85 protein-coding genes, 2 pseudogenes and 1 riboswitch (1 of these 88 only partly in view) are annotated in these 98,032 nt (G+C 73.3%); of the genes and pseudogenes, 54 read left to right on the forward strand and 33 right to left on the reverse strand.

Going from position 1 to position 98,032, the window contains the following annotated elements:
- The 11 genes from ACIBEA_RS19200 to ACIBEA_RS19250 all read left to right on the forward strand — a co-directional run.
- Positions 1-1,304: the 3' portion of an aldehyde dehydrogenase family protein gene (locus ACIBEA_RS19200; RefSeq protein ID WP_399262345.1), read on the forward strand. It extends 181 nt beyond the left edge of the window; the window shows 1,304 of its 1,485 coding nt (coding positions 182-1,485); its start codon lies off the left edge, out of view; it ends in the stop codon at positions 1,302-1,304.
- 10 nt (positions 1,305-1,314) lie between these two features.
- Entirely contained in the window at positions 1,315-1,941 is a 627-nt protein-coding gene (locus ACIBEA_RS19205; RefSeq protein WP_399262347.1) for an NADPH-dependent F420 reductase, read from the forward strand.
- Positions 1,938-2,408, forward strand: coding sequence for a (2Fe-2S)-binding protein (locus ACIBEA_RS19210; protein WP_399262493.1), 471 nt, complete (start codon positions 1,938-1,940; stop codon positions 2,406-2,408). Before ACIBEA_RS19205 ends, ACIBEA_RS19210 begins: the two co-directional genes overlap by 4 nt.
- A gap of 5 nt (positions 2,409-2,413) precedes the next feature.
- A complete protein-coding gene (locus tag ACIBEA_RS19215; RefSeq protein WP_399262349.1) occupies positions 2,414-4,825 on the forward strand; it encodes a xanthine dehydrogenase family protein molybdopterin-binding subunit in 2,412 nt (803 codons plus the stop codon).
- The gene (locus ACIBEA_RS19220; RefSeq protein ID WP_399262351.1) at positions 4,822-5,673 is read left to right on the forward strand and encodes an FAD binding domain-containing protein; all 852 of its coding nucleotides are present in this window, start codon (positions 4,822-4,824) and stop codon (positions 5,671-5,673) included. The genes ACIBEA_RS19215 and ACIBEA_RS19220 overlap by 4 nt, the downstream gene beginning before the upstream one ends.
- Positions 5,674-5,704: 31 nt before the next feature.
- Positions 5,705-6,979: an MFS transporter gene (locus ACIBEA_RS19225; protein WP_399262353.1), complete on the forward strand. Its 1,275-nt coding sequence runs from the start codon at positions 5,705-5,707 to the stop codon at positions 6,977-6,979.
- A complete protein-coding gene (locus ACIBEA_RS19230) occupies positions 6,976-8,451 on the forward strand; it encodes an ATP-binding protein (protein ID WP_399262355.1) in 1,476 nt (491 codons plus the stop codon). Before ACIBEA_RS19225 ends, ACIBEA_RS19230 begins: the two co-directional genes overlap by 4 nt.
- Before the next feature lie 70 nt (positions 8,452-8,521).
- Entirely contained in the window at positions 8,522-8,863 is a 342-nt protein-coding gene (locus tag ACIBEA_RS19235; protein WP_399262357.1) for a nuclear transport factor 2 family protein, read from the forward strand.
- A gap of 84 nt (positions 8,864-8,947) precedes the next feature.
- The gene (locus ACIBEA_RS19240; protein ID WP_399262359.1) at positions 8,948-9,592 is read left to right on the forward strand and encodes a TMEM175 family protein; all 645 of its coding nucleotides are present in this window, start codon (positions 8,948-8,950) and stop codon (positions 9,590-9,592) included.
- Positions 9,593-9,664: 72 nt separating this feature from the next.
- Positions 9,665-10,945 carry an IS701 family transposase gene (locus ACIBEA_RS19245; RefSeq protein WP_399262361.1) on the forward strand — a complete coding sequence of 427 codons (1,281 nt, stop codon included), beginning with the start codon at positions 9,665-9,667 and terminating at the stop codon, positions 10,943-10,945.
- Positions 10,946-11,170: 225 nt separating this feature from the next.
- Positions 11,171-12,634, forward strand: coding sequence for a GuaB1 family IMP dehydrogenase-related protein (locus tag ACIBEA_RS19250; protein ID WP_399262495.1), 1,464 nt, complete (start codon positions 11,171-11,173; stop codon positions 12,632-12,634).
- An 88-nt stretch (positions 12,635-12,722) separates the two neighbouring features.
- On the opposite strand, the gene ACIBEA_RS19255 is transcribed toward ACIBEA_RS19250, so the two are convergent.
- From ACIBEA_RS19255 to ACIBEA_RS19275, 5 genes are all read right to left on the reverse strand, one after another.
- Complete coding sequence (locus tag ACIBEA_RS19255) at positions 12,723-13,940, reverse strand: sensor histidine kinase (RefSeq protein ID WP_399262363.1); 1,218 nt, start codon at positions 13,938-13,940, stop codon at positions 12,723-12,725.
- Positions 13,937-15,724, reverse strand: coding sequence for a cation acetate symporter (locus tag ACIBEA_RS19260; RefSeq protein WP_399262365.1), 1,788 nt, complete (start codon positions 15,722-15,724; stop codon positions 13,937-13,939). Before ACIBEA_RS19260 ends, ACIBEA_RS19255 begins: the two co-directional genes overlap by 4 nt.
- Before the next feature lie 113 nt (positions 15,725-15,837).
- Entirely contained in the window at positions 15,838-16,137 is a 300-nt protein-coding gene (locus ACIBEA_RS19265) for a hypothetical protein (protein WP_354381543.1), read from the reverse strand.
- 203 nt (positions 16,138-16,340) lie between these two features.
- A complete protein-coding gene (locus tag ACIBEA_RS19270; protein ID WP_399262367.1) occupies positions 16,341-17,183 on the reverse strand; it encodes a LytR/AlgR family response regulator transcription factor in 843 nt (280 codons plus the stop codon).
- A 9-nt stretch (positions 17,184-17,192) separates the two neighbouring features.
- The gene (locus ACIBEA_RS19275) at positions 17,193-18,296 is read right to left on the reverse strand and encodes a GDSL-type esterase/lipase family protein (protein WP_399262369.1); all 1,104 of its coding nucleotides are present in this window, start codon (positions 18,294-18,296) and stop codon (positions 17,193-17,195) included.
- A 309-nt stretch (positions 18,297-18,605) separates the two neighbouring features.
- Here ACIBEA_RS19275 and ACIBEA_RS19280 point away from each other — a divergent pair, with 309 nt between their 5' ends.
- The 4 genes from ACIBEA_RS19280 to ACIBEA_RS19295 all read left to right on the forward strand — a co-directional run bounded on the left by ACIBEA_RS19280 (position 18,606) and on the right by ACIBEA_RS19295 (position 23,303).
- Positions 18,606-20,072, forward strand: coding sequence for an amino acid permease (locus tag ACIBEA_RS19280; protein ID WP_399262371.1), 1,467 nt, complete (start codon positions 18,606-18,608; stop codon positions 20,070-20,072).
- A gap of 10 nt (positions 20,073-20,082) precedes the next feature.
- A complete protein-coding gene (locus tag ACIBEA_RS19285; RefSeq protein ID WP_007262967.1) occupies positions 20,083-20,538 on the forward strand; it encodes an Lrp/AsnC family transcriptional regulator in 456 nt (151 codons plus the stop codon).
- A 229-nt stretch (positions 20,539-20,767) separates the two neighbouring features.
- Positions 20,768-21,568 (forward strand): carbon-nitrogen hydrolase family protein, encoded by an 801-nt coding sequence (locus tag ACIBEA_RS19290; protein ID WP_399262374.1) that lies wholly within the window; start codon positions 20,768-20,770, stop codon positions 21,566-21,568.
- 37 nt (positions 21,569-21,605) lie between these two features.
- Positions 21,606-23,303 (forward strand): flavin monoamine oxidase family protein, encoded by a 1,698-nt coding sequence (locus ACIBEA_RS19295; protein ID WP_399262376.1) that lies wholly within the window; start codon positions 21,606-21,608, stop codon positions 23,301-23,303.
- 89 nt (positions 23,304-23,392) lie between these two features.
- On the opposite strand, the gene ACIBEA_RS19300 is transcribed toward ACIBEA_RS19295, so the two are convergent.
- The 3 genes from ACIBEA_RS19300 to ACIBEA_RS19310 all read right to left on the reverse strand — a co-directional run bounded on the left by ACIBEA_RS19300 (position 23,393) and on the right by ACIBEA_RS19310 (position 27,018).
- A complete protein-coding gene (locus ACIBEA_RS19300) occupies positions 23,393-24,076 on the reverse strand; it encodes a DUF5995 family protein (protein WP_399262378.1) in 684 nt (227 codons plus the stop codon).
- An 87-nt stretch (positions 24,077-24,163) separates the two neighbouring features.
- Entirely contained in the window at positions 24,164-25,621 is a 1,458-nt protein-coding gene (locus tag ACIBEA_RS19305; protein WP_399262380.1) for a uracil-xanthine permease family protein, read from the reverse strand.
- Between the two features lie 140 nt (positions 25,622-25,761).
- Entirely contained in the window at positions 25,762-27,018 is a 1,257-nt protein-coding gene (locus ACIBEA_RS19310; protein ID WP_399262382.1) for an MFS transporter, read from the reverse strand.
- 136 nt (positions 27,019-27,154) lie between these two features.
- Between ACIBEA_RS19310 and ACIBEA_RS19315 the strand changes: the two genes are divergently transcribed.
- Positions 27,155-28,243, forward strand: coding sequence for an ROK family transcriptional regulator (locus ACIBEA_RS19315; protein WP_399262497.1), 1,089 nt, complete (start codon positions 27,155-27,157; stop codon positions 28,241-28,243).
- Between the two features lie 131 nt (positions 28,244-28,374).
- Here the strand turns inward: ACIBEA_RS19315 and ACIBEA_RS19320 are convergent, their stop codons facing one another.
- Complete coding sequence (locus ACIBEA_RS19320) at positions 28,375-30,771, reverse strand: chitinase C-terminal domain-containing protein (RefSeq protein WP_399262384.1); 2,397 nt, start codon at positions 30,769-30,771, stop codon at positions 28,375-28,377.
- Positions 30,772-31,027: 256 nt separating this feature from the next.
- Positions 31,028-31,158: riboswitch (FMN riboswitch) on the forward strand.
- Between the two features lie 152 nt (positions 31,159-31,310).
- Between ACIBEA_RS19320 and ribD the strand changes: the two genes are divergently transcribed.
- The 10 genes from ribD (at position 31,311) to ACIBEA_RS19370 (ending at position 40,018) form a co-directional block, all read left to right on the forward strand.
- The gene (gene ribD, locus ACIBEA_RS19325; RefSeq protein ID WP_399262385.1) at positions 31,311-32,453 is read left to right on the forward strand and encodes a bifunctional diaminohydroxyphosphoribosylaminopyrimidine deaminase/5-amino-6-(5-phosphoribosylamino)uracil reductase RibD; all 1,143 of its coding nucleotides are present in this window, start codon (positions 31,311-31,313) and stop codon (positions 32,451-32,453) included.
- Positions 32,454-33,098, forward strand: a complete 645-nt coding sequence (locus ACIBEA_RS19330) for a riboflavin synthase (protein ID WP_399262387.1) — start codon at positions 32,454-32,456, stop codon at positions 33,096-33,098.
- Positions 33,095-33,751, forward strand: a complete 657-nt coding sequence (locus tag ACIBEA_RS19335) for a nicotinamide riboside transporter PnuC (RefSeq protein WP_399262389.1) — start codon at positions 33,095-33,097, stop codon at positions 33,749-33,751. Before ACIBEA_RS19330 ends, ACIBEA_RS19335 begins: the two co-directional genes overlap by 4 nt.
- A complete protein-coding gene (locus ACIBEA_RS19340; protein WP_399262391.1) occupies positions 33,748-35,037 on the forward strand; it encodes a bifunctional 3,4-dihydroxy-2-butanone-4-phosphate synthase/GTP cyclohydrolase II in 1,290 nt (429 codons plus the stop codon). Before ACIBEA_RS19335 ends, ACIBEA_RS19340 begins: the two co-directional genes overlap by 4 nt.
- Positions 35,038-35,102: 65 nt before the next feature.
- The gene (ribH, locus tag ACIBEA_RS19345; protein WP_399262393.1) at positions 35,103-35,588 is read left to right on the forward strand and encodes a 6,7-dimethyl-8-ribityllumazine synthase; all 486 of its coding nucleotides are present in this window, start codon (positions 35,103-35,105) and stop codon (positions 35,586-35,588) included.
- Between the two features lie 35 nt (positions 35,589-35,623).
- Positions 35,624-35,905 (forward strand): phosphoribosyl-ATP diphosphatase, encoded by a 282-nt coding sequence (locus ACIBEA_RS19350; RefSeq protein ID WP_399262395.1) that lies wholly within the window; start codon positions 35,624-35,626, stop codon positions 35,903-35,905.
- A 74-nt stretch (positions 35,906-35,979) separates the two neighbouring features.
- Positions 35,980-36,828, forward strand: a complete 849-nt coding sequence (gene hisG / locus ACIBEA_RS19355) for an ATP phosphoribosyltransferase (protein WP_399262397.1) — start codon at positions 35,980-35,982, stop codon at positions 36,826-36,828.
- Between the two features lie 82 nt (positions 36,829-36,910).
- Positions 36,911-37,375 carry a PH domain-containing protein gene (locus tag ACIBEA_RS19360; protein WP_399262399.1) on the forward strand — a complete coding sequence of 155 codons (465 nt, stop codon included), beginning with the start codon at positions 36,911-36,913 and terminating at the stop codon, positions 37,373-37,375.
- Positions 37,376-37,553: 178 nt separating this feature from the next.
- Positions 37,554-38,951 (forward strand): hemolysin family protein, encoded by a 1,398-nt coding sequence (locus tag ACIBEA_RS19365; RefSeq protein WP_399262401.1) that lies wholly within the window; start codon positions 37,554-37,556, stop codon positions 38,949-38,951.
- Positions 38,948-40,018, forward strand: coding sequence for a hemolysin family protein (locus ACIBEA_RS19370; protein WP_399262403.1), 1,071 nt, complete (start codon positions 38,948-38,950; stop codon positions 40,016-40,018). The genes ACIBEA_RS19365 and ACIBEA_RS19370 overlap by 4 nt, the downstream gene beginning before the upstream one ends.
- Before the next feature lie 23 nt (positions 40,019-40,041).
- On the opposite strand, the gene ACIBEA_RS19375 is transcribed toward ACIBEA_RS19370, so the two are convergent.
- A complete protein-coding gene (locus ACIBEA_RS19375) occupies positions 40,042-41,997 on the reverse strand; it encodes an AAA family ATPase (protein ID WP_399262405.1) in 1,956 nt (651 codons plus the stop codon).
- 388 nt (positions 41,998-42,385) lie between these two features.
- On the reverse strand, positions 42,386-43,048 hold the full coding sequence (locus ACIBEA_RS19380; RefSeq protein ID WP_399262407.1) for a uridine kinase: 663 nt from the start codon (positions 43,046-43,048) through the stop codon (positions 42,386-42,388).
- Between the two features lie 193 nt (positions 43,049-43,241).
- Between ACIBEA_RS19380 and ACIBEA_RS19385 the strand changes: the two genes are divergently transcribed.
- From ACIBEA_RS19385 to ACIBEA_RS19395, 3 genes are all read left to right on the forward strand, one after another.
- On the forward strand, positions 43,242-44,609 hold the full coding sequence (locus ACIBEA_RS19385; protein WP_399262409.1) for a peptidase C39 family protein: 1,368 nt from the start codon (positions 43,242-43,244) through the stop codon (positions 44,607-44,609).
- Between the two features lie 83 nt (positions 44,610-44,692).
- Positions 44,693-45,127 (forward strand): SPW repeat protein, encoded by a 435-nt coding sequence (locus ACIBEA_RS19390; protein ID WP_399262411.1) that lies wholly within the window; start codon positions 44,693-44,695, stop codon positions 45,125-45,127.
- A 128-nt stretch (positions 45,128-45,255) separates the two neighbouring features.
- Positions 45,256-45,408, forward strand: a complete 153-nt coding sequence (locus tag ACIBEA_RS19395; RefSeq protein WP_385777647.1) for an SCO1431 family membrane protein — start codon at positions 45,256-45,258, stop codon at positions 45,406-45,408.
- Here ACIBEA_RS19395 and ACIBEA_RS19400 read toward each other — a convergent pair.
- From ACIBEA_RS19400 to ACIBEA_RS19410, 3 genes are read right to left on the reverse strand one after another with little or no spacing between them, the layout of a single operon-like run.
- Positions 45,386-46,354, reverse strand: coding sequence for a hypothetical protein (locus ACIBEA_RS19400; RefSeq protein WP_399262413.1), 969 nt, complete (start codon positions 46,352-46,354; stop codon positions 45,386-45,388). The two genes, ACIBEA_RS19395 and ACIBEA_RS19400, sit on opposite strands and share 23 nt — an antisense overlap.
- The gene (locus ACIBEA_RS19405; RefSeq protein WP_399262414.1) at positions 46,351-47,340 is read right to left on the reverse strand and encodes a DUF6114 domain-containing protein; all 990 of its coding nucleotides are present in this window, start codon (positions 47,338-47,340) and stop codon (positions 46,351-46,353) included. Before ACIBEA_RS19405 ends, ACIBEA_RS19400 begins: the two co-directional genes overlap by 4 nt.
- Positions 47,331-47,945 carry a DUF6230 family protein gene (locus ACIBEA_RS19410; RefSeq protein ID WP_399262416.1) on the reverse strand — a complete coding sequence of 205 codons (615 nt, stop codon included), beginning with the start codon at positions 47,943-47,945 and terminating at the stop codon, positions 47,331-47,333. Before ACIBEA_RS19410 ends, ACIBEA_RS19405 begins: the two co-directional genes overlap by 10 nt.
- A 114-nt stretch (positions 47,946-48,059) precedes the next feature.
- Between ACIBEA_RS19410 and ACIBEA_RS19415 the strand changes: the two genes are divergently transcribed.
- The 6 genes and pseudogenes from ACIBEA_RS19415 to ACIBEA_RS19440 all read left to right on the forward strand — a co-directional run bounded on the left by ACIBEA_RS19415 (position 48,060) and on the right by ACIBEA_RS19440 (position 53,155).
- Positions 48,060-48,728, forward strand: a complete 669-nt coding sequence (locus ACIBEA_RS19415; RefSeq protein WP_399262417.1) for a TetR/AcrR family transcriptional regulator — start codon at positions 48,060-48,062, stop codon at positions 48,726-48,728.
- Between the two features lie 184 nt (positions 48,729-48,912).
- Positions 48,913-50,085: an acyl-CoA dehydrogenase family protein gene (locus tag ACIBEA_RS19420; RefSeq protein ID WP_399262419.1), complete on the forward strand. Its 1,173-nt coding sequence runs from the start codon at positions 48,913-48,915 to the stop codon at positions 50,083-50,085.
- Between the two features lie 85 nt (positions 50,086-50,170).
- A pseudogene (locus tag ACIBEA_RS19425) lies at positions 50,171-50,587 on the forward strand (GNAT family N-acetyltransferase); the annotation flags it as partial.
- A gap of 6 nt (positions 50,588-50,593) precedes the next feature.
- On the forward strand, positions 50,594-51,085 hold the full coding sequence (locus ACIBEA_RS19430) for a GNAT family N-acetyltransferase (protein WP_399262499.1): 492 nt from the start codon (positions 50,594-50,596) through the stop codon (positions 51,083-51,085).
- A gap of 10 nt (positions 51,086-51,095) precedes the next feature.
- Positions 51,096-51,941, forward strand: a pseudogene (locus tag ACIBEA_RS19435) (serine/threonine-protein kinase); the annotation flags it as partial.
- 278 nt (positions 51,942-52,219) lie between these two features.
- The gene (locus tag ACIBEA_RS19440; RefSeq protein ID WP_399262501.1) at positions 52,220-53,155 is read left to right on the forward strand and encodes a PQQ-binding-like beta-propeller repeat protein; all 936 of its coding nucleotides are present in this window, start codon (positions 52,220-52,222) and stop codon (positions 53,153-53,155) included.
- A gap of 51 nt (positions 53,156-53,206) precedes the next feature.
- On the opposite strand, the gene ACIBEA_RS19445 is transcribed toward ACIBEA_RS19440, so the two are convergent.
- A complete protein-coding gene (locus tag ACIBEA_RS19445) occupies positions 53,207-53,785 on the reverse strand; it encodes a hypothetical protein (protein ID WP_399262421.1) in 579 nt (192 codons plus the stop codon).
- A gap of 588 nt (positions 53,786-54,373) precedes the next feature.
- Here ACIBEA_RS19445 and ACIBEA_RS19450 point away from each other — a divergent pair.
- Positions 54,374-55,507: a hypothetical protein gene (locus ACIBEA_RS19450; RefSeq protein ID WP_399262423.1), complete on the forward strand. Its 1,134-nt coding sequence runs from the start codon at positions 54,374-54,376 to the stop codon at positions 55,505-55,507.
- A 95-nt stretch (positions 55,508-55,602) separates the two neighbouring features.
- The gene (locus ACIBEA_RS19455) at positions 55,603-56,703 is read left to right on the forward strand and encodes a phosphotransferase family protein (RefSeq protein WP_399262425.1); all 1,101 of its coding nucleotides are present in this window, start codon (positions 55,603-55,605) and stop codon (positions 56,701-56,703) included.
- A gap of 4 nt (positions 56,704-56,707) precedes the next feature.
- Here the strand turns inward: ACIBEA_RS19455 and ACIBEA_RS19460 are convergent, their stop codons facing one another.
- A complete protein-coding gene (locus ACIBEA_RS19460; protein ID WP_399262427.1) occupies positions 56,708-57,154 on the reverse strand; it encodes a hypothetical protein in 447 nt (148 codons plus the stop codon).
- A 211-nt stretch (positions 57,155-57,365) separates the two neighbouring features.
- On the opposite strand from ACIBEA_RS19460, the gene ACIBEA_RS19465 reads away from it, so the two are divergent.
- The 3 genes from ACIBEA_RS19465 to ACIBEA_RS19475 all read left to right on the forward strand — a co-directional run bounded on the left by ACIBEA_RS19465 (position 57,366) and on the right by ACIBEA_RS19475 (position 60,644).
- Complete coding sequence (locus ACIBEA_RS19465; protein ID WP_399262503.1) at positions 57,366-57,806, forward strand: Lrp/AsnC family transcriptional regulator; 441 nt, start codon at positions 57,366-57,368, stop codon at positions 57,804-57,806.
- A 92-nt stretch (positions 57,807-57,898) separates the two neighbouring features.
- A complete protein-coding gene (locus tag ACIBEA_RS19470; protein WP_399262429.1) occupies positions 57,899-59,515 on the forward strand; it encodes an amidohydrolase in 1,617 nt (538 codons plus the stop codon).
- A gap of 343 nt (positions 59,516-59,858) precedes the next feature.
- On the forward strand, positions 59,859-60,644 hold the full coding sequence (locus ACIBEA_RS19475; RefSeq protein ID WP_399262430.1) for a polyprenol monophosphomannose synthase: 786 nt from the start codon (positions 59,859-59,861) through the stop codon (positions 60,642-60,644).
- A 64-nt stretch (positions 60,645-60,708) separates the two neighbouring features.
- Here the strand turns inward: ACIBEA_RS19475 and fxsA are convergent, their stop codons facing one another.
- The 4 genes from fxsA to ACIBEA_RS19495 all read right to left on the reverse strand — a co-directional run bounded on the left by fxsA (position 60,709) and on the right by ACIBEA_RS19495 (position 64,383).
- Complete coding sequence (fxsA, locus tag ACIBEA_RS19480) at positions 60,709-61,290, reverse strand: FxsA family membrane protein (RefSeq protein ID WP_399262432.1); 582 nt, start codon at positions 61,288-61,290, stop codon at positions 60,709-60,711.
- A 158-nt stretch (positions 61,291-61,448) separates the two neighbouring features.
- Positions 61,449-61,823 (reverse strand): RNA polymerase-binding protein RbpA, encoded by a 375-nt coding sequence (locus tag ACIBEA_RS19485; protein WP_031146696.1) that lies wholly within the window; start codon positions 61,821-61,823, stop codon positions 61,449-61,451.
- A gap of 324 nt (positions 61,824-62,147) precedes the next feature.
- Complete coding sequence (locus ACIBEA_RS19490; protein WP_399262434.1) at positions 62,148-63,545, reverse strand: MFS transporter; 1,398 nt, start codon at positions 63,543-63,545, stop codon at positions 62,148-62,150.
- A 67-nt stretch (positions 63,546-63,612) separates the two neighbouring features.
- Entirely contained in the window at positions 63,613-64,383 is a 771-nt protein-coding gene (locus ACIBEA_RS19495) for a glycerophosphodiester phosphodiesterase family protein (RefSeq protein WP_399262436.1), read from the reverse strand.
- A 215-nt stretch (positions 64,384-64,598) separates the two neighbouring features.
- Between ACIBEA_RS19495 and ACIBEA_RS19500 the strand changes: the two genes are divergently transcribed.
- On the forward strand, positions 64,599-66,101 hold the full coding sequence (locus ACIBEA_RS19500; protein WP_399262438.1) for a PLP-dependent aminotransferase family protein: 1,503 nt from the start codon (positions 64,599-64,601) through the stop codon (positions 66,099-66,101).
- A 33-nt stretch (positions 66,102-66,134) separates the two neighbouring features.
- Here ACIBEA_RS19500 and ACIBEA_RS19505 read toward each other — a convergent pair whose 3' ends face one another.
- Both ACIBEA_RS19505 and ACIBEA_RS19510 read right to left on the reverse strand, forming a co-directional pair.
- Complete coding sequence (locus tag ACIBEA_RS19505) at positions 66,135-67,748, reverse strand: hypothetical protein (RefSeq protein ID WP_399262440.1); 1,614 nt, start codon at positions 67,746-67,748, stop codon at positions 66,135-66,137.
- 53 nt (positions 67,749-67,801) lie between these two features.
- Complete coding sequence (locus tag ACIBEA_RS19510; RefSeq protein WP_008743136.1) at positions 67,802-67,996, reverse strand: hypothetical protein; 195 nt, start codon at positions 67,994-67,996, stop codon at positions 67,802-67,804.
- 335 nt (positions 67,997-68,331) lie between these two features.
- Here ACIBEA_RS19510 and ACIBEA_RS19515 point away from each other — a divergent pair, with 335 nt between their 5' ends.
- Both ACIBEA_RS19515 and ACIBEA_RS19520 read left to right on the forward strand, forming a co-directional pair.
- Complete coding sequence (locus ACIBEA_RS19515; RefSeq protein WP_385788016.1) at positions 68,332-68,757, forward strand: ankyrin repeat domain-containing protein; 426 nt, start codon at positions 68,332-68,334, stop codon at positions 68,755-68,757.
- A gap of 304 nt (positions 68,758-69,061) precedes the next feature.
- Positions 69,062-70,459: a HEAT repeat domain-containing protein gene (locus ACIBEA_RS19520; protein ID WP_399262443.1), complete on the forward strand. Its 1,398-nt coding sequence runs from the start codon at positions 69,062-69,064 to the stop codon at positions 70,457-70,459.
- A gap of 178 nt (positions 70,460-70,637) precedes the next feature.
- Here the strand turns inward: ACIBEA_RS19520 and ACIBEA_RS19525 are convergent, their stop codons facing one another.
- The 3 genes from ACIBEA_RS19525 to ACIBEA_RS19535 all read right to left on the reverse strand — a co-directional run bounded on the left by ACIBEA_RS19525 (position 70,638) and on the right by ACIBEA_RS19535 (position 73,008).
- Complete coding sequence (locus ACIBEA_RS19525; RefSeq protein WP_399262445.1) at positions 70,638-71,528, reverse strand: biotin-dependent carboxyltransferase family protein; 891 nt, start codon at positions 71,526-71,528, stop codon at positions 70,638-70,640.
- Positions 71,525-72,136 (reverse strand): allophanate hydrolase subunit 1, encoded by a 612-nt coding sequence (locus tag ACIBEA_RS19530; protein ID WP_399262505.1) that lies wholly within the window; start codon positions 72,134-72,136, stop codon positions 71,525-71,527. Before ACIBEA_RS19530 ends, ACIBEA_RS19525 begins: the two co-directional genes overlap by 4 nt.
- A gap of 68 nt (positions 72,137-72,204) precedes the next feature.
- The gene (locus ACIBEA_RS19535) at positions 72,205-73,008 is read right to left on the reverse strand and encodes a LamB/YcsF family protein (protein WP_399262507.1); all 804 of its coding nucleotides are present in this window, start codon (positions 73,006-73,008) and stop codon (positions 72,205-72,207) included.
- Positions 73,009-73,125: 117 nt separating this feature from the next.
- Here ACIBEA_RS19535 and ACIBEA_RS19540 point away from each other — a divergent pair, with 117 nt between their 5' ends.
- From ACIBEA_RS19540 to ACIBEA_RS19555, 4 genes are all read left to right on the forward strand, one after another.
- Positions 73,126-74,676 carry a hypothetical protein gene (locus ACIBEA_RS19540; protein WP_399262447.1) on the forward strand — a complete coding sequence of 517 codons (1,551 nt, stop codon included), beginning with the start codon at positions 73,126-73,128 and terminating at the stop codon, positions 74,674-74,676.
- Positions 74,673-74,915 (forward strand): hypothetical protein, encoded by a 243-nt coding sequence (locus ACIBEA_RS19545; RefSeq protein ID WP_399262449.1) that lies wholly within the window; start codon positions 74,673-74,675, stop codon positions 74,913-74,915. The genes ACIBEA_RS19540 and ACIBEA_RS19545 overlap by 4 nt, the downstream gene beginning before the upstream one ends.
- A complete protein-coding gene (locus ACIBEA_RS19550; protein WP_399262451.1) occupies positions 74,912-75,826 on the forward strand; it encodes a hypothetical protein in 915 nt (304 codons plus the stop codon). Before ACIBEA_RS19545 ends, ACIBEA_RS19550 begins: the two co-directional genes overlap by 4 nt.
- Before the next feature lie 76 nt (positions 75,827-75,902).
- Positions 75,903-80,507: a hypothetical protein gene (locus ACIBEA_RS19555; protein ID WP_399262453.1), complete on the forward strand. Its 4,605-nt coding sequence runs from the start codon at positions 75,903-75,905 to the stop codon at positions 80,505-80,507.
- Positions 80,508-80,577: 70 nt separating this feature from the next.
- Here ACIBEA_RS19555 and ACIBEA_RS19560 read toward each other — a convergent pair whose 3' ends face one another.
- On the reverse strand, positions 80,578-81,006 hold the full coding sequence (locus tag ACIBEA_RS19560) for a hypothetical protein (protein WP_399262455.1): 429 nt from the start codon (positions 81,004-81,006) through the stop codon (positions 80,578-80,580).
- A gap of 414 nt (positions 81,007-81,420) precedes the next feature.
- On the opposite strand from ACIBEA_RS19560, the gene ACIBEA_RS19565 reads away from it, so the two are divergent.
- Genes ACIBEA_RS19565 through ACIBEA_RS19580 form a run of 4 tightly spaced genes read left to right on the forward strand, consistent with a single transcriptional unit; the run spans position 81,421 to position 85,831 of the window.
- Positions 81,421-84,327: a nitrate- and nitrite sensing domain-containing protein gene (locus ACIBEA_RS19565; RefSeq protein WP_399262457.1), complete on the forward strand. Its 2,907-nt coding sequence runs from the start codon at positions 81,421-81,423 to the stop codon at positions 84,325-84,327.
- Positions 84,324-84,764: a roadblock/LC7 domain-containing protein gene (locus ACIBEA_RS19570; protein ID WP_354381594.1), complete on the forward strand. Its 441-nt coding sequence runs from the start codon at positions 84,324-84,326 to the stop codon at positions 84,762-84,764. The genes ACIBEA_RS19565 and ACIBEA_RS19570 overlap by 4 nt, the downstream gene beginning before the upstream one ends.
- A gap of 10 nt (positions 84,765-84,774) precedes the next feature.
- Positions 84,775-85,230 (forward strand): DUF742 domain-containing protein, encoded by a 456-nt coding sequence (locus ACIBEA_RS19575; protein WP_354381595.1) that lies wholly within the window; start codon positions 84,775-84,777, stop codon positions 85,228-85,230.
- Entirely contained in the window at positions 85,211-85,831 is a 621-nt protein-coding gene (locus ACIBEA_RS19580; RefSeq protein WP_399262460.1) for a GTP-binding protein, read from the forward strand. The genes ACIBEA_RS19575 and ACIBEA_RS19580 overlap by 20 nt, the downstream gene beginning before the upstream one ends.
- 291 nt (positions 85,832-86,122) lie before the next feature.
- Here the strand turns inward: ACIBEA_RS19580 and ACIBEA_RS19585 are convergent, their stop codons facing one another.
- From ACIBEA_RS19585 to ACIBEA_RS19600, 4 genes are all read right to left on the reverse strand, one after another.
- On the reverse strand, positions 86,123-87,322 hold the full coding sequence (locus ACIBEA_RS19585) for a lipid-transfer protein (RefSeq protein WP_399262462.1): 1,200 nt from the start codon (positions 87,320-87,322) through the stop codon (positions 86,123-86,125).
- Entirely contained in the window at positions 87,319-87,837 is a 519-nt protein-coding gene (locus ACIBEA_RS19590; protein ID WP_399262464.1) for a Zn-ribbon domain-containing OB-fold protein, read from the reverse strand. The genes ACIBEA_RS19585 and ACIBEA_RS19590 overlap by 4 nt, the downstream gene beginning before the upstream one ends.
- A gap of 69 nt (positions 87,838-87,906) precedes the next feature.
- Positions 87,907-88,245 (reverse strand): Mpo1-like protein, encoded by a 339-nt coding sequence (locus ACIBEA_RS19595; RefSeq protein WP_399262466.1) that lies wholly within the window; start codon positions 88,243-88,245, stop codon positions 87,907-87,909.
- A 13-nt stretch (positions 88,246-88,258) separates the two neighbouring features.
- On the reverse strand, positions 88,259-88,957 hold the full coding sequence (locus ACIBEA_RS19600) for a M15 family metallopeptidase (RefSeq protein WP_399262467.1): 699 nt from the start codon (positions 88,955-88,957) through the stop codon (positions 88,259-88,261).
- Between the two features lie 23 nt (positions 88,958-88,980).
- Between ACIBEA_RS19600 and ACIBEA_RS19605 the strand changes: the two genes are divergently transcribed.
- On the forward strand, positions 88,981-89,490 hold the full coding sequence (locus ACIBEA_RS19605) for an NUDIX domain-containing protein (RefSeq protein ID WP_399262469.1): 510 nt from the start codon (positions 88,981-88,983) through the stop codon (positions 89,488-89,490).
- A gap of 36 nt (positions 89,491-89,526) precedes the next feature.
- On the opposite strand, the gene ACIBEA_RS19610 is transcribed toward ACIBEA_RS19605, so the two are convergent.
- On the reverse strand, positions 89,527-91,941 hold the full coding sequence (locus tag ACIBEA_RS19610; RefSeq protein WP_399262471.1) for a TIM-barrel domain-containing protein: 2,415 nt from the start codon (positions 91,939-91,941) through the stop codon (positions 89,527-89,529).
- 257 nt (positions 91,942-92,198) lie between these two features.
- Between ACIBEA_RS19610 and ACIBEA_RS19615 the strand changes: the two genes are divergently transcribed.
- Complete coding sequence (locus ACIBEA_RS19615; protein ID WP_399262473.1) at positions 92,199-94,181, forward strand: acetoacetate--CoA ligase; 1,983 nt, start codon at positions 92,199-92,201, stop codon at positions 94,179-94,181.
- 58 nt (positions 94,182-94,239) lie between these two features.
- Positions 94,240-95,148, forward strand: a complete 909-nt coding sequence (locus tag ACIBEA_RS19620) for a hypothetical protein (RefSeq protein WP_399262475.1) — start codon at positions 94,240-94,242, stop codon at positions 95,146-95,148.
- Between the two features lie 87 nt (positions 95,149-95,235).
- Here ACIBEA_RS19620 and ptsP read toward each other — a convergent pair whose 3' ends face one another.
- Both ptsP and ACIBEA_RS19630 read right to left on the reverse strand, forming a co-directional pair.
- Positions 95,236-96,906, reverse strand: coding sequence for a phosphoenolpyruvate--protein phosphotransferase (gene ptsP / locus ACIBEA_RS19625; RefSeq protein WP_399262477.1), 1,671 nt, complete (start codon positions 96,904-96,906; stop codon positions 95,236-95,238).
- A 74-nt stretch (positions 96,907-96,980) separates the two neighbouring features.
- Positions 96,981-97,430: a PTS glucose transporter subunit IIA gene (locus ACIBEA_RS19630; RefSeq protein WP_385786129.1), complete on the reverse strand. Its 450-nt coding sequence runs from the start codon at positions 97,428-97,430 to the stop codon at positions 96,981-96,983.
- Positions 97,431-98,032 lie beyond the last annotated feature (602 nt).

Raw genomic sequence — 98,032 nt, forward strand, 5'->3', positions numbered from 1 at the left:
CCCGCACGGCGTACGAGGAAGGCCCCTGGAGCAGACTCTCCTCACAGGAGCGCGCGCTCAGGCTGAACCGGGTCGGCGAGCTGATCGAGCGGGACCTGGAGGAGATCGCGCTGCTGGAGACCGTGGACATGGGCAAGCCGTTCGCCTTCTCCAGCACCGTGGACGCGCCCATGGCCGCCCAGCTCATGCACTACTACGCCGGGGCCGTGACCCGGGTGGAGGGCTCCTCGCGGGCCCCGGCGGGCGGCCAGCTCGCCTACACGCTGCGGGAACCGGTCGGGGTGGTCTGCGCCATCACCCCCTTCAACTTCCCGTTGCTGCTGTCGATGACGAAGATCGCACCGGCCCTCGCGGCGGGCAACGTGGTCGTGCACAAGCCCTCTCCCGCCACCCCGCTCACCGCCCTGAAGATCGCCGAGCTCTTCCAGGAGGCGGAGATCCCGGACGGGGTGCTCAATGTGATCACCGGGCCCGGGGTGGAGCTGGGCGAGACGCTGACCGGGCATCCGGGCATCGACAAGATCGCCTTCACCGGTTCCACCGTCGTCGGCCAGTCCATCATCCGCAGGGCCGCCGACACCCTGAAGAAGGTCACGATGGAGCTCGGCGGCAAGTCCGCCAACATCGTCTTCGCCGACGCCGACCTCGACGCCGCCGAGGAGCTCGCCTTCTTCGGCATCTACTACAACAAGGGCGAGATCTGCACCGCCGGTTCGCGGCTGCTGCTCCAGCGGCCCGTCCACGACGAGATGGTCGAGCGCCTGGTGCGCCGGGCCGCGGCGCTGAGGCCCGGGGACCCGCGCGACCCGGCCACCCTGTTCGGGCCGCTGGCCCACCAGGGGCAGTTCGACAAGGTCGGTTCGTACGTCGAGATCGGCCAGAAGGAGGGCGCCGTCCTGCGGGTCGGCGGCACCGGCTGGACCCCGGAAGGGGCCTCGGCCGAGGGCCTGTACTTCCTGCCGACCATCTTCACCGGGGTGGACAACGGCATGCGGATCGCCCAGGAGGAGATCTTCGGGCCGGTCCTGTCGATCATCCCCTTCGACACGGAGGAGGACGCCGTGCGCATCGCCAACGACAGCGCGTACGGCCTCGCCGCCGGGGTGCACACCAAGGACCTGCGCCGGGCCCACCGGGTCGCCTCGCAGATCAAGGCCGGGACGGTCTGGGTCAATTGCTACAACCAGTACGACCCCTCGGTGCCGTACGGCGGCTACAAGGCCTCCGGCTTCGGCCGCGAGTGCGGCCCCGAATCCCTGGAGAGCTACACCCAGACCAAATCGGTCTGGATCGGCATGGACTGAAGGGGCACCCATGAACACCGGCATCATCGGCACCGGGCGGATCGGATCCACCCTCGCGCGGATCCTGGTCGCGGCCGGCCACCAGGTCGTCCTCGCCAACGCGCGCGGCCCGCGCTCGCTGGACCCGCTCGTGGCCGAACTGGGCCCGGACGCGCAGGCCGCGACCGTCGTCCAAGCGGCGGAGCGGGCCGAACTCCTGGTGCTGATGGTGCCCTTCGACCGGGCCGCCGCCCTGCTGCCCGCGGCCGCCGTCGACGGGACGGTGCTCGTGGACGCGATGAACGCCTTCGACGACCGCGGCGCGCCGCGGGACTTCGGGCCGAAGTCCTCCAGCGAGCGGGTCGCCGAATGGTATCCGCGGGCCCGCATCGTCAAATCCCTGAACACCATGCACTTCGAGACCCTCGCCGTCGCCGGAAGCGTGCCGCGCGCGACGGCCGCGGAACGTCTGGCGCATTACACGGCGGGCGACGACGCGAAGGCCAAGGAAATCGTCGCGGGAATCATCGCCGATCTCGGATTCGCCCCCGTCGACACCGGTCCGCTGCATTCCGGAGGAATTCTCCAGCAGCCCGACGGACCCCTCTTCAACCATCCGTTCACGGAAGCGCAGGCCCTCGCATGGATATCACACTGAAAGTGAACGGGGTCGAAGAGCGGTTCGCCGCCGAGCCGAACGAACTGCTCGTCGAACGGCTCCGCGACGGACTGGGCCTCACCGGCACCAAGGTCGGCTGCGACACCGGCCAATGCGGCTCCTGCGTGGTCCGGCTCGACGGGAAGTCCGCCAAGAGCTGCCTCGTCCTCACCGTCGCCGCGGCCGGCTCCGAGGTCTCCACCATCGAGGGAGTCGCCGGGCCCGACGGCGAGTTGAGCGGACTCCAGGAGGCCCTGCGCCAGGAGCACGGCACCCAGTGCGGCTTCTGCACCCCCGGCATGGTCATGGCACTCGGTGAACTCGTCGACACCACCGCCGGCGGTCCCGCCCCCACCGAGCCCGAGATCCGCGAATGGCTCACCGGGAACCTCTGCCGCTGCACCGGCTACCACAGCGTCGTCCGGGGCGTGCAGCGCGCCTGCGCGACGTCGAGACAGGAGGGGTGAACGCCATGACCACCGTGACGGGGGAGAGCGAACTCCACGCACCGGGACTGCTCGGGCAGCCGATCGACAGCCGCGAGGACCCGCAACTGCTGCGCGGCGAGGCCGTGTACATCGCCGACATCGACCTGCCCGGCACCGCCCACATGGCGATCCTCGGCAGCGAGGTGGCGCACGCGAAGATCCTCGGGATCGACACCAAGGCCGCGCGGCAGATGCCCGGCGTCCTGAAGGTGGCCACGGCGGCCGACTTCACGGACCTGATGCCGCTGCCCTGCATCTGGATACCCGGCGGGGTCGAGAGCCACTTCCCGCCCCACCCGTACGGACTTCCGGGCTCCCGCCCGGTGCTCAGCGGCGACGCCGTGCGCCACGTCGGCGACCCGATCGCCGTGGTCGTCGCCGAGACCGAGCGCCAGGCCGTGGCCGCGCTCGCCGCCATCAGCGTGGAGTACGAGCCGCTGCCCGTGGTCACCCGGGCCGACGACGCCCTCGCCGAAGACGCCCCGCAGCTCCACGAAGCCGTCCCCGGCAACCTCAACGCGTATTGGACCTGCGGGGACCAGGAGCGTACGGACGCGGCCATCGCCGACGCCGAGGTCACCGTGGAGCTGGACCTGGTCAACCAGCGCACCATCAACAGCCCCATCGAGCCGCGCGGCGCGATCGGCGCCTACGACCGGGCCACCGGCGAGTACACCCTCTACTCCTCCACCCAGGGCCCGCACAACCACCGCTTCCTGCTCTCCGCACTGGTCCTCGGCATCCCCTTCAACAAGCTCCGGGTGATCGCCCCGACCGTCGGCGGCAGCTTCGGCACCAAGGGGTACCTCTACCCCGACATGGCCCTGGTGCTGGTCCTCGCCAAGGCGCTCGGCCGGCCCGTGAAGTGGGTCGACACCCGCACCGGCCTGATGAACTCCACCGTCCAGGGCCGCGACCACCGCCAGCACGTCACGCTGGCCGGCACCCGCGACGGTCGGATCACGGCGGTGCGCTGCACCAGCTACGCCAACCTCGGCGCGTACCCCTCCACCATCGGACCCGGGGTGGCCACCGCGCTGATGGGGCGCTCGATCACCGGCATGTACGCCATCGACGCCGCGTTCTGCGAGGTGTACGCCGCCTTCACCAACACCGTCCCGCTGGGCGCCCAGCGCGGCAGCGGCCGCGCCGAGGCCGCCTTCCTGATGGAACGCCTGGTGGACCGGTACGCGGGGGAGATCGGCATGGACCCGGCCGCCGTCCGGCGCCGCAACCTGGTCCCGGCCGACCGCTTCCCGTACGACAACGGCCTCGGCTGGACCTACGACTCGGGGAACTACCGGGTGAACTTCGATCGGGCCCTGGAGCTCTCCGGATACGCCGACATGCCCGCCCGCAAGGCCGAGGCCCGCACCCGCGGCAAGCGCCTCGGCGTCGGCCTCGCCACCTACGTCGCGATCTGCGGGGTCGGCCCCTCCACCCGGATGTCCCAGGAGGGCATGCTCGGCGGGACCTGGGAGAGCGCCAACATCCGGGTCCACCCGACCGGCGAGGTCAGCGTCACCGTCGGCTCCGCCTCCACCGGCCAGAGCCACGCCACGGTCTTCGCCCAGGTAGCGGCGGACGAGCTGGGCATCGACGTGGACACCGTCGACGTCCACGAGGGCGACACCCTCAAGGCCCCCTACGGGCAGGGCACGTACGGCAGCCGCTCCTACAGCATGGCCGCCCCCGCCATCGCCCTCACGGCCCGCAAGATCAAGCGCAAGCTGGTCCGGGCCGGAGCCGTCTTCCTGGGCATCCCCGAGGACCGGGCGCTCTACGCGAACGGCAAGGTCTTCGAAGCGGGCAACGAGGAGAACGCGAAGACCTTCGCCGAGCTCGCCATGGGCCTGTGGTACGGCTGGGGACTGCCCGCCGACATCGAACCCGCCCTCGACGAGACCACCCACTTCGACCCGCCGGACTTCAACTACCCCTTCGGCAGCCACGTCGCCGTCGTCGAGGTGGACGAACTCACCGGCGAGACCGAGGTGGTGGCCTACACCGCCGTCGACGACGCCGGCAACATCGGCAACCCGAAGGTGGTCCTCGGCCAGATCGAGGGCAGCATCGTGCACGGCCTCGGCCAGGCCCTGATGGAAGCCGCCGAATACGACGACCAGGGCGTCCTGATCACCGCGGACCTGCGCGACTACGCCCTGCCCCGCGCCGCCGACGTCCCCTTCTTCGCGCTCGACAAGACCTGCACGCCCAGCCCCCACAACCCGCTGGGAGCCAAGGGGGCCGGCGAGATCGCCACCGTGCCGCCCGCGGCCGCCGTGGTCAACGCGGTCGTCGACGCGCTCGCGGACCTCGGCGTCCGGCACATCGACATGCCCCTCACCCCGGAGAAGGTCTGGCGCCGCCTGCGCGGAGAAGGAGCGGAGCAGTGATCCCCACCGCGTTCGACTACGTCCGGCCCGACGGCGTCGAGGAGGCCCTGACCCTCCTCGCGGGCACCCCGGGAGCGCGGATCCTGGCCGGCGGCCAGAGCCTGCTCCCGGGACTGCGCACCGGGGAGGCCCTCCCCGGCGGCGGGCCGGTCCGCCTGCTCGTCGACGTCACCCGGCTCGAAGGGCTGCGCGGCGCCGTCCGCACCTCCGCGGGGCTGCGGATCGGCGCCCTCACCACCCTGGCCGAACTGGCCGCCGACCCGCTCGTGCTGAGCGAGGCCCCCGAGCTGGCCGCCGCCGCCCGCGCCAACGGGGACCCGCAGGTCCGCAACCTGGGTACCGTCGGCGGCAACCTCGCCGCGCCCGGCCGGGCCACCGACCTCCCGGTCGCCGCCCTCGCCGCGGACGCGCTGGTCGAGCTCGCCGCACCAGGCGGCCGGTCCACCCGCACCGCCGAGGAGTTCACGGCCACCGGCGTGCCACCCGACGCGCTGATCACCGCGCTGCTGGTGCCCGCCGCGGGAGCGGCCGGCGCCTTCGAGAAGACCGCCGACCGGGCCACCCGCTACCCGGTCTGCGCGGTCGCCGTACGGATCACCCGCCACGGACCGCGGATCGCGGTCACCGGGGCCACCGCCCGGGCGGTGCGGCTGCACGGGGTCGAGGAGCTCCTGTGCGACCACGACGCGTACCCGACGCAGGAGGTGCTGGCGGCCTTCCGGGCCCAACCGCGGGACCTGTTCGTCCCCGGGCGCGGCACCTCGGCCGAGTACCTCGGCCACCTCGCGGGAGTACTGACGGCCCGGGCCCTGACCAGGGCCCTGTCCGCATGGACCGCACTCGGCTGAGCGCGGCCGCGCAGCGACGCACCACGGGGGAGTGAGAGCAGTGGCCCACCTGCCCAAGACGACGACGGGAGTGACGGTGCACCCTGCCGGCGGGGCGGCCGCGCCCTCCAGAGGCTCCGGTTTCTGGGTGATCGGCGCGGTCCTCGTGCTCCTGATGCTCTCCTCCTCCGTGCCCTCCGCCCTCTACGTGCTCTACCAGCAGAAGTGGGACCTCTCCGCGGGCGTGATCACGGTGGTCTTCGCCCTGTACGCCGTCACCGTGCTCGGCGGCCTGCTGCTCTTCGGCTCCCTCTCCGACACGCTCGGGCGCCGTCCCGTGCTCGGCGCGGGACTCGTCCTCGCGATCGTCTCCATGGCCCTCTTCGCCGGGGCGCAGGGACTGGGCTGGCTGCTCGCCGCCCGCGCCGTGCAGGGGCTCGCCGTCGGACTGGCCACCGGGGCCATGGGCGCCGGGCTCCTCGAACTGGCCCCGCGCTCCCGGCCCGCGCTCGGGGCCCAGGTCAACAGCGCCGGACCGACGGTCGGGATCGGGCTCGGCGGGCTCGGGGCCGGACTCCTCGTGCAGTACGGGCCCGCGCCCACCGCGCTCAGCTACCTGCTGCTCATCGGCGCCTTCGCGCTCGCCCTGATCGGGGTGGTGCGGATGGGGGAGAGCGCACCCGGCGCCGCCCGGCCGGGCCGCGGCTTCTCCCTGAGCCCGCACCGGATCGGCGTACCCGCCCCGGTCCGGCGCCGCTTCGCCGTCCTCGTCCTGACCATCGTCGCCGTCTGGTCGGTCGGCGGCTTCTACCTCTCGCTCGGACCGCACCTGGCGCTCTCGCTCCTCCAGAGCACCAACTACCTCGTCGGCGGCGCCACCGTGGCCCTGCTCGCGGGCGCCGCCACCACCGCCCAGCTCTTCCTCGGCCGGACCGAGGCCCTGCGGACCGCCGTGCTCGGCCTGTGCGGGCTGCTCGCCGGACTGGCGCTGGTCCTGCTCGCGCTGGGAGCGCGCTCGGCCGCCGTGTTCCTGATCGGCACCGCGGTCCTCGGGGCCGGCTGGGGCGCCGCCTTCCTCGGCTCCTTCCGCGCCCTGAGCGCCCTCGCGGAGCCGGCGCACCGGGGCGAACTGACCGCCGCGGTCTACGTGTTCGCGTACCTCGCCATGAGCGTCCCGGCCGTGCTCGCCGGGCTGCTCACCAACATCCACGGGCTGCACCGCACCTCGGTCGGCTTCATGACCGCCGTCGCCGCCGTCTGCGCGGTGGCCCTGTGGATGACCCTGCGACTGGCCGCCCGCACCCGGGCAGAGGGGAACACGCCGTGAACCCGTCCGAGCTGCGCACGGCGCTGGGCGCGCTGGAGATCTTCGCCGCGCTCACCGAGGACCAACTCGACTGGCTGGTCTCGGTCTCCGAGCCGCGCGCGCTCGCCGACGGCGAGGTGCTCTTCCGCGACGGCGAGGAAGCCACCGGCTTCCACGTGCTGCTCTCGGGCGGCCTGGTCGTGACGAAGGTCGTCGACGGCCGCGAGGAGGTGCTCACCCGGCACTCCACCGAAGAGGAGGGCGCCGCGGCCGAGGACCACGACGGCAAGCCCGCCGCCGCCCACCGGTTCACCGGCGAACTGCCCCTGCTCACCGAGGGGACGTACGTGGCCACCGCGGCGGCCAGCGGCCCCGTCACCGTCGTCGTCGCCTACCCCAGGCCGGTCTTCTTCGAAATGCTGACCCGCTGCCACGGGGTGGCCGCGGTCCTGCTGCCCGTGCTGGCCTGGCGGATCAAATCCTCCGAGATCCAGGCCCGCAAGCGGGCCACCGTGGAGGCGCTGGGCACCCTCGCGGCGGGCCTGGCGCACGAGCTGAACAACCCGGCGGCGGCCGTGGCCCGCGCCGCCCAGGAGCTGGCCCCCGCCCTGGACCGGCTCACCCGCACCGCGCAGTCCTGGGGAGCGGCCGCCACCGGCGCCGAGCGGGCCGTCCTGGACCGGATCGCGGACGAGCTGGACAAGCTCCCGCCACCGGTCACCACCGACCCGCTGGCCCAGGCGGACGCGGAGGAGGCGATCGGCGACTGGGCCGAGGAGGCGGGGGTGGAGCGGCCGGGGCTGCTCGGCGCCGGGCTCTCGGACCTCGGGCTGGAGCTGGGCTGGCTGTTGGAGCGGTTGGAAGGGATCGGCGAACCGGCGCTGCCCGCGGCCCTGGACCACCTGGCGGCCCTGCTGGAGGTCCGCGCGCTGGCGGCCGAGCTGCGCGCCGCCGGACCGCGGATCTCCCACCTGGTATCGGCCACCCGTGATTACGCCAATCTCGACCGCGCCCCCGAGCAGCGCTTCGCGGTGACGGACGGGCTGGAGAACACGCTGGTCGTGCTCAGGTCCAAGCTCCCGGGGATCAGCATCGTACGTGCGTACGACCCCGATCTGCCCGAACTGACGGGCTATCCAAGCGAGTTGAACCAGGTGTGGACGAATCTGGTCGACAACGCGGCCGAGGCCATGGAGGGCTCCGGAGTGCTCACGCTGCGTGCCCGCGCCGAGGGCGGGTGCATGGTCGTGGAGGTCTGCGACACGGGCCGCGGCATCCCCGAGAGCTCCCTGCCACGGATATTCGAGCCGTTCTACACCACCAAGGACGTGGGGAAGGGCACCGGACTCGGGCTGCACCTGAGCTACCGCATCGTCACCCAGCGCCACCGCGGCTCCATCGCGGCGCGGTCCCGGCCGGGTGAGACGCGGATGGTGGTCCGCCTCCCGCTGGCCCCGGCCGCGCACCCGCCCGCCGCTCCCGACGAGCCCTGACCGACGAGCCCCAGACCTTCGAGCCCCGACCACGCGCCGCACCACCCACCCCAGTTGAAAGGGAGTCGACATGGCCACCTACGACATCGCCAAGCTGCACCCGGTCTTCGTCCGTCAGATGGACGCGTTGGCCGCGCTGGACATCGAGGCGGTGATGAGGAACTACACCGACGACGCCGTGCTCCTTCGATTCGAAGGCGCATCGGTGGGGATCGACGCCGTACGGGAGACCTTCACCGGCTACCTCTCGGTGAAGCCCACGCTGGTCGAGCTCCAGGAGTACGTCGAGACGGAGGACACGATCTTCTACCGGGCGATCATGAACCTCAACGGCGAACCGGAGCACGCGTTCGGGACGCTCGTCGTCCGCGATGGCCGGATCTGGCGCCAGACCGCCGGGTTCGGCGGCTGACTCCCGATATCTGGGTAGCGTGTGCGGGGAGGGCGGGGGCAGCGCCCTCCCCGGCACGCGGAACAGTGGGGTAAAGGGGAGGTCATGGAATCGGAAACCGGACGCGTCGAAGCGTTCAGTGACGGCGTGTTCGCCATTGTCATCACGATTCTCGTACTGGAGATCAAGGTCCCGGAGGAAACCGGATCAGCACTCTGGCACGGTTTGTGGGAACAGTGGCCGCATTACGCGGCATACGTGGTGAGTTTCCTCATCATCGGCGTCATGTGGGTCAACCACCACACCATCTTCATTCACCTCAAGAAGGTGGACAGGCCGCTCCTGTTCCTCAATCTCCTGGTGTTGATGGTGGTTTCGGTGATCCCGTGGACCACTTCTGTGCTGGCAGAGCACCTGGATGACGGGGATTCGGCCAACGCGGCCGCCATCCTCTACAGCGCGTGGACCGTCGTCTACGCCCTCGCCTATCTCGGTTTCTGGTGGTACGTCACGCGAGTGGGCCACCTCTTCCACGAACACGTCGACCGGGCAGGCGCCCGCGCCACCCGGATGCGCTTCGGGCTGGGAGCCATCGCCTACCCCTGCACCGTGGTCCTGGCCTTCTTCTCCGCACCCCTCACTCTCGTCGCACACTTCCTGATCGCGCTCTACTATGCGGCGAACCAGATCCCCATCCCCCTCGTGATAGAAGAAGAGCGGCTCGAAAACGCCAGCGACCTCATGAAGTAGCCGCAGGGCCCTACGGGCGGTTCCGTCGGTCAAGTAGGGTATTGGATCTAGCTGGTCGCGGGGGAGGCCCGGATGGCTCGCGTAGTCCTGCCGGAGGAATCCGCCAAGGATATCTCCGAATTGATCGACGTGCTGATCTCTCTGTTCTTCGAGTCGTTACCCCGGCGGGACCAGCGAAACTGGGCCCGCGTATATCTGAACGGCCTCGTGCGGACCAGCGGAAAGAAGACCATACGGAATATCGCCGGAACCGGTGCGAGTTCCGTCGAGCAGAGCCTCCAGCAGTTCATCAGCAAGTCCCCCTGGGACTGGACGCCCGTACGCCGCTCCCTCGCCCAGCACCTCGAACGCACCGCTCAGCGCCCGCTGGCCTGGGTGGTGCAGCCCATGGTCATCGAGAAGGCCGGCGACCGCTCGGTCGGAGTGGGCCGCCAGTTCGTCCCCCAGCTCGGTCGCACCGCCAACTGCCAGCAAGCCGGCGGGATTTGGCTCGCCTCCAGCGAGGCCAGCTTCCCCGTCGAATGGACCCTCACCCTCCCCGGGCCCTGGACCAGCGAACTCCTGCACCGCCGCCGCGCCGGCATCCCGGACACGGCCCGCTCGCTCACCCCCGCGCAGGACGCCGTGCAGGCCGTCCAACGGATGGCCGCCACCTGGCAGTTGCAGCGCAGGCCGGTGGTGATGGAGGTCGCCAACACCGACATCGCGCACACCATCGAATCCTTCTCCCTCCAGGACATCCCCTTCGTTCTGAAGGTCGACGGATCACTGCCGGTGTCCTTCGGGGGCGCCGGGCGCCACAAGCCCGGACCGCACATCGCGCCCGCCCGCGAGCTCATCGACTCCCTGCGCTCGCAACGCCGGGTCGTCGAATGGACCCGGCACGGCCGCGGCGAGGGCGCGGTCACCCTGCTGACCGCGGCGGCCGTCCTCGGTACGCCCCTGGAGGAGCGGGTCTCACCGGCGCCGACCCCGCTGCTGCTGGTCGGGGCCTGGACCGAGGCCGCCCTGCTGCCCTCGGAATTCTGGATCACCAACATCGGCGACCGGCCGCTCGCCCAGCTCTTCCTGCTGGCCAAGCTCACCGACCGGGTCTCCCTCGACTTCGCCGGGATCTGCGAGCCCGTCGGCATCCGGGACTTCGAGGGTCGTTCCTTCCGGGGCTGGCACCACCACGCCACCCTCGCGAGCGTCGCCCACGCCGCGACCCTGCTGGGCGCGCGCGGCCGGGCCGCCTCCGATCCGTACCCCGGACCGGTCAGGCCCCCCGGTCAGCCCCGCGCCACTCCCGCGGTGCTGCCGCCCCGGCCCCTGATACCCGGCCAGGCGACCCGCCGGGAGTTCATCCGCTGACCGGCGGCCACCGCAGGAGCGGGCTCTACGCGCGTGGCTCCTTCGTGTGGGTCCTTCGCGTGGGTCCTTTCCGTAGCCCCCCGCCGGGACTAAGGTCCCGTAGGAAAGGACCAACCGTCCCACCACGTCCTGGACGATCGCCCCGGGCTGCACCAACGCCAGGACATGGGAGAATGAAGTACGTGCGTTTCCTCGGCTGCCCCGTCAGGGCAGGCGGCCCCTCCGATCGACTGGGATGTTCAGCACGTGCGTTTCCTCAATGACCTGAAGCCGCCGTACGACCTGACGTACGACGATGTGTTCATGGTGCCCAGCCGTTCCTCGGTGGGTTCCCGGCAGGCCGTCGACCTCTCGTCGCCCGACGGGACCGGCACCACCATTCCCCTCGTGGTCGCCAACATGACCGCGATCGCGGGCCGCCGGATGGCCGAGACCGTCGCCCGCCGCGGCGGCATCGTCGTCATCCCGCAGGACATCCCGATCGAGGTCGTCACCGACGTCATCTCGTGGGTGAAGACCCGCCACCACGTGCTCGACACCCCGATCACGCTGGCCCCCACGCAGACCGTCGCCGACGCGCTGTCCCTGCTGCCCAAGCGGGCGCACGGCGCCGGCGTCGTCGTCGACGCCGACAACCGCCCGATCGGCGTCGTCACCGAGCACGACCTGTCCGGTGTGGACCGCTTCACCCAGCTCTCCGAGGTCATGTCGAAGGAGCTGCTGCTCATCGACGCCGACATCGACCCGCGCGAGGCCTTCAACCAGCTCGACGCCGGCCACCGCAAGCTGGCCCCCGCCGTGGACGAGGACGGCCGCCTCGTCGGCATCCTGACCCGCAAGGGCGCGCTGCGCGCGACCCTCTACACCCCCGCCACCGACGCCGACGGGAAGCTGCGCATCGCGGCCGCCGTCGGCATCAACGGCGACTTCGCCGTCAAGGCCAAGCAGCTGCTGGACGCGGGCGTGGACACCATCGTCATCGACACGGCCCACGGCCACCAGGAGTCGATGATCAACGCGATCAGGACCGTGCGCGCGCTCGACCCGCAGGTCCCGATCGTCGCGGGCAACATCGTCGCCGCCGAGGGCGTCAAGGACCTCATCGAGGCCGGCGCGGACATCATCAAGGTCGGTGTGGGCCCCGGCGCCATGTGCACCACCCGCATGATGACCGGCGTGGGCCGCCCGCAGTTCTCCGCGGTCATGGAGTGCGCGGCCGAGGCCAAGAAGCACGGCAAGCACGTCTGGGCCGACGGCGGCGTCCGTCACCCGCGCGACGTGGCCATGGCGCTGGCCGCCGGCGCGTCCAACGTGATGATCGGCTCCTGGTTCGCCGGTACGTACGAGTCCCCCGGCGACCTCCAGCAGGCGGCCGACGGCCGTCTGTACAAGGAGTCCTTCGGCATGGCCTCCGCGCGCGCCGTGCGCAACCGCACCTCCGAGGAGTCCGCCTACGACCGCGCCCGCAAGGCGCTCTTCGAAGAGGGCATCTCCACCTCCCGCATGTTCCTCGACCCGGCCCGCCCGGGCGTCGAGGACCTGATCGACTCGATCATCGCGGGCGTGCGCTCCTCCTGCACCTACGCCGGTGCCGGCTCGCTCGCCGAGTTCGAGGAGAAGGCCGTCGTGGGCATCCAGTCCGCCGCCGGTTACGCCGAGGGCAAGCCGCTGCACGCCAGCTGGAGCTAGTCCCCCCGCACCCCCCCCGTATCACCCGCGGCCCCCGGCCCGTCCGCTCCAGGACGGGCCGGGGGCCGCGTTCGTACCCGCCCGGGCCTCAGCGCTGCGAGCTGTGCACCCCGGCCCGGTACTTGGGGATCCGCACGGTGATCTTCATGCCCTCGCCGACGGCCGTCTCGAAGACCAGCCCGTAGTCGTCCCCGAACACCTGGCGCATCCGCTGGTCGACGTTCGGCAGCCCGATCCCCGTCCCGCAGCCGGTCGCTTCCCCGGCCAGGATCCGACGCAGCAGCGCGGGGTCCATCCCCACCCCGTTGTCCTCGATGGTCAGCACCGCCTCCGGGCCCGCGTCCCGGGCCGCGATGGTGATCCGGCACTCCCCGGAGGAGTCCTCCAGCCCGTGCTTGACCGCGTTCTCGACCAGTGGTTGCAGGCAGAGGAACGGCAGTGCCACCGGCAGGACTTCGGGGGCGACGCGCAAGGTCACCTTCAGCCGGTCCCCGAACCGGGCTCCGGCCAGCGCCAGATACTGCTCGATGGACCGCAACTCGTCCGCCAGCGTGGTGAAGTCGCCGTGGCGCCGGAAGGAGTACCGGGTGAAGTCAGCGAACTCCAACAGCAGTTCGCGGGCCCGCTCCGGATCGGTGCGGACGAAGGAGGCGATCGCCGCCAGCGAGTTGAAGATGAAGTGCGGCGAGATCTGCGCGCGCAGCGCCCGGATCTCGGCCTCCATCAACCGGGTGCGCGAACGGTCCAGTTCGGAGAGCTCCAGCTGCACGGAGACCCAACGGGCCACCTCGGTGGCGGCCCGCACCAGCACCGCCGACTCCTCGGCCCCGTACGCCACCAGCGCCCCCAGTACCCCGTCCTCCCCGGTGAGCGGGGCGACGACCTCCCACTTCAGGACGCAGCCCGGCTCGCGGCAGTCCGTGTACCCGCTGCTGCCGCGCCCCGATTCCAGCAGCCGCGCCGCCCGCTCCATCGCCCGCCGCTCGTGGTGCCCGGCCCCCGGACCGTCCCAGGCCAGCACCTTCTCCCGGTCGGTCAGGCACAGTGCCTCGGTGCCCAGCAGCGAGCGCAGCCGCCGGGCCGCCTTGCGGGCGGTGTCCTCGGTGAGCCCGGCGCGCAGCGGGGGAGCGGCCAGCGAAGCGGTGTGCAGGGTGTGGAAGGTGGCCCGCTCCACCGGAGTCCCGAGACCCGAGGCGCCGCGACCGGCCCGGCGCGCGTGCAGCCGGCCCAGCGCGTACCCCAGGGCCATGACCGCGGCGACCGCGCAGGCCACGGCCGTCGGCGCCAGGAGCGCCGCGCCCGTCACCGGGCGTCCCCGAGGCCGTCGGGGCGGTGGCTCTCCGGCCGGCGCACCAGCTGTTCGGGCAGGTGCAGCCGGGCCAGGGTGGCCGCCGTCCCCTTCGGTATCCGCCCCGGTGTGGCCAGCGACACCAGCACCATCGTCAGGAAGCCGAGCGGCACCGACCAGGCGGCCGGCCAGGCCAGCAGGGTGGTCGGCCAGCCCGCCGGGGCCAGCCCCGCCCGCGTCGCCAGCACCGCGCCGAGCGCCGCCCCGCCCCCGACCACCAGCCCGGTCACCGCACCGGGCGGGGTCAGCCGGGGCCACCAGATCCCCAGCACCAGCAGCGGACAGAAGGAGGAGGCCGACACCGCGAAGGCGAGCCCCACGGCGTCCGCCACCGGCACGTGCGAGGCCAACACCCCGCCGACCAGCGGCACCGTCATCGCCACCAGCACCGACAGCCGGAAGGCCGCCGCCCCGCGGAAGCCGCCCGGTGCGGTGGGGCCCCCGCGCCCCCGCGCCGGTAGCACGTCCTGGTGCAGCACCCCCGCCACCGCCATCGTCAGCCCGGAGGCGGTGGACAGGAACGCGGCGAAGGCGCCCGCGGCGAGCAGCGCGCCCAGCAGTTCGCCGAGCAACCCGCCGACCATCCGCGCGGGCAGCACCAGCACCGCCGCGTCGGTGTCGCCGGTGAAGGCGAGCTCGGGAGCGTAGATCCGGCCCAGCGCCCCGTAGACCGGCGGCAGCAGGTAGAAGGTGCCGACCAGCCCGAGCACGACCAGGGTGGTGCGCCGCGCGGCCCGCCCGTCGGGGCTGGTGTAGAAGCGCACCGCGACGTGCGGCAGGCCCATGGTGCCGAGGAAGGTGGCGAGGATGAGCCCGTACGTCGCGTAGAGCCGGTACTCCTCCCGCTTGCCCGAGAGCGGCTGGGACCAGGACGCGGCGGCCGGCCGATCGCCCGCGCGGGCCGCGGGCAGCGCGCTGCCCGACGCGAACTCCAACCGGGTGCGGGCCGCCACGGTGTGCTCGCCGGCGCTCAGCGCGGTGGTGCCCCCGGTGTACGTCCGGCCGTCGATCCGGCCGGTGACGCTCAAGGCGAGCGGCGCGTCCAGGGTCATGCGCACCTCCTGGCCCAGGGTGACCGAGGCGTGCTCCCGGAGCACCGCCGGGGCGTCGAAGGTCGCGCGCGGGGCGCCGTCCCCGGCCCAGGCGGCGATCAGGAAGAAGGCCGGGACCAGCAGCGCGGTGAGCTTGAGCCAGTACTGGAAGGCCTGCACGAAGGTGATGCTGCGCATCCCGCCCGCACCCACGGCCACCGTGACCACGACGGCCACCACGAGCCCGCCCGCCCAGCGCGGGGCGCCGGTCAGGATCTGCAAGGTCAGTCCCGCGCCCTGGAGTTGGGGCAGCAGGTACAGCCAGCCGACACCGAGGACGAAGACCACCGCGATCCGGCGCACCGCCCGCGACTCCAGCCGCGCCTCGGCGAAGTCCGGCAGCGTGTACGCCCCCGAGCGGCGCAGCGGCGCGGCCACGAGCACCAGCAGCACCAGATACCCGGCCGTGTACCCGACCGGGTACCAGAGCATCTCCGGCCCCTGGAGCAGCACCAGCCCGGCGATCCCGAGGAAGGACGCGGCGGAGAGGTACTCCCCGCTGATGGCCGCCGCGTTGAGCCGGGGACCGACGGTGCGCGAGGCGACGTAGAAGTCGGAGGTGGTGCGCGATATCCGCAGCCCGAGCCCGCCGAGCAGCACCGTGGCCAGGACGACGACGGCGACCGCGCTCAGCGCGTACGTCTGGTTCACCGTGCGGCCTCGGAGGGGAAGGGGGCGGGTTGCGGTCACCGGATTCTAGGCGCGTGCGTGCGGCGGGCGACAGGCCGGATCCGGCGCCGCCGCGGGGCCGGACGCGGAACGGGTCAGCGCATCCGGTCGTGCGCGTGCGGGTGTTCGCAGTCGCGGTGCTCGGCGCAGTCGCGGCGGGCGATCTCCAGCTCCACGTAGGACTCCTCGGCCCGCCGGAAGGCCAGGGTCAGGGCCGCTTCCGCGCGCGGCGGCAGGTGCTGGCGGCAGCTCTCGTCGGCTTCGTAGAGGACGTCGGCCCAGCGCGCGGCCGCGCTGCGCAGCCGGGCCAGCAGGGCCTCGGCCTCGGCCGGACCGGTCGGCCGGGTGCGGGGCAGTCCCTGCAGGGCGTCGAGCAGCGCCTGGATCTCGGACATCTCGCTCCTCCCGCCCGGAAGATCCACGATAGGGGCGGGCGGACCGGGCACGGGCCGAAAGGGCGCGCCCTGCGGCCGACGGCCCCGCCGGATCGCCGTACGCGCCGTGCCGCGCGACGAACGGCGTCCGCACAGCGCCGGGCGGTCACGCCCGCCGGGGCCACCGACCAGGGGGTGTCCGGCCGACATCCGCCTGATACCGCTCAGCCGGTGGCCTTGCGCATCAGGAGGTCGCGCAGTTCACGGGCGTGGCGACGGCTCACCTGGAGTTCCGCGGCGCCGACCCGGACGCTGGTGGTGCCCGCGTCCAGGCGCAGTTCGTCGATCCGGTCGAGCGCCACCAGGTGGCGCCGGTGTATCCGTACGAAGCCCCGCGCGGCCCAGCGCTCCTCCAGCGTGGACAGCGGGATCCGCACCAGATGGCTGCCCTCACGGGTGTGCAGCCGGGCGTAGTCCCCCTGGGCCTCGACGTACGCGATGTCCGCTATGGCCACGAACCGGGTCACCCCGCCCAACTCGACCGCGATCTGCTCGGCGGCCCGCTCCGCACCGGTGGCCGGCGCGGCGACCGCGGCCGCGGCGACCGGAGCACCGGGCGGTGCGGGGCGCCGGGCGCTCCCCGGCGCGGGGGGCGCAGCGGCCGGTTCCCGGTCGTGCCCCAGCAGTGCGCAGACCCGGCGCACGGCCTCGGCCAGCCGCTCGGGCCGGACCGGCTTGAGGACGTAGTCCACCGCCTTGAGGTCGAAGGCCTGGACGGCGAAGCCCTCGTGCGCGGTGACGAAGACGATCAGCGGCGGCGAGCTGAACCCGGCGAGCAGCCGGGCGATGTCCAGCCCGGTCAGCCCCGCCATGTGGATGTCCAGGAAGACCACGTCGAGCCCGTCGGCCCCGTCCGGGCCCGACTCCACGGCCAGGGTGATGCGGCGCAGGGCCTCGGTGGCGTCGGACGCCCCGACCGCCGCGCCCACGCGCGGGTCGGAGCGCAAGAGGTAGAGCAGCTCCTCCAGGAGCGGTTTCTCGTCGTCGACGGCCAGTACGCGCAGCATGGGGGCAGTCTAGAGAGGGCCCCCGAGGGGTGGAACGGGGTGTGCGTCACCGTCGCGGCCCCGCGGGACCCCGGGGCCCGGTCGGCCGGCGGCGCCGGCGAACCCGGCCCGGCGCAGGGCCGCGGCCACGGCCAGTCCCAGCACCCGGTGCCCCTCGTCGTTGGGGTGCAGCCCGTCGGCCAGGTGGCCCGAGTCCAGCAGATCGCGCCCCGGGAGCAGCACGAGCCGCCCGTCCCCGGCCGCGACCCGCTCCCGTACGGCGCGCTCCATCGCGTCGCGCAGCGCGCCCAGGGTGGCGCCGAGCCGGTTCGGGGTGCGTTCGGCGTCGGGGCGCAGCACGGGGGAGAGGAGCAGCAGCGGGGTCCGCGGGTGCCCCTGGCGCACGAGCTCGACGAAGGCGCGCGTGGTCTCGTACATGAGGGGGGCGGAGAAGGGCACCCGCGACCAGCAGTTGGTGCCGAAGGCCAGGGTCAGGGCGTCGGCGGGCAGGGCGGCGAGCTGCTCGGCGGTGGCCAGTTCGCCGCGGGCGGCCCCCGCGTAGCCGAGGTTGACGGCGTCCCAGCCCAGCGCCCGTCCGGCCACGGCGGTCCAGCCGTGGGCGGGGCGGGTGGACCACCAGCCCTCGGTGATGGAATCCCCGTGCACCACCCAGCGCGGCGCCCGCGGGGCCGGGGCGAGCGGCCCGCCGACCCCGCGCAGGCCCAGCACCAGCGGGGCCTGGGCCTCGGGCGGGTGGAGGGTGAAGGGACCGCCGCCGGGCGGCAGTCCTATGCGCACGACGGCCTCCGCGGCCGGTTCGGTGAAGACCTCGCTCAGCCGCCCGGTCCGGTCCCACAGGGCGAAGCCGTGCGCGAGGTCGCGCAGCGCGTCGGTGGGTCCGGGCACGGTGGCCCGGTAGCGGATCTCCACCGCGTGCGCCGCGGGACCGGCGGTGAACTCCAGGCGCACCCCGATCGGCAGGGTGGCCCGTTCGCCGGTGTCCCAGGGCAGCCGCGCCGTGTCGGCGGGATCCGCGCGCACGGGCCGCCCCTTCTCCAGCCAGGCCACTCCGCGCAGGAAGGGGCCGGGGTCCAGCCAGCGCTGGTCGTGCACGTCCAGATCCGTGTGATCCATGCCGGCACGCTGCGCGATATCTGACGAGGTGTCAATGAAGGGGGACGAAAGGGACCCGCGCACTGATCGATCATCCGCGCGCAACAAAGGACCATTGCGGCCGGATCCGCGCAATGATAGTGCGGCAATGTGCAAGGATGATGCATTACGGGCGGCTTATCCCAGCTCGTAGGCTCACTCGCTGTACGTGGAGTGGTGCGACTGCCTGCTCGGCGGTCCCCCATGCCCAGGCTCTGCCTGTCCCTGCTCCGGATCGCTGCGGTCGACGCCGTCGTTTCTCCGATCCCGCAGTGTCAAAGGAGTCCCCTCGTGCTCGACCACGGCCAGGCGCCGCCGCTCACCCCCGAGCCCTCGCGGCCCGCCCGCCCCCTGCTGCACTCCCTGATCCGCCGCAAGCCCGTCGAGCGGCTCGTGGCCGAGGGCGGTCAGGGCGAGGGCGGTTCGCTGCGCCGCTCGCTCACCATGTGGCAGCTGACCATGCTCAGCATCGGCGCCACCCTGGGCACCGGCATCTTCGTCGTCCTGGGCGAGGCCGCCCCGCTCGCCGGACCGGCCGTCACGATCTCGTTCGTCATCGCGGGCGTCACCGCACTGCTGTCCGCCCTGTCCTACGCGGAGCTGGCCGGGTCCATACCGGTCTCCGGGTCCTCGTACTCGTACTCCTACGCGACCATGGGCGAGCTCGTCGCCTGGGTCTGCGGCTGGTGCCTGGTCCTGGAGTACGGCGTGTCGGTGGCGGCCGTGGCCGTCGGCTGGGGCGAGTACCTCAACGAGCTGCTCGACGGCACCCTCGGCTTCACCATCCCCGAGGCGATCTCCTCCCCGTACGGCGAGGGCGGCTACATCAACCTGCCGGCGCTGGTCGTCGTCCTGCTCGCCATGGTCTTCCTGATGGGCGGCGCCAAGGAGAGCGCCCGGGTCAACTCGATCATGGTCGGCGTCAAGATCGTCACGCTGCTGCTCTTCATCGGCATCGGCTTCATGGGCGTCAAGTCCGGCAACTACTCCAACTTCGCGCCGATGGGCCAGGCGGGCATCAGCGCCGCCGCGGCCACCCTGTTCTTCTCGTACATCGGCTTCGACGCCGCCTCCACCGCCGGTGAAGAGGCCAAGAACCCCAAGCGGGACCTGCCGCGCGCGATCATGCTCTCGCTCGCCATCGTCACCCTGCTGTACGTGCTCGTCGCCTTCGTCGCCGTAGGCGCCATGCCGTGGCAGGACTTCGGCGGCACCGAGGCCGCGCTCGCCCAGATCATGAAGGACGTCACCGGTCAGAGCTTCTGGGGCGTGGTGCTCGCCGCGGGCGCCGTCATCGCCATCGCGTCCGTCGTCTTCGCCGTGCTCTTCGGCCAGACCCGCATCCTCTTCGCGATGTCCCGCGACGGCCTCGTCCCCAAGGTCTTCGCCAAGGTCAACAAGAAGACCGGCGCACCCCGCGCCAATGTGGTGATCGTGTCCCTCTTCTGCGGCGCCCTCGCGGCCTTCATCCCGCTGGGTGAACTCGCGAACGCGACCAGCATCGGCACGCTCTTCGCCTTCGCCCTGGTCAACGTGGCCGTCGTGATCCTGCGCTACACGCGGCCCGAGATGAACCGCACCTTCAAGGTGATGCTCTTCCCCGTCACCCCGGCCCTCGGCTTCCTCGCCTGCGGCTACATGATGTACAGCCTTCCCGCCGCCACGTGGATCGTCTTCGGTGGCTGGATGGTCGTGGGCCTCGTGTTCTACTTCGGGTACGGCATCCGCCGCTCCCGACTGGCCACGGCAGAGAAGTGATCCACCCGCAGTGCGACTGAACGATCTCGACGAACGCATCGTGCACGCCCTCGCCGAGGACGCCCGCCGCTCCTACGCGGACATCGGCTCCGAGGTCGGCCTCTCCGCCCCGGCGGTCAAGCGGCGCGTGGACCGGCTGCGCGCCGAAGGGGCCATCACCGGCTTCACCGTCCGCGTCGACCCGGCCGCGATGGGCTGGGAGACCGAGGGCTTCATCGAGATCTACTGCCGCCACAACACCTCGCCGGACGACATCCGGCGGGGCCTGGAGCGGTATCCCGAGGTGGTGTCCGCGTCGACCGTGACGGGCGACGCGGACGCGCTGGTCCAGGTCTTCGCCTCGGACATGCGCCACTTCGAGCGGGTGCTGGAGCGGATCGCGGGCGAGCCGTTCGTGGAGCGGACGAAGTCCGTCCTGGTCCTCTCCCCGCTGCTGCGCCGCTTCACCTCGGGCGCCCCGGCGTAACGCTTCCCGCGCGGGGCCCGGGGGTGGGGCCCGGGGGTGGGGCAGGGCGGGCCCGGTGCAGGTACCGGGGAAAGCTGCGTAGACCCGAAGGGTGACGCAACGAATCGCCGTTAAGGGCCTGAAAGACGCAACGGATCGCTCGGCTGGACGCAACAGACATGCCTTGTCGACCGTCGGCAGCATCCGTACCGTCTATAGGAACCCGCCCCTCCTGCCCCAGAGGTCGTCCATGCCTGCCCTGCGCACCGCTCTCCTCCAGAGTTCCGGACGGCCCGGCGATGTCGCCGCGAACCTGACGGCCCTCGACGAGGCCGCCGGCCGCGCGGCGGGCAGCGGGGCCGGGCTCCTGGTCACCTCGGAGATGTTCCTGACCGGGTACGCCCTGGAGGTCCAGGAGATCGCCGAGCTCGCCGAGACCAGCGACGGCCCGTCCGCCGTCGCCGTCGGCGAGATCGCCCGCCGTCACGGGGTGGCCGTGCTCTACGCCTACCCCGAGCGGGACGGCGCGGCCGTCTTCAACTCCGCCCAGCTGGTCGGCCCCGACGGCACGCGCCTGGCGAACTACCGCAAGACCCACCTCTTCGGCTGCTTCGAACAGGACGCCTTCACCCCCGGCGACGCCCCCGTCGTCCAGGCGGACCTGAACGGCCTCCGCGTCGGCATCATGATCTGCTACGACGTCGAGTTCCCGGAGAACGTCCGCTCCCACGCGCTGGCCGGCACCGACCTGCTCCTCGTGCCGACGGCGCAGATGCACCCGTTCCAGTTCGTCGCCGAGCAGCTGGTACCGGTCCGGGCCTTCGAGAACCAGATGTACATCGCGTACGTCAACCGCACGGGCCCCGAGGGCGAGTTCGAGTTCGTCGGACTCAGCTCCCTGGCCGGCCCCGACGGCACCACCCGCACCCGCGCCGGTCGCGGCGAGGAGCTGGTGTTCGGCGAGGTCGACCCCGAGCTGCTCCAGGCGTCGCGCGCCAACAACCCGTACCTGCGCGACCGCCGCCCCGGGCTCTACGCCTCCCTGATCTGACCCCTTCCCCAGCCCTGCCGCAAGGAGACGTGCCCCCATGACGTCCACGGTCCCCACCACCGCCGTCCCGCACAGCGACGGACAGCCGCCGATCACCATGTTCGGTCCGGACTTCCCGTACGCCTACGACGACTTCCTCGCCCACCCGGCGGGCCTGGGTCAGATACCGGCGACCGAGCACGGCACCGAGGTCGCCGTGATCGGCGGCGGGCTGTCCGGGATCATCTCCGCGTACGAGCTGATGAAGATGGGCCTGAGGCCCGTCGTCTACGAGGCCGACCAGATCGGCGGCCGACTGCGCACCGTGGGCTTCGAGGGCGCCGGCACGGAGGGGCTGACCGCGGAGATGGGCGCCATGCGCTTCCCGCCGTCCTCCACCGCGCTCCAGCACTACATCGACCTCGTCGGCCTGGTGACCGAGTCCTTCCCGAACCCGCTCGCCGAGGCCACCCCCTCCACGGTCGTCGACCTCAAGGGCGAGACGCACTACGCCGAGACCATCGCCGACCTCCCGCAGGTCTACCGCGACGTGGCCGCCGCGTGGAACGCGTGCCTCGACGAGGGCGCGGACTTCTCCGACATGAACACCGCGATGCGCGAGCGGGACGTCCCGCGCATCCGCGAGATCTGGGCGAAGCTCGTCGCGAAGCTCGACGACGAGACCTTCTACGGGTTCCTCTGCAAGTCCGAGGCCTTCCAGTCCTTCCGCAAGCGCGAGATCTTCGGTCAGGTCGGCTTCGGCACCGGCGGCTGGGGCACCGACTTCCCGAACTCCATCCTGGAGATCCTCCGCGTCGTCTACACCGAGGCGGACGACCACCACCGCGGCATCGTCGGCGGCTCGCAGCAGCTGCCGCTGCGCATGTGGGACCGCGCCCCCGAGAAGATCCTCCACTGGGCCCAGGGCACCTCGCTGTCCACCCTGCACGACGGCGCCCCGCGCCCGGCGGTCACCCGCCTGCACCGCACGGCCGGCAACCACATCACGGTGACCGACGCCTCCGGCGACATCCGCACCTTCCGCGCCGCGATCTTCACGGCGCAGTCCTGGATGCTGCTGTCCAAGATCGAGTGCGACGACACCCTCTTCCCGATCGACCACTGGACGGCGATCGAGCGCACCCACTACATGGAGTCGTCCAAGCTCTTCGTCCCGGTGGACCGGCCGTTCTGGCTGGACAAGGATGAGGAGACGGGCCGCGACGTCATGTCGATGACGCTCACCGACCGGATGACGCGCGGGACGTACCTGCTGGACAACGGCCCGGACAAGCCGGCCGTCATCTGCCTCTCCTACACCTGGTGCGACGACAGCCTGAAGTGGCTGCCGCTGTCCGCGAACGAGCGGATGGAGGTCATGCTGAAGTCCCTCGGCGAGATCTACCCCAAGGTCGACATCCGCCGTCACATCATCGGCAACCCGGTCACCGTCTCCTGGGAGAACGAGCCCTACTTCATGGGCGCCTTCAAGGCGAACCTGCCGGGCCACTACCGCTACCAGCGGCGCCTGTTCACCCACTTCATGCAGGACCGCCTCCCCGAGGACAAGCGCGGCATCTTCCTCGCGGGCGACGACATCTCCTGGACGGCGGGCTGGGCCGAGGGCGCCGTGCAGACCGCGCTGAACGCCGTGTGGGGCGTCATGCACCACCTCGGTGGCGCGACCGACTCGACCAACCCGGGCCCCGGCGACCTCTACGACGCCATCGCCCCGGTGGAGCTGCCCGAGGACTGACCGTCCCGGCCTCCCGCCGCACCACGGGCCGCCCCCGCGCCACGAGCGCGGCGGCGGCCCGTTCCCATGTCGGGGTCCGGGAGCGGGGCCTACCCCACCGCCCAGGCGGAGCCGGTCTTCTGCCGGACCGGTGTCAGCAGGCAGCGGCCGACCAGGCCGACGCCCGCGTCCAGGGATTCCTCGAACTCCTCGGCCAGGTCGGGGGAGCGGCGCAGGGTCCACAGCAGCCGGGCCGAGGCCCAGGCGCCGTCCCGGGCGCGCTGCAGGCTCCACGAGCCGACCAGGTGGGTGAGCGGATCGGCGATCTGGAGCAGATCGGGCCCCGGCATCAGCTCCTCCCGGATGCGTTCCTCCAGGGCGACCAGCGTGTCGCCGATCCGGTCGAAGTCGGCTTCCAGCGCTGCCGGTTCGCAGTCCAGGGTGCGGCAGGTGGTGACCACCGCGAGGGCCAGGTCGTGCCCGATGTGCGCGTTGATCCCGGCGAGGGCGTGTTGGAGGGGCCGTACGCCCGGGTGGCGCCGGTACTGGAAGAGCGGCCGCCAGCAGGCGGGCGTACGGTCCCCCTCGGCGGCCGCGTCGACGGCCATCAGGTACCGCTCGGCGAACCGCACGCCCAGCACCGCCGCCCGGCGCGGCCCGGGGAAGCCCCCGTGCTCGATGCGGCGGTGCAGGGTCTCGGTCACCGTCAGGTACACCCGGTTGAAGACGGCGACGCCGTCGTGTTCGGGCAGTCGCTCGTCCAGGGCGCGCATCCGCGCGAGCACCGCTTCCATGCAGGCAGGTTCGCAGCTGGCGCCGCATCCCGGGAGACTTGGCCCGGTACTTCGCCGGTTCGGGCGAACCTGCCCGTGGCGGGAGGGTCAGGACCGCCCGGTGGGGGTGCCCGGGGCGCCGGGGGCGGCGGGGGTGTCCGGGGCGTTCGCCGCTGCCGCGGGGTCCTCGCCGCCCGGTGCGTCGTAGGTCGAGGTCCCCGAATCGAGCAGCGGCTCGTGCTCCTTCATGTGCGCCGGGGCGAAGTAGCGCAGCACGTGGTAGCCGGTGATGACCACGAGGGTGCCCAGCGCGATGCCGCCGAGCTGGAAGTTGTCGCTGATCTTCAGGCCGACCCCGCCGACGCCGATGATGATCCCCGCCGCGGCCGGCACCAGGTTCAGCGGATTGCGCAGGTCCACCCGGCCGTTGATCCAGATCTGGGCGCCGAGCAGGCCGATCATGCCGTAGAGGATGACCGTGATCCCGCCGAGCACCCCGCCGGGGATGGCCGCGACGACCGCACCGAACTTGGGGCACAGGCCGAAGAGCAGCGCGAAGCCGGCGGCCGCCCAGTAGGCGGCGGTGGAGTAGACCCGGGTGGCGGCCATGACGCCGATGTTCTCGGAGTACGTGGTGTTCGGCGGCCCGCCGACCGCGGTGGAGAGCATCGAGGCGGCGCCGTCGGCGGCGATCGCGGTGCCGAGCTGGTCGTCGAGCGTGTCGCCGGTCATCTCGCCGACGGCCTTGATGTGCCCGGCGTTCTCCGCGATCAGCGCGATGACCACGGGCAGCGCGATCAGGATCGCCGACCACTCGAACTGCGGGGCGTGGAAGGACGGCAGCCCGATCCAGTCGGCCTCGGCCACGCCCGACAGGTCCAGGCGCCAGTGGTCCACGGCCGCGCCGCCGCCCACCGTCGAGTGGATCTTGCCGAAGAGCAGGTCGAAGAGGGCCGAGATGCCGTATCCGAAGAGCAGCCCGAGGAAGATCGCGATCCGGGACCAGAACCCGCGCAGGCACACCACGGCGAGCCCGGTGAAGGCCATCACCAGCAGGGCCGTCCACTGGTCCTGGGGCCAGTAGGTCGAGGCGGTGACCGGCGCGAGGTTGAAGCCGATCAGCATCACGACCGCGCCCGTGACCACCGGCGGCATCGCCGCGTGGATGATCCGGGCGCCGAAGTGCCGCACCGCCAGGCCGGCGAGGAAGAGGGCCGCGCCGACGACGAGCACGGCGCCGGTGACGGTCGCGCTGCTCCCGCCGCCCGCCCGGATCGCGGCGGCGACGCCGACGAAGGAGAGGGAGCAGCCCAGGTAGGACGGGATCCGGCCGCGGGTCGCGAGCAGGAAGATCACCGTCGCGATGCCGGACATCATGATGGCCAGGTTCGGATCCAGGCCCATGAGCACCGGCGCGACGAAACTCGCGCCGAACATGGCGACCACGTGCTGGGCGCCGAGCCCCGCGGTGCGCGGCCACGTGAGCCGCTCGTCCGGCCGGACGACCGCGCCGGGCGCGGGTGTCCGGCCGTCGCCGTGCAGGGTCCAGCGCACGCCGAGGCCCATGGTGAAACTCCGTTTCGCGATGCGGCAGCCGCAGGCGCCGACCGGGTGGGTGCCGACCGGGGGGTCGAACGTGCCGAGTATGCCGACTGTGCCGCGTGTGGGGGGATCGATGACCGGGCCGAAGGACGGCCGAGGTCATATTACGGCTGGATAGCGGCAGGTTCGTCCTGATTGCCGGTCGCGGTGCCCTTCGGCCGGTCCGCCGCATCCGTACCGGCCGCCGGCGCCGGTCCCGCGCCGAGCTTCGGGCGCAGTACGGTCGCCCCCGCGACCAGCGCCAGGGCCAGCAGCGTGACCAGCCCGAAGGACACCACCAGCGAGGTCGCGTCGGCCACCGCGCCGATCGCGGAGGGGGCGACCAGCCCCGACGTGTAGGTGATCGTCGCCACCCCGGCGAGGGCCTGGGCCGGGGCCGGGCCGCTGCGGGCGGCGGCCGCGAAGGCCAGCGGGACCACCACCGCGATGCCGAGCCCGATCAGGCCGAAGCCCGCGAGCGCACCCGCGGGATGCCGGACGAGGACCACCAGCAGGCCGCCCGCCGTGGCCAGCAGGCCGCCCGCCCGTACGGTGCGCACGGGGCCGAAGCGGTCCACCACCTTGTCGCCCGCGAGCCGGGCCGCCGCCATGGTGAGCGCGAACATCGTGGTGGAGGCGGCGGCGAGCCCGGCATCGGTGTGCAGCACGTCCCGGAAGTAGACCGCCGACCAGTCCATGCTCGCGCCCTCCGCGAAGACCGCGCAGAAGCCGATCGCCCCGATGACCAGCGCCGATTTGGGCGGCAGCGCGAAGCGCGGCGGCGCTTCCTCCTCCTGGCCGCCCCGGAGGTCGAGCACGCCGCGCACCGCGACCAGGGCGACGGCGGTCAGGGCGAGCGCCGCGAACAGGTGGTGCACCCGGGCGTCGGCCCCGGCGTGCGCGGCGACCGTACCGGCGGCCGAGCCGACGAGGGCGCCCACGCTCCACATGCCGTGCAGCGAGGACATGATCGAGCGGCCCAGCCGGTTCTCGGTCTCGACGCCGAGCGCGTTCATCGCCACGTCCGACATGCCCGCGCTCGCGCCGTAGACGAGGAGCAGCAGGCAGAGGGAGAGGAGGTCGGGGGCGAGGCTCGGCAGGATGAGGGACAGGGTCCACATCGCGATCAGCCCGCGCAGCGCGTTGCGCGCGCCGAAGCGGTGGTTGATCCGCCCGGCCAGCGGCATCGCGATCGCCGCGCCGACCGCGGGGAAGGCGAGCGCCATGCCGAGGGTGCCCGCGCTGAGCTGGGCGTGTTCCTGGATCCAGGGGATCCGGGTGGCGAAGCTGCCGGTGACCGCGCCGTGGGCGCAGAAGACGGCGGCTATGGCGATGCGTGCGCGGCGCAGGCGGCGCGGTGTCAGCTCTGTTTCCCCGGTCATGGCTGCCAAACTATCAGGAACCCTACCTGATAAATAAGTCCCCGGTTCCTTCTAGGATGGCCGGGTGACTTCCGCACCCGCATCCGCAGCCCCGGCCGCCGCTCCCTCACCCGCCTCGCCGAGCACGGCCCGGGCGATGAACGACCGGCTGGCGCTCCGGCTCCTGCAGGAAGAGGGGCCGCTCACCGCGACCCAGCTCAAGAAGCTGACCGGGCTCTCCCGCCCCTCCGTCGCCGACCTCGTCGAGCGCCTGACCGGCGCCGGGTTGATCGAGGTCGTCGGCGAATCGGGCGAACAGCGGCGCGGACCGAACGCCCGGCTCTACGGGATCGTCGCCCGCCTCGCCCACCTCGCCGCGCTGGACGTGCGCACCGACGGGGTGACCGCGGTGATCACCGACCTGCTCGGTCGGCCGCTGGCCCAGGCGCGACTGCCCGCCGACGCGGTCGAGGAGGCGGTGACCCGGCTGGAAGAGCTCGCCCGGGAGGCGGGCGCGGCGCCGCTGCACACGGTGGTGGTCGGCGCGCCCGGGCTGGTCGTGCCGGCCAGCGGCGAACTGCGCACCCTGCGCGGCCTGCCCTCCTGGCACCGGGACCTGGTGGCCGCGCTCCAGCGGCGGCTGCCCGCCGTGGTCGTCGTGGAGAACGAGACCAACCTCGCCGCGCTGGCCGAGCAGCGCCTGGGCGCGGCCCGCGATGTGGACTCCTTCGTGCTGCTGTGGCTGGGCGCCGGGGTGGGCGCGGCCGTGGTCCTGGACGGGCGGCTGCGCCGCGGGGCCTCCGGGGGCGCGGGCGAGATCGGCTTCCTGCCGGTGCCGGGCACGGTGGGGCTGCCCTCCGCGACGGACTGCGGCGGAGGTTTCCACGGGCTGGTCGGGCGCGAGGCGGTGGCCGCGCTCGCCGCCGCGCACGGATACGCGGGGCCGGTGGAGGACGCCGCCGCCGGGGCCGCGGGGGAGGGCTTCCTCGACGCCTTCGCCGAGCGGCTCGCCCTGGGCGCGGCCGCGGTGACGGCGGTGCTGGACCCCGGCTGCGTGGTCCTCGGGGGCGAGCTGGGCCGGGCGGGCGGAGCGGCCCTGGCGGCCAGGGTCGCGGACCGGCTGGCCCGGCTGACCCCGGTGGCCACGGAGGTCCGCGCCACCACCCTCGGCGATCCGGCGGTGCTCCAGGGCGCCCGGCTGGCCGCCCGGGACAGCGCCCAGGACGCCCTGTTCGGCGCTCCGTAGCCCCGTAGCCCCTCCGGCGCCGGCGTACCGGGGCGGGGCGGACGCGCGAGGACCCGGTGGCCGCCGGGCCACCGGGTCCTCACGTGCTCAGGAGTTCAGGTACTCATCGGGCCGCTGGGCCCCGCGCGGGGTCAGCAGGCCCCCTGGTCCTTCCAGACGCCCCAGTCACCGGTGGTGCCGGGCTCTTCGTTCTGCGTCCACCACTGGGCCTTCCAGTTGTGGCCCTTGTGCGAGACGACCGTCCCGCCGGTGTAGGTGTTGCCCGCGACGTACGCCGGGTTGGCGCAGGTCCCGCCCGGGGGCGTGGTGGGCGGCGTCGTCGGAGGAGTGGTCGGGGGAGTCGTCGGCGGGGTGGTGGGCGGGGTGGTGGGCGGCGTCGTCGGGGGAGTCGTCGGCGGCGTGGTCGGGCCCCCCGGCTCGACCACGGTGGTGCCGCGCGCCAGGTCACCGGCGATGCCGTAGGTCTTGCCGCCGAAGGTCACGGTCCAGTTGGACGGGGTGGAGGTCGGCAGGTAGTAGACGAAGTCCAGCTCCACCGAGGCCCCCGGGGCCAGCGTCTGCCAGGCCGGCAGCTTCAGGGAGACCCGGTTGTAGTCGCCCTTCAGGCCGCCCACGTTGGTGCCCGAGTGGTCGCTGCGGATCACCGTGGTGCCCCAGCCGGACTGGTCCTTGGCGTTGCTCGGGGCGGAGGAGGAGTAGTCGAACTGGAACTCCGTGCCGCCGGGCAGGGCGGCCGTGGTGTTGTTGGTGATCTTCAGCTTGGGGCTGATCGGGTAGTTCGAGTCGCCGAGCGGGAACTGGCCGAACTCGGTGTCCACCTTGATCGCCTCGGTCGGCATCGTGATGGTGGCGCGCTTGGCGCCGTACGGGGCGGCCGCCTTGAACTTGTCGTACATCGCCGTGGTGAGCGTGTTGCCCATCTCGTACTGGCCCTTGGCGGCGTTGTAGGAGTAGTCGCCCGCCAGCTCCCAGACCATCGTGCCGCCGATGCCCTTGTTGACCACGTAGTCGGCCTTGGCGTTCACCGACTGCTCGTCCTCGGTGGAGAGGAACACCTTCTTCTGGGCGTTCCACAGCCACGGCGCGACCAGGGTCGAGTCGTACTTGCGGACGTAGGTGCCGGTCAGGGTGGTGTTCGCCGGGAAGCCGTACTTGGTGACGTAGTCGCCTACGACGCCCTTCTCCAGGTTCTTGGCGTGCCACATCGGGTTGGAGCCGGCCGGGGCCTCGACCCCGTTGGAGTCCAGGTCGTGCCACAGGTTGTCGATGCCGACCGCGCCGTCACCGCACTTGGTCAGCCCCGCGCCCGCCGGGCAGTTGGTGGCCGGGGCCTTGCCCCACAGGCCGTCCGTGCCGCCCTGGACGTTCTTGAAGCCGCGGGTGTAGTACGGCAGGCCCATGTTGATCCGGCCGGCCGGCATGGAGCCGCGGAAGTAGTGGTAGGCCCAGTCGGAGTTGAGGTACCCGATGCCGCCGTACTGGGAGGTCGAGTAGACGCCCGCGGAGGCCAGCTCGGCGTCCTTGCCGTCGTCGAAGAGCGAGGCGTTGGGGCCGACGTACTCGTTCCAGGCGCCGTGCAGGTCGTAGGACATGATGTTGACGTAGTCCAGGTACTTCTGCATCTGGAACGTCTCCATGCCCCGCAGCAGGTAGCCGGAGGAGGGGGCGGCGACGGAGAGCAGGTAGTGCTTGCCGTCGGTGGCGCCCGCGCGGTCGAGCTTCTCGCGCAGCGACTTCATGAGCGCGGCGTAGCCCTTGACCAGGCCCGCGCGACGGGCGTTGGAGAGCTGCCAGTCGAGCGGGTTGCCCGCGTCCTTCATGGTGGTCGGGTACTCGTAGTCGATGTCGACGCCGTTGAACCCGTACTTCCGGATGAAGTCCACGGAGGAGTTCGCGAAGGTGTCGATGCCTGCCTGGTTCACCGAGCCGTCGGCGTTGGTGGCCATGGAGTAGAAGCCGCCGGAGTTCACCCGGTTGCCGTCGTCGCCGAAGTAGCCGCCCGTCTCCGCCCAGCCGCCGACCGAGATCAGCGTCTTGACGTTCGGGTACTGCTTCTTGAACTTGGTCAGCTGGTTGAAGTGGCCCTTGTAGGGGAGCGAGGGGTCCATCTCCGCGCCCGCCACGCCCGGCCAGGTCATCCCGGTGGCGGCGTTGTTCGGGCCGTCCGCGCCGACCGAGAGCTTGTTGTCGGAACCGACGTGTCCGAAGGCGTAGTTGAGGTGGGTGACCTTGTCCCACGGGATGTTGTTGGCCAGGTAGGCGGGGGTGCCGTCCTTGCCGGTGCGCCAGCCGGTGAAGTAGCCGATCACCCGTCGCTGGTGATCGGCGCCCATCTTCTCGCGGCCCTCGGCGTCGTAGACCGAGCAGTAGGGGACGTCGACGCCCGGAGTCTTGTAGAGCCCGTCGGGTCGACAGCTCTCGTTGTCGGCGGCGTGCGAGACGCCTGCCGAGAGGCCGCCGATGAGCAGGCCCGCGATGGCGGCACCGGATGCCAGCAGCATGGATCTGGTGCGCGTGGGGGACAGCATTGTGCCTCCTGGGGAGGGGAGGTGACAGGACACAACGTGCGTAAAGGTGGCGCTGATCGGCCCGTGACGTGCGCACATCGGCGGGCCGGCTCCCGGGGAAGATGAAGGGAACGTTAAGAGGACTAGACCAACCCGTCAATAGGTCTGGACCAAAGCCGAACCCTCGGAAAGTTGCGCCGAACGTGTGAGCCAGGCCACAAGTACTTGCGTGCATGGCTTCCGATCACCCGTGGCACACTGGCCCTAGTACCAGTAGCAGCGCACTCCGGGGTCGGTGTAATTCCGAACCGGCGGTTATAGTCCGCGACCCGTCCGCATCCAGCGGCCGGTTGACCAGGTGAAATTCCTGGACCGACGGTTAAAGTCCGGATGGGAGGCAGTGCGCGGCGGGCCAGTCACCGGTACGCCGCCGTCGGCGGTTCGTCGGCGTAACCCCCAGGGGATACGTCTCGGACGGATCGTGATGTCGACCTCGGCGTCCCCGCGTGTGCTACCCGCTTCATCTGTCGTATCCCGACAGGCCCCGGAGTCCGTGCCCGATGAGGCAGGAGGACCCGGTGGCGACACACGCCGACGCGAACGACGCACGCGCCATGCGGCGGGCCATCGAGCTGGCCGCCCGCGGCCTCGGTTTCACCAGCCCCAACCCGGCCGTCGGCTGCGTCATCGCCGACGCCTCGGGCCGGATCGTCGGCGAGGGCTGGCACGAGCGGGCCGGCGGCCCGCACGCCGAGGTGCACGCCCTGCGCGCGGCGGGGGACGCCGCCCGCGGCGCCACCGCCTACGTCACCCTCGAACCCTGCAACCACACCGGCCGCACGGGCCCCTGCGCCCGGGCCCTCGTCGAGGCCGGGATCACCCGCGTGCTCTACGCCGTCCCCGACCCGAACCCGCAGGCCAGCGGTGGCGCAGCCACCCTGCGCGACGCCGGGATCGAGGTCGGGGAAGGGCTGCTGCGGGCCGAGGCCGAGGCCGGCAACGAGCCCTGGCTGACCTCCGTACGCCTGGGCCGCCCCTACGTCCTGTGGAAGTACGCCGCCACCCTGGACGGCCGGGTCGCCGCCGCCGACGGCACCAGCCGCTGGATCAGCGGCCCCGAGTCGCGCGCCGACGTCCACCGGCTGCGCGCCGAGGCCGACGCGGTCGTCGTCGGCTCGGGCACCCTGCGCGCCGACGACCCGCACCTCGCGGTCCGCGGCGTCGAGGGCGCCCGCCAACCCCTGCGCGTGGTCCTCGACACCCGGGCCACCGTCCGGCCCGGCGCCCGGATCCTCGACGACGCCGCCCCCACCCTGGTGGCCGTCGCCGAGGACGCCGACACCCGCCACCTGGCGGGCGTCGAGGTGGCCCGGCTGCCCCACGACGGGCACGGCCTCTCCGTGGACGCGCTCCTCGCCGAGCTGTTCGCCCGCGGGGTGCGCTCCGTCCTCGTCGAAGGCGGGCCGACCCTGGCCGGCGCCTTCGTCGCCGCCGGAGCCGTCGACAAGATCGTCGGCTACCTGGCCCCGGTCCTCCTCGGCGCGGGCCCGAACGCCCTCGCCGACGCCGGGATCACCACCCTCACCCAGGCCCTGCGCCTGGAGATCACCGAGGTGCTCCGCCTCGGTCCCGATCTGCGCGTGACGGCCGTTCCCGCGGTCGCCGCCGTCCCCGCCGCCCCCACCGTCCTCAAGGAGCACTGAGTGTTCACCGGAATCGTCGAAGAACTGGGCGAGGTCACCGCCGTCGAGCAGCTCGCGGAGGCCTCCCGCTTCCGACTGCGCGGCCCCGTCGTCACCGAAGGTGCCAAGCACGGCGACTCGATCGCCGTCAACGGCGTCTGTCTGACGGTCGTGGAGACGGGGGACGGCGAGTTCACCGCCGACGTGATGCAGGAGACCCTCAACCGCTCCAGCCTGGGCGCCCTGACCAAGGGTTCCCGGGTCAACCTGGAGCGCCCGATGGCCCTGGGCGGACGCCTCGGCGGACACCTGGTCCAGGGCCACGTGGACGGCACCGGCCGGATCGTCTCCCGCACCCCCTCCGAGCACTGGGAGATCGTCAAGGTCTCGCTGCCCGAGCGGCTCGCCCGGTACGTCGTCGAGAAGGGCTCCATCACGGTCGACGGCGTCAGCCTCACCGTGGTCGACGCCGCGGCCGACCACTTCACCATCAGCCTCATCCCCACCACGCTGAACCTGACCACGCTCGGCATCAAGGAGCCCGGCGACCCGGTCAACCTGGAGGTCGACGTCCTCGCGAAGTACGTCGAGCGCCTCCTGGCCGCCGGCGTCGACCCGCTGACCACCGTGGCACCCGATGCCGACCCGAAGGAGACGGACCGATGAGCGCGCTCGCCTGGCTCAACACCGAGGCCTTCGCGGTCTTCGACCAGAAGGTCATCTGGTCCGACATGATCGGCAACCTGATGGGCCTGGCGGCCCTCGCCCTCGGCTGGCGCCGTTCCATATGGACCTGGCCCGCCCAGCTGCTGTCCGGCCTCATCCTGGTCGGCGCCTACGCCACCGCCCACCTCGCGGGCGGCGTCGGCAAGCAGCTCCTGGTCATCGTCGTGGCCCTGTGGGGCTGGCGCGCCTGGCAGCGCGGGAAGCAGCAGGCCCAGGACGGCTCCATCGCCGTGCGCACGGCCACCTGGACCGAGCGCGGCATGCTCCTGGCGGGCGCTGCCCTCGGCACCCTCGCGGTCGGCGGGCTCTTCACCCTCGTCCCCTCGCTCTCCTGGAGCCCGTGGGCCGACGCCTACATCTTCGTCGGCACGATTGTGGCGATGGTCGCCCAGGCCCGCGGTCTGGTCGAGTTCTGGTTCGCCTGGTTGCTCGTCGACCTCGTCGGCGTTCCGCTCGCATTCCAGAGCGGTCTGGTCTTCTCGGGCCTCGTCTACGTCGTCTACTTCGCCCTCGTCCTGTGGGGCGCCTACGACTGGTACCAGCGCTCGCGCACCACCACCGACGCCCCGGCCCTGGAAGGAGCAACGGCATGACCCTCACGCCCGTGCCCACCGAGAGCGACATCGAGTCCTTCCGGCTCGACCCCGTCGAGCAGGCCATCCGCGACATCGCGGCGGGTCGCCCGGTCGTCGTGGTGGACGACGAGAACCGCGAGAACGAGGGCGACCTCGTCATCGCCGCCGAAATGGCCACCCCCGAGATCATCGCCTTCATGATGAGCGAGTGCCGCGGCCTCATCTGCGCTCCGATGGAGGGTCCCGAGCTGGACCGCCTCGACCTGCCGCAGATGGTCACGCACAACACCGAGTCGATGCAGACCGCCTTCACGGTCTCCGTCGACGCCAGCGCCGTGCACGGCGTCACCACCGGCATCTCCGCCGCCGACCGCGCCACCACGCTGCGGCTGCTGGCCAACGGCACCAGCACGGCGGGTGACTTCGTCCGGCCGGGCCACGTCTTCCCGCTGCGCGCCAAGCCCGGCGGCGTCCTGGTCCGCAACGGCCACACCGAGGCCGCCGTCGACCTCGCCCGACTCGCGGGCCTGCGCCCGGCCGGCGCGATCGTCGAGATCGCCGGTGAGGACGGGGTCATGCTCCGGCTGCCCGAGCTGATCCCCTTCGCCCGCAAGCACGGCCTGACGATCATCTCCATCGAGGACCTGGTCGCCTACCGGCGCTCCGCCGAGCCGACCGTGCGCCGCGGGGCCGAGGTCAGCCTGCCGACCGCCTTCGGTCCCTTCACCGCGTACGGCTACCGCTCCATCGCCGACGGGGTCGAGCACATCGCCCTGGTCCACGGGGACATCGGCGACGGCCGCGACGTCCTGGCCCGGATGCACTCCGAGTGCCTGACCGGCGACATCTTCCAGTCCCAGCGCTGCGACTGCGGCCCCCAGCTCCAGGCCTCCATGCAGCGCATCGCGGCCGAGGGCCGCGGGGTCGTCGTCTACCTGCGCGGACACGAGGGCCGGGGCATCGGCCTGCTGGCCAAGCTGCGCGCGTACGAACTCCAGGAGCGCGGCCGCGACACCCTCGACGCCAACCTGGAGCTGGGCCTGCCCGCCGACGCCCGCGACTACGGGGCGGGCGCGCAGATCCTCTCCGACCTCGGGGTCCACAGCACCCGCCTGATGACCAACAACCCGCAGAAGGCGGCGGCCCTGGTCCGGCACGGCATCGAGGTCGTCAGCCGGGAGGCCATGCCGACCGAGACCGGCGAGCACAACCTGCGGTACCTGCGCACCAAGCGGGACCGGATGGGGCACGACCTGCCCTGGCTGGACGGCGTGGCGTCCGTCTCGGCCTGCGGCAACCAGTAGCACCTGCGACAACCTGACGTCAGACACGCAACGCAAACGAAGAGCACAACGCACCGAGGAGAGCTGTGAGCGGCAAGGGCGCACCCGAACTGAGTGTGAAGAACTGCGGAGACCTGCGGGTGGCCGTGATCGCGGCCCAGTGGCACGAGAAGGTCATGGACGGCCTCGTCGACGGCGCCCTGCGCGCCCTGCACGAGCTGGGCATCGACGAGCCCACCCTGCTGCGCGTCCCGGGCAGCTTCGAGCTGCCGGTGGTGGCGAAGGTACTGGCCGGTCGCGGATACGATGCCATCGTCGCCCTCGGAGTGGTCATCCGCGGCGGCACCCCGCACTTCGAGTACGTGTGCCAAGGCGTCACCCAGGGCCTGGTGCAGGTATCGCTCGACACCGGAGTCCCCGTCGGCTTCGGCGTACTGACCTGCGACAACGACGAGCAGGCGCTGGACCGCGCCGGACTCGAAGGGTCGAACGAGGACAAGGGGCACGAAGCGGTCACCGCCGCCGTCTCCACCGCCATGACCCTGCGCACCGTCAGCGAACCCTGGCGCTAATCGGCAGGGGCGGACCCTTTATTCTGAGGACCATCATGGCGAACGAATCCCCCAAGACCTTCGAGCAGCTCTTCACCGAGCTCCAGCTCAAGGCCGCCAACGGCGACCCCAGCACCTCCCGGACCGCGGAACTGGTCGGCAAGGGAGTCCATGCCATCGGCAAGAAGGTCGTCGAGGAGGCCGCCGAAGTCTGGATGGCCGCCGAGTACGAGGGCAAGGAAGCCGCCGCCGAGGAGATCTCCCAGCTGCTCTACCACGTCCAGGTGATGATGGTCGCGCGCGGGATCTCCCTCGACGACGTCTACGCCCACCTCTGAGCCGCCGGGCCGACGGACCCCGAGCACGCCCCGCACGCACACCCCTTTCGCACCTACGCACCAAAGGAAGCCCCATGCTGCGCATCGCCGTCCCCAACAAGGGTTCTCTCTCCGGACCGGCGTCGGCGATGCTCCATGAGGCCGGCTACCGGATGCGCAAGGAGTCCAAGGAGCTCGTGGTCGTCGACCCCGAGAACGAGGTGGAGTTCTTCTACCTCCGCCCCAAGGACATCGCGATCTACGTGTCGTCCGGCAAGCTCGACATCGGCATCACCGGCCGTGACCTGCTGCTCGACTCCGGAGCCAGCGCCGAGGAGATCCTGCCGCTGAACTTCGGCCGGTCCACCTTCCGCTACGCCACCATCCCCGGCACGGCCAAGGGCCCGCAGGACTTCACCGGCATGACGATCGCCACCTCCTACGAGGGGATCGTCGCCAAGCACCTCGCCGAGCAGGGCATCGACGCCTCCGTCGTGCACCTCGACGGCGCGGTCGAGACCGCCATCCAGCTCGGCGTCGCCCAGATCATCGCGGACGTCGTCGAGACCGGCACCAGCCTGCGCAACGCGGGCCTGGAGGTCATCGGCGAGCCGATCCTCACCTCCGAAGCGGTCGTCATCCGCGGCAACTCCAGCGACCCGGACGACCCGCGGGCCCAGCAGTTCCTGCGCCGCCTCCAGGGCGTCCTGGTGGCCCGCAGCTACGTGATGATGGACTACGACTGCCGCGCCGAGCACCTGGAGCGCGCGGTGGCCCTCACCCCGGGCCTGGAGTCGCCGACGATCTCCCCGCTGCACAACGAGGGCTGGGTCGCCGTCCGCGCCATGGTTCCGGCCAAGGAGGCCCAGCGGATCATGGACGACCTGTACGAGCTGGGCGCGCGCGCGATCCTCACCACCTCGATCCACGCCTGCCGGCTCTGACCGGTCCGCCCACCCCTTCCCGGGGTGGGCGCCGTCACCCGATGAGCCCCTCCGTACGTCCTTTCGTAGAACCGAGCACCCCATGAGCGAGTCCGCCGCCCAGCCCGTACTGCCCGCCCTGCCGGTCACCTTCCGGCCGACCCGCACCCGGGTGGTGCTGTTGGGCGTCGGGCTCGTCATGTTCGTCACCATCTCGGCGATCGGGCTGCTCCTGAAGGACCTCGGCGCCGGCGAACGGCTCAGCTTCGTCTTCACGGCCGCCCTGTTCGCCTCCGTCCTGCTGCTGCTCAGCCGCCCCAAGGTGGTCGCGGACGAGGGCGGCGTCACCGTCGTCAACCTCACGACCACCCGACGGCTTGAATGGGCGCAGATCCTGCGCGTCAACCTCCGGCCGGGCGACCCGTGGGTCTTCCTCGACCTCAACGACGGCACCAGCCTGCCCGCCCTCGGGATCCAGCCCGGCGTGGCCAAGGAGCAGGCGATCGGCGACGCGAGGGCGCTGCGCGCGCTGGCCGAGAACCACGGAAGCGGCCCGCGCGAGAGCTGAGTGCCATTGCGGCCTCGTTCTCAATGACTACCCTGGTGGCGGGGCGCACGTTCGCGCCCTCCCACCGGCCCCGGGACAACGCGGCCCGTGGGTACCTGCGACTTGAGGAGTGACTCCCTCCAGCAATGGACGGATCGTCCGGTAGTACCCGCGCCGCCCTCCCCCCGGAGGCGGCGGCATGACCACCCCGCTACTCCTGCTCGTGGCGGCATTCGCCCTGATCCTCGCCAACGGTTTCTTCGTGGCGGCCGAATTCGGCCTCGTCACGGTGGAGAGACCCGAGGCCGAACGCGCCGCCGCCGACGGCGACAAACGCGCCCGTACGGTCGTCAAGGCCCTGCGGGAGCTGTCGTTCCAGCTCTCCGGAACCCAGCTCGGCATCACCCTCACCTCCCTCGTGGTCGGCATGCTCGCCGAACCCGCCCTCGCCGGGCTGCTCACCGGGCCGCTCACCGCGACCGGACTGCCCCGCGGGGCGGTCACCGGGATCGCCGTCGTGACCGGCATGCTGCTCGCCTCCGCCGTCCAGATGGTCGTCGGCGAGCTGGTCCCCAAGAACTGGGCGGTCTCCCGGCCGCTCCAGGTGGCCCGCATCGTGGCCGGCCCCCAGGACGTCTTCTCCCGCGCCTTCCGGCCGGTCATCGCCGGCCTCAACGCCGTCGCCAACCGGCTCGTGCGGGCCCTGGGCGTGGAACCGACCGACGAGATGGCCTCCGCCCGCACCCCGGGCGAACTGGTCTCCCTGGTCCGCCATTCGGCCCAGGCGGGCGCCCTGGAACAGGACACCGCCGACCTCTTCGTGCGGACCCTCTCGCTCGGCGAGCTGACCGCCCAGCACGTCATGACCCCCCGGGTGAAGGTCAGTGCCCTCCAGCACACCGCCACCGCGGCCGACGTGCTCAACCTGACCCGGGCCACCGGTCTGTCCCGCTTCCCGGTCTACCGCGAGCGCATCGACGAGGTCACCGGGGTGGTCCACCTCAAGGACGCCCTCGCCGTGCCCGAGTCCGAGCGCGCCCGCACCCCCGTGGGCCGGATCTGCGTCGCCCCGCTGCTGGTGCCCGGCTCCCTGCCGGTGCAGCCGCTGCTGGAACGGCTGCGCAGCGAACAGCCGATGGCCGTGGTCGTCGACGAGTACGGCGGCACCGCCGGGGTCGTCACCCTGGAGGACATCGTGGAGGAACTCGTCGGCGAGGTCCGCGACGAGCACGACCTCGCCGAGGACGACGGCCCGGAGCTGGCCGCCGTGGCCGCCGAGGACGGCCGCCCCTCCTGGGAGGCCGACGGCAGCTGCCGGGTGCACACCCTGCGCCGCATAGGCCTCGAAGTCCCCGAAGGGCCCTACGAGACCGTCGCCGGCCTCGTCGCCGATCTGCTCGGCCGCATCCCCGCTCCTGGGGACCGGGCCGAACTCCCCGGCTGGAAGCTCTCCGTCCGTCAGGTCGGCCGCTACCGCGCCGAACGGGTCCGCCTGGTCCGTACGGTCGACAGCGCGACCGGTACGGACCCCGGCCCCGGGACCTCCGGCGGCGACTCCGCCGCCGGCGGCCGGCGCGAGATGGCGGTCCTGCGGTGAACGCCCTCCAACTGCTCTTCGCCCTGCTCCTGGTCCTGGCCAACGGCTTCTTCGTCGGCGCCGAGTTCGCGCTCGTCTCCGTCCGCCGCAGCCAGATCGAGCCCCTGGCGGCCTCCTCCAAGCGGGCCCGCCAGGTGCTGCACGGGCTGGAGAACCTGCCCCGGATGATGGCCGCGGCCCAGTTCGGCATCACCGTCTGCTCCCTCACCCTGGGAGCCGTCGCCGAACCCACCGTGGCCCGCCTCCTGGAGCCGCTCTTCGAGGCCGCGCGGGTGCCGCACGGCCTGGTCCACCCCCTCGGGTACGCCTTCGCGCTGGCCGCGGTGGTCTTCCTGCACCTGGTCATCGGCGAGATGGTCCCCAAGAACCTCGCCATGGCCGCCCCGGAGCGGACCGCCCTGTGGTTCAGCCCCGGACTGGTGGCCTTCGCCCGGGTCTGCGGGCCGGTCACCACGGCGCTGGGAGCCTGCGCGACCCTGGTCCTGCGCCTGTTCAAGGTGGAACCCAAGGACGAGGTCGAGGCCGTCTACACCAGGGCCCAGCTCGGCCGGCTCGTCGAGGACTCCCGGCAGGCCGGGCTCCTCGCACCGGCCGAGCAGGAGCGCCTGGAGGACGCCCTGGAGCTGGGCAGCCTCCCGGTCACCGACGTGCTCCTCGCCCGCGACCGGCTGGTCACGGTCACCCCCGCGGTGACCCCGCGCGAGATCGAGCAGCTGACCGTGCGCACCGGGTACTCGCGCTTCCCGGTCCGCTCCGACACCGGCACCTTCATGGGGTACGTCCACGTCAAGGACGTGCTCGACCTGGAACACCGGGAAGGCGCCGTCCCCCAGCGGGTCTGGCGCCGGATGACCACCCTGTGCTCCACCCTCCCGCTGGACGACGCGCTGAGCGTCATGCGGCGGGACGCCACCCACCTGGCGCAGGTCGCGGACCCCGCCGGGCGCGTGCTCGGTCTGGTCGCGCTGGAGGACGTACTGGAGAAGCTGGTCGGCGAGGTGCGCGATCCCGCGCACCGCACGGTCGCCCCGCCGGCCCGGCGCCCCGAACAGGCGCTGACCCGCTAGCCGGCCCTCGCCCGCCGGCCCCGCTACATCGGGGGCGGCGGGTCCGGGCGGCCACGGTCCTGTGGGCCGCGGCCCGACAGGACCTCGCCGTACGCCTGCATCAGGTCCGCCAGGCGCAGGGTGCAGAGGTCCTCGCGGGACGGGGTCAGGGCGTAACCGGCCAGCCTGAGGTCCCGGTAGGCGCAGCTCTTCTCGTACAGCGTGCGCAGGAAGCGGCCGTTGCCCAACTCGTCGATCCAACCCTGTTCCACCACGTGCCCGCTGATGCTGCGCAGCTCCTCGACCGCCTCCTCGTCCCAGCGGTCCCCGTTCGCGTCCGCCAGCACCCCGCCGATCGCGGTCAGTTCCAGCGGACGGTAGCTCGGGAAGTCCACCCGGGTGGTGAACCGCGAGGACAGCCCCGGATTGGTCGCGAGCAGCCGGTCCATGCCCGCCGGATAGCCCGCCAGGATCACCACCAGGTGGTCCCGGTTGTCCTCGGCCCGCTTGAGCAGCACCTGGAGCGCCTCGTCGCCGTACGCGTCGCCCTTGCTATAGCCCGAGTTGGACAGGCTGTAGGCCTCGTCCACGAAGAGGACCCCGCCGATCGCCGAATCGATCAGTTCATTGGCCTTCACCGCCGTCTGCCCGAGGAACTCGCCCACCAGGTCGGCCCGCTGGGCCTCCACCAGGTGGTCGCCGCCGAGCAGCCCGAGGGCGTAGAACACCCGGCCCAGGATCCGGGCCACGGTCGTCTTGCCGGTGCCGGAAGGGCCGGAGAAGACGAAGTGCCGTTTCGGCGGCTGCACCGGCAACCCCTGACCCGCTCGCAGCCGGGCCATGTGCATTTGCGCCGAGAGCGCCTTGACCTGCCGTTTGACCGGCTCCAGCCCCACCATCCGCTCCAGCTCCGCGAGCGCCTCGGCGAGCAGGGCCGGATCGGCCGGCCCGGCCGGCAGCTCCGTGGGCCCGGACTGCGGCGGCACGCCCGCCCGGTGCCGTACGTCGTCCGCGCGCCCGCCGGCACCGGGCCCCGGCCCCACCGGAGCGCCCGGCGCGCCGGAACCGGGGCCGAAGCGGGTCTCCGGCGGCTCGGCCGGGAGCAGCTGGTCCGCCTCGACCTGCCCGTCCGCCGAGACGTCCTGCCCGAGCCCGCCGCCCAGCGCCACGGCCGCGAAGTCCCCGCCCGCCGCGCCCAGTCCGTAGCCGTCCGCTCCGCCCAGCCCGTCGAGGCCGTCGCCCTCGGAGATCGCGGTCAGTCGGGCCGCGGTGTCCATGAAGGCCGGGTCCACCCGGTGCACCGCCCGGTACAGCGGCAGCGCCGCCGCGCTGCGCCCGGTGCCCTCGTGCGCCCGGGCCAGCCAGTAGCGCAGCTCCTTGCGCTGCGGCTGCTCGCTGCGGCAGCGCATCAGCGCGGCCGACAGCATCGGCTCCGCCTGCCCGTACATCTCCAGGCGGACCCGGGCCATCCCGCCGAAGAGGCCCGCCTCGATGCCGAGCAGCGGATCGTCCACGAGCGGCTCGGTGTGGCGCACCAACTGGTCCCAGTCCTTGACCAGATAGGCCCGGCAGGCGTGCAGGAAGCGCACCTGCGGGTCGGTGTCCACCGGCGGCAGCGCGGCCAGGGCCCGGTCCAGTTCGGGCACGTGGCGGCCGTCCAGCCAGTGCGAGGCGTGTGCGAGCAGCAGGTCGCGCTTGCTCTCCAGTACGGGCTGGACCCACCAGCCGAGCCAGTACCAGGAGTTGAGCGTGCGCCGGTGCCGTGCGCGCTGCTCCCCGAAGCGGTCCCGGTGCGCGTGCATGCGCAGCAGGGCGTTGGTGGTGTCGACCCGTAACGCGTGCAGACCCAGCCAGGCGTCGGCCATCGAGGGGTCGAGCAGCACGGCCGACCGGAACTCCTCCTCGGCCTGCGGATAGGCGCCCATCGTGCAGGCGTCCACTCCGCGCAGCCAGGCGAGTTCGGCCGGGGCGTAGGCGCTGCCCGGCATGCCGAAGTCCATCACATCCCCCACAAGCCTGCCCCCGTGGAGCGCGGCAACCCCCGTGCGGTGTACGCGAGTTGTCCCTGCGCCGATGAAATCAGGGTGGCATCGTACCTGCGGTCCCGGGCCATACGTAGGGTGCGGCGGACACGTGTCGGTGGGGCGTCCCGGACGCAAGTGTTCACGGAGAGTGAAGGTTTGCGAGGGGGTCGGCGGCCGAAAGGTCCGCCCGGGAGCCGTCGGAGGGCAGAACGAAGCCCCCGGTCACGGGGGAACAACCGGGGGCTTCGCGTCCTTGGCGGTCCTGAAAACCGCTCATTCAGAACGTAATGCCGCGACAGGCACCCGGTCAAGCGGTCCGGGAGGGCGCCCCGGCGGGGTGATCGGCGGCCCGGCGGGGCTCGGGTCAGGACCCGGCCGGTTCGTCACTCCAGGTGACGGAATCGGCTCGCAGGGCGGTCGCATCCGCCCCGGAAGACCACTCGTATCCCGTACCGCTCTGTCGCACCAACGTGTGCGCGAAGGGGCGCGAAGGGTCGTCCGCGAAGTGCGCGCGCTCCGCGCGCTCCCATCCGTCCCAGAAGAGCGACAGTTCGCGCCCGTCCCGGTTCCGCCCGCGCCCCCAGGACTGCTCCCGGGGCATTTCCATCCACATCAGGCGCGCCAGGAACGGCCGCAGCGCCCGGCGGCCCGCGCCGACGCCCTCGATCAGCAGCACCGGAGCCGGGTCCAGGACCCGCTCGGGCCCGAACCGGCGCGCCACCCAGTCGTACGGCGCCCAGTGCGCCGCCCGCCCGGCCGCCAGGGGGTCGAGCACCTGGGTGCGCAGCCGCTCCGTCCAGCCGAACAGCTCCTCGTGCGTGGCCACGTCGTCGAGGTGCAGGACGGGGGCGCCGCCGAGGGCTTCGGCGAGGCGCCCGGCGAAGGTGCTCTTGCCGGAACCCGCGTGCCCGTCGACGCCGATCACCCGTACGGGTCCCAGCGAGGGCGGCAGGGCGAGGAGCGCGCCGGCCAGCGGGGCGAGGGACGCGCGCGGGTCGGGAGGGGCGGGCGGGATCGGCTGTTCCACTCCGACAGCCTACGGCGGCGCGCGACACGGCCCACCGCCCTGGCCCCGGCCGCCCGCGAGCTGGGAGGCTGGCCGGACGCGCACCGCCGGGCGCGCACGAAGGCCCGGCCCCCGCGCCGCCCCGTCCGCCCCGACCCGCACCGCCCGACCCGCACGGCACGCCTGCCGGACCGCACCACTGGGGGTTCCGCCCATGACCGCATCCACCCCGCGCCGGGCCGTCCTCGCGGCGGCCCTCGCCGCCGCCACGGCCGCCACCGTCCCCGCCACCCCGTCCGCGGCCGCGCCCGCCCCCAAGGGCGCCGGGGGAGCCCCGACCGCGGGCAAGGAGGTGGACAACCGGTTCTGGTACGCGTACGGCCACTGGCAGGCCGGGACCCACCGGGGGACCGTCGCGAACGCCGGCGCGCGCCCCGGGCTGGGGATCGCCGTCCCCGTCGGGCGCACCGAGTACGCCGACCCGCACACCGGGAGGAAGAGCACCTGGGAGTACGCGACCTGGACCTCCCCGGTGCACCGCCCCGCCGTGCCCGCCACCGAGGCCATCGCCTCCTGGAACGCCCGTACCCCCGCCGGGACCTGGATCCAGATCGAACTGCGCGCCACCTACACCAACGGGGTCGCCGGTCCCTGGTACGTGATGGGCCGCTGGGCCTCGGGCGACGGCGACGTCCGGCGCACCTCGGTGGACGGGCAGAGCGACGGCACCTCCACCGTCTGGACCGACACCCTCGCCCTCGACGGCGCCGCGCGCGCGAGCGGCCTGCGGATCAGGAACTGGCAGCTGCGGCTGACCCTGTACCGCCGCCCCGGCGCGCCGCTCGGGCCGGTGGTCTGGCTGGCGGGGGCGATGGCCTCCGACGTCCCCGACCGCTTCACGGTCCCCGCCTCGGTGCCCGGCGCGGCCGGCGAGCTGGCGGTCCCGCGCTACTCGCAGGAGGTCCACGCGGGCCAGTACCCCGAGTACGACAACGGCGGCGAGGCCTGGTGCAGCCCCACCTCCTCGCAGATGATCATCGAGTACTGGGGTCGCAAGCCCAGTGCGGCGGCCCTGGCCTGGGTCAAGAAGGAGTACCCCGACCCGCAGGTCTGCCACGCGGCCCGCGCCACCTACGACGCCGCCTACAAGGGCTGCGGCAACTGGCCGTTCAACGCCGCGTACGCCGCCACCTATCCGGGGCTCGCGGGCGTGGTGACCCGGCTCGGCTCGCTCACCGACGTGGAGACGCTGGTCGCGGCGGGCGTCCCGGTCATCACCTCCCAGTCCTTCAGGGCGGGGGAGATCACCGGCGCGGGCTACGGCACGGCGGGCCACCTGATGACGGTGGTCGGCTTCACCGCCGCCGGGGACATCGTCGCCAACGACCCCAACTCGCCCTCGAACGCGACCGTCCGCCGGGTCTACGCGCGCCGCGAGTGGGAGAACGTCTGGCTGCGGACCAAGCGCTACCACGCCTCCGGCAAGGTCATCTCCGGCAGCGGCGGGATCTGCTACCTCTACGCGCCGTGCGCCCCGAACGCGGCTCAGCTGCGCGCGCTGCGGACGGTGGGGGTGCTCTGAGACGCGGCGCGTTTCCGATGCCCGCAAGAGGGCACATACTGGGTTAAAGGGTACATAAAGGCTCCCGTAGGAGGCGGCCCGCCATGACCACCCACCCGAACATCGAACTCCACCCCGACCTCGCCGAGATGCGCACCCGCTTCGAGCGGGTCACCACCACCCCGCGCGCGCAGGCCGTGGAAGCACTGGCCCTGGTCACGGGCCTGTACATCGCCGCCTCGCCCTGGATCGCGGGGTTCAGCGGACTGTCCGCGCTGGCGATCACCAACCTGATCGCGGGCCTGGCCTACTGCCTGTGCATGGGCGGCCTCGGCTCCGCCTACGAACGCACCCACGCGATGGCCTGGACGGCCGTCGTCATCGCCGCCTTCACGATCGTCGCCCCCTGGGTCGTCTCCGGCGCGGTCGACACCACCCGGACCGTCGTGAGCAACTGCATCGCGGGCGGCGTCGCCCTGCTGCTGGCCCTCGCGATGGCGAGCATGGCCGGACGGGAGCGCCCGACGCGCTCCGGCTGAGGCCGCTCCCAGGCCCCGCGGACCCGGGTCCCGACCGCACGGGCGGCCGGGGCCCGGCCGCGTGACGAGCGCCACCAGTGACCATCGTCTCTACCGCGGGGGCGCGGAACGCTGTCACATTGGACGGCATGACCGCACACACCGCCGCTCTGACCGCCCGTGCCCGCGACCTCGTCCGCACCGGTGGCCCCAAGGACGATTCCGCCTGGCTGGAGCACGTGCTCGGCTGGACCCTGGTGGTCGTCGTCGCGATGCTCGTCACCCAGATCGGCTGGCTCTGACCGCGCTCCCGGCGGCCCCCGGGCCCGATCCGGCCCCCGGATCCGGCTCGCCCTCCGGGTCCGGTTCCACCCGCCAGTGCCGGTGCGGAACCCCCACCAGGCCGTAGAGCCGGCGCACCGGCGACCACCGGGGCAGCAGCACCGCCCCGGCCAGCGCCGCGAAGAGGCCGGCCCCCAGGGCCCAGCCCAGCAGCCGTACGAGGACGCTCGCACCCAGCGCCCCGGCGAGCGGCAGCCCGTACACCCCGGCCCCCGCGATCACCACGGCCAGCGGCCGCGACACCTTGAGGTCCGCCGCCGCCCCCGGCAGCCGCCACCCCTCCGCCAGCCAGCCGATCTCGACCAGCAGCATCACCCCGAGCACCGCCGCGCCCAGCACCAGCAGGGCCAGGAAGGTCCCGGAGGTGACGAAGTGCAGACAGTGGTTGACGAACGCCCGGACGCCGTGGGTGTCCGCCCCACCCGCGGACCACTCGGCGTAGCCGCGCGCGTCGGGGCTCAGCAGGCGCCGGTAGCCCGTGCCGTCCCACCCGTGGACCAGGGTGAAGAAGGTCAGGAAGTACCCGGCGACGGCCTGTAGGTACCCCCAGTACCCCGCCCCCACCAGCACGAACAGCCGCGCCGCCAGGAAGCCGAGCAGCGCCCCGACCACCACCGAGCCGGTCTGGAAGAGCGCGAAGCCGGCCCACACCCCGCGGTGGTCATGCGCCACCTGCATCGTCGCCCAGGCCGGGTCCTGCCACAGCAGGTAGGCCCCGCTCGGCGCGAGCAGCAGCGCCGCGTACAGCACCGTGAGCGCGAGGTAGGGCTGGGCCGCGCGGCTGCGCGTGCGCACCCCCTCGCCCCGCACCGAGCGCTCCCACCACTGGAGCTGGCGCCCGGCGGCGACCGCGAAGGTCGCGCCGATCCCGTAGGCCCACAGCGGCGCGGCCTGGACGGGGATCACGTGGCCTCCAGCCGGAGCCCGTCGGTGACGATCAGGTCGGAGGTGACCAGGGCCTGTTCGGCGCGGACATCGGTCATGAAGACGAAGGGCGGGATGATCGGCGGCGCGGGCAGCCCGTCGGGCGTGAAGGTGACGCACAGCAGCCCCTCGATGCAGCCGCTGAACCTGGTCAGGTACAAGGTCACGTCGCCGCTCAGGTCGAGGGTCCTGGCGGTGAGCCCGTACTCCTCGCGGCCGTCCCGGGTCCGCAGCCGGTAGTCGAAGAGCTTGGCCGCCCGCATCTTCAGCACCAACACCTTGAGCGGCCCGTCGACCGTGGGCACCTGGGTGACCCCGGCGAGGGTGAACCCCTGCGGGGCGAAGAGCGAGGTGGTGACGGTCGGGGGAGTGCGCGGGGCCGTCGGCGGACCGGCGCCGGCCGCGGCCCGGGCCGGGGGAGCGCCGGTCGCCAGCGCGGCCAGGAGCACCACCGGCAGCGCGGCGGCCAGGGTGCGCGGGCCGCCGCGCTCCGGTGCGCTCCGGTAGGGGCCCTCCTCGGCCCCGTCCGGATCGGGCAGCGGGGTCCAGCCGAAGGCCAGGGCGCTGCCGGTGATCCCGAGCAGCATGCCGAGCAGGAACCCGCCCAGGTTGGTCGCCACGAAGGACAGCACCGACAGCAGCAGCGCGTGGACGCTCACGTACGCACGGGCCTGCGGCAGGAACCAGAGGAAGAGGCCCGCCGCGATCAGCGCGATCCCGATCCCGATCGCCGCGATCCCGCCGAGGCCCAGACTGACCAGGATGGTCAGCGGGGAGAGCGGGACCAGCAACAGCTCGGTCCCGCCCAGCGTCAGCAGCAGCCCGCCCCAGAACGGCCGGCTCCGGCGCCAGGCCCGCAGCCGGGCCCGGCGGGCGGGCCAGGGCAGCCGTCGCTCCAGCCACCCCGTGTTCCCTGCCGTGGTCCGACGCGGGCCTGCGAAGATCGCGAACCGGCGGCCTAGAAGCACTGCTTGCCGTCCAGGGCCACGTCCAGCTTGAGCCCCTTGAGCCGGAAGTCGCCGCCGGTCGCCGACCAGGCGTGCGAGCGCACGCCCGCGACCTCGATGTCCCCGGCCTGGAGGCCGAACTTCCCGGCCTCGCCCTTGACCCCGGGCACCTGGTCCAAGGTCGAGGCGTCGCGGCCGATCTGGGCGGTGCCGAAGCGGGCGTCGCCGCTCAGGTCCTCGCCGTCGATGATCAGATTGTTCGCGGTGACGTTGCCGGCCGGGCCGCCCGCCGTCAGTTTGAAGACGACCTTGCCGACCGGGGTGTCGACCGAGGCGGACTGGCAGATGTCGGTGAGCGTCGCCTCCCCGATGCCGAGGAGGGCGACCGGGTGTCCCTTGCCGTCGACGGAGCGGTCCGTCTGCACGTAGGAGGACAGTCCCTTGCTGCTGAGGTTGGAGGAGGAGACCTGGAAGCTGGTGCCGGAGACGGCGAAGGACGCGGCGAGCGCGCCCTGGGCCATCACCATCGCCATCGCGCCGACCGCGACGAACGCGGGGAGCGCGGCGACGGCCGTCTTCTTCCAGTTGACCCGGCCCTCGGGCGGGTTGCGGTCTGCGGTGCTCATGGCGGTGGGGCCTCCCGTACGTCGTCCGGTGCGCAGGGGAAGTGCGAAGGAGCGGGGCCGGGCAGGTCTGCCATACTGCGGGCATCCTGTGGCAGTTCGAGGCTAGGGCTGAATTTGAATAATAGTCAACAGCGCGGCAAGACCGAGCGATCGCAGGTTCGGCGGGCCGAACTCATAGCGACCGGGCGGAAGTTGTTCGCCGACACCTCGTACGACGCGCTGTCGATGGATGACATCGCCAAGCAGGCCGGGGTCGCCAAGGGGCTGATCTACTACTACTTCACGAGCAAGCGCGGCTACTACCTCGCCATCGTCGAGGACTCCGTCGACGAACTCGTCGCCCGGGCCGGCGGGGAGACCGAACTGCCCGCGGCCGAGCGGGTCCGCCGCACCATCGACGGCTACCTCCACTACGCGGAGCAGCACCACGCGGCCTACCGGACGATCGTCACGGGGGGCGTCGGCTCCGACGCCGAGGTGCTCGCCATCCGCGACGCGGTCCGCGCCGAGCTGGTCGCCACCATCGCCGAGGGCGCCTACGGCCACCGCGCCCTTCCCCCGCTCGCCCGGCTGGCCCTCATCGGCTGGCTCTCCGGCGTCGAGGGCGCCACCCTCGAATGGATCGGCACCGAGGGCGAACCGGACCATCCCGACCGTCCCACCTTCGGCGCCCTCCTCGTACGGCAGTTGCGCACGACGCTGATGGTGATCGGGGAGTTCCTCCCGCAGTACCCGGCCCCGCCGCCCGCGGACGACCCCACCGGGCCGGTCCGGGCCGAGTGAGCGATGCCTCGCACCCGTGACGGAACGCTCCTGATCGGGCATACTCAAGCCGCCACAGCCGCTGGCCAGGCCCTTCTGTGATCCGGGAGGGCAGCATCGGCTGCAAGAGCACCGAGACCCGGCGGCGCGTTCCACCCCTTTTCGCGCGCCGCCGCCGTGCCCGATGAAGGAGGAGAGCGCCGCCATGACCGACCGCGCCCCGCAGCCGGTGGACCGTCAGCTGCCCACCGAGGAGTCCCGCGACCTGATCGCGCTCGTGCGCGAGATCGCGCAGCGGGAGATCCGTCCCCGGGCCGCCGAGGAGGAGGACGCCGGCCGGTTCCCCCGTGAGGTGTTCACCCTCCTCTCCGAGTCCGGGCTGCTGGGCCTCCCGTACGCGGGCGAGATCGGTGGCGGCGACCAGCCGTACGAGGTCTACCTCCAGGTGCTCGAAGAGCTGGCGGCGGCCCGGCTGACCGTCGGCCTCGGCGTCAGCGTGCACTCGCTCGCCTGCCACGGCCTGGCCGGCTACGGCACCAAGGAACAGCAGGGCGAGCACCTGCCCGCGATGCTCGGTGGCGGGCTGCTCGGCGCCTACTGCCTCTCCGAGCCGGCCGCCGGTTCGGACGCCGCCTCGCTGGCCACCAAGGCCGTCCGCGAGGGCGAGGACTGGATACTGACCGGCACCAAGGCGTGGATCACCCACGGCGGGATCGCCGACTTCTACACGGTCCTCGCGCGCACCGGCGTGCCCGGGCCCAAGGGGATCACCGCCTTCCTGGTACCCGGCGACGCGCCCGGCCTGACGGCGGCCGTCCCCGAGAAGAAGATGGGCATGAAGGGCTCGCCCACCGCCCAGCTGCACTTCGACGGGGTACGGGTTTCCGACGCCCGCCGCATCGGCGAGGAGGGGCAGGGCTTCAGCATCGCGCTGGCCGCCCTGGACGCGGGCCGCCTCGGCATCGCCGCCTGCGCGATCGGCGTCGCCCAGGCGGCGCTGGACGAGGCCCTGGCGTACGCCCTGGACCGCAAGCAGTTCGGGCACCCCATCGCCGACTTCCAGGGCCTGCGCTTCATGCTGGCCGACATGGCCACCAAGATCGAGGCGGGCCGCGCGCTGTACCTGGCGGCGGCGCGGCTGCGCGACGCGGGCAAGCCGTTCTCCCGGCAGGCGGCGATGGCGAAGCTCTTCTGCACCGACGCGGCCATGGCCGTCACCACGGACGCGGTCCAGGTCCTCGGCGGGTACGGCTACACCGCCGACTTCCCGGTCGAGCGCCTGATGCGCGAGGCCAAGGTGCTCCAGATCGTCGAGGGCACCAACCAGATCCAGCGGATGGTCATCGCCCGCCACCTCGCGGGCCCCGAGTCCCGCTGAGCCCGCTAGCGCTGTGACCGCGCCCGCGGAAACCCGGGTGCGGTCCGCACGGGCGCTCTGGTAGCCATCGGTCATGGATGACGTGATGACGGAGCGCCTCGTGCTCCACCCCCTCAGCCCCGCCGAAGCCGAGCGGATCCTCGCCGGAGAGGGCACCGACGCGGCGCCGTGGGCGCCGGGATACCCGTCGGCCGGCGACCTGGGGGCCCTGCAGCGGTTCCTGCGGACCTGCGCGGACACTGGTGACCCCCGGCCCTTCGGCCCGTACGAGATCCGACTGCGGGACGGCGGGTCCGTGGTGGGCGGGGTCGGCTTCCACGGAGCGCCGGGCGCGAGCGGCGAGGTCACCATCGGCTACGGCCTCGTCCCCGCCGCCCGCGGCCGCGGCCACGCCACGGAGGCGCTGCGCGCCCTGCTCGCCCTGGCGCGCTCCCGGGGCGTCGCCGCCGTGGTGGGCGACGCCGACCTCGACAACGCGGCCTCGCGGCGGGTCATGGTCGCGGCCGGGATGCGGCCGTGCGCCGAGGACGAGCGGCTGGCGCGCTACCGGACCGACTGGGACGACGCGGCGGCCGCGGGCGAGGGCCCCGACTGGGAGATCTCCACGGATCCGGCGCGCCTCGACCCGGAGCGGATCCACGACTGGCTCTCGCGGGACGCCTACTGGGCGCTCGGCCGCTCGCGCGAGAAGCAGGACCTGGCCATCGCCAACTCCCTCAACTTCGGCGCCTACGACCGTATGTCGGGCCGCCAACTCGCCTACGCCCGGGTGCTGACCGACCGGGCCACCTTCGCCTGGCTCTGCGACGTCTACGTCGCCCCCGCCGCCCGCGGCGGGGGCCTCGGCACCGCCCTGGCCACGGCCGTCCGCGACCACCTCGCCCCGTACGGGCTGCGCCGCATCATGCTGGCGACCGCGGACGCCCACGGCGTCTACACCAAGGTCGGCTTCGAGCCCCTGACGGAGCCCGACAAGTGGATGACCTTGGGCGCCCAATAGCCGACTCGGCATGTACCGGACAGCCAGTGGTGGCATCGTGAACACCGCACAGGTGCGGGCCGTTGCCGGTACGCGGCCCGAGCGCGCGGGCCGCCTGTCGAGGGGAGGGCAGTTGGCGGGGGAACGGGTACTGGCCGGTCGGTACGAGCTGGTGCGGTTCGTCGGACGCGGTGGGATGGGGGAGGTCTGGGAAGCCCGGGACCACGTGATCGAACGCTCCGTGGCCGTCAAGCTGCTGCCGCACGGACGAAGCGACCGGGCGGGGATCGAACTGTTCTTCCGGGAGGCCCGCACGGCCGGTGCGCTGCGTCATCCGGGGGTGGTGACGGTCCACGACCTGGGCCAGGACGCGGCGGACGGATCGCTCTTCCTGGTCATGGAGTTGCTCCATGGCCGTGATCTGGGCACGGTTCTCATGGAAGACGGCGTCCCTCCGGTGGAGGTGGCGGTGGACTGGGTCGCCCAGGCCGCCGAGGCGCTGGCGGCGGCCCACGAAGCAGGAGTCGTACACCGGGACCTGAAGCCGGCCAACCTGATGCTGACGGTCGACGGCCGACTCGTCGTCCTGGACTTCGGCATCGCCCGTTTCATCGAGACGACGGGCCGGTCCAGCCGGGTCATGGGCACCCTCGCCTACATGTCGCCCGAACGATTCCAGGAGCAGCCCGGGGACGCCCGCTCCGACCTGTACTCGCTCGGCTGCGTCCTCAACGAACTGCCCACCGGTCAGGTGCCGTTCCAGGCGAGCGGGCCGGTCGCCATGATGAACGCCCACCTGGGCAAGGCCCCCGCCCGGCCCGGTGCATCGCGAAGGGGCGTGCCGACGACGCTCGACGATCTCGTCCTGGACCTCCTGGCCAAGGCCCCCGGGACCGTCCCGCGACCGTCCGCGAGGTCCATCGGCGCTTACGGACACTCGATGCCCGGCACCCCCCGGACGCCCCGGATCCCCCGGACGGTCCTCCCCACGACACGAACACGAGCCGGTGACGGTTCTTCCGGATCGCCGCGGGCGCCGTCGTCACCGTCGGGGCCGGCATCGGGATCGAGGCGCTCGCTTCGAGGACTCCGAAACGATGGCCCTTCCGTGCGCCCGGCCCGGTGTACGGAACTCCGGCGGTCGGTGACGGGGTGGTGTACACCGGCGTCGGCGGAGGCACCCTCCAAGCAGTCGTCGCCGGCGACGGTGGCCGCAAGTGGGCGTCCCCCATCGGCGGCTCCACGGCCGGGGTCACGTTGGCGGGCGGCAAGGTGTATGCGGCCAGCACCGATGGCCGCCTCTACGTGATCGATGCCGCCACCGGCAGCGTGCAGTGGACGTACGGCACGGGTGGTGCGATCTTCGCTTCGAGGCCGACCGTGGTGAACGGCGTGGTGTACGTCGGAAGCAGGGACAAGAGCCTCCACGCGATCGATGCCGTCAGTGGAGCCAGGAAGTGGACCTACGCGATCAGCGGCAGCCTGGACCCGACGTCGCCGGCCGTCGCCGATGGCGTCGTGTTCATCACGGGAGGCATGCCCGGTACGGGTGTGCACGCGGTCCACGCCGCCACCGGTGCCGGGAAATGGGTCTACCGGACCGACGAGTGGCAGCAGATCGACGCGGCCGTGGCCGTGGCCGACGGCGTGGTGTACGTCGGCGATGGCGAGGGCCGTTTCCAGGCGATCGACGCCGCCGGCGGCACCAAGAAGTGGGAAACCCTCGTCGGTGACGGCGTGTTGTTCTCCTCGGCCGCCGTGGCCGACGGAGTGGCGTACGCGTACGGGAGGAACGGCAATCTCTACGCGATGAGCACCGCGACCGGTGTGGTGAAGTGGACCGCTTCGGTCGGTTACCGGATGGCCTCCGAATTCACCCCCGCTGTGGCCGATGGGATGGTCTTCGGTGGCGGCGGCAGCGAGTTCCATGCGATGGACGCCGTCACCGGAACCAAGAAGTGGACCTTCAGCGGTGGTGACGAGACGGGGTTCTCCTCACCGGTGGTGGTTGACGCAGTGGTGTACGTCGGGGGCGGCGGCGATCGGAGCCTGCACGCCCTCGACGCCGCGACGGGCAAAGAGCTCACCTGAGCGTGAACGCGGCCCGCCGGACACCCCCGCGGGTCGGAACACCTGGGCCGTTCACGCACGCCGCAGTGTGGCTTCCTTGCCCCAATCCGAACCGTCGAGGAAGAGCGTGGCCCCCTTCAGGGCGAAGTCGATCTGCGCCTCGGCGCGGCATTTCCGCTGGGGATCCTCGGTGATGACCTCGTGCATGACCACCTTCTCCGTCATGACGGCCATCAGGGTCAGCTCTCCCCGGCACGGGCCCAAGGGCCAGTCGATCGTGCCGACCACCTGGCCTTCCTTTCCCGTCCGCAGGCTCACGATGATCAGCTCGCTGTCGTTGCGGGTGGAACCGCGCCACGTCCCCGCCCAGTCCGCGGGGAGCCGGCCGCTGAGTGCCGGGGAGGTCGGCGTCGGCGGTGGGGAGGTCCTCTCTCCGGGCGCCGCGGGTGTCCTCGCTTCGGTGGACCGGGCGGTTCCCTCGGAACGTGTCCCGCCGCCCGTCCCGGCCGCAGTCGATCCGCCTGCGCGTCCTCCCTCGGCCTCCACCCCGCTGACCACGGGGAACAACCAGGCCAACAGCCCGACGACGATCCCCAGAGCCGCGACACCCAGGCTCGCGAACACCGGCCAGGACGGCCTCGTTTCAGTCACTCGCGCTTCCCCCGCTCCCTGCACTCCCGCGACCAGGTCGATGGTGGTCCATGACCGGTTGCCCCGACAGAGTCCTTCCCCGCCGCTGTACGGTCCGTGCTCCGGGGACCGGTCGGTCATGCGGGAAGAGGCCGGCAGGTAGGAGATGCGTCGGCGGACACCCCCTGGACGGCCTAGCCGCCGTACAGCGGGCCGCCCGGCCAGACCGGGGCGGAGGCGATCCGGGACCACTCCGGGTCGCGGCGGCCCGGCAGGGTGCGTCCGTCGTCCGCCCAGCGGGCCAGCATCGCCCGGTAGATGGGCGGGTCCGCCGGGCGATGAACCGATTCTTCGTAACCGGGGGGCGTCGGTCGTCGCCGCCGTCCCGTGGAAGCCTCAAGCGTGTTCATGCCCCGCCAACGCGACGCGCGCATACGGGGTAATCGCCCCCGTCATGCGGGTATCCGTTCGAGACGTCCCCTGGTCCGGGCGGCGCGCCGTGCCGCCCGGGGCTCCGATCTGTCAGCGAGTGACACGACTCTGGCCCCGGGCGCGGTTTCTGACGTACCGTCATATCCGCCGAGCCGACCCGCGCCCAGGAGGTTTGCCATGCCCGCGGACCGACCCATCGCCCTTGACGAATACCCCGTCCACCAGGCCCCGTTGTCCATGAAGTACGTCGCCACCGGCGACCGCAACGCCTACGACCGCTGCATCTTCCACGTCTTCGACCACGCGGGACGGGCCGTTCTCATCCTCGGCCTCGGCGTCTACCCCAACACCGGGGTCATCGACGCCTACGCCACCTTGCGCCTCGGTGACGAACTCCTCGCCGTCCGCGCCTCCGACGCCCTCACCGACGACCGGATGAACCTGTCCGTCGGCCCGCTGCGCATCACCGTGGACGTCCCGCTGCGCACCCTGGGCCTGCACTGCGCCGCGGACCCCGACGACCCGGACGGGCTCTCGTACGACCTCACCTGGACCGCGGCCTTCCCCGCGGTCTGGGAGCCGCACCACGTCCAGCGGCGCGGCGACCGGCTGATGCTGGAGGGCCGCCGCTTCGTGCAGGCGGGCGGGGTCACCGGCACCATCCGGGCCAAGGGCGAGGAGATCCGCCTCGCCGAAGGCGAGTGGACCGGCACCCGGGACCGCAGTTGGGGCGTGCGGCCGATCCCCGGTGAGGAGGGCGGCCGCGCGGCCGAGGAGCACCGCACCGAAGGCTTCCACTGGCTCTGGGTCCCCGTCCGCTTCGAGGACCGCTTCCTGATGGTCATCGTCCAGGAGGACGCCGACGGCCACCGCGCCCTGAACGAAGCCGTGCAGGTCTTCCCCGACGCCGCCGGGCGGGGCGACGTACAACTCGGTTGGCCCCAGGCCGACATCCGCTACCGGTCCGGCAGCAGGCACCCCGAGAGCGCCGTCATCCACCTCACCGATCCGGCGCGCAAACCCCTCGAACTCGGCGTGGAGATCCTGAACTCCTCGCCCCTCGCCGTCGGCGCCGGCTACCCGCCCGCCGCCGACTGGCAGCACGGCACCTGGCAGGGCCGCGGCTGGACCGACCGCCGCGTCTACGACCTCTCCGACCCCGCGGCCCACCCCATGGCCGCCTACGGCGTCACCGACCACTCCGCCCGCTTCACCCTCGACGGGCGGACCGGTTTCGGCATCTTCGAACACGGCAGCTTCGGCCGCCACGACCCGAGCGGCTTCACCGACTACGGATCCGTCGCTCCGTAGCGAGGCCGATGACGAGCCCCGTCACGCGTCCCGTCACGCGCCCCGTGAAGCCGACGCCCGGAGACCCGAACGAAGCCCGCAGGAAAGGGGTGGCCATGGCCACGGCACCACGTCCCCGCACCTCCACCCGCGAACCCGAGGAGCTCGGCCGTCGCCTCGCGGCCTGGCTCGGCACCAGCCTCCCCGGCGCGGAGGTCACCAACATCCGCGTCCCCGGCTCCAACGGCATGTCCAGCGAGACCCTGCTCTTCGACATCGAGCACCCCGACACCCCGGTCAAGGAGTGCGCGCTGCGCCTGGCCGCGGACCCGGCGGCCTACACCGTCTTCCCCACCTACGACATGCCCCGCCAGCACCGGGTGATGAGCCTGGTCGCCGAGCACACCGACCTGCCCGTGCCGCGCGTGCAGTGGCTGGAGGCGGACCCTGGACCGCTCGGCGCGCCGTTCTTCGTGATGGCCCGCGCCGAGGGCCGGGTGCCGCCCGACGTCATGCCCTACACCTACGAGGGCAACTGGCTGCACGCGGCGAGCGACGCCGAGCGGGCGGGGCTCCAGGAGGCGAGCATCTCCCTGCTCGCCCGGCTGCACGACCAGTTCCCCGCCGCGCGGGCCGAGTTCCTGCTCCCCGAGGGCACGGGCAGCCCGCTGCGCCGGCACGTCGACGCCCAACGTGCCTACTACGACTGGGTGGTGGGCGGCCTGGCCCGCTCGCCGCTGCTGGAGCGGGCCTTCGAGCGGCTGGAGGAGATCTGGCCCGCCGACGAGGGGCCCGCCGTCCTGAACTGGGGCGATGCCCGGATCGGCAACGTCGTCTACGACGGTTTCCGGCCGGTCGCGGTCCTGGACTGGGAGATGGCGGCGTACGCCCCCCGCGAGGTCGATCTCGGGTGGACGGTCTACCTGCACCGCTTCTTCCAGGACCTCACCGTCGGCTTCGGACAGCCCGGCCTACCGGACTTCCTGCGCCGGGACGACCTGGAGCGCCGCTACGCGGAGCTGACCGGACACACCCCGCGGGACATGGACTTCCACACGCTGTACGCGGCCCTGCGGCACGGCATCGTGATGCTGCGGATCGCCTACCGCCAGGCCCACTTCGGCGAGGTGGAGGTCCCGGCGGACCCGGACGGCCTGATCCTGCACCACGCCAGCATCGCCGCCATGGTGCAGGGAACCTACTGGAACCGGGACTGACCGGTCAGGCCGCCTGGACGTGCAGGACAGGACGCGAGCCCGGACCGCCGACGTGCGAGAAGGGCTGCGTCCGCCAGTCGAGGCCCTGGGGGAGCGTGAGGACCACGACCGGGTCGAGCCCCCGGTCGCCGGAACCGGCACCGGAACCGGCACCGGCGCCCGCCTGCGCGTCGGCGGCGGGCCGGCCCGTGCCCGCGCACACGGTCATGCCGAAGGGGTTCCAGGGGCTCAGGCAGAGCCCGTGCTCCGGCAGGAACTCCTCGTCCGCGACCAGCGCGATCGACTGCCCGCAGTCGGGGCAGACGGCGTGGTGGACGTCGAAGGCCAGGGCGCCCTCCGCGAAGTCCGGGTAGTCGGCGTCCTGGTCGAAGTCGCCGTACTCGCCGTCGAGAGGTTCGGCCCGTTCGTGCGGTGCCGGTGCGGTGCGACCCGCGCGCTTGGTGTTCTGCATGGTTGTTCCCCCTTGGGTGGGCCGGGCGAGACGTTCGGCCACGGCCACAGCAAGCACTTCCCGTCGCGCGGCACGAGTAACCACAACCACCCCGCGTACGCCTGCATACCCCTGTGGCCTTGGTCACATGCCCGCCGCAGGTGCCACTTGTCCGTGGACACCACTGGGCCTGGAGCGCCCCGGGGCAATAGGTTGGGCGGCTATGAGTGCAATGGAGGAGCTGGACCGCCAGATCGTGGATCTGCTCGTGCGGGACGGGCGGATGAGCTACACCGACCTGGGCAAGGCGACGGGGTTGTCCACGTCCGCGGTGCACCAGCGGGTACGCCGGCTGGAGCAGCGCGGGGTGATCCGCGGCTACGCGGCCGTCGTCGACCCGGAGGCCGTCGGGCTGCCCCTGACCGCCTTCATCTCGGCGAAGCCGTTCGACCCGAGCGCCCCCGACGACATCGCGGACCGACTGGCCGTGGTCCCCGAGATCGAGGCCTGTCACAGCGTGGCGGGCGATGAGAACTACATCCTGAAGGTCCGGGTGGCGACCCCGCTGGAGCTGGAGGACCTGCTGGGCCGCGTCCGCGCCCTGGCCCACGTCTCGACCCGCACGACCGTGGTGCTGTCCACCCCGTACGAAGCCAGGCCGCCCCGGGTGTGACCCCGGCCCGTCGGGGTCCGTGACGGTCCGTCGGGGTCCGCCCCGGCGGGCCGCTGGTCGGGCCGCGCGCACGGACCGGCGAGACTGTTCCCATGACCGACCGCGCCGCCGCCGCCGCTTCCGACCTGCCCACCGTCCTGCTCCGCCGGGGCGAAGTGCACAGCCCCGCCGACCCCTTCGCCACCGCGATGGTCGTCGAGCGCGGCCACATCGCCTGGGTGGGCTCCGAGGGCGCAGCCGACGCCTTCGCCCAGGGCGTCGACGAGGTCGTCGACCTGGACGGCGCGCTGGTCACCCCCGCCTTCACCGACGCCCACGTGCACGTCACGGCCACCGGCCTCGCCCTGACCGGCCTGGATCTCACCGGCGCCCGCACGCTGGCGGACGCGCTGGCGCTCGTACGGGCGTACGCCGAGCGGCGGCCCGCCGACCGGGTGCTCCTCGGGCACGGTTGGGACGCGGCCCGCTGGCCCGAGCGGCGCGCGCCGCTCCGCTCCGAGCTGGACGAGGCGACCGGCGGCCGCCCGCTCTACCTCAGCCGGGTCGACGTGCACTCGGCCGTGGTCACCACCGCCCTGCTCGACCTCGTCCCGGCCGTACGGCACCCGGGCGACGAGCCGCTGACCCGCGGGGACCACCACGCCGTCCGGGCGGCTGCGCTCGCCGCCGTCACGCCCATCCAGCGCGCCGAGGCCCAGCGGGCGGCTCTCGACCACGCGGCCTCGCTCGGCATCGGATCCGTCCACGAGTGCGGCGGCCCCGACATCTCCTCGGCCGAGGACTTCCACGACCTGATGAACCTCGCGCGCGAGCGGCCCGGCCCCCGGGTCTTCGGCTACTGGGCCGACCGCGACCTCGCGCTGGCCCGGGAACTCGGAGCGGTCGGCGCCGCCGGCGACCTCTTCGTCGACGGCGCCCTCGGCTCGCACACCGCCTGCCTGCACGCCCCCTACGCGGACGCCGCCCACACGGGCACGGGCTACCTCGACGCCGCCGAGGTGGGCGCCCATGTGGCCGCCTGCACCGAGGCGGGCCTCCAGGCCGGCTTCCACGCCATCGGGGACGCCGCGCTCACCGCCGTCGTCGAGGGCGTCCGCGCCGCCGCGGACAAGCTCGGCCTCGATCGCGTGCGCGCCGCCCGGCACCGCGTCGAGCACGCCGAGATGATGACCCCGGACACCATTGCCGCCTTCGCCGAGCTCGGCCTCACCGCCTCCGTCCAGCCCGCCTTCGACGCCGCCTGGGGTGGCGCGGAGGGCATGTACGTCGACCGGCTGGGCGCCGAGCGCGCCCGCACCCTGAACCCCTTCGCCGCGATGCTCAAGGCGGGCGTCCCGCTCGCCTTCGGCTCCGACGCCCCGGTCACCCCGCTCGATCCCTGGGGCACCGTCCGCGCGGCCGCCTTCCACCGGACCCCGGAGCACCGGATCTCCGTACGGGCCGCCTTCACCGCGCACACCCGGGGCGGCTGGCGCGCGCTGGGCCGCGACGACGCGGGGGTGCTGGTGCCGGGCGCCCCGGCGGACTACGCCCTGTGGCGGACCGACGAGCTGGTGGTGCAGGCCCCCGACGACCGGGTCGCGCGCTGGTCCACCGACCCGCGCTCCGGCACGCCCGGCCTGCCGGTCCTGACCCCCGGGGCCGCGCTGCCCGTGTGCCTGGCCACCGTCGTCGGCGGCCGGGAGGCATTCGTACGCCCACAGGGGTGATCCGTCCGGCCTCGGTTCGGCAGCGGCCCCCGGACCCGGATAGGTTCGGCCCGGTCCACCACAGGACGCCCGTGCCGGACGGATCCGTCTGCTCAGCGCGCCCGCGCCTCGGGGGCGAGGGAAGGTTTCGCCGGACGGGGGTCCCTCCCTGCTCCGCCGGAGCTCGGGGCGGGTGGCCCCGATCGGGGCCCGGAGTCCAGTAGACAACGGTCACGGCGGCCCGCAGCCAGCGGGAGCCCGGCCGGCCCGAAGGACCCCGGGCCCCGATTCTCCGCCGCACCGTCCCCGCTGTTCTAAAATCGGTTCGCAGTGACGGGACGGGGAGCAGCGAAAAGGGGAATCTGTGAGTGACGGCGGTGAGCGGCGCTACGGCCCGCTCGGCACGGTGCTGGTGATCATTCCGACCTACAACGAGGCGGAGAACATCGGCCCGATCGTCGCCCGCGTACGCGCGGCGGTTCCCCGGGCGCACGTCCTGGTGGCGGACGACAACAGCCCCGACGGCACCGGCAAGCTCGCCGACGAGCTGGCCGCGGTCGACGAGCAGGTGCACGTCCTGCACCGCAAGGGCAAGGAGGGCCTGGGCGCCGCCTATCTGGCGGGCTTCGCCTGGGGCCTGGAGCGCGACTACGGCGTCCTGGTCGAGATGGACGCCGACGGCTCCCACCAGCCCGAGGAACTGCCCCGGCTGCTCACCGCCCTCAAGGGGGCCGACCTGGTGCTGGGTTCGCGCTGGGTGCCCGGCGGCCGGGTGGTCAACTGGCCCCGGCACCGGGTGCTGCTCTCGCGGGGCGGTTCGACGTACTCCCGGCTGATGCTGGACGTGCCGATCCGCGATGTCACCGGCGGCTACCGCGCCTTCCGCAGGGAGACCCTGGAGGGGCTGGGCCTGGAGCAGGTCGCCTCGGCCGGGTACTGCTTCCAGGTGGACCTGGCGCGCCGGTCCGTCGGCGCGGGCTTCCATGTGGTCGAGGTGCCCATCACCTTCGTCGAGCGCGAGTTCGGCGACAGCAAGATGAGCCGCGACATCGTGGTCGAGGCCCTGTGGCGGGTCACGCAGTGGGGCGTCGCGGCCCGCGCCGCGAAGCTGGGCCCCCGCCGCCCGGCCGGTGGCTCCGGCCGGTCCTGAACGCGGCGCGCCCGGCCCCGGCGGCGGTGTTCCGCTGCCGGGGCCGGGCGCGTACGTACGTGGCTCAGGGGGCCAGCGGCGGGCGGTACCCGGTGTCCGGGCCGGACCCGTGGCGCGGCGCCGCGTCCTCGCGGATCACCTCGCCCTGCACGACCATCCCGTCGGGCTGGTGGATCCGGGCCTGCTGGAAGGCGTCGCCGAAGGAACCGGCGGGCGCCGCCGCCATCTTGCGCTCCAGCGAGCCGGTCACGCGACGGCCGAGCCAGCCGCGCACGGGCGGCAGCAGCAGGAGCAGGCCGGCGAGGTCGGAGAGCAGGCCGGGCACGATGAGCAGCAGTCCGCCGAGCATGACGAGGCCGTTGCCCGAGCCGGGCTGCTGCGGGGTCGGCCGCTGCCCCGTCTGGGCCTGCTGGAAGGTCTGCGCGAGGTTCTTGAAGGCGCGCCGTCCGGCCCGCTTGATGACCACCACGCCGAGCACCAGGCCGACCGCGAGCACCAGGGCCACGGCGAATCCGCCGCCCAGGGCCGCGAGCCGGCCGAGCAGCCAGATCTCCAGGATGAACCAGGCGACTACCGCCAGGGGAACGAAGGTACGGGCGGGCGAGCGCCGCCGGGGGGCCGTCGAGGTGGGAACGCCGGTCGTCATACCTCCAGTGTGCCCGGGGCCGCGTAAAAGCGACCTCAATCGGAGGTACCGGACATCCCCTAGGGGTTGTCCGGCCCCGGGGGACCGGAACGGCGCACGCCGAGGGCCCCCGCCACACGGAATGTGGCGGGGGCCCTCGGCTTGTTGGTGTCCGGGTGTCAGGCGGACTTGCGGCTGTCCCGCGGATGCACGGCAATGTTCATGGCGCCGGAACGAAGGACCGCCAGCCTCTCGGCCAGCACTTCCTCCAGCTCCTCGCGGGTGCGTCGCTCCATGAGCATGTCCCAGTGCGTTCGCGCAGGCTTGCCCTTCTTCTCTTCGGGCCCGTCGCCGTCCACCAGAAGTGCCATGGCGCCGCACGCCTTGCACTCCCACTCCGGCGGAATGTCGGCCTCAACCGAGAACGGCATCTCAAATCGATGTCCGTTCTGGCATGCGTACTCCACCGCCTGGCGCGGGGCCAGATCGATGCCGCGGTCCGTCTCGTAGCTGGTAACCACGAGGCGCGTACCGCGGAGAGCTCGCTCACTCATGAATCGTGCCTCCCGGGCTTGTCGCCCACAGGACAGGTGTCGCTGTCGTCGTCATCCGGTCAACGTCCGGTCGGCGGTATTGATTCCCGCTCCGGGTCATGCGTCGCCCGTCGTACCGCCCCTTGTTGTACCCACCAATGCCCGTTTTGTCACATCTGGCAGCAGATGTCACCCAGCGTCTTCATTTATTGACTACGCAGTAACGGTCCGCCTGGCAGGCCAAAGGCGTACACTACCGGCCCTTCGCTTCAACGTCTAAATTTGTTCGGAACTCGTTCGCCAGATCGGCCGACGGGCCCCATTTCGACCGCCGCCGGGCGGTGCTCAGATCCTCTCCGGGACAGGATTCCCCGCCGCTTCCACCGCGCGCCGCACCGGCACCCTCGCGAGGAGCGCGAATCCCAGTGCGAAGAAGACCACCAGCGAGATGATCGCGTCCCGGTAGCTGCCCGTGACCTGGTACGTCAGGCCGAAGACCAGGGGGCCGACCCAGCTCAGGCCGCGGTCGCTCATCTCGTACGCGGAGAAGTACTCGGCCTCCTTGCCCGCCGGGACGAGGTGCGAGAAGAGCGAGCGCGAGAGCGCCTGGCTGCCGCCCAGGACCAGCCCGATCATGGACGCGAGTGCGAAGAACCACACCGGGGTGCGGGCCGGGAGGAAGTATCCGGCGGCCAGCGTGAGCCCCCACGCGGCCAGCGAACCGAGGATCGTCCGCTTGGCGCCGTACGTTCGGGCCAGACGGCCCATCCCCAGTGCGCCCGCCACCGCGAGCACCTGGACCAGCAGCACCGCCACGATCAGCGTGGACTGCTCCAGCTCCAGCTCCTCCGAGCCGTAGATCGAAGCCTGCGAGATCACCGTCTGCACGCCGTCGTTGTAGATCAGGTACGCGAGCAGGAACGACAGGGTCAGCGGATAGCGGCGCATGTCCTTGAGCGTCGCTATCAGCTGCTTCCACCCGCTGACGGCCGGGCCCGCCTCCCGCACCACCGTCCGGTCCCGCAACCGGCGCAGCGGGATGATCGCGAAGGCCCCCCACCACAGACCGGCCGAGGCCAGGCAGATGCGCACGGCCATGCCCTCGGAGAGGCCGAAGGAATCGTGGCCCTGGAACAGCACCAGGTTCAGCACCAGGACGAAGGCGCCCGAGGTGTAGCCGAAGGCCCAGCCCCGCGAGGAGACGGTGTCGCGCTCGTCCGGACCCGCGATCTGCGGCAGGTAGGCGTTGTACAGCACCATCGAGACCGCCAGGGAGGCGTTCGCGACGATCAGCAGCAACCCGCCCAGCAGGTAGTGGTCACCGCCCAGGAAGAACATTGCGGTCGTGGCCGCGGCCCCGGTGTACGCCGCCGCCGCGAGCAGCGGCTTCTTGCGGCCGCCGCGGTCCGCCACCGCCCCCACCAGCGGCATGATCAGCACGGCCACGATCACCGAGGCCGACACCGCGTACGCGAAGAACGACCCGGCCCGCACCGGTATGCCCAGCGGGTGGACGTAGCCCTGCGCGTCCGCGGCGGCCTTGGCCACCGAGGTCAGGTACGGCCCGAGGAACACCGTGAGCACGCTCGTCGAGTACACCGAGCAGGCGAAGTCGTAGAAGTACCAGCCGTGCTGCTCGCGCTTGCGGGCCGCCGCGGCGGCCTTCCCGCCGTCGGCCGCCCCGCCCCCGTTGCCGTCGTCCCCCGCACCGGGTTCCGTTTCCGCCGTGGTCCGCGTGCTCATCCGTGCCCCTCGCTGGTCCCCGTACCGCACGGCCCGCCGCGCCCCGCGCGGCGGCCGTGCGGGCCGGTCAGGCCCAGGCCCCGCGGCGCTCCAGCACCGTGCGCAAGATGTCGATCCGGTCGGTCATGATGCCATCGACACCCAGGTCCAGCAGCGATTCCATACGTTCCGATTCGTTCACGGTCCACACGTGCACCTGGAGGCCCCGCGCGTGCGCCGTCTCCACGAAGCGCCGGTCGACCACGCGGATGCCCGACTGGACCTCCGGAACCTGCGCCGCCACCGCGCCCACGCGCAGCGCCGCCGGGATCGCGAACGAGCGCAGCCGCAGCCCCAGCACGCCCCGCACCCCGTACGAGGTGGCCAGCCGGGGCCCGGCGATCCGCTGCGCCCGCGCCACCCGTCCCTCCGAGAACGAACCGACGCACACCCGGTCCCAGGCCCCGGTCCGCGCGATCAGGTCGAGCAGCGGGAAGAGCGCGGGCTCGGCCTTGACGTCCACGTTCCAGCGGGCGTGCGGGAACTCCTCCAGCAGCTCCTCGAAGAGGGGCAGCGGCTCGCTCCCGGCCACCCGGGCCGCGCGCACCGCGCTCCAGGGGAGCTCGCCGATCCGCCCCCGCGCATCGGTCACCCGGTCCAAGGTGGCGTCGTGGAAGGCGACCAGGCGTCCGTCGGCGGTCGCGTGGACGTCGGTCTCGAAGTACCGGTAGCCCGCGGCGGCGGCCCGCCGGAAGGCGGTGGCGGTGTTCTCCAGCCCGTCCGCGGCCCCGCCGCGGTGCGCGAAGGGAAGCGGAGTCGGGTGGTCCAGATAAGGGTGCCGAAGGCGTACGTGCGTCACGGCGGCAGTATGCACCGGCCGGGCCGGCGCCGCCGCGGGCGGCCGGGCGCGCCGCCTTGGAGCCCCCGTGGGCACCTCCGGGTCCCTGTGGCCCCTCTGGACCCCCTCTGGTTCAAGTGGCGCCCGGCGTGACACCCTGAGGCCGCAGGACCAAGCCAATCCCGGCCGCGGCACCCCCGCTCCGGGGCCAATCCTTCGAAGGTGGACCGGACAGCATGGCTCAGTGGACCTCGGCCGTCGGTGCCGCACAGCTCGCCCGGCTGATCACCTCGCAGCAGCCGCAGCCCGCGGTGGCGGGCGCGCGCAAGCCGCCGGCCTACCGTGCGCTCGCCGACGGGATCAGGTTGTTGGTCCTGGAGGGCCGGGTGCCCGTCGCGGCCCGGCTGCCCGCCGAGCGCGAGCTGGCCGTCGCCCTCTCGCTCAGCCGCACCACCGTCGCCGCCGCCTACGAGGCCCTGCGCTCCGAGGGGTTCCTGGAGTCCCGCCGCGGCGCCGGCAGCTGGACCTCCGTACCGGCCGGGAACCCGCTGCCCGCGCGCGGCCTGGAGCCACTGCCGCCGGAAGCCCTCGGTTCCATGATCGACCTCGGCTGCGCGGCCCTGCCCGCCCCCGAACCGTGGCTGACCAAGGCCGTCCAGGGGGCGCTGGAGGAGCTGCCGCCGTACGCGCACACCCACGGGGACTACCCGGCGGGCCTGCCCGCGCTGCGCCGGATGCTCGCCGACCGCTACACCGAGCGCGGCATCCCGACCATGCCCGAGCAGATCATGGTCACCACCGGGGCGATGGGCGCGATCGACGCCATCTGCAGCCTCTTCGCCGGCCGCGGCGAGCGCATCGCGGTGGAATCCCCCTCCTACGCCAACATCCTCCAGCTCATGCGCGCCGCCGGGGCCCGCCTGGTGCCCGTCGCGATGGCGGACGGGCTCGACGGCTGGGACATGGCGACCTGGCGCCAGGTGCTGCGCGACGCCGCGCCCCGCCTCGCCTACGTGGTCGCGGACTTCCACAACCCCACCGGAGCCCTGGCCTCCGAGGAGCAGCGCCGCGAGATGGTCGAGGCGGCCCGCTCGGCCGGCACCGTCCTGGTCGTGGACGAGACCATGGCCGAGCTGCGCCTGGACCCCGACCTGGAGCTGCCCCGCCGGGTCTGTTCCTTCGACCCCTCGGGCAGCACGGTCATCACGGTCGGCTCGGCCAGCAAGGCTTTCTGGGCCGGCATGCGGATCGGCTGGGTCCGGGCCGCCCCGGACGTGATCCGCAGCCTGGTGGCCGCCCGCGCCTACGCCGACCTGGGCACCCCGGTGCTGGAACAGCTGGCGGTGAACTGGCTGATGCGGACCGGGGGCTGGGAGGAGGCGGTGGAGATCCGCCGCACCCAGGCCCGGGAGAACCGGGACGCGCTGGTCGCGGCCGTGCGCCGGGAACTGCCCGACTGGGAGTTCGTGGTGCCGGGCGGCGGGCTGACCCTGTGGGCCCGGGCGGGCGGGCTGTCCGGCTCCCGGCTGGCGGAGGTGGGGGAGCGGGTCGGCGTGCGCGTCCCCTCCGGCCCGCGGTTCGGGGTCGACGGGGCCTTCGAGGGCTACGTACGCCTGCCGTTCACGGTCGGCGGCCCGCTGGCCGATGAGGCCGCCTCCCGCCTGGCCGCCGCGGCCCGGCTCGTGGGCAAGGGCGCGGGCGGCGGCGGAGCGGAGCCCCCGCGCACGTTCGTCGCGTAACGGCGAAGGAGCCGGGGCGCCGCGGGCGGGGTCCTACGGTGCGTCCGCCGCGACCTCGGGGATCTCGGAGGCGTCGATCGCGGCGCCCTGGGCCGGGGTCCGGTCCGGGTGCGGGCGCAGTGGCTTCGACAGGGTGGTGCGGGCGCGCTCGGGCAGCAGGTCGCGCACGGCATCGCGGTGCACCGGGTGCGCCGCGTCGTCGTAGGGGTCCGGGGTGGCCGGGACCTGGAGCCGGTGCACCGGACCCGACCCGAGCCGGGCGTACCCGCGGCCGGGCGGGACCTGCGGGGTCGGCGTGGTGTGCGGGGGCAGCCCGAGGACCTCGGCGATCTGGTGGATCGCGGCGGGTCCGAGCACGGCCCGGGCCCGGGTGTGCTGCCACACCGCGTCGCTGAGGAACTCCAGGTGGTCGAACTGCTCGGCCACCACCACCGTGACGTGGACGGCCCGCCCGTGCCGCAGCGGGACCTGGAGCAGGCCCAGCGGATCGGGGCGCCCCTCGGCCGATGCCAGGTGGCCGAGCACACTGGGCCGGTCCAGCAGGATCCACAGGGGGCGCCGGACGTCCTCGGGGGCGGGCTGCCCCGCTTCGCGGGCCCGGTGCCCGGCGATCAGTCGCCGCTCGGTCTCGTGGGCGGCCCACTCCAGGATCGCGAGCGCCCCGGCCGGCCCGCTCTCCACGGCGAGCACGCCCGTGCGCCCCGAGAGGCAGGAGTACTCGCCGCTGCCGCCGCCCTCGACCACGACGACGTCACCGCCGTGCTGGAGTGCCTGCAGGGCGATGGAGCGCAGCAGGGTGGAGGTGCCGCTGCCGGGTTGGCCGACGGCGAGCAGGTGGGGCTCGGTGGAGCGGGGGCCGGTCCGCCAGATCACCGGCGGCGCGTCGCGGGTCTCCTCGCCGTCGGCCACCGGGAGCGTGCGCTGCACCGAGGAGGCGTCGGTGAAGCCGAGGACGGTCTCGCCGGGCGAGGTGACGAAGGGCTGGGCGGCGATGCTCGTGGGCAGCGCCGTCAGCACGCTCAGGTCCAGCTGGTTGCCCTCTTCGTCCCAGGCGAAGAGGTACTCCCGCCCGCGCCCCGACTTGGCGTGCAGCAGGGACTCGATGCGCGCCCGCGAGGAGGCCTCGCCGTCGGTGAAGTACGCCGGGTAGCGGATCCGCAGCCGGGTGAGACGGCCCGCGTCGTCGAAGGCGAAGTCGCTGAAGGCCTTGTCCCACTCGCCGCCGTGGGCGAAGAGCGGGCTGGGGTCCTCGGGGAGGGAGAAGTAGGGGACGAGGGCTTCGTAGAGGGAGCACAGGCGCTCGGTCTCCGCGTCGCCGGGCCCGGTCCGCACCGGGGTGCGGTCCCGCCCGTGCCAGCCGGCCGCCGCCATGAGGGTGACCAGGGCGGTCAGCGGTCCGTACGGCACGAGCGCGACCACGAGCACGCAGGCGGCCCCCAGGAACAGCGCGGGACCGCGCCGGTCCTTCGGGGTGGCCGCCCACCTGCGCCGCCCGGCCGTGGCCAGGACGCGCAGGCCCCGCCCGATGGTCAGCAGCGGATGGAGGACGTCCGTGGCGTTGTCGGCGGCCGTGCGAGCGAGGTCGCGACCCCGGCTCAGCGAGGCGTTGCCGCTGATGAGGATGCGGGGAAGTGGGCGCCGGGCCACGGGCGTCTCCTGTGGTTCTTCGGTGCTGCTGGTACGGGCGGGGGTCGGGTCGGTCAGAGCTTGATGCCGCCGAGGAGGCTCGCGAGGCTGGCCGTGCTGGCCGTGATGCTCGGAGCGATGGCCGATCCGGCGAGGAAGAAGCCGAACAGCGCACAGACGAACGCATGGGACAGCTTCATCCCGTCCTTCTTGAAGAAGAGGAAGCAGATGATGCCGAGCAGGACGACACCTGAGATGGACAGGACCATAAGAAGCTCTCCAAGCTCTCCTGGTGGGTGGGGACAGTCACCATCAGTTGTTCCAGGCTCACAGCAAGTATCAATGCGATAAAAGGTGCAGATGGGTGATTTCTGTAATTTTTCACTGATCCGGACCAGTCGGACCGGCTCCGGGCCCGCTCCGCCGCCGCTCCCGTCGCGCTCCCTCGCGCGGGGGGATCTTTGCCTCGGTCCGGCCCCGCCATGTCCCGGTGCGGGCAGTACTCTGTCGATTCACCCGTACGGACGTAGCGCCGTGCGTTCCCCTGCCCGCCCGGCCTGGGGAAACTTCACGCCAGGCAGCCAATGAGAGGCGGTACGACCCGATGAGCGAGCACGCCGAGAACGGCCACCAGGACGTCCCCGAGGTTCCCGACGAGGACGTCATCGAGCTGGCCACCAAGATCTTCGACCTCGCCCGGCAGGGTGACACCGAGACGCTCACCGCGTACCTCGACGCGGGCGTCCCGGCGAACCTCACCAACGACCGCGGCGACACCCTGGTCATGCTCGCCGCCTACCACGGCCACGCCGAGGCCGTCACGGCCCTGCTCGCCCGCGGCGCCGAGGGCGACCGCGCCAACGACCGCGGTCAGACCCCGCTCGCCGGCGCCGTCTTCAAGGGCGAGGAGCCGGTGATCCGCGCCCTGCTCGCGGGGGGAGCCGACCCGAACGCGGGCACGCCGTCCGCGGTGGACACCGCGCGCATGTTCGGGAAGGCCGACTTGCTCGAACTCTTCGGAGCCAAGTAGTCCGTTTCTACGGGGGCGTACGTCCCGGGTTGATCACGGCGGCCTTAAATGTGGTCGCGGTGCGCAAACCGGCTGGGTCATCATGGCGACGGATTCGATTCGCGAACCAGGCGGACGGGCAGGAACGGGCAGGACAAGACAGGTCCTCGCCCGGTCCGGCCGCCGGACGCGACGCACCGAGAGAGTGAGAAGGCAATGGTCTACATCGAGCGGAACAAGACGGCGAACGTCCTCACATGCTGTTACGCGGCCCTGTGAATCCCGATTCCCGGTCGCGTCCCCAGCTTGATTTGAGGCCCTTCCCATGTTCGAACCAGTCATAGCGCCGAGCGGGACCCTGCTCGGTCTCCTCCAGCGCGGCCGCGGCGACGGCACGCTGCACGCGCTCGCCGCGCCCAGGGCGGAGGCCCTCGCGGCCCTCAACCAGTGCGTGCTGCGAGATCCGCGCCAGGACTGGCAGGTCGAGAACCGCTCCCTGTACTACGCCCGCCTGTACCTGGACCTCAGCGGTCCGCTCGGCGAGATCGAGGCGCACCTCTTCAGCGCCGAAGACCTCCTCGACGACGGCGACGGCCGCACCGGCCTCGCGCTGTCCGTCCTCGGCCACCTGGCCTCGTACGGCCGCGACGACGCGCTGATGCTGCTGCGCCGCTACGCCGCCGCCGGTGCGAACTGGGCCTGGGCCCTCGACGAACTCGCGCTGCGCGACGACGACGCCGGACTGCGCGCCCTGGCCGGGCCCGTCATGGCCCGGTTCCCCGACACGGTCGAGGGCGGGGCGCTGCTCGCGGCCGCCGTCCGCGACGCCTACGAACCGCGCCCGTGGAGCCTGTGGGAAGGGGGAGCCGAGTTCGGCGAGCGGCTGCGCGCCGCCCGCCAGCAGGGCTCCTTCGACCGCTGGCAGCGGCAGCTCACCCCGTCCGGGCCCCGCCCGGGCTGGGGCGTCCAGGCCGTCTTCGACTGGGCCGCGGACGGGCTGCTGCGCGGTACGCCGCTGCACGTCCCCGCCGCCCGCTGCCTGGCCGCCGTCGCCACCCCGGAGGACCGGTCGGCGATCCTGGCCGCCGCCGCGGGTGCCAACGGCGAGGCCGCCCGCGCCACCGCCCTGCACCACCTCGTCCTGGCCGAGCCGGGGAACCCGGCCGTCCTCGACCTGATCGAGGCCGCCGGCGACGAACCCGCCGTGGCCGCCTACGAGCGCATGTGCGGCCCCGCCGCCGTCGACCGGGCCCGGGCCTGGGTGCACCGCCCCGACGCCCTGGGCGCGGCGGCGGCGGCCCTGCTGGCCGCCCGTGGCGGAGCCGAGGACGCCGGCCTGGTGCTCGGCGCGCTGCGCGCGACGGTCCGCGCGGCCGGACCCGACACCGTACGGCTCTTCACCCTGGTGGACGGCGCGGGACGGCTCGCCATCGGCTGCGCCGCACCCGTACTGCGCCACATCTACCGCGAGACCGCCTCCTCCCACCTGCGCGGCCGCGCCGCGCAGGCCCTGGCCAGCACCGACCCGTCCTTCGCGGCGGGCTTCGCGGTCGAGTGCCTGTGGGACTGCGAGGAGACCACCCGCGAGGTGGCCGCCCACCACGCCGAGACCGCCGACGCCCGGGTCGCCCCGCGGCTGCGCCGCCTGGCGGCGGATCCGGCGGAAGAGGAAGACGTGCAGTCGGCGGTCCGCAACCGGATCGCACCGGAGTCCGCCGTGTAGCGGGGATCCGGCGCGAGCCGTACGGCACGCGCCGCACGGCGTTCGAGGACGCGGGGGCGGGGACGAGGAGGCGAGCGCCTCCTCTCCCCGCCCCGCCTCGTTCCGCACCCCGTACGGTCCTCCGGGCACCCGAACAGTGGCGCCGCGGCCGCCGCTGCGGCGGCGGCCCGCCCCGGGGTCACCCCGTCGTGACGAACCGCACCGGGGTCCCCGGCCGCGCCTGGGCGGCGCGGTGGAGCGCCGCGGCCGCGACCACCCCCAGCACCGGATAGCCCCCGGTGACCGGGTGGTCGGCCAGGAACACCACGGGCAGCCCGTCCGGCGGCACCTGCACCGCCCCCAGGACCATGCCCTCGCTGGGCAGCTCACCGCCGCGGGCGCGCACCAGCGGCGGCCCGCCCCCGGTGCGCAGGCCGATCCGGTTGCCCGCCGAGGAGACCCGGTAGCGCGCGCCCCCCAGGGCGGCGACGGACGCACGGGTGAACCAGTCGTGCCGAGGGCCGAGGAGCACCGGAAGGACCAGCTCCGCCGGCGGCGCGGGCAGCGGCAGGACGTCCGCCCCCACGACCGGTCCCGCGGGCGCCCCCACGGGCAGGGCCGTGCCCGTCGTCAGGACCGGCGGACCGAGACCCGACAACAGGTCCGTCGAGCGGCTGCCCAGTACCGGGGGCACCGCGAACCCGCCGCGCACGGCGACGTAGCTGCGCACACCGCCGAGCGCGGGGCCGACCTCCAGCACCGCGCCGGCGGCGAGGCGCACCGGCGCGCTCCAGGCCGCCGGACGACCCGCCGCCCGTACGGCACAGGGCGCGCCCGTGACCGCCACCGTGACCGGCGCCAGGGCGCGCAGCGCGACCCCGTCCAGGGTGGTCTCCAAGGTCGCCGCGTCGGCTGGGTTGCCCAGCAGGCGGTTGGCGAGGGCGTGCGCGGGCGCGTCCAGTGCGCCGGAGCGCGGCACGCCGAGGTGCGCGTACCCCGGCCGGCCGAGGTCCTGCACGGTGGTCAGCGCCCCGGCCCGCACCACTTCGAGGCGCGCGTCCCCGCCACCGCGGCCCGGTGCGCGCGTCATCCGGCCGCCGCCACGAAACGGACCCGCACGCCGGGCGCGAACAGTGCGGCCGGTTCGCGCGCCGGGTCCCACAGCACCGCGTCCGTGGAACCGATCAACTGCCAGCCGCCGGGGGAGGAGCGCGGGTACACCCCCGCGTACTCGCCCGCCAGCGCGAGCGAGCCCGCCGGCACGGACGTCCGCGGGCTGGCCCGGCGGGGCGGCCACAAGGGCTCCGGGAGCCCGGTGAGGTAGCCGAAGCCCGGCGCGAAACCGCAGAAGGCCACCCGGAACTCCGTCCCGCCGACGATCTCCGGCACCCGCGCGGGCGGTACGTCCCACAGCGCGGCCACCTCGGCCAGGTCCGGCCCGTCGTAGCGCACCGCCACCCGCACCAGCGGCCCCTCGGCCGGCGCGAGCGCCGGCACCCGCCAGCCGCCGATCCGGGCGGCGAGCGCGGCGGGCTCCCGCACCCCGTCGAGCAGCACGGTCCGCGCGGCCGGCACGATCTCCCGCACGCCGCCCAACTCGCCCGCGTCGCGGCGCCGCACCAACTCCGCGTGCAGCGCGGCCACCCCGGCCGCCGAATCCACCTCGCAGAGCAACGCCTCCCGCCCCACCCGCACCACGTGCGTGCGGGTGGGGGCGGGGGCGGTGGGGCCCGTACCGGGGCCGGAGCCTGAGCTCGTGCCCGGGCTCACGCGAAGGACTCCACGCGGATCCCGGCGCTGCCCAGGGCCTCCCGTACCCGCGCGGCCAGGGCCGCCGCGCCCGGGGTGTCGCCGTGCAGGCACAGCGAGCGGGCCGGGACCGGCACCGGGGACCCGTCCACGGCCGTCACGGTGCCCGCGGTCGCCACCGCCAGGGCCTGCGCCACGACCGCCCCGGCGCTCGCCAGCACCGCCCCCGGCCGGTCGCGCGGCACCAGGGTCCCGCCCGGGGCGTACGCGCGGTCGGCGAAGCCCTCCGGGACGGCGACCAGGCCCGCCTCGGCGGCGGCCGCCAGCAGCAGCGAGCCGGGCAGACCGAGCACCGGCAGCGGCCCGCCGGGACCCGTCGCCCACCGGACGCCCTCGACCACCGCGGCCGCCTGCGCCGCGTCGTGCACCGTCCGGTTGTAGAGGGCGCCGTGCGGCTTCACGTACGAGACCCGCGACCCCGCCGCCCGCGCGAACACCTCCAGCGCCCCGATCTGGTAGGCCACCTCGGCGGCCAGCTCGGCCGCCGGCACCTCCATCGCCCGCCGGCCGAAGCCCGCCAGGTCGCGGTAGGACACCTGCGCCCCGATCCGCACGCCCCGCTCGGCGGCCAGCTCGCAGACCCGCCGCATGATGGACGGGTCCCCGGCGTGGAAGCCGCAGGCCACGTTGGCGCTCGTCACCACCGACAGCAGCGCCTCGTCGTCGGTGAGCGTCCAGCGGCCGAACCCCTCGCCCAGATCGGCGTTGAGGTCGATGACGGGTCCGGCGGCGTCCGGCGCGGGTCCGGCGGATGTGATCATGGATGCCATACGGCGAGCGTAGAACAGCGACGGGTCGGCGGGCGTGGTCCCGGCGGGTGCGGGTGCGGGTGCGGGTGCGGGTCCGGGTCCGGGTCCGGCGGACGATCCGGCCGAACCATGCCGTTTGGGATGTTGTCCGGGTCAGCGCCTAGTCTTTCCGTCGTGACTTTCCCCGCCCCGGCCAAGACCCATCCCTCCCCGGCGCCGGGCCCGGCCGCCGACGAGGGCCTGGCCAGGCGCCTGCGCGCGCTCGCCTGCACCGCGCCGCTGCACGACCTCGACGTGCGCAAGGCCAATCTCGCCGGCGAGTACGGCGGCTACGCCATGGCCGAGGTCGCGCTCGCCGCGATCGACCTGATCACGCTCAACATGGACTTCGACACCGGCGCGGACCACGAGCAGATAGTGGCCAGGCTGCTGCCCCGCGTCGCCGCCCAGGCCCCCGGCCGCCCGGCCACCGAGCACGAGCGGGTGGCCCGCTGGGTCCTGGAGAACCTGATCAACGTCGGCAGCGTCGACCGCGGCTTCCGCGCGATCTACGGCACCTTCGGCCCCGACGGCGTCTACGTCCGCCGGGACTACGACTTCAAGCTCATCGAGGAGGTCCCGGGCTACGGCGGCGCCGTCTACCTGCGCACCACCGACGAGGCCGTCAACGTCCTCGTCGGCGCCCTCGACACCGATGTCACCAGCGCCCAGATCGCCGCCGAGGTGAAGCTGGAGGTGCTCATCAGCCGGGGGCGCCTCGCCGACGCCCAACTCGCCGCCGAGCAGGCCCGCTACCGCACCGTGCAGTACGCCGAGACGCTGCGCCGGACCCTGGACGCGACCCGGCGCAACGTGCGCGCCGTGGACTGGCTCCAGGCCGTCCCGGACATGATCGCGGAGGCGCTGGACCACGTCGCCGACCGCTACCGGCACGAGAACGCGATCCTCACCAACATCCGCAAGGCCCGCGACGAGGCCGAGGAGCCCGAGAACAAGCGGCGCGCCGCCGAACTCGTCGACATCGTCAAGGACTGCATCCGCCGGCACACCCAGCTCCAGTCCCGCCTGCTCGACGCGGGCCCGCTCTTCCGCGCCGAACAGGACCGCCAGGCCTTCGCCGCCCCCGCGCCGCGCTCCGGCATCGACCTGTACGGGCAGCTCGTGGCCCCGCTGCTGCCGCTCGCGGTGTCGCAGGCCTGCCGGGTCACCGACGCCTTCTTCGCCGCCGGAACCGGACTGCGCACCCCCGTCTCGGTCCGGGTCGCCGACCTCGTGGAGATCCTGCTCACCCCGCCCGTCGAGCGCGAGCACCTCGGTGTGGAGATGCCCGAGCCGGACCTGATCGCCACCCCCGACGACAGCCGCTTCAGCGAGGAGCAACTGGCCGGCGCCATGCGCCTGCTGGACCTGCCGCACGACGCCCCGCGCCGCCTGTCCGGACTGCTCGCCGAGGCCCGCCGGCAGGATCCGGACCTGCCGTACCTGGTCGCGCTGCTCGCCGTGCACGCCGCGAGCCCGGCGGTCGGCACGGCGTACCGCCAGGGCGAGGAGCGGATGCTCTTCGCCGTGGACGACGGTACGGAGCTGGACGACCCGGAGTTCGGCGGCGCCGACCTCATCGTCGGCACGGCCCTCCTCGACGCGGCCGCCATGACCGCCGCCCGCACGGAAGCCGCATGACCCCGCCCCGCGCCCACCCTCCGGTATCGGCGGTGCGGGGGGCGGTCGTCGACTCCACCGGACCCGTGGCTCCGGACGCGCGGACGCGCCGACCCGGCCACCGGCCCGGCGGGTCGGGCGGGGCCCGGACCGGAACCCGACCGACCACGCGCACCATCCCCACGCGCACCATCCCCACCCGCCCCGCGAGCACCCGCCCCGCGAGCACCCGCACCGCCCCCGAGGAGACGTACCCGTGAGCGACCACCACGCCGAGCACCCCGCGTGGAGCGAGCCCGACGCGGCACCGGCATCGTCGTCGGCGTCGGCCCACGCCCAGGCCGCCGCCCCCGTCACGCCGGCCGACGCCGCCGACGCGGCCCGGCTCGTCGCCTTCGGGCTCCAGCCCAAGCTGCTGCCCGCCCGCGACGCCGAATACGCCGAGCTGCTGCGCCGCTACCGCGAGGACCCCGCCTTCGGGCGGCTCGCCGACGCCGTCGCCACCGGCCTCGGGCTGGTCGTCCTGGAGGTCTCCACCCGGGCCGGGATGGCCGTTGCCGCGGGCGAGGACTCCGTCTTCGCCGTCCGCATGGGCGACTACGCCCGCCGCGCCACCGCCGACTCCGCGGACCGCTTCCTGCACGGCCTGGCCCACCTCGCCGTCGCCGCCCTGGCCTTCCCCCGCCCCGAGGACCTCGCCGACGACGGCTACATCGGCCGGATCACGGTCAACGGCGTCGACGCCTTCGTCCGCCAGACCTGCCGCCGCCTGGAGGAGCGCGCCGAGGAGCACGGCGAGAACACCGACCCGGCCACCGACGCCCCCGGCCTGGAGGCCGCCTGGCGGGTCTACGCCCGGCGCAGCGCCACCGGAGCCACCAAGGACGCCCGCCGCCTCGCCGGCTCCACCACCGGCATCGTCGGCAAGGCCGCCGCCTTCCTCACCGATTCCGGTTTCCTCCAGCGCACCGGGGACGACGCCGGGGGCACCTACCGGACCACCGCGCGCTACCAGCTCCAGGTCCGCGACATGGCCGGCAGCGCCGCGATGGCCGAACTGCTCGAACTCGGCGTGGTCGCCGTCAGCGACGGCTCCGCCACCCTGCTGCCGCCCCCCGAGGGCGACGACCTCGAACTCGCCGCCGACGCGGGCCTTCCCTTCCACACCTGAGCCCCGCCCGGGCCGCCCCTGGGCCGGCCGACCCCGCCACCCGCCCCCCCGTACCGAGCCACCACGAGAGTCCGCCATGTACGAGCTGTCCCGGATCCGCCTCTACTCCATCGGACCCGCCGGTGCGCGCTACGCCGACACCGTGCTCGACCTGCGCGGAGTCGGCGAGCCGGTGCCCCACCCGGCGCCCACCCAGGCGGAGTTCTTCGCGGAGGAGCCGACGGGCCCGCCGCGGCGCCCGGCGCCCGCCGGGGTGCTGTTCCTGGAGAACGGCGGCGGCAAGTCCGTCCTGCTCAAGCTGATCTTCTCGGTGATGCTGCCAGGGCACCGCAACACCCTCGGCGGCGCCAGCTCCGGCGTCCTGCGCAAGTTCCTGCTCGCCGACGACTGCGGCCACGTCGCCCTGGAGTGGCAGCACACGCGCACCGGCGAGTGCGTGGTCGTCGGCAAGGTCAGCGAATGGCGCGGGCGCCAGGTGTCGAACGACCCGCGCAAGTTCGCCGAGGCCTGGTACTCCTTCCGCCCCGGCCCCGGCCTGAGCCTGGACAACCTCCCGGTCGCCGAATCGACCGCCGTGCGCCCCGCCGGCGAAGGCGTCTCCGGCGCACAGGGCCGGCGCCGCACCATGAAGGGCTTCCGCGACGCGATCACGGAAGCGGGCAAGGCGTACCCGCACCTGGAGGTCTCCTGGGAGGAGATCCACGACCGCTGGAACGAACACCTCACCGACCTCGGCCTCGACCCCGAACTCTTCCGCTACCAGCGCGAGATGAACGCCGACGAGGGCGAGGCCGCCGGCCTCTTCGCGGTCAAGAAGGACTCCGACTTCACCGACCTGCTGCTGCGCGCCGTCACCGACACCCGCGACACGGACGGCCTCGCCGACCTCGTCCACGGCTTCGGCAACAAGCTCGGCCGCCGCGCCGAGCTCATGGCCGAACGGGACTTCACCGCGGGCTCGGTGGACCTCCTCGGCCGGATCGTGGACGCCGCCGGCGCGCGCGCCCAGGCCCGTGACACGCACGCCGGCGCCGAACGCCGCACCCGCACCCTGGCCCGGCGGCTGTCCGCCCGCGCCACCGAGGAGCGCGGCCGCGCCGCCGACCTCGCGCAGCGGGTCACCGACGCCGCCCACCAGGTCACCGCCGCCGAATCCGCCCGCGACCGCAGCGCCGCCGTCTCCGCCGAACTCGCCTACCGGCACGCCTCGCTGGCGCTCGCCGTCGCCGACAAGGCCGCCGCCGCCCAGCGGCGCGAGCTCCTCGAAGCCCGTACCCTGCACTCCGCCTGGCAGGCCGCCGAGTCCGTCCTGCGCCACCGCGCCGCCGCCGACCGCTCCGCGCGCGTCGCCGCCGCCATCCTCGAAGCCGAGCGGGACGCCGCCCCGGCCCTCGCCGCCCGCGCCACCGCCGCCGCCGCGCTCGTACGGGCCCTGCGCACGGCCGCCGAAGCGGGCGAGGAGGTCGCCAACGAGGGCGAGGAACGCGCCGCCGTGCTCCAGGAGTCGGGCGAGGGCGCCCACCGCGACGCGACCGCCGCCGCCACCGCCGCCCAGCGCGCCCGCAGCGAGGCCGAGCACCTGCGCGCCCGGCTCGGCGAGGTCGAGCAGGAGACCGCCGAAGCCGTCCGCGCGGGCTGGCTCGACGACTCCGCCCCCGACGCCGACCCGGCCCGCGCCGCCCTCGCCGCCAGCGACGCGGAGAAGGGCGCCGTGGCCGCCTGGGACGAGGCCCGCGAGGTGGCCCGCGCCGCCGCCGACACCGCCCGCGAGGCCGCCGCGGCGCAGTCCCGCGCCGAACTGACCGCCGCCCGGGCCGCCGACGCGGCCGACGCCGCCGAGGCCGCCCACGACGCGGAACACCGCGCCGCCGCCTCCCTCGGCGCCGCCCCGCGCCTGGCCGACCTCCTGGGCCTGCCCGAGGGCACCGGATCCGCCCCGGGCGCCCCCGACCCGGCTCCCGGCCTCACCCCCGAGGAGCTGGACCGCGGCGCCGACGCACTGCGCGAGCTCCTCGACACGGGCGTGGCCACCGCCGAACGCCAGCTCTTCGACCTGCGCACCGCCGCCGCCGACGACGCCCGCATCCTCGGCGCCCTCGGCGACGGCGGCCTGCTGCCGCCCGGCCCCGACGTCCTGGCCACCGTCGAGTACCTCGGCGAACACGGCATCCCGGCCCTGCCCGGCTGGCGCTACCTCGCCCAGGCCGTGGACCCGGCCGACCACGCGGCCGTTCTCGCCGCCCGCCCCGAGCTCGTCGACGGCGTGGTCATCACCGACCCCGACACCCACAGCCGGGCCCGCGAGGTCCTCTCCGCCGCCGCCCTGCTGCCCCGCTCCGCCGTCGCCGTCGGCACCGCCGCCGCCCTGCTGGCCCCGGTACCGCCGGCCGGCCCCGACGCCGACACCGGCGTGTTCCTCGTACCGCCGAACCCGGCCATGCACGACGAGCACGCCGCCGACGAGGAGCGCCGGGCACTGCGCACCCGCGCCACCGCCCGTGACACCGAGATCCGCGAGCTCGCCGCCCGGCTCGGCGCGGACCGCGCCCTCGCCGCCCGCCTCGCCTCCTGGCGCACCGGCTGCCCGCCGGGCCGCCTCGCCGAGTTGGCCGGACAGGCCGCCGCCGCCCGGTCGTTCGCCCAGGAGGCCGAGGCGGAACTCGCCGAGGCCCGCACCGACCGCGCCGAAGCCGACGAGAGCGCCGCGGACGCCGCCCGCGTCCGCGAGGAGCGCGGGGACACCGCCCAGCGCGCCCGCCGCGCCGCCGACGCCCTCGCCGGGCTCGCCTTCCGGCTGCGCGAACGGGCCGGCTGGCAGGTCCGGCTGCGCGAACTCGCCGACGAGGCGGCCGAGTCCGAAGCCCGCGCCGAGTCCTGCCTGGAGCGCGCCCGGTCCGCCGACGAGGACCGGCGCGCCGCCCAGCGCGCCGCCGACGACGCCCGCCGCACCGCCCGCGCGCTGCGCGCCGAACGCGCCGAGATCGCGGGCGCCCCCGAACACCTCCCCGCCGACGAGGAAGCGGCCAGGACCCCGCTGCCGGACCTGCGCGAGGCCTACCGGGCCGCCTCCCAGCTGTACGAGAAGGTCGGCGTCGGCGCCGACCTGCGCGCCGAACAGGCGCGCGCCGAGACCAACGAGAGCGCCGCCCTCGCCGACGTCGACCGGCTCACCAACAAGGTCCGTACCCGCGCCGCCCAGCTCCTCGAAGGCACCGAGGGCTCCGACGGCCCCTCCCGCCAGGCCGCCGCCGCCCGCGCGGAGGAGCTCGTCCAGATGCTGGAGACCCGCGCCTCCACCGCCAGCGAGCAGCTCGGCCGGCTGCGCGGCGAAGCCGAACGGCACGCCCCCGCCGAGGGGACCGTGCACGCGGACCTCCCCGAGGAACTCGTCCCCGACGACGTCGAGCGCGCCCAGGCCCTGCTGCGGACCTCCACCGCGCAGCTCGCCGCCCACAGCTCCGCCGTCGAGGGGGCCCGGGCCGCCCACGCCGACCTGCTGCGCTCGCACCGCGCGGCCGAGGACGGCGCGGGCGGCTTCGACGAGACCTCCGCGCTGCTGCGGGACCTGATGCGCGACCCGAGCCCGCAGGAGGACGCCGACGAGCAGGGCTCCGGCGCCTTCCCGGGGAGCCTGGAGGAGGCCCGGCAGAGCGCCGCGGAGGCCCGCCGCTCCCTGCGCGGCTTCGCGGGCGACCTCTCGGCCGCCGAAGCCGCGGTCCGCGAGGCGAGCGACATCCTGGTGCGGCACGCCAACGCCACCCGCTACCAGGCCGTACGGACCCCCGCGCGCCAGCAGATCCGCGAACTCCCGGCCGCTTCGCTGCCCGAGCACGCGGCCTCCTGGGCCACGGCCTTCGCCCCGCGCCTGCGCGTCCTGACGGACGAGCTGGAGCAGCTCGAACGCAACCGCGACAGCATCGTCGACCGGCTGCGCGGGCTGGTCGAATCCGCCCTGGCCACCCTGCGCTCGGCCCAGCGGCTCTCCCAGCTCCCCGAGGGACTGGGGGAGTGGTCGGGCCAGGAGTTCCTGCGCATCCGCTTCGAGGAGCCCGACCAGGCCACCCTCGCGGAGCGCCTCGGGGAGGTCATCGACGAGGCCACCCGCGCGGCGGTGAAGAAGAACAGCGCCGCGTCCTTCGGCGAGGGCCGCCGCGACGGCATGTCCCTGCTGCTGCGCGGGGTACAGGCCGCGCTCGAACCCAAGGGCATCGCGGTGGAGATCCTCAAGCCCGACGCCGTGCTGCGCGCCGAGCGCGTGCCGGTCGGCCAGATGGGCGACGTCTTCTCCGGCGGCCAGCTGCTCACCGCCGCGATCGCGCTCTACTGCACGATGGCGGCCCTGCGCAGCAACGACCGCGGCCGGGACAAGCAGCGCCACGCCGGCACCTTGTTCCTCGACAACCCCATCGGCCGCGCGAACGCGACGTACCTGCTGGAACTCCAGCGGGCGGTGTCGGACGCCCTCGGGGTCCAGCTGCTGTACACGACGGGCCTGTTCGACACCACGGCCCTGGCGGAGTTCCCGCTGGTCATCAGGCTGCGCAACGACGCGGACCTGCGGGCCGGGCTGAAGTACATCAGCGTCGAGGAACACCTGCGCCCCGGTCTGCCGCAGCAGCGCCCGGAGGGCGAGCCGATCCACGGCGAGATCACGGCGACCCGGATGTTCCGCCGCAGCTGACCCCGACCCCGGTCCGGACCCTCACCGAAGGGTCCGGACCGACGGTCCGTCCGTCAGCGCATGCCGTCCGTCAGCGCATGCCGCCCGAGGCGACCGGTATGTGCCCGGACCGGGCCGCGCGCCGGGCGCGCCGCCTGTCCCGGCGCAGCTCCCGCGCCGTACTGCTCGGCACCGACACCACGCCGTACCGCTGGTTCCAGGTCTGCCGGGTGATCCAGACGTCCAGCACCCCCCAGGTGGCCAACACGGTCCCGGCTATCGCACCGAGCGCCATCGGGAAGGCCAGCCAGGACCCGGCCACGGCCAGCAGGAACGCGACCGTGGCCTGCGTCAGCACCACGGAGACGATCAACACCGCCCGCACGGCGGCCGTCCGCACCGGATCGGGCATCCTGCGCCGCCGCGCCGCTTCCTCCACCCACAGGGGGCGGCCCCGACCGACCGCTCCGCTCCCTCGCCGGCCCGGCCGGTCCTCGTTCTCGTACACACCACTGCCCATGCTCCGCTACTCCCCACCAGACGGCTCCCCATGCCGCCTCGAACAGATAGACGCTCGAAGGAGGGCGGAGATTCCCGGATCGGTACGATTTCACTGGCCGTCCGGCCGCCCACCCGCCCCCCACCCGCCCCGGAAGAAAGAATTCCAGCCATCCCTGTGAAGACGGAAACTGACGCACCACCAGGTGTCATGTGCCACATATCGGGCCGCTCCCGACCGGAACTATCGGACAACTCGTGATCTTCGCTCGGCAGTCCGGCCGAAAACGTCCGGACACGCCTTCGAGGTCGGCCCGCGGCAGTAGTAGGCTCACGCCGTTTAATTGACGGAACACCGACCCCCGACAGCGGGGTTGAGCTGGGGGAGGCTGGGGAGGCCATGCGCTTTCGCGGGAAATCCATCCGCCGGAAGATCGTGGCGTTGCTCCTCGTGCCGCTCGTCTCCCTCACCGCCCTCTGGGGCTTCTCGACCGTCATCACCGGCCGGCAGGCGGTCGAACTGCTCGACGTCGCCTACGTGATCGACAAGGTCGGCTACCCCATCGAGGACGTCGTCCGGGTCCTCCAGAAGGAGCGCCGCCAGACCCTCGTGGTCCTCGGCGACCCGCGCTCGGCCGCCGCCACCGCCGAACTCGCCCAGCGCCGCGCCGCCACCGACGCCGAGGTCACGTCCATCACCCGCAACGCCACCGACCCGGAGGTCGTCGAGGAGCTCAGCCCCGCCGCCGCCCAGCGGCTGCGCTCGATCCTCGACGCCTTCCGCGGCATCGGCGCCCTGCGCCACTCCGTCGACCAGACCACCCTCGACCCGGCCCAGGCGCTGGAGCTCTACAGCCGGCTCGTCGACCCCTGCTACGACTTCCTCGTCAACCTCCACGCCCTGGAGAACGTGGAGATGGACAAGGAGGGGCGGGCCCTGGTCGGCATCACCCGGGCCCGCGAGACGCTCTCCCGTGAGGACGCGGTCATCGCCGCGGCGCTGGCCGCGCGCAACGTCAGCCCCAAGGACACCCGCGCCGTCTCCGACCTCATGGCCAACCGCGGCCTGCTCTACGACGTCAACCTCGCGATCCTCCCGGCCGACGACCGCGAGCTGTTCGAGCAGTACTGGAGCGGTCCCGAGACCAAGGCCCTGCGCGACGCCGAGGAGCGGCTGGTCACGACGGGGGCGACCAAGAACCCGCGGATCACCGCCGCCCAGTGGGACGAGGCCGCGGGCAAGGTCCTCGGCGACCTCGCCACCATGGGCACCGACGCCGGCAACCGCTACCAGAAGCGCGTCCAGCCCGTGGCGATGGACGTCCTGGTCAAGGCAGCCGTGGCCGGCGTCCTCGGCTTCGTCGCCCTGATCGTCTCCCTGGTGCTGTCCGTGCGCATCGGCCGCGACCTGATCCGCGACCTCTCCCGGCTGCGGAAGGAGGCCCACGAGGTCTCCGGCGTGCGGCTGCCCGGCGTGATGCGCCGCCTCGCCGCCGGCGAACACGTGGACGTGGACACCGAAGCACCCCGCCTGGAGTACGAGAAGGACGAGGTCGGCCAGGTCGGCATGGCCCTCAACTCGCTCCAGCGCGCGGCCGTCGAGGCCGCCGTCAAACAGGCCGAGCTGCGCCGCGGGGTCTCCGAGGTGTTCGTCAACCTCGCCCGCCGCAACCAGGTCCTGCTGCACCGCCAGCTCACCCTGCTCGACACCATGGAGCGCCGCACCGAGGACTCCGAGGAGCTGGCCGACCTCTTCCGCCTCGACCACATGACCACCCGCATGCGCCGCCACGCCGAGGGCCTGGTGATCCTCTCCGGCGCCGCGCCCTCCCGCCAGTGGCGCAAGCCCGTCCAACTGATGGACGTCGTGCGCGCCGCCGTCGCCGAGGTCGAGGACTACGAGCGCATCGAGGTCCGCAGGCTCCAACGGCTCGGCATCACCGGCCCCGCCGTGGCCGACGTCACCCACCTCATCGCCGAACTCCTGGAGAACGCCACGGTGTTCTCGCCCCCGCACACCGCGGTCCAGGTGTACGGCGAGCGCGTGGCCAACGGCTTCACCCTGGAGATCCACGACCGAGGCCTCGGCATGCACCCGGACGCCCTGCTCGACGCGAACCTCCGGCTCGCCGAGACCCCCGAGTTCGAGCTGTCCGACACCGACCGCCTCGGCCTCTTCGTCGTCAGCCGGCTCGCCCGGCGCCACGGCGTCAAGATCTCCCTCCAGCCCAGCCCGTACGGCGGCACGACGGCGATCGTGTTCCTCCCGGTGGACCTGCTCACCGAGGCCCCCGAGACCAACGGCAGCGGCCTGCGCCTGGAGGGTGCGGAGCGCGCCGCGGTCGGCCGCGGCCCCGCACCGCGCCCCCAGGGCATCGGCCCGGGCGCCGGAGCCGGCCTCGGCACCGGGATCGGGAGCGGTCACGGGAGCGGAAACGGTACGCCGCCCAGGCGCCCGGTGTCCGCCGCGCTCCTGGACGGCCCGGTCGAGCTGGAGGCGCCCCTCGACGTCCACGGCCTGGACGAGCTGACCGGCACCACCGGCCTCCCCGGCATCCCGGGCAGCGGCCGCGGCCACGGCGCCGGCACCGGCACCGGCCACGGCCACGGAGGCGCCAACGGCCGCGGCAAGGGGGCCGGCAAGGGCAAGGGCAACGGCAGCGCCATCGGAACCGGAGCGGTCCCCGCCAGCCCCGCCGCCCACCCGGCCATGGCCACCCTGGACGACGAGACCCCGCCGAACGGCACCCCGCGCAGCACCCTGCTGGGCCTGCGCCCGACCGACCGCGACCCCGGCCGGCAGCAGGCTCCTACCGGACCCGTCCGGCTGGAGGGCGCCGGCCACCTGGACGCGGCCCTGCGCCCCGCGTCCGGCGCCGTACCGCTCCCGCGCCGCCACCGCGCCCCCACCCTGGTCGCCGAACACGGCCGCCGGGTGGACGGCTCCCGGGTGGACGGCTCCCGGACGGACGGTCCCCGGCCCGCCGCGGTCCCGCCGTCCACGGCCGCCGCCGAGCCCACACCCGCATATGCTCCCGGGCCCCGCCACGGCGGCTCCGCGCCGACCGCTCCGCCCGCGCCGACCGGCCCGGGCGGCCTGCCCCGCCGGGTCCGCCAGGCCAGCCTCGCGCCGCAGCTGAAGAACGCCCCGGCCGCCCCGCCCGCCGACGCCACCGCCGACCCGGTCGCCGACCGCGACGCGGAGACCGTACGCATCCGCATGTCCGCACTCCAGCGAGGCTGGACCGCAGCCCGTGACGAGCACGCAGAGCAGTCCGCGAGCGAGGCGGACGGCGCTGCCGGGACCCGTACCGAGCACGAGAACGAGGGGGACGGTCGATGACCGCACCGCAGACCACAGGCAACGACTCCCGGGGCCGCGGCCCCGGCCAGCTGAACTGGCTGCTCGACGAACTGGTCGACCGGGTGGCCAGCATCCGCAAGGCGGTCGTCCTCTCCGGCGACGGCCTGCCCACCGGCACCTCCAAGGACCTGACCCGCGAGGACAGCGAGCACCTGGCCGCCGTCGCCTCCGGTTTCCACAGCCTCGCCAAGGGCGTCGGCCGGCACTTCGAGTCCGGCCAGGTCCGCCAGACCGTGGTGGAGCTGGACGAGGCGTTCCTGTTCGTGATGGCCGCGGGCGACGGCAGCTGCCTCGCCGTGCTCTCCGACGCCGATTCGGACGTCGGGCAGGTCGCGTACGAGATGACCCTGATGGTCAAGCGAGTGGGCGTCCACCTGGCGACCGCACCGCGCACCGGGCTGCCAGCCGGAGGGTGAGCCGGACGGCATGAGGGAACCAGGCCACGAACCCGACCACCGCGCGCCCGCGTTCGACGCCGAGCCCGCTCACCCCGCCCATCCCGCCCACCAGGCCGCCTGGTTCGACGCCGACGCGGGCCCCGTGGTCCGTCCGTACGCGATGACCCGCGGCCGGACGCGCCACGCGGGTCAGCACCGGCTCGACCTGATCGCCCTCGTCGTCGCCGAAGCGGCGGCCGACGATCCGGTCTGGGACATGACCTTGTCCCCCGAACACGCCCACATCCTCGGGCTCTGCACGGAACGGCCCCAGTCGGTGGCCGAACTCGCGGCCGACCTCGACCTCGCGGTCGGCGTCGTCCGTGTCCTGATCGGCGACCTCGTCGACGACGAACTGGTCCACGTGACCCGGCCGGTACCGCCCGCGGAACTTCCGGACGAGTCCATTCTGCGTGAGGTGATAGATGGCCTTCGGGCGCTCTAGCCGCACCGGTGCGATGCACGCGGTGTCGCCGGTCGAACCGCTGACCCTGAAGATCCTGGTCGCGGGCGGCTTCGGGGTGGGCAAGACCACCCTGGTCAGCGCGGTCAGCGAGATCCGCCCGCTGCGCACCGAGGAGGTGCTCTCCGAGCCGGGCCGCACCGTGGACGACCTCGGGGGAGTGGAGGGCAAGAGCACCACCACCGTCGCGATGGACTTCGGTCGGATCACCCTGCGCGACGACCTGGTCCTCTACCTGTTCGGCACGCCCGGCCAGGACCGCTTCTGGTTCCTGTGGGACGAGCTGGCCACGGGCGCCCTGGGCGCGGTGGTCCTCGCCGACACCCGCCGGCTCGCGGACTGCTTCGCGGCCGTCGACTACTTCGAGCGGCGCGAGCTGCCCTTCGTGGTCGCGGTCAACTGCTTCGACGGGGCCGACCGGCACCCGGTGGTCACCGTACGGGAGGCGCTCGACCTCGACCCCGAGGTGCCGGTGCTGATCTGCGACGCGCGCGACCGGGAATCGGTCAAGGACGTGCTGGTCGGGGTGGTGGAACACGCCATGTCCCTGGCCCGCGCCCGCCGCAGCCCGACCCGGACCTGACGGGACACCGGGGGAGGCCGGCCACCGGGGCCCCGCATGGAGGCGGCCCGTACCCCCGCCGACTGGGGTACGGACCGCGGCTCACATGGGGGGTCCGTCGGGCGGATCCGCTCGGGGCCCGCGACCGTGCAGGAAGTGTGAACCCGCCGTCCTGGGCCGTCAAGCGTTCGCGCAACAGCCCCAGTTCAAGGCGCGCGCGAGCCGCTTCGGAGCCGGGGTCGCCGCACCGCCGGGGCCGCCTCACCGCCCGGGCCGCCTCACCGCGCGGGCGACTTCGACGCCCCCGCCGCCTCACCGCACGGCGACGACCGCCGAGCCGTGCCCGAAGAGCCCCTGGTTCGCGGTGATCCCGGCCCGCGCCCCCGGAACCTGGCGCTCCCCGGCCGTACCGCGCAGCTGCCAGGTCAACTCGCAGACCTGGGCGATCGCCTGGGCCGGCACCGCCTCCCCGAAGGAGGCCAGCCCGCCGCTCGGGTTCACCGGCACCCGCCCGCCGAGCGCGGTGACGCCCTCCCGGACCAGCTTCGCCCCCTCGCCCTCCCCGCACAGGCCGATGTCCTCGTACCACTCCAACTCCAGCGCCGTGGACAGGTCGTAGACCTCGGCGAGCGAGAGGTCGTCGGGCCCGAGCCCCGCCTCCTCGTAGGCCGCCCGCGCGATCGAGGAGCGGAACGACCCCGCGTCCGGCGGGGCGGCGGTCCCCGCCGCGGAATCGGTGGCGATGTCGGGCAGGTCGAGCACCGTCCGCGGATAGGTCGGCGTCACCGTCGACACCGCCCTGATCCGCACCGGATCGCCGACCCCGCGCGCCCGCGCGAAGTCCATGCTGCTCAACACCAGGGCCGCGCCCCCGTCGGAGGTCGCGCAGATGTCCAGCAGCCGCAGCGGATCGGCCACGACCGCCGAGGCGGCGACCTCCTCCGGGGTGACCGCCTTGCGGTAGCGGGCGTTCGGATTGAGCAGCCCGGCCGCCGCGTTCTTCACCTTGACCAGCGCGAAGTCCTCGCCGGTGTCCCCGTAGAGGGCCATGCGCCGGCGCGCGTACAGGGCGAAGTACGCCGGGTTGGTCGCCCCCAGCACCCGGAAGCGCAGCCAGTCCGGATCGTCCGGCCGGTCCCCGCCGGCCGGGGCGAAGAAGCCCTTGGGCGCCGCGTCCGCGCCCACCACGAGCACCACGTCGGCCAGCCCCGCCAGGATCTGCGCCCGGGCCGCCCCGATCGCCTGCGCCCCGGAAGCGCACGCCGCGTACACGCTGGTGACCCGCGCGCCCTGCCAGCCGAGCGCCCGCGCGAAGGTCGCCCCGGCGACGTACCCGGGATACCCCGAGCGCACGGTGTCGGCGCCGACGATCGATCGGACGTCGCTCCAGTCGAGCCCGGCGTCGGCGAGCGCGGCGCGGGCCGCGATCCGTCCGTACTCGACGAAGCCGCGCCCCCACTTCCCCCACGGGTGCATCCCGGCCCCCAGGACCGCCACGTCACCGCCGTTCATGCCCGCACCCCACCCTCGTCGGAGCCGTCCCGGTCGCCGTCGTCCGCCGCCACCGGCCGGAAGTGCCAGGTCGTCCAGGTGGTCCCGGTGTCCGCGTCCTCGTTCAGCACCCCCGGCACCACCTCGACCGCCATCCCCACGGCCAGATCGGCCACGGTCACCCCGGGCGCGGCCTGCCCGAGCACGACCATCCTCTCGGCCTCCAGCTCCACCGCCACCAGCGTGTACGGGGTCCAGGGCCGGTCCGGGTCGGACACGTACGGGGCGGGCGGCCGGTATCGCCCGTCGGTGTAGGACCAGATCCGGCCGCGGCGGGAGAGCGGCACCTCGACCAGCTCGCCGCCGCCCGCGCAGCCGGGATTGCGGCAGAAGGCGTCCTCCCGCGGGAAGTAGACGGCGGCGCAGGCGGAACACCGAGTTCCGAGCAGCCGGAAGTCCGCCCCGGCCTCCGTGCCCGCTTCGGTACCGGTGTCGGTGAACCACCCGCTCACGACGGGCGTGCATGTCCGTTCCAAGACCCCTCCTGACAGCGACTCCTGGATCTGACGATCCGTCAGGAGTCTGTCACGACAGGCCGGTCCGGGTCACCGGTTGTCGGCCAGCCACTTCGCGGCGGTCTCCGCGAGCTCGGCGTCCCGCCCGGCCAGCATCATCCGGATCATCCGGACGTCCCCGCGCAGCGACCACGCAGGGTGCCCGAAGCTCGCCGGATTGTTCTTCTCGATCAGGAAGTGCGCGGGCCACGCGGTCCCGTACCCGATCAGCGGCAGGGCGGCCAGATAGCGCGGCCGGCCCCGCCCGAGTCCGTAGACGGTCAGGGCGAGGCCGGTGAGGGTGCCGCCGAGGTGCAGCCAGCGGGTCGCGGCCCGCGCGTGCATGGCGACGTAGTAGGGCCAGAATTCCTCGTACGAAGCGAACGTCATGCGGCGACGCTACTCAGCGCACCGCCGAGCCGACAGAGACGGGGAAGTCGAAGTACGCGTCGGGGAAGGCTTCCGGCCGGAAGGTGAAGTGCCACCACTCCTCGGGCAGGTTCACGAACCCCTGCTCCCCGAGCACGTGCCGCAACAGCCGCCGGTTCTCCCGCGCCGCCCCGGTCACCTCAGGGCTGTCCGTGTGCGACAGCGGATCGAAGAAATCGAAGGGCGTACCGAAATCCACCGGACGCCCCAGCGGCAGCCGCACCAGACCCACGTCGACCGTACTGCCCCGGCTGTGCCCGGACCGCGCCGCGATGTAGCCCTCCGGGATCAGCCGGTCCTTCGCCACCCGCGGGTAGTACGCCGCCTTCGTCCGCTGGTCCGCCGCGTCCCCGGCCCACCGGACGAAGGCGTCCACCGCGCGCTGCGGCCGGTAGCAGTCGTACACCGTCAGCGCGTACCCGCGCACCGAGACGACGCGCTGCGCCCGGGCCAGCGCCTCGGCGGCGGGCCGGGCGAGCAGGCACACGGGCTCCTCGTACCCGTCGACCACCCCGCCCGTGAAGTTGTCCGCCCCCGCGTAGCGCATCTCCTGCCGGACCGTCGGGTCCACGGCGGCGAGGAGGACGAAGCCATCGGGGGCGGGCGCGGACCCCGGCCCGGGCCCCGGCACCGCGAGGGAAACGAGCAGGGAGGCAACAGCCGTCAGTCTCATGCCCCTTCGTCTACCATCGCGGGATGCCCGCGCCGCTGATGAACTCGCACTGTTCCGCCTGCGGATCTCCGTTCGCCACCTCCGACTGGCCCCGGACCTGCGCCGCCTGCGGAGCCACCGCCTACCGCAACCCCACTCCCGTGGCGGTGGCCCTGCTCCCCGTCCAGGACGACGCGGGCGGCGGCCTCGTGGTCATCACCCGCACGATCGAACCGGCCCTGGGCGGCGTCGCCCTGCCCGGCGGCTTCATCGACCACGGCGAGGACTGGCGCACCGCGGTGGTCCGCGAACTGCGCGAGGAGACCGGCATCCACGCCCCCGCCGCGGACGTGGCCCTCGCCGACGTCCACAGTTCCCCGGCGGGCCACCTGCTGATCTTCGGCCTCCTGCCCGCGCGCCCGGCCGCCACCCTGCCCCCGCCCGCCCCCACGGACGAGACCACGGGCTGGCACGTCCTGCGCGCCCCCACCGAACTGGCCTTCCCCCTCCACACCCAGGCGGTCGCCGCCTGGTTCGCGGGGCAGCACGCCTGACATCCGGCGGGGCCCGCACCCGCGGGCCCGCCCTCCTCAGAGCCCCCGCACGGTCACGCCCACGACGCGGTCGCCCCCCTCCGCCTCCACCACCACCTCGTCCCCGGCCCACCGCGAGGTGTACCGCTCCAGCGGGGCCGCTCCGAAGCCCGGCCCCGGGTCGCGGACCACCAGCCCGCCGCCCGTACGGCCGCGCGCCGGCGCCCACACCTCCAGCTCGACCCCGTCCCCGTCCGCCGCCCGGACCGGAACCACCGCACCCGCCCGCGCCAGCACCGGGATCCGACCCGGCGGCGCGTCCAACAGGACCTGGCCCGGACCCTCGTACGCCACCCCCGTCACCGTGTCGTACCAGCGCCCCCGGGGCAGCCGGACCGCCCGCCGGTCCGCCCCGCACTCCAGCACCGGCGCCACCAGCAGCGCGTCCCCCAGCAAGAAGGCGTCCTCGCAGTCCCGCAGCCCCCGCTCCTCCGGCGTCCCCCACCACAACGGCCGCACGTACGGCGCCCCCGTCCGCTGCGCCAGGTGCGCCAGGGTGACGAAGTACGGGCGCAGCCGCTCCCGCTCGGCCAGCACCGCCCGGGCGTGCTCCTCCACCTCGGCCCCGAACTCCCACGGCTCCCGCCGCCCCGCCCAGATCGCCGCGTGCGTGCGGAACAGCGGCAGGTACGCGCCGAGCTGCAACCACCGCAGGTACAGCTCCGGCGACGGCGAACCCCCGAACCCCCCGACGTCCGGCCCCGAGTACGGCACCCCGCAGAGCCCCAGCCCCAGCACCAGCGCCAACGAGGCCCGCAGCCCCGGCCAGCTCGTCTCCACGTCGCCGGACCACGTGCCGCCGTACCGCTGCATCCCCGCCCACCCCGACCGGGAGAACAGGAAGGGCCGCTCCTGCGGCCGCAACCGCACCAACCCCTCGTACCCGGCCCGCGCCATCCCGAGCGCGTACACGTTGTGCGCGGCCCGGTGGTCCCCGCCGGCCCCCTCCAACACGTGCCGCGCGGACCGCGGCAGCGTCGCGTCCCCGAAGGGAGCGAAGGACACCGGCTCGTTCATGTCGTGCCAGACGCCGGCGAAGCCGTTCGCGAGCCGCTCCTCGTACAGCCCGCCCCACCACTGGCGCACCGCCGGATCGGTGAAGTCGGGATACGCGCAGCTCCCCGGCCACACCTCGCCGCGCACCTCCCGCCCGTCCGCGTCCCGTACGAACGCCCCCGCGTCCCCCACCGCGCCGCCGGCCTCGTACACCCCCTCGCCCGGGGCCGCCCGCACCGCCGGGTCCACGATCGACACCAGTCGCACCCCGCCCCGCGGCAGCTCCCGCAACTCCTGCGCCAGGGCCGGCAGATCGGGGAACCGCTGCCGGTCCACGGTGAACACCCGGTGCCCGTCGTAGTGGTCGATGTCCAGGTGTACGGCCGCCAGCGCGATCCCCCGCGCCACGTACCCCCGCACCACGCGGCGCACCTCCTCCGCGCTCCCGAACCCCCACCGCGCGTGCTGGTAGCCCAGCGCCCACTCCGGCGGCACCGCGGCCGCCCCCGTCAGCCCCGACCAGCCCTGCAACACCCGGGCCGGCGTCCCCACCAGCACCCAGCAGCGCAACGGCCCGCCGTCCATGCGCAGTTCGCTCACCCCCGGCCGGTCCGGACCCGAACCGGCGCCCTCCTCGCCCTCGCGCAGCGACACCCGCCCGTCCCAGCTGTCGTCGTAGAACACCAGGTGCGTCCCCGCGTCGGCGACGACCAGCTGCACCGGCATCGTGATGTACAGCGGATCGTCACCCGGCCCGAAGCCGCCCCGCGGATCGGTGTTCCAGAGCCGGTAGACCCCGTCCCGCAGCCGGGGCCCCGAGGCCCGGCCGCCCAACCCGAAGAACCGCGCGTCGGCCGGCACCTCGGACCGCACCAGCCACCGCGCCCCCGCGCCGCGGGCCGCGCTGCCGGTCCTCCCGCCGGTCGACCCCGCGTCGCCCTCCGGCACCGGCCGGACCGGCTCCCACCAGCGCGGCGGCCGCTCCCGCCGCAACACCGCACCGCCAGGCGTGCGCACCTCGACCTGCCCGTTGCGGGACACCGCCACCGTCACCCGCTCCGACACCACCCGCCAGCCGCCCCCGGTGTCCGGCTCCAGCACCGCCCGCGGATCCGGCTCCGGCCCCCCGCCCAGCACCGCGCACGAGGGCGACGGCCCGGCCCCGTCCCAGCCCCAGAACACCGCACCCCCCTGCGTCACCCGGACCAGCAGCTCGGAGCGCGCGAACCGCAGCACCCCGCCGCCCGGCCGGGGCTCCGTACCGATCAACGACCCCGGCACCCGTGCCCGCTCCGCCCCCCGGCGCGGGAGCCCCACCGCGTCCGCGCGCCGGTGGCGCCAGGCCGAGCGCCAGGCGCGCCGCCCGCGCGCCGTACCGATGTCCTTGACCGCACGCACCAGATCACGACCGTTCATGCCGCGCACTCTGCCACCGGCCCCGGGCCGAGCGGGCTGCGTTCAGCTGCCGTTCACCCTCGGACCGATCACACGGGGTGGCCGCCGACGGCTCTGGTGCGGATGTCGATCACGTGGCATGGTCCCTGTGAGCCGCCGCGCGCACACCCCCGTGCGATGGCACCGTACGCACACGGGCGCAACCACCGCGCCACCCACGCACGAGCCCGAGCACACGCACACGAAGCGCGCGCCGCAGACCGACCGGGAGCCGACCCATGACCTCAGCCACTTCGCCGGAACCCCTGTGGGCCCCGGGCCCCGACCGGATCGCGGCGGCCCGGATCACGGCCTTCCAGGCCTGGGCCGCCGAACACCACGGCGCCCCCGCGACCGGCGGGTACCCGGCCCTGCACAGCTGGTCCGTGGACGAACTGGACACCTTCTGGCAGGCCGTCGCCGAGTGGTTCGACGTCCGCTTCACCAGCCCCTACACCTCCGTCCTCGCGGAGCGGACCATGCCCGGCGCGCGCTGGTTCACCGGCGCCACCCTCAACTACGCCGAGCACGCCCTGCGCGCGGGGGAGGACCCGGCGCGCGCCGCCGAGGCCGCCCTGCTGTACGTCGACGAGACCCACGAGCCGGTCCCCGTCACCTGGGCCGAGCTGCGCCGCCAGGTCGGCGCGCTCGCCGCCGAACTGCGCACCCTCGGCGTGCGCCCCGGCGACCGGATCAGCGGCTACCTCCCCAACATCCCCGAAGCCGTTGTGGCCCTCCTCGCCACGGCCGCCGTCGGCGGCGTCTGGACCTCCTGCGCCCCCGACTTCGGCGCCCGAAGCGTCCTCGACCGCTTCCAGCAGGTCGAACCCGTCGTCCTGTTCACCGTCGACGGCTACCGCTACGGCGGCAAGGAGCACGACCGGCGCGAGACCGTCGCCGAGCTCCGGGCCGACCTGCCCTCGCTGCGCGCCGTCGTCCACATCCCGCTGCTCGGCACGCCCGCGCCCGAAGGCACCCTCGAATGGTCCGCCCTCACCGCGGGGGACGCGGAGCCCGTCTTCGAAGCGGTCCCCTTCGACCACCCCCTGTGGGTCCTGTACTCCTCCGGTACGACCGGGCTCCCCAAGGCGATCGTCCAGTCGCAGGGCGGCATCCTCCTCGAACACCTCAAGCAGCTCGGCCTGCACTGCGACCTCGGCCCGGAGGACCGGTTCTTCTGGTACACCTCCACCGGCTGGATGATGTGGAACTTCCTCGTCTCCGGCCTGCTCACCGGCACCACCGTCGTCCTGTACGACGGCAGCCCCGGCTACCCGGACACCGGAGCCCAGTGGCGGATCGCGGAGCGCACGAAGGCCACCCTCTACGGGACCTCCGCCGCCTACGTGATGGCCTGCCGCAAGGCCGAGGTGCACCCGTCCCGCGACTTCGACCTCTCCACCCTGAAGTGCGTGGCCACCACCGGCTCCCCGCTCCCGCCCGACGGGTTCCGCTGGCTCCACGACGAGGTGGCCGAGGACCTGTGGATCGCCTCGGTCAGCGGCGGCACCGACGTGTGCAGCTGCTTCGCGGGCGCCGTCCCCACCCTCCCCGTGCACATCGGTGAGCTCCAGGCCGCCTGCCTGGGCACCGACCTCCAGGCCTGGGACCCGGCGGGCAAGCCCGTCACCGGCGAGGTCGGCGAGCTGATCGTCACCAACCCGATGCCGTCCATGCCGATCCGCTTCTGGAACGACCCCGACGGCAGCCGCTACCACGACAGCTACTTCGACATGTTCCCGGGCGTCTGGCGGCACGGGGACTGGATCACGATCACCGACCACGGCTCGGTCGTCATCCACGGCCGCTCCGACTCCACGCTCAACCGCCAGGGCGTGCGCATGGGCTCCGCCGACATCTACGAGGCCGTCGAGCGCCTGCCGGAGATCAAGGAATCCCTGGTCATCGGGCTGGAGGAGGCGGACGGCGGGTACTGGATGCCACTCTTCGTCCACCTCGTGCCGGGCGCCTCCCTCGACGAGGACCTGCGGGCCAGGATCAAGGCGACGATCCGCGCGGAACTCTCCCCGCGCCACGTCCCCGACGAGATCATCGAGGTCCCGGGCGTCCCGCACACCCTGACGGGCAAGCGCATCGAGGTCCCCGTCAAGCGCCTCCTGCAGGGCGCGCCCCTGGCCAAGGCCGTGAACCCGGGCTCGGTGGACAACCTGGACCTCCTCCACTTCTACGAGGAGTTGGCCCGCAGCCGCCGCCAGAGGTGACTGTCAGTGCCCGTGGTTACGCTGAGTGAGCATCGATCGGTGCCACTCAGGGGGAGCCATGGCAGACACGAGGAACACCCGCACCACCCGCGCGAACACGCGCACCCGCCGCGCCCTGCGCCGCGAGATCCCGGGTACGGTCGGCGTCATCGCCGACCCCGGGGACTTCGCGGCCATGCGCGGCTACCGGAGCTTCGCCTTCGACGACCACGAGGACTACCTCACCCAGGTCGACGCACTGCTCCGGTCCCTCGCCCTCCGGGGCGCCCACACCACCGTCGTCCTCTTCGACCCGCAGGAATACGCCGACCACTGCGCCGACCGGGGCACCGACCCCGACACCGCCGCGGCCCGCACCCGCTTCACCGCGGAGCTCGCCCGGTCCGCCGCCGGACTGCCCTACGGGGACGCCCCGCTGCGCGCACTCCTGCCGCAGCTCGTGGACGAGGCCGTCCGCCAGGCCACCTGGGAGTACGCCACCGTGCTGCTCTCGGGCGTCGGCAGCTGCGCCGACTGCGGGCAGGACGTCGGCCAGGCCTGCTTCGACCGGGCGGGCCTGATCCTTCGGCGACTGCTGGAGCGGGCCGGACCCGGCCGGCACCACCTGGTGTGCAGCGTCCCCACCGAGGCGGAACAGCTCGTCGCCGTGCTGCACGCCGAGACGGCCGACGACACCACGACGCCACCCCGCGTCGACGGCCGGGAGCGCCTCGACTTCGTGACCGTCCTGGCCACCGGCCTCGCCCTCGGCGGATCCGGGGGCCTGGTCCTGCGCACCACCGGCGCAGGGTCCCGTGACCGGGTCCACGGCTGGCGCCTGGACCGCGGCCGCCTGGTCAGCCTCTCCGCCGCCGCGGTCTTCAACGCGTACTGCACCGACGTCGAGACGGGTGAGCCCGTACCGCCGGAACCGGGCGTCGAGTACGGCCCGGGCTACGAGGTGGACGAACCGGGACCGCCCCACTGAGCCGAACGGGCCGGGGGAACGACCGAGGGGCCCCCGCCGATGGCGAAGGCCCCTCGTACCGACCACACACCCCTACCGGGGCATCGGCTACTCGCCGGACAGCACCGCCTGGGCGGCCACGCGGGCCTCCTCGGCACTGTCCGCGGCGCGCGCGGCGGCGGCAGCACGCTCGCACTGGGCGAGCGTGTACTTCGCGAGCGTCGAGCGCACGTAGGGGATCGACGCGGCACCCATCGACAGGGAGGTGACGCCCAGCCCCGTCAGGACACAGGCCAGCAGCGGGTCGGAGGCGGCCTCGCCACAGACGCCACAGCTCTTGCCCTCGGCCCTGGCGGCATCGGCCGACATGGCGATCAGGTCCAGCAGCGCGGGCTGCCACGGGTCCTGGAGGCGGGAGACCGCACCGACCTGACGGTCGGCGGCGAAGGCGTACTGCGCCAAGTCGTTCGTACCCAGCGACAGGAACTCGACCTCCTGGAGGATCGAGCGCGCCCGCAGCGCGGCGGAGGGGATCTCCACCATCGCGCCGAACTTCGCCTGCAGACCGGCCTCGCGGCACGCGTCCGCGAACGCCTTGGCATCGGCGCGGTCGGCCACCATCGGGGCCATGACCTCGAGGTAGACCGGCAGCCCCTCGGCCGCCTTGGCCAGCGCGGTGAGCTGCGTGCGCAGCACCTCCGGGTGGTCCAGCAGCGACCGCAGCCCGCGCACGCCCAGTGCCGGGTTGGGCTCGTCCGCCGGAGTCAGGAAGTCGAGCGGTTTGTCGGCGCCCGCATCCAGGACGCGCACGACGACCCGGCCCTCGGGGAAGGCCTCCAGGACGGCGCGGTACGCCTCGATCTGCTTCTCTTCGGTCGGCGCGGTCTTGCTGTCGTCCAGGAAGAGGAACTCGGTGCGGAACAGGCCCACACCCTCGGCGCCCGCCTCGACGGCCGCCGGCACGTCCGCCGGACCACCGATGTTGGCCAGCAGCGGCACCTTGTGACCGTCCGACGTGGCGCCCGGACCGGACGACGCGGACAGCGAGGCCTTGCGCTCGGCGGCCGCGGCCTCCAGCTCGGCCCGCTTCTCCGCGGTCGGGTCCACGAACAGGTCACCCGTGCTGCCGTCCACGGCGATCACGGTGCCCTCGGGGATCTCACCGGCGCCCGGCAGGGCGACGATCGCCGGCACGCCCAGCGCCCGCGCGAGGATCGCGCTGTGGCTGGTCGGGCCGCCCTCTTCGGTCACGAAACCGAGCACGAGCGCCGGGTCGAGCAGCGCGGTGTCGGCGGGAGCGAGGTCCCGCGCGATCAGCACGTACGGCTCGTCACTGTCCGGCACGCCCGGCATCGGTACGCCCAGCAGGCGGGCCACGATCCGGTTGCGCACGTCGTCCAGGTCGGCCACGCGGCCGGCCATGTACTCGCCGGCACCCGCGAGCAGCTCGCGGTAGGCGGCGAACGCGTCGTACACACCGCGCTCGGCGGTGCTCCCGACGACGATCCGACGGTCGACATCGGCCATCAGCTCAGGGTCCTGAGCGATCATGGCCTGAGCTTCGAGCACGTGCTGGGCCTCGCCACCGGCCAGCTGGCCGCGCGCGATCAGGTCGGCCGCCACGGCATCCACGGCCTGACGGGCGCGCCCCTGTTCGCGCTCCGCCTCCTCCGCGGCGATCTGCTTGGCCGGCGGTTCGAGAACCGCCGTGCCCATGTGCCGAACCTCGCCGATCGCCACACCGTGGCTCACGCCGACGCCTCGCAGCGTTGTCTCCATTTCACCCGTCTCCGATTGAGCGGCGGGACCACCCGCCGCGTTGGATGTCCGATTCGCCCGAGCAGGCGGATACGTCACTGCCAGCCGAAGAGCACGTCTCCGGCCTTCATGTCTCCGGCCTCGACGACGTCGGTGAGGGAGTCGGGAGTCGCTTCCAGCGCCACGATCGGGCAGATGGGGGACTTGCCGGCGGCCTCGACCGCGGCGGGGTTCCAACGGATGACGGTCTGGCCGCGCGTCACGGTGTCGCCCTTGTTGACGAGCAGCTCGAAGCCCTCGCCGTTGAGCTGAACGGTGTCGATCCCGAGGTGCGTGAGCACACCGTGGCCTTCGGCGTCGACGACGACGTAGGCGTGCGGGTGCAGGGAGACGACCACACCGTCGACGGGGGACACCGCCTCCGAGGGCTCACGCACGGGGTCGATAGCGGTGCCCGGTCCCACCATTGCGCCGGAGAACACCGGATCGGGCACTGCCGCGAGTCCGATGGCGCGCCCGGCAAGTGGGGACGTCACGCTGGTCATGGGGGGCCTCCCAGGGGTGGGGCTTCTTCGTGTCGCCGTCACAACCTGTCCTGGACGGCGTACTTTGAGAAGGGTAAGTCATGAGACGTCCCGGTTCCGCACGAAGTACACCTCCTTATGGAGGCCCTACGCGCTACCGCGACGCCCTAGTGGACTAGACCATACGCCTGAATCGATTTGCTTGGGCATCGGCGGACCTGTACTGTCGTGACTCCCGCCAGAACGCGTCGTGTGAACACCGCACGAACTGCTCATGGACGGGAACCTTCCTCTTCAACCGCTGATCTTCAGCCCCCCTTTCTTTCCGCATGCCTGTTCGGCAGTCGGAGCGAGTGGTCGGGAAGACGAAAAAGCGCTGGTAGAGTTGGAATCGCCGGAAAGGGAAACGCGAAAGCGAAGAACTGGAAAGCGAAAAGCAAGATCCCGCTTCGACTGGGAATCGGACACGAAAGAGTCTGATAGAGTCGGAAACGAAGAACGAAGCCCGGAGGAAAGCCCGCGAGGGTAAGTACAAAGGAAGCGTCCGTTCCTTGAGAACTCAACAGCGTGCCAAAAATCAACGCCAGAAGTTGATACCCCGTCCACTTCGGTGGATGAGGTTC

It is taken from the genome of Streptomyces sp. NPDC051555 (genome assembly GCF_044454405.1).
GTDB lineage: Bacteria > Actinomycetota > Actinomycetes > Streptomycetales > Streptomycetaceae > Streptomyces.

Bases quoted from the DNA above. Each gene is read 5' to 3' on its own strand.
- ACIBEA_RS19205 (WP_399262347.1), top strand. From the start codon at position 1,315: ATGAACACCGGCATCATCGGCACCGGGCGGATCGGATCCACCCTCGCG.
- ACIBEA_RS19215 (WP_399262349.1), top strand. From the start codon at position 2,414: ATGACCACCGTGACGGGGGAGAGCGAACTCCACGCACCGGGACTGCTC.
- ACIBEA_RS19235 (WP_399262357.1), top strand. From the start codon at position 8,522: ATGGCCACCTACGACATCGCCAAGCTGCACCCGGTCTTCGTCCGTCAG.
- ACIBEA_RS19240 (WP_399262359.1), top strand. From the start codon at position 8,948: ATGGAATCGGAAACCGGACGCGTCGAAGCGTTCAGTGACGGCGTGTTC.
- ACIBEA_RS19245 (WP_399262361.1), top strand. From the start codon at position 9,665: ATGGCTCGCGTAGTCCTGCCGGAGGAATCCGCCAAGGATATCTCCGAA.
- ACIBEA_RS19265 (WP_354381543.1), bottom strand. From the start codon at position 16,137: ATGTCCGAGATCCAGGCGCTGCTCGACGCCCTGCAGGGACTGCCCCGC.
- ACIBEA_RS19270 (WP_399262367.1), bottom strand. From the start codon at position 17,183: ATGCTGCGCGTACTGGCCGTCGACGACGAGAAACCGCTCCTGGAGGAG.
- ACIBEA_RS19275 (WP_399262369.1), bottom strand. From the start codon at position 18,296: ATGGATCACACGGATCTGGACGTGCACGACCAGCGCTGGCTGGACCCC.
- ACIBEA_RS19290 (WP_399262374.1), top strand. From the start codon at position 20,768: ATGCCTGCCCTGCGCACCGCTCTCCTCCAGAGTTCCGGACGGCCCGGC.
- ACIBEA_RS19295 (WP_399262376.1), top strand. From the start codon at position 21,606: ATGACGTCCACGGTCCCCACCACCGCCGTCCCGCACAGCGACGGACAG.
- ACIBEA_RS19300 (WP_399262378.1), bottom strand. From the start codon at position 24,076: ATGGAAGCGGTGCTCGCGCGGATGCGCGCCCTGGACGAGCGACTGCCC.
- ACIBEA_RS19305 (WP_399262380.1), bottom strand. From the start codon at position 25,621: ATGGGCCTCGGCGTGCGCTGGACCCTGCACGGCGACGGCCGGACACCC.
- ACIBEA_RS19310 (WP_399262382.1), bottom strand. From the start codon at position 27,018: ATGACCGGGGAAACAGAGCTGACACCGCGCCGCCTGCGCCGCGCACGC.
- ACIBEA_RS19315 (WP_399262497.1), top strand. From the start codon at position 27,155: ATGAACGACCGGCTGGCGCTCCGGCTCCTGCAGGAAGAGGGGCCGCTC.
- ACIBEA_RS19320 (WP_399262384.1), bottom strand. From the start codon at position 30,771: ATGCTGTCCCCCACGCGCACCAGATCCATGCTGCTGGCATCCGGTGCC.
- ribD (WP_399262385.1), top strand. From the start codon at position 31,311: ATGAGGCAGGAGGACCCGGTGGCGACACACGCCGACGCGAACGACGCA.
- ACIBEA_RS19335 (WP_399262389.1), top strand. From the start codon at position 33,095: ATGAGCGCGCTCGCCTGGCTCAACACCGAGGCCTTCGCGGTCTTCGAC.
- ACIBEA_RS19340 (WP_399262391.1), top strand. From the start codon at position 33,748: ATGACCCTCACGCCCGTGCCCACCGAGAGCGACATCGAGTCCTTCCGG.
- ACIBEA_RS19350 (WP_399262395.1), top strand. From the start codon at position 35,624: ATGGCGAACGAATCCCCCAAGACCTTCGAGCAGCTCTTCACCGAGCTC.
- hisG (WP_399262397.1), top strand. From the start codon at position 35,980: ATGCTGCGCATCGCCGTCCCCAACAAGGGTTCTCTCTCCGGACCGGCG.
- ACIBEA_RS19360 (WP_399262399.1), top strand. From the start codon at position 36,911: ATGAGCGAGTCCGCCGCCCAGCCCGTACTGCCCGCCCTGCCGGTCACC.
- ACIBEA_RS19365 (WP_399262401.1), top strand. From the start codon at position 37,554: ATGACCACCCCGCTACTCCTGCTCGTGGCGGCATTCGCCCTGATCCTC.
- ACIBEA_RS19375 (WP_399262405.1), bottom strand. From the start codon at position 41,997: ATGGACTTCGGCATGCCGGGCAGCGCCTACGCCCCGGCCGAACTCGCC.
- ACIBEA_RS19385 (WP_399262409.1), top strand. From the start codon at position 43,242: ATGACCGCATCCACCCCGCGCCGGGCCGTCCTCGCGGCGGCCCTCGCC.
- ACIBEA_RS19390 (WP_399262411.1), top strand. From the start codon at position 44,693: ATGACCACCCACCCGAACATCGAACTCCACCCCGACCTCGCCGAGATG.
- ACIBEA_RS19395 (WP_385777647.1), top strand. From the start codon at position 45,256: ATGACCGCACACACCGCCGCTCTGACCGCCCGTGCCCGCGACCTCGTC.
- ACIBEA_RS19410 (WP_399262416.1), bottom strand. From the start codon at position 47,945: ATGAGCACCGCAGACCGCAACCCGCCCGAGGGCCGGGTCAACTGGAAG.
- ACIBEA_RS19420 (WP_399262419.1), top strand. From the start codon at position 48,913: ATGACCGACCGCGCCCCGCAGCCGGTGGACCGTCAGCTGCCCACCGAG.
- ACIBEA_RS19430 (WP_399262499.1), top strand. From the start codon at position 50,594: ATGCGGCCGTGCGCCGAGGACGAGCGGCTGGCGCGCTACCGGACCGAC.
- ACIBEA_RS19450 (WP_399262423.1), top strand. From the start codon at position 54,374: ATGCCCGCGGACCGACCCATCGCCCTTGACGAATACCCCGTCCACCAG.
- ACIBEA_RS19455 (WP_399262425.1), top strand. From the start codon at position 55,603: ATGGCCACGGCACCACGTCCCCGCACCTCCACCCGCGAACCCGAGGAG.
- ACIBEA_RS19460 (WP_399262427.1), bottom strand. From the start codon at position 57,154: ATGCAGAACACCAAGCGCGCGGGTCGCACCGCACCGGCACCGCACGAA.
- ACIBEA_RS19465 (WP_399262503.1), top strand. From the start codon at position 57,366: ATGGAGGAGCTGGACCGCCAGATCGTGGATCTGCTCGTGCGGGACGGG.
- ACIBEA_RS19470 (WP_399262429.1), top strand. From the start codon at position 57,899: ATGACCGACCGCGCCGCCGCCGCCGCTTCCGACCTGCCCACCGTCCTG.
- fxsA (WP_399262432.1), bottom strand. From the start codon at position 61,290: ATGACGACCGGCGTTCCCACCTCGACGGCCCCCCGGCGGCGCTCGCCC.
- ACIBEA_RS19485 (WP_031146696.1), bottom strand. From the start codon at position 61,823: ATGAGTGAGCGAGCTCTCCGCGGTACGCGCCTCGTGGTTACCAGCTAC.
- ACIBEA_RS19490 (WP_399262434.1), bottom strand. From the start codon at position 63,545: ATGAGCACGCGGACCACGGCGGAAACGGAACCCGGTGCGGGGGACGAC.
- ACIBEA_RS19500 (WP_399262438.1), top strand. From the start codon at position 64,599: ATGGCTCAGTGGACCTCGGCCGTCGGTGCCGCACAGCTCGCCCGGCTG.
- ACIBEA_RS19510 (WP_008743136.1), bottom strand. From the start codon at position 67,996: ATGGTCCTGTCCATCTCAGGTGTCGTCCTGCTCGGCATCATCTGCTTC.
- ACIBEA_RS19515 (WP_385788016.1), top strand. From the start codon at position 68,332: ATGAGCGAGCACGCCGAGAACGGCCACCAGGACGTCCCCGAGGTTCCC.
- ACIBEA_RS19520 (WP_399262443.1), top strand. From the start codon at position 69,062: ATGTTCGAACCAGTCATAGCGCCGAGCGGGACCCTGCTCGGTCTCCTC.
- ACIBEA_RS19525 (WP_399262445.1), bottom strand. From the start codon at position 71,528: ATGACGCGCGCACCGGGCCGCGGTGGCGGGGACGCGCGCCTCGAAGTG.
- ACIBEA_RS19535 (WP_399262507.1), bottom strand. From the start codon at position 73,008: ATGATCACATCCGCCGGACCCGCGCCGGACGCCGCCGGACCCGTCATC.
- ACIBEA_RS19540 (WP_399262447.1), top strand. From the start codon at position 73,126: ATGCCGTTTGGGATGTTGTCCGGGTCAGCGCCTAGTCTTTCCGTCGTG.
- ACIBEA_RS19545 (WP_399262449.1), top strand. From the start codon at position 74,673: ATGACCCCGCCCCGCGCCCACCCTCCGGTATCGGCGGTGCGGGGGGCG.
- ACIBEA_RS19555 (WP_399262453.1), top strand. From the start codon at position 75,903: ATGTACGAGCTGTCCCGGATCCGCCTCTACTCCATCGGACCCGCCGGT.
- ACIBEA_RS19560 (WP_399262455.1), bottom strand. From the start codon at position 81,006: ATGGGCAGTGGTGTGTACGAGAACGAGGACCGGCCGGGCCGGCGAGGG.
- ACIBEA_RS19570 (WP_354381594.1), top strand. From the start codon at position 84,324: ATGACCGCACCGCAGACCACAGGCAACGACTCCCGGGGCCGCGGCCCC.
- ACIBEA_RS19575 (WP_354381595.1), top strand. From the start codon at position 84,775: ATGAGGGAACCAGGCCACGAACCCGACCACCGCGCGCCCGCGTTCGAC.
- ACIBEA_RS19580 (WP_399262460.1), top strand. From the start codon at position 85,211: ATGGCCTTCGGGCGCTCTAGCCGCACCGGTGCGATGCACGCGGTGTCG.
- ACIBEA_RS19585 (WP_399262462.1), bottom strand. From the start codon at position 87,322: ATGAACGGCGGTGACGTGGCGGTCCTGGGGGCCGGGATGCACCCGTGG.
- ACIBEA_RS19595 (WP_399262466.1), bottom strand. From the start codon at position 88,245: ATGACGTTCGCTTCGTACGAGGAATTCTGGCCCTACTACGTCGCCATG.
- ACIBEA_RS19600 (WP_399262467.1), bottom strand. From the start codon at position 88,957: ATGAGACTGACGGCTGTTGCCTCCCTGCTCGTTTCCCTCGCGGTGCCG.
- ACIBEA_RS19605 (WP_399262469.1), top strand. From the start codon at position 88,981: ATGCCCGCGCCGCTGATGAACTCGCACTGTTCCGCCTGCGGATCTCCG.
- ACIBEA_RS19610 (WP_399262471.1), bottom strand. From the start codon at position 91,941: ATGAACGGTCGTGATCTGGTGCGTGCGGTCAAGGACATCGGTACGGCG.
- ACIBEA_RS19615 (WP_399262473.1), top strand. From the start codon at position 92,199: ATGACCTCAGCCACTTCGCCGGAACCCCTGTGGGCCCCGGGCCCCGAC.
- ACIBEA_RS19620 (WP_399262475.1), top strand. From the start codon at position 94,240: ATGGCAGACACGAGGAACACCCGCACCACCCGCGCGAACACGCGCACC.
- ptsP (WP_399262477.1), bottom strand. From the start codon at position 96,906: ATGGAGACAACGCTGCGAGGCGTCGGCGTGAGCCACGGTGTGGCGATC.
- ACIBEA_RS19630 (WP_385786129.1), bottom strand. From the start codon at position 97,430: ATGACCAGCGTGACGTCCCCACTTGCCGGGCGCGCCATCGGACTCGCG.